The sequence below is a fragment of the Paenibacillus dendritiformis genome, assembly GCF_945605565.1.
Taxonomy (GTDB): Bacteria; Bacillota; Bacilli; order Paenibacillales; family Paenibacillaceae; genus Paenibacillus_B; species Paenibacillus_B dendritiformis_A.
The window spans coordinates 1-115,343 of record NZ_OX216966.1; the positions used below are offsets into that span (position 1 = coordinate 1).

General features: G+C 49.4%; 91 protein-coding genes and 2 pseudogenes (1 of these 93 running past the window's edge). 8 read left to right on the plus strand and 85 right to left on the minus strand.

Annotated elements, in window-relative coordinates; all coding sequences use genetic code 11:
* Positions 1 to 247: 247 nt before the first annotated feature.
* From NNL35_RS00005 to NNL35_RS00030, 6 genes are read right to left on the minus strand one after another with little or no spacing between them, the layout of a single operon-like run.
* Positions 248 to 2,224: a glycosyltransferase gene (locus tag NNL35_RS00005; protein ID WP_006674713.1), complete on the minus strand. Its 1,977-nt coding sequence runs from the start codon at positions 2,222 to 2,224 to the stop codon at positions 248 to 250.
* A 20-nt stretch (positions 2,225 to 2,244) separates the two neighbouring features.
* Positions 2,245 to 4,317: a CgeB family protein gene (locus NNL35_RS00010; protein WP_254552813.1), complete on the minus strand. Its 2,073-nt coding sequence runs from the start codon at positions 4,315 to 4,317 to the stop codon at positions 2,245 to 2,247.
* 57 nt (positions 4,318 to 4,374) lie between these two features.
* On the minus strand, positions 4,375 to 5,454 hold the full coding sequence (locus tag NNL35_RS00015) for an FkbM family methyltransferase (protein ID WP_006674715.1): 1,080 nt from the start codon (positions 5,452 to 5,454) through the stop codon (positions 4,375 to 4,377).
* A 33-nt stretch (positions 5,455 to 5,487) separates the two neighbouring features.
* On the minus strand, positions 5,488 to 6,786 hold the full coding sequence (locus NNL35_RS00020) for a nucleotide sugar dehydrogenase (RefSeq protein ID WP_006674716.1): 1,299 nt from the start codon (positions 6,784 to 6,786) through the stop codon (positions 5,488 to 5,490).
* A gap of 42 nt (positions 6,787 to 6,828) precedes the next feature.
* A complete protein-coding gene (locus NNL35_RS00025; RefSeq protein WP_006674717.1) occupies positions 6,829 to 7,569 on the minus strand; it encodes an ABC transporter ATP-binding protein in 741 nt (246 codons plus the stop codon).
* 14 nt (positions 7,570 to 7,583) lie between these two features.
* Positions 7,584 to 8,360, minus strand: a complete 777-nt coding sequence (locus tag NNL35_RS00030) for an ABC transporter permease (protein WP_006674718.1) — start codon at positions 8,358 to 8,360, stop codon at positions 7,584 to 7,586.
* Positions 8,361 to 8,534: 174 nt separating this feature from the next.
* On the opposite strand from NNL35_RS00030, the gene NNL35_RS00035 reads away from it, so the two are divergent.
* Complete coding sequence (locus NNL35_RS00035; protein ID WP_006674719.1) at positions 8,535 to 10,988, plus strand: O-antigen ligase family protein; 2,454 nt, start codon at positions 8,535 to 8,537, stop codon at positions 10,986 to 10,988.
* Positions 10,989 to 11,049: 61 nt separating this feature from the next.
* Here the strand turns inward: NNL35_RS00035 and galU are convergent, their stop codons facing one another.
* The 3 genes from galU to NNL35_RS00050 all read right to left on the minus strand — a co-directional run bounded on the left by galU (position 11,050) and on the right by NNL35_RS00050 (position 16,166).
* Complete coding sequence (galU, locus tag NNL35_RS00040) at positions 11,050 to 11,946, minus strand: UTP--glucose-1-phosphate uridylyltransferase GalU (protein WP_006674720.1); 897 nt, start codon at positions 11,944 to 11,946, stop codon at positions 11,050 to 11,052.
* A gap of 166 nt (positions 11,947 to 12,112) precedes the next feature.
* Complete coding sequence (locus NNL35_RS00045; RefSeq protein ID WP_040729634.1) at positions 12,113 to 14,632, minus strand: U32 family peptidase; 2,520 nt, start codon at positions 14,630 to 14,632, stop codon at positions 12,113 to 12,115.
* A 1,267-nt stretch (positions 14,633 to 15,899) separates the two neighbouring features.
* Positions 15,900 to 16,166 carry a hypothetical protein gene (locus NNL35_RS00050; protein WP_006674722.1) on the minus strand — a complete coding sequence of 89 codons (267 nt, stop codon included), beginning with the start codon at positions 16,164 to 16,166 and terminating at the stop codon, positions 15,900 to 15,902.
* A 268-nt stretch (positions 16,167 to 16,434) separates the two neighbouring features.
* Here NNL35_RS00050 and NNL35_RS00055 point away from each other — a divergent pair, with 268 nt between their 5' ends.
* Positions 16,435 to 18,063 (plus strand): nitrite/sulfite reductase, encoded by a 1,629-nt coding sequence (locus NNL35_RS00055; protein ID WP_006674723.1) that lies wholly within the window; start codon positions 16,435 to 16,437, stop codon positions 18,061 to 18,063.
* A 222-nt stretch (positions 18,064 to 18,285) separates the two neighbouring features.
* On the opposite strand, the gene NNL35_RS30580 is transcribed toward NNL35_RS00055, so the two are convergent.
* The 14 genes and pseudogenes from NNL35_RS30580 to uvrB all read right to left on the minus strand — a co-directional run bounded on the left by NNL35_RS30580 (position 18,286) and on the right by uvrB (position 34,299).
* Positions 18,286 to 18,342 (minus strand): putative holin-like toxin, encoded by a 57-nt coding sequence (locus NNL35_RS30580; protein WP_220084700.1) that lies wholly within the window; start codon positions 18,340 to 18,342, stop codon positions 18,286 to 18,288.
* An 80-nt stretch (positions 18,343 to 18,422) separates the two neighbouring features.
* Positions 18,423 to 19,256: an HAD family hydrolase gene (locus NNL35_RS00060; RefSeq protein ID WP_254552815.1), complete on the minus strand. Its 834-nt coding sequence runs from the start codon at positions 19,254 to 19,256 to the stop codon at positions 18,423 to 18,425.
* 105 nt (positions 19,257 to 19,361) lie between these two features.
* The gene (gene bcmE / locus NNL35_RS00065; RefSeq protein ID WP_254552817.1) at positions 19,362 to 20,591 is read right to left on the minus strand and encodes a thiamine pyridinylase; all 1,230 of its coding nucleotides are present in this window, start codon (positions 20,589 to 20,591) and stop codon (positions 19,362 to 19,364) included.
* Positions 20,592 to 20,649: 58 nt separating this feature from the next.
* Positions 20,650 to 21,891 carry an HAD-IIA family hydrolase gene (locus NNL35_RS00070; protein ID WP_006674727.1) on the minus strand — a complete coding sequence of 414 codons (1,242 nt, stop codon included), beginning with the start codon at positions 21,889 to 21,891 and terminating at the stop codon, positions 20,650 to 20,652.
* Between the two features lie 17 nt (positions 21,892 to 21,908).
* Positions 21,909 to 22,670, minus strand: coding sequence for a class I SAM-dependent methyltransferase (locus NNL35_RS00075; RefSeq protein ID WP_006674728.1), 762 nt, complete (start codon positions 22,668 to 22,670; stop codon positions 21,909 to 21,911).
* A gap of 20 nt (positions 22,671 to 22,690) precedes the next feature.
* On the minus strand, positions 22,691 to 23,698 hold the full coding sequence (locus NNL35_RS00080; protein ID WP_006674730.1) for a thymidylate synthase: 1,008 nt from the start codon (positions 23,696 to 23,698) through the stop codon (positions 22,691 to 22,693).
* Positions 23,699 to 23,716: 18 nt separating this feature from the next.
* Complete coding sequence (locus NNL35_RS00085) at positions 23,717 to 24,184, minus strand: nucleoside 2-deoxyribosyltransferase (protein ID WP_006674731.1); 468 nt, start codon at positions 24,182 to 24,184, stop codon at positions 23,717 to 23,719.
* A gap of 99 nt (positions 24,185 to 24,283) precedes the next feature.
* The gene (gene thiE / locus NNL35_RS00090; RefSeq protein WP_006674732.1) at positions 24,284 to 24,937 is read right to left on the minus strand and encodes a thiamine phosphate synthase; all 654 of its coding nucleotides are present in this window, start codon (positions 24,935 to 24,937) and stop codon (positions 24,284 to 24,286) included.
* Complete coding sequence (thiD, locus tag NNL35_RS00095; protein ID WP_006674733.1) at positions 24,934 to 25,746, minus strand: bifunctional hydroxymethylpyrimidine kinase/phosphomethylpyrimidine kinase; 813 nt, start codon at positions 25,744 to 25,746, stop codon at positions 24,934 to 24,936. The genes thiE and thiD overlap by 4 nt, the downstream gene beginning before the upstream one ends.
* Entirely contained in the window at positions 25,743 to 26,585 is an 843-nt protein-coding gene (gene thiM, locus NNL35_RS00100; protein WP_006674734.1) for a hydroxyethylthiazole kinase, read from the minus strand. Before thiM ends, thiD begins: the two co-directional genes overlap by 4 nt.
* Positions 26,586 to 26,688: 103 nt before the next feature.
* Positions 26,689 to 26,919, minus strand: a complete 231-nt coding sequence (locus NNL35_RS30795) for a hypothetical protein (protein WP_476703979.1) — start codon at positions 26,917 to 26,919, stop codon at positions 26,689 to 26,691.
* Positions 26,920 to 27,865: 946 nt separating this feature from the next.
* Positions 27,866 to 29,183: pseudogene (locus NNL35_RS00105) on the minus strand (IS3 family transposase).
* A gap of 189 nt (positions 29,184 to 29,372) precedes the next feature.
* Complete coding sequence (gene uvrA, locus NNL35_RS00110) at positions 29,373 to 32,249, minus strand: excinuclease ABC subunit UvrA (protein ID WP_006674736.1); 2,877 nt, start codon at positions 32,247 to 32,249, stop codon at positions 29,373 to 29,375.
* 52 nt (positions 32,250 to 32,301) lie between these two features.
* A complete protein-coding gene (uvrB, locus tag NNL35_RS00115) occupies positions 32,302 to 34,299 on the minus strand; it encodes an excinuclease ABC subunit UvrB (RefSeq protein WP_040729571.1) in 1,998 nt (665 codons plus the stop codon).
* A 396-nt stretch (positions 34,300 to 34,695) separates the two neighbouring features.
* Between uvrB and NNL35_RS00120 the strand changes: the two genes are divergently transcribed.
* Positions 34,696 to 35,508 (plus strand): flagellar motor protein, encoded by an 813-nt coding sequence (locus NNL35_RS00120; protein WP_040729640.1) that lies wholly within the window; start codon positions 34,696 to 34,698, stop codon positions 35,506 to 35,508.
* A complete protein-coding gene (locus NNL35_RS00125) occupies positions 35,492 to 36,307 on the plus strand; it encodes an OmpA/MotB family protein (protein ID WP_006674739.1) in 816 nt (271 codons plus the stop codon). Before NNL35_RS00120 ends, NNL35_RS00125 begins: the two co-directional genes overlap by 17 nt.
* A gap of 242 nt (positions 36,308 to 36,549) precedes the next feature.
* Here NNL35_RS00125 and NNL35_RS00130 read toward each other — a convergent pair whose 3' ends face one another.
* From NNL35_RS00130 to ftsE, 5 genes are all read right to left on the minus strand, one after another.
* Positions 36,550 to 37,908 (minus strand): PDZ domain-containing protein, encoded by a 1,359-nt coding sequence (locus NNL35_RS00130; RefSeq protein ID WP_420832870.1) that lies wholly within the window; start codon positions 37,906 to 37,908, stop codon positions 36,550 to 36,552.
* Positions 37,909 to 38,100: 192 nt separating this feature from the next.
* Complete coding sequence (locus NNL35_RS00135) at positions 38,101 to 39,540, minus strand: S41 family peptidase (protein ID WP_006674740.1); 1,440 nt, start codon at positions 39,538 to 39,540, stop codon at positions 38,101 to 38,103.
* Between the two features lie 72 nt (positions 39,541 to 39,612).
* A complete protein-coding gene (locus NNL35_RS00140) occupies positions 39,613 to 40,848 on the minus strand; it encodes a murein hydrolase activator EnvC family protein (RefSeq protein WP_040729574.1) in 1,236 nt (411 codons plus the stop codon).
* A gap of 64 nt (positions 40,849 to 40,912) precedes the next feature.
* Complete coding sequence (gene ftsX, locus NNL35_RS00145; RefSeq protein ID WP_006674742.1) at positions 40,913 to 41,824, minus strand: permease-like cell division protein FtsX; 912 nt, start codon at positions 41,822 to 41,824, stop codon at positions 40,913 to 40,915.
* Positions 41,814 to 42,500 carry a cell division ATP-binding protein FtsE gene (gene ftsE / locus NNL35_RS00150; RefSeq protein ID WP_006674743.1) on the minus strand — a complete coding sequence of 229 codons (687 nt, stop codon included), beginning with the start codon at positions 42,498 to 42,500 and terminating at the stop codon, positions 41,814 to 41,816. The genes ftsX and ftsE overlap by 11 nt, the downstream gene beginning before the upstream one ends.
* Before the next feature lie 279 nt (positions 42,501 to 42,779).
* On the opposite strand from ftsE, the gene NNL35_RS00155 reads away from it, so the two are divergent.
* Positions 42,780 to 43,877 carry an alpha/beta hydrolase gene (locus NNL35_RS00155; protein WP_006674744.1) on the plus strand — a complete coding sequence of 366 codons (1,098 nt, stop codon included), beginning with the start codon at positions 42,780 to 42,782 and terminating at the stop codon, positions 43,875 to 43,877.
* 33 nt (positions 43,878 to 43,910) lie between these two features.
* Positions 43,911 to 45,347 carry a VanW family protein gene (locus NNL35_RS00160; protein ID WP_006674745.1) on the plus strand — a complete coding sequence of 479 codons (1,437 nt, stop codon included), beginning with the start codon at positions 43,911 to 43,913 and terminating at the stop codon, positions 45,345 to 45,347.
* Between the two features lie 333 nt (positions 45,348 to 45,680).
* On the opposite strand, the gene NNL35_RS00165 is transcribed toward NNL35_RS00160, so the two are convergent.
* On the minus strand, positions 45,681 to 46,856 hold the full coding sequence (locus NNL35_RS00165; protein ID WP_040729576.1) for a KamA family radical SAM protein: 1,176 nt from the start codon (positions 46,854 to 46,856) through the stop codon (positions 45,681 to 45,683).
* A 460-nt stretch (positions 46,857 to 47,316) separates the two neighbouring features.
* Between NNL35_RS00165 and NNL35_RS00170 the strand changes: the two genes are divergently transcribed.
* A complete protein-coding gene (locus tag NNL35_RS00170; protein ID WP_006674747.1) occupies positions 47,317 to 48,393 on the plus strand; it encodes a zinc metalloprotease in 1,077 nt (358 codons plus the stop codon).
* A gap of 614 nt (positions 48,394 to 49,007) precedes the next feature.
* On the opposite strand, the gene argH is transcribed toward NNL35_RS00170, so the two are convergent.
* The 19 genes and pseudogenes from argH to NNL35_RS00265 form a co-directional block, all read right to left on the minus strand.
* Positions 49,008 to 50,420: an argininosuccinate lyase gene (gene argH, locus NNL35_RS00175; RefSeq protein WP_006674748.1), complete on the minus strand. Its 1,413-nt coding sequence runs from the start codon at positions 50,418 to 50,420 to the stop codon at positions 49,008 to 49,010.
* A gap of 120 nt (positions 50,421 to 50,540) precedes the next feature.
* On the minus strand, positions 50,541 to 51,797 hold the full coding sequence (locus tag NNL35_RS00180; protein WP_006674749.1) for an argininosuccinate synthase: 1,257 nt from the start codon (positions 51,795 to 51,797) through the stop codon (positions 50,541 to 50,543).
* 40 nt (positions 51,798 to 51,837) lie between these two features.
* Complete coding sequence (gene argF, locus NNL35_RS00185) at positions 51,838 to 52,788, minus strand: ornithine carbamoyltransferase (protein WP_006674750.1); 951 nt, start codon at positions 52,786 to 52,788, stop codon at positions 51,838 to 51,840.
* Positions 52,789 to 52,910: 122 nt separating this feature from the next.
* Positions 52,911 to 54,113 carry an acetylornithine transaminase gene (locus tag NNL35_RS00190; protein WP_006674751.1) on the minus strand — a complete coding sequence of 401 codons (1,203 nt, stop codon included), beginning with the start codon at positions 54,111 to 54,113 and terminating at the stop codon, positions 52,911 to 52,913.
* Positions 54,110 to 54,967 carry an acetylglutamate kinase gene (argB, locus tag NNL35_RS00195; protein WP_006674752.1) on the minus strand — a complete coding sequence of 286 codons (858 nt, stop codon included), beginning with the start codon at positions 54,965 to 54,967 and terminating at the stop codon, positions 54,110 to 54,112. The genes NNL35_RS00190 and argB overlap by 4 nt, the downstream gene beginning before the upstream one ends.
* 99 nt (positions 54,968 to 55,066) lie before the next feature.
* The gene (gene argJ, locus NNL35_RS00200; protein WP_006674753.1) at positions 55,067 to 56,320 is read right to left on the minus strand and encodes a bifunctional glutamate N-acetyltransferase/amino-acid acetyltransferase ArgJ; all 1,254 of its coding nucleotides are present in this window, start codon (positions 56,318 to 56,320) and stop codon (positions 55,067 to 55,069) included.
* A gap of 39 nt (positions 56,321 to 56,359) precedes the next feature.
* Positions 56,360 to 57,421 carry an N-acetyl-gamma-glutamyl-phosphate reductase gene (gene argC / locus NNL35_RS00205; protein WP_006674754.1) on the minus strand — a complete coding sequence of 354 codons (1,062 nt, stop codon included), beginning with the start codon at positions 57,419 to 57,421 and terminating at the stop codon, positions 56,360 to 56,362.
* Positions 57,422 to 57,659: 238 nt separating this feature from the next.
* Positions 57,660 to 58,880, minus strand: coding sequence for a cation:proton antiporter (locus NNL35_RS00210; protein WP_006674755.1), 1,221 nt, complete (start codon positions 58,878 to 58,880; stop codon positions 57,660 to 57,662).
* Positions 58,881 to 58,944: 64 nt separating this feature from the next.
* On the minus strand, positions 58,945 to 59,445 hold the full coding sequence (locus tag NNL35_RS00215) for a cation:proton antiporter regulatory subunit (protein WP_006674756.1): 501 nt from the start codon (positions 59,443 to 59,445) through the stop codon (positions 58,945 to 58,947).
* Between the two features lie 14 nt (positions 59,446 to 59,459).
* On the minus strand, positions 59,460 to 59,864 hold the full coding sequence (locus NNL35_RS00220; RefSeq protein WP_006674757.1) for a hypothetical protein: 405 nt from the start codon (positions 59,862 to 59,864) through the stop codon (positions 59,460 to 59,462).
* A 299-nt stretch (positions 59,865 to 60,163) separates the two neighbouring features.
* The gene (locus NNL35_RS00225) at positions 60,164 to 61,108 is read right to left on the minus strand and encodes a YitT family protein (protein WP_006674758.1); all 945 of its coding nucleotides are present in this window, start codon (positions 61,106 to 61,108) and stop codon (positions 60,164 to 60,166) included.
* A 206-nt stretch (positions 61,109 to 61,314) separates the two neighbouring features.
* A pseudogene (prfB, locus tag NNL35_RS00230) lies at positions 61,315 to 62,427 on the minus strand (peptide chain release factor 2).
* Positions 62,428 to 62,619: 192 nt separating this feature from the next.
* Positions 62,620 to 65,130 (minus strand): preprotein translocase subunit SecA, encoded by a 2,511-nt coding sequence (gene secA / locus NNL35_RS00235; RefSeq protein ID WP_006674760.1) that lies wholly within the window; start codon positions 65,128 to 65,130, stop codon positions 62,620 to 62,622.
* 599 nt (positions 65,131 to 65,729) lie between these two features.
* Complete coding sequence (hpf, locus tag NNL35_RS00240; RefSeq protein ID WP_006674762.1) at positions 65,730 to 66,272, minus strand: ribosome hibernation-promoting factor, HPF/YfiA family; 543 nt, start codon at positions 66,270 to 66,272, stop codon at positions 65,730 to 65,732.
* 200 nt (positions 66,273 to 66,472) lie between these two features.
* On the minus strand, positions 66,473 to 67,732 hold the full coding sequence (locus NNL35_RS00245; RefSeq protein ID WP_006674763.1) for a DUF438 domain-containing protein: 1,260 nt from the start codon (positions 67,730 to 67,732) through the stop codon (positions 66,473 to 66,475).
* Positions 67,725 to 67,973 (minus strand): DUF1858 domain-containing protein, encoded by a 249-nt coding sequence (locus tag NNL35_RS00250; protein ID WP_006674764.1) that lies wholly within the window; start codon positions 67,971 to 67,973, stop codon positions 67,725 to 67,727. The genes NNL35_RS00245 and NNL35_RS00250 overlap by 8 nt, the downstream gene beginning before the upstream one ends.
* Before the next feature lie 152 nt (positions 67,974 to 68,125).
* Positions 68,126 to 69,232 carry a GerAB/ArcD/ProY family transporter gene (locus tag NNL35_RS00255; protein ID WP_006674765.1) on the minus strand — a complete coding sequence of 369 codons (1,107 nt, stop codon included), beginning with the start codon at positions 69,230 to 69,232 and terminating at the stop codon, positions 68,126 to 68,128.
* A gap of 28 nt (positions 69,233 to 69,260) precedes the next feature.
* On the minus strand, positions 69,261 to 70,430 hold the full coding sequence (locus NNL35_RS00260; RefSeq protein ID WP_040729660.1) for a Ger(x)C family spore germination protein: 1,170 nt from the start codon (positions 70,428 to 70,430) through the stop codon (positions 69,261 to 69,263).
* 51 nt (positions 70,431 to 70,481) lie between these two features.
* Positions 70,482 to 71,993 carry a spore germination protein gene (locus tag NNL35_RS00265; RefSeq protein ID WP_006674767.1) on the minus strand — a complete coding sequence of 504 codons (1,512 nt, stop codon included), beginning with the start codon at positions 71,991 to 71,993 and terminating at the stop codon, positions 70,482 to 70,484.
* Positions 71,994 to 72,669: 676 nt separating this feature from the next.
* On the opposite strand from NNL35_RS00265, the gene NNL35_RS00270 reads away from it, so the two are divergent.
* Complete coding sequence (locus NNL35_RS00270) at positions 72,670 to 73,572, plus strand: methyltransferase domain-containing protein (RefSeq protein ID WP_006674768.1); 903 nt, start codon at positions 72,670 to 72,672, stop codon at positions 73,570 to 73,572.
* A 132-nt stretch (positions 73,573 to 73,704) separates the two neighbouring features.
* On the opposite strand, the gene NNL35_RS00275 is transcribed toward NNL35_RS00270, so the two are convergent.
* The 37 genes from NNL35_RS00275 to metK all read right to left on the minus strand — a co-directional run.
* Positions 73,705 to 73,902: a cold shock domain-containing protein gene (locus NNL35_RS00275; RefSeq protein WP_006674769.1), complete on the minus strand. Its 198-nt coding sequence runs from the start codon at positions 73,900 to 73,902 to the stop codon at positions 73,705 to 73,707.
* A 128-nt stretch (positions 73,903 to 74,030) separates the two neighbouring features.
* Complete coding sequence (gene pseC / locus NNL35_RS00280; protein ID WP_006674770.1) at positions 74,031 to 75,206, minus strand: UDP-4-amino-4,6-dideoxy-N-acetyl-beta-L-altrosamine transaminase; 1,176 nt, start codon at positions 75,204 to 75,206, stop codon at positions 74,031 to 74,033.
* 31 nt (positions 75,207 to 75,237) lie between these two features.
* Positions 75,238 to 76,185, minus strand: a complete 948-nt coding sequence (locus NNL35_RS00285) for a dTDP-glucose 4,6-dehydratase (protein ID WP_006674771.1) — start codon at positions 76,183 to 76,185, stop codon at positions 75,238 to 75,240.
* A 36-nt stretch (positions 76,186 to 76,221) separates the two neighbouring features.
* Positions 76,222 to 77,268: a pseudaminic acid synthase gene (gene pseI / locus NNL35_RS00290; protein ID WP_006674772.1), complete on the minus strand. Its 1,047-nt coding sequence runs from the start codon at positions 77,266 to 77,268 to the stop codon at positions 76,222 to 76,224.
* Positions 77,268 to 78,323, minus strand: a complete 1,056-nt coding sequence (gene pseG, locus NNL35_RS00295; protein ID WP_006674773.1) for a UDP-2,4-diacetamido-2,4,6-trideoxy-beta-L-altropyranose hydrolase — start codon at positions 78,321 to 78,323, stop codon at positions 77,268 to 77,270. The genes pseI and pseG overlap by 1 nt, the downstream gene beginning before the upstream one ends.
* 14 nt (positions 78,324 to 78,337) lie before the next feature.
* Complete coding sequence (locus NNL35_RS00300; protein WP_006674774.1) at positions 78,338 to 79,063, minus strand: cytidylyltransferase domain-containing protein; 726 nt, start codon at positions 79,061 to 79,063, stop codon at positions 78,338 to 78,340.
* Positions 79,060 to 80,223 carry a glycosyltransferase gene (locus tag NNL35_RS00305; RefSeq protein ID WP_254552822.1) on the minus strand — a complete coding sequence of 388 codons (1,164 nt, stop codon included), beginning with the start codon at positions 80,221 to 80,223 and terminating at the stop codon, positions 79,060 to 79,062. The genes NNL35_RS00300 and NNL35_RS00305 overlap by 4 nt, the downstream gene beginning before the upstream one ends.
* Before the next feature lie 4 nt (positions 80,224 to 80,227).
* The gene (locus NNL35_RS00310) at positions 80,228 to 81,655 is read right to left on the minus strand and encodes a CDP-glycerol glycerophosphotransferase family protein (RefSeq protein WP_006674776.1); all 1,428 of its coding nucleotides are present in this window, start codon (positions 81,653 to 81,655) and stop codon (positions 80,228 to 80,230) included.
* An 81-nt stretch (positions 81,656 to 81,736) separates the two neighbouring features.
* The gene (locus tag NNL35_RS00315; RefSeq protein ID WP_006674777.1) at positions 81,737 to 82,774 is read right to left on the minus strand and encodes an HAD family hydrolase; all 1,038 of its coding nucleotides are present in this window, start codon (positions 82,772 to 82,774) and stop codon (positions 81,737 to 81,739) included.
* Positions 82,775 to 82,795: 21 nt separating this feature from the next.
* On the minus strand, positions 82,796 to 83,734 hold the full coding sequence (locus NNL35_RS00320) for an ATP-grasp domain-containing protein (protein ID WP_006674778.1): 939 nt from the start codon (positions 83,732 to 83,734) through the stop codon (positions 82,796 to 82,798).
* A gap of 6 nt (positions 83,735 to 83,740) precedes the next feature.
* A complete protein-coding gene (locus NNL35_RS00325) occupies positions 83,741 to 84,157 on the minus strand; it encodes an FAD synthase family protein (RefSeq protein ID WP_006674779.1) in 417 nt (138 codons plus the stop codon).
* Entirely contained in the window at positions 84,154 to 85,689 is a 1,536-nt protein-coding gene (gene asnB, locus NNL35_RS00330) for an asparagine synthase (glutamine-hydrolyzing) (protein ID WP_006674780.1), read from the minus strand. Before asnB ends, NNL35_RS00325 begins: the two co-directional genes overlap by 4 nt.
* Before the next feature lie 37 nt (positions 85,690 to 85,726).
* Complete coding sequence (locus tag NNL35_RS00335) at positions 85,727 to 86,746, minus strand: SDR family NAD(P)-dependent oxidoreductase (RefSeq protein ID WP_006674781.1); 1,020 nt, start codon at positions 86,744 to 86,746, stop codon at positions 85,727 to 85,729.
* Entirely contained in the window at positions 86,739 to 88,622 is a 1,884-nt protein-coding gene (locus tag NNL35_RS00340; RefSeq protein WP_006674782.1) for a motility associated factor glycosyltransferase family protein, read from the minus strand. Before NNL35_RS00340 ends, NNL35_RS00335 begins: the two co-directional genes overlap by 8 nt.
* 5 nt (positions 88,623 to 88,627) lie before the next feature.
* Positions 88,628 to 89,227 (minus strand): hypothetical protein, encoded by a 600-nt coding sequence (locus NNL35_RS00345; RefSeq protein ID WP_238535255.1) that lies wholly within the window; start codon positions 89,225 to 89,227, stop codon positions 88,628 to 88,630.
* Positions 89,228 to 89,364: 137 nt separating this feature from the next.
* Complete coding sequence (locus NNL35_RS00350; RefSeq protein WP_006674784.1) at positions 89,365 to 90,180, minus strand: flagellin N-terminal helical domain-containing protein; 816 nt, start codon at positions 90,178 to 90,180, stop codon at positions 89,365 to 89,367.
* Positions 90,181 to 90,284: 104 nt separating this feature from the next.
* Positions 90,285 to 90,659 (minus strand): hypothetical protein, encoded by a 375-nt coding sequence (locus tag NNL35_RS00355; protein ID WP_006674785.1) that lies wholly within the window; start codon positions 90,657 to 90,659, stop codon positions 90,285 to 90,287.
* Positions 90,652 to 91,053 (minus strand): flagellar export chaperone FliS, encoded by a 402-nt coding sequence (gene fliS, locus NNL35_RS00360; RefSeq protein ID WP_006674786.1) that lies wholly within the window; start codon positions 91,051 to 91,053, stop codon positions 90,652 to 90,654. The genes NNL35_RS00355 and fliS overlap by 8 nt, the downstream gene beginning before the upstream one ends.
* Before the next feature lie 20 nt (positions 91,054 to 91,073).
* On the minus strand, positions 91,074 to 92,525 hold the full coding sequence (fliD, locus tag NNL35_RS00365; protein WP_006674787.1) for a flagellar filament capping protein FliD: 1,452 nt from the start codon (positions 92,523 to 92,525) through the stop codon (positions 91,074 to 91,076).
* A gap of 18 nt (positions 92,526 to 92,543) precedes the next feature.
* Positions 92,544 to 92,927, minus strand: a complete 384-nt coding sequence (locus NNL35_RS00370; RefSeq protein ID WP_006674788.1) for a flagellar protein FlaG — start codon at positions 92,925 to 92,927, stop codon at positions 92,544 to 92,546.
* A gap of 66 nt (positions 92,928 to 92,993) precedes the next feature.
* Positions 92,994 to 93,242 (minus strand): carbon storage regulator CsrA, encoded by a 249-nt coding sequence (gene csrA, locus NNL35_RS00375; protein WP_006674789.1) that lies wholly within the window; start codon positions 93,240 to 93,242, stop codon positions 92,994 to 92,996.
* 1 nt (position 93,243) lies between these two features.
* Positions 93,244 to 93,693: a flagellar assembly protein FliW gene (gene fliW / locus NNL35_RS00380; protein ID WP_006674790.1), complete on the minus strand. Its 450-nt coding sequence runs from the start codon at positions 93,691 to 93,693 to the stop codon at positions 93,244 to 93,246.
* Positions 93,690 to 94,091 carry a DUF6470 family protein gene (locus NNL35_RS00385; protein WP_006674791.1) on the minus strand — a complete coding sequence of 134 codons (402 nt, stop codon included), beginning with the start codon at positions 94,089 to 94,091 and terminating at the stop codon, positions 93,690 to 93,692. Before NNL35_RS00385 ends, fliW begins: the two co-directional genes overlap by 4 nt.
* 21 nt (positions 94,092 to 94,112) lie before the next feature.
* Positions 94,113 to 95,027, minus strand: coding sequence for a flagellar hook-associated protein FlgL (gene flgL, locus NNL35_RS00390; protein ID WP_006674792.1), 915 nt, complete (start codon positions 95,025 to 95,027; stop codon positions 94,113 to 94,115).
* A gap of 42 nt (positions 95,028 to 95,069) precedes the next feature.
* Positions 95,070 to 96,638: a flagellar hook-associated protein FlgK gene (flgK, locus tag NNL35_RS00395; RefSeq protein ID WP_006674793.1), complete on the minus strand. Its 1,569-nt coding sequence runs from the start codon at positions 96,636 to 96,638 to the stop codon at positions 95,070 to 95,072.
* A gap of 27 nt (positions 96,639 to 96,665) precedes the next feature.
* Positions 96,666 to 97,166 (minus strand): flagellar protein FlgN, encoded by a 501-nt coding sequence (locus NNL35_RS00400; protein ID WP_040729666.1) that lies wholly within the window; start codon positions 97,164 to 97,166, stop codon positions 96,666 to 96,668.
* Between the two features lie 14 nt (positions 97,167 to 97,180).
* On the minus strand, positions 97,181 to 97,456 hold the full coding sequence (gene flgM / locus NNL35_RS00405) for a flagellar biosynthesis anti-sigma factor FlgM (RefSeq protein ID WP_006674795.1): 276 nt from the start codon (positions 97,454 to 97,456) through the stop codon (positions 97,181 to 97,183).
* 186 nt (positions 97,457 to 97,642) lie between these two features.
* Entirely contained in the window at positions 97,643 to 98,053 is a 411-nt protein-coding gene (locus NNL35_RS00410) for a TIGR03826 family flagellar region protein (RefSeq protein ID WP_006674796.1), read from the minus strand.
* A 150-nt stretch (positions 98,054 to 98,203) separates the two neighbouring features.
* The gene (locus NNL35_RS00415) at positions 98,204 to 98,962 is read right to left on the minus strand and encodes a ComF family protein (RefSeq protein WP_254552824.1); all 759 of its coding nucleotides are present in this window, start codon (positions 98,960 to 98,962) and stop codon (positions 98,204 to 98,206) included.
* 163 nt (positions 98,963 to 99,125) lie between these two features.
* Entirely contained in the window at positions 99,126 to 101,204 is a 2,079-nt protein-coding gene (locus NNL35_RS00420; protein WP_006674798.1) for an ATP-dependent helicase ComFA, read from the minus strand.
* 205 nt (positions 101,205 to 101,409) lie between these two features.
* Positions 101,410 to 104,448 carry a YhgE/Pip domain-containing protein gene (locus NNL35_RS00425; protein WP_006674799.1) on the minus strand — a complete coding sequence of 1,013 codons (3,039 nt, stop codon included), beginning with the start codon at positions 104,446 to 104,448 and terminating at the stop codon, positions 101,410 to 101,412.
* 536 nt (positions 104,449 to 104,984) lie between these two features.
* A complete protein-coding gene (locus NNL35_RS00430; RefSeq protein WP_006674800.1) occupies positions 104,985 to 105,425 on the minus strand; it encodes a hypothetical protein in 441 nt (146 codons plus the stop codon).
* A gap of 180 nt (positions 105,426 to 105,605) precedes the next feature.
* Complete coding sequence (locus NNL35_RS00435; RefSeq protein ID WP_006674801.1) at positions 105,606 to 106,328, minus strand: response regulator; 723 nt, start codon at positions 106,326 to 106,328, stop codon at positions 105,606 to 105,608.
* A gap of 4 nt (positions 106,329 to 106,332) precedes the next feature.
* On the minus strand, positions 106,333 to 107,493 hold the full coding sequence (locus NNL35_RS00440; protein WP_006674802.1) for a sensor histidine kinase: 1,161 nt from the start codon (positions 107,491 to 107,493) through the stop codon (positions 106,333 to 106,335).
* A gap of 61 nt (positions 107,494 to 107,554) precedes the next feature.
* Positions 107,555 to 110,260, minus strand: coding sequence for a stalk domain-containing protein (locus NNL35_RS00445; RefSeq protein ID WP_006674803.1), 2,706 nt, complete (start codon positions 110,258 to 110,260; stop codon positions 107,555 to 107,557).
* A 391-nt stretch (positions 110,261 to 110,651) separates the two neighbouring features.
* A complete protein-coding gene (locus NNL35_RS00450; RefSeq protein ID WP_040729592.1) occupies positions 110,652 to 114,626 on the minus strand; it encodes an Ig-like domain-containing protein in 3,975 nt (1,324 codons plus the stop codon).
* Positions 114,627 to 114,770: 144 nt separating this feature from the next.
* A protein-coding gene (metK, locus tag NNL35_RS00455) for a methionine adenosyltransferase (RefSeq protein WP_040729594.1) crosses the window boundary here: on the minus strand, positions 114,771 to 115,343 show its end. It continues 630 nt past the right edge of the window; the window shows 573 of its 1,203 coding nt (coding positions 631–1,203); the start codon falls outside the window, past its right edge; its stop codon occupies positions 114,771 to 114,773.

The following is a 115,343-nucleotide window of genomic DNA, read 5'->3' on the forward strand; positions in this document are numbered from 1 at the left end:
TGGATCAAATGGAGATTTTAATTCATCTAATAATGCTAATATCCATGCAGTTGGAATAATTTACGGCATCGCTTGTCATTAGAAAGAGAACCATCCTTCCCTATTACTACAAATGAAGTATTTTTCTTATTTCTAAAATGTTTTTTATTACTGATTTTATAATTGCTTGATTTTAGTCTTAAAAAGTTTAGTCGTGAAAAGGGGATACTTATACTTAATAGTTCATTGTCTTGAACGAGAGTTTTTGTTAACTTTTACGTAAGTAACCTCTTTGTATTAAAATATCCATTTGATCTGCAATTTTAGAAATACTATAAGATTCAGTTATAAATTGTTTCCCTTGATCTGAAAACAAATCAAAATCCCCCTTGTCTTGGGATAATTCAAGTATTTTCTTTGTAATCTCCTCTATATTATCAAAAGTATACTCCGGTGGATAAATATATTCTACTCCAGGCCACTTTAATAGTAATCCTATTGCCCCTGAAGCCATACCTTCCGCAGGTGCTAAGTGGAAACTTTCAGGCTTGTCATAATCACTTACAGAAAGTACGAACCCAATATTTTTGAGATACTCTGAACTGTCTTGCCAGCCAGAAAAAATAACTGCATGTTGTAATGTAGGATTGCTATTAATTCTTTTATACACTTGCTCAAAATATTTTTTCTCACTTTCAATGTTCCAAAGCCATGGCACTTCTTCTGGTTTTGACCCAATGATATGTAACTTGAATTTCGAATCATATATAAGCAAGTTTTCTAAAATAGTTATTGCTAAGTCTAATCGTTTGCGTAAAGGAAGAATTCCAATCAGGGCCAAATTGTATATATTATTTTGCGTTTTCGGTCTTTCAAATCGTTCAACATCAACATGATTAGGTATCAGAAATACTTTTTCACGTGGAAGATTAAACTCTCGGATAAATTCTTCTTGATAATATAGACCGACTGAAATAAAATAGTCTACATTTTTAAAGTTTACTTTATTTGCAAAATCTAAAAATAACTCAAAACGGTGCATTCGTGTTAACAATAATTGATCACTGGACTTATTATTCGAATACCAAACAGCATTTCCTAAAAGCCATTCACAAAAAATTATGTCCGCCCAAGCGAGAAGTTCTCTACTTTGACGCTCATCATGAATATTATGGCCTTTCCACTCATCAATTTTTATCTCATATTTTTTTTCAAGAAATGGTATGAGGGGCCGAATAAACTTTAAATCATAACCATTTATTAAAATTCTCTTTTTTGTATTCTGAACAAAAGAGTCATAGTCACCATCTAAAATATTTTCTAATATCCCCTGTACTCTAGCACTTAAATTCATTGATGAGAGAATAAATTCATTTTCCAACAAAAAATCTCTAAATTTATTAAAATCATGATTTGGAAGACTCCCATTCGAATAGTTCAAAATACTCTCTAATGCAGTCTTTACTCCAATGTGTACTCGTAATTTGTAATAATCTAATCCAACTTTTTTTAATATTTTTCTTGTTTCTCTCCAAACATGTAAGTGATCATTAAGTTCTTTAGAGCCATATCTTTGTGTAGAAGAAACATTATTTAATTCATCTCTCTTAACATATTGATAAATACACTCATCAATGTATTGAATTTTTTTTGTATTAGCATAGCATCTATTTAAAAAGAGAGTATCTTCCCCCAATCGTATATTTTCATCAAAGGTAATACTATTGTTCAGTAAAAAATATCTATTATAGATCCCTTCAATTGTAGTACTTTGTTTTGAAACTAATTCACTTAGTAAATCTGATGTTGACAAAGTAGCATGATGTACTTGCTCTAAACGGTTTGAAATACTTATTTGATTTCCTTCTCGTATTACTTCTATATATCCGCGAACAAGATCATAATTATTAGTACTGGCCTCAAAATATAATAGATTACATGCATTTTCTTTTAGAATATCATCCGCATCCAAAAACATAACATAGTTCGCAGTTGCTTTGTGAATACCATAATTCCTCGGTTTCGAGGGACTCCCTGAATTTTCTTCCAATTGATAAAGCTTGAAATTCTCATACTGTTTACAGTATGTCTGGATTATATCAACAGACCTATCCGTGGAACAGTCATCTACAAATATTACTTCAATATCGTTTAAATCCATTGTTTGGTTTAATATTGACGAAATAGTTTTTTTAATTTTCTTTTGAGCATTATAGACTGGAATTATAATGCTTAATTTATACATAATCTCCACACCTGCTCTAATTAAATATTTATCGATACTGGGTTAATTTCTCGCTTTCCTTCTGGATATAAAACATTAAATTCGTCACAGTTGAATACAGTATACCCGCACTGAAATAGCCTTTTTATAAATTCACCATTAATATTAAATTCATAATACTTAAGTGCACTTCTTGGGAAAATAGAAGCATGTAGTAATCCTTCATTTACGAAAGTATAAGGTTTACACTCTAGTTTTTTTGTAACTACTGTTTCATTACTCAGATACGTATAGTTCAAAATCATATCGGACAAATAATTACTTCCATAATCGAATTCTGTATCCATAAAGGATACGTAATCGGCATCAATTACATCTTCTAAGCTACGATTGTATTTATTGAAATAATGAAGATCTAGCAGAAAAATATTTTCACTAGCATAATTCACTACATATCTTGCAGTTTCAATCGAATTTTCCTCAGTTAATACTATTAACAACTTCTTATTAGGGAAATTTTGATTTTCAAATAAACTGATCGCGCCTTCGATTTCATTCCCATTTTTAGAAAATATAACCATACAGACTTCTGATTCTTTTCTCTCAGAATTAACTCCGATAATATCCAATATATATTCCATTCTTTTTTCATACGTGTGATTTTTAAGAACATAACGAAGAGCCTTGAGTCGATGCTGGTGATAATTAGTCTCTTTTAACTTACTTATTACTCTCTTACTCTCTTCTTGGTTGTTGACATCAAGTAAAAATAGCAATTCTCCAAAGTGCCATTCTAAGCCCTTTGAATAATTGCTAATTACTAAAGTATTTGACGCAATCAACTCAAATACTCGCCGAGCGAACATAGTTTTTGAATTTACTTCAGTGTTAATATTTATTGCATATTTGGAACCTTTATAAGCCTTATCTAAACGAGTATAGGGAACTCTGGGCCTCAGATACGGTTTGAATCTTTCAGGGAAAATGTGGTTTTCGTCCTGATTTTCGGATTGTCTATTATATACAATAAGATTCTGCTCATCTTGTTGTATAATTAAATCAAAAATCCTCTCCATTTCTTCACATCTTATTGGGTGCTGTTTATAGTAGCTCCCTGAAAATACTATATCATCAGTTCGTTCATAAGATTCTATTGGATTGAAATGCTTCGGTTGAACAGCGAACATTAACGGATAGACTTTTTTATGTCCATACTCCTCCTTGTATCGAACTACACATTCCTCAGAGGTAGTAAATATATAGTCAAATTTCAATGCTGTATCAACAAAATTATGTACTTTATCATCAAAATGAGTAGGGTCCTCTTTATTCCAGAATACAGTCGTAATTTGATTCTCATTGCAATAACGAATAATGTTTAGTAGCTCTGTTCTATTCTCTTTCTTGAAATTAATACTGCTATAAACTTTACCTTTCCATTCGCGGGTGTCAGGATCTTTTCCACTCCATGCTGACTCACAGAAAAAAAAGTCCGGCTCCGTCTCTTGTAAAGTTTCTAGCCAGTTATTTGGACTTAAATATATAGCCTCACATTCATATTTAAAACTTTCATAAGTAAATTCATCTACAACCATTGCAACTTTCAATTGTCTGGTTTTGCGTCTAGGAGTTGTATTTTCCCCATTTTTTGTATTATTATAGAAAAAATCAAATAATGGCTTTAAAGTTATAGAATCTAGTAATATCGTTCCATTTCCTTGAATTCGTAGTGAAATTCTCATATCATCAACATTATTAATATCTATCTCGCCATGGTTATTTATATCTAACCAATGCGTTTCTGCTTTTTGTCCTTGGGAATACGTTATAATAAACAATTTAATATCACATTCCCCTAACACTTCTCCTTTAAAATCAACAAATAATCTATTATATAAATTTAGTTTGGGAAAAATTGAGGTTGATGGCTTAATATCAAAACTATTGTTCTTCTCCAGGTATGATAGATAACAATGAGTAGTTTCATTTCCTTCTATAACAATTTCATGATCATTTAATATTACCTCTGAGGTAGAAGGTGCCCATTCATTTTTATTGTATTTAATGTTTCTTATATCTAACTTGCTTCGTAAGCTTCGCTCTTCTTTTAACAATTCTTGTAGTCTTCGTTCGATCAAGTCTATATTCACTTTCCTAAGCCCTCTCTCACCTTATTTTTTTACCATTTTCCAAATTCTTACCGCAATTTTTCCAGGTAATGATTTCTTTAGGCGATTATATCTTGATTCAATTATCCTATAGTGTTCTTTTAATGTAATAATTTCTTGTAGTGCCCGTCTTTCCATTTCTATGTGATATAAAATTTTATTATAGAGTTTTTGATTCTCAACTTCATTCTTCTTAGTTATATTTTCAATTTCTTTTTGCTTTTCTTCTAGCTCCAACCTGAGCCCATTTATAATATTCAAATTATTTCTCTGTTCTAAATTAAACTTTTCTTTTTCACGTACTAATTCTTGTTCAGATTTCTTTAATTTTTCTTTTTCTGCACTTAACCACTTATTTAAGTTCCATTTATCAATTAAAGTCTGTTTATACTGTGAGACCACATTTTCCTTAAAAGTTTGTGTTATATTTAAACGTTTATCCAAGTTATCGACCTTTATATAAATATAGTTGAAATGATGTATATCTATAAGTTCATATTTGTATTTCTTTAAAAAAGAATCAACTTCATCAAAATGGTTATTTATCTCTATCCAAATTGTAGGATTAGACGAGGCTAAAACTTCTTCCATTCCCCTAAGAACATCTAATTCATTACCCTCGACATCAATTTTTATGAAATCCGGTTTTTCAATATTCAACTCATCAATTGAAACAATTTCCACTGTGCCCGTATCATCACGAGTAATCTTACATTCTCCCATATTTCTTTCATTTACAGAAACTCCAGCTTTACCTGATTCGCTCCCTACAGCTGCACGAATAATTTCGATATCAGTAAGCTGATTTAAAGCTACATTCTCTTCCAATAGATCAGCATTACTTAGAACTGGTTCAAAAGCATATATTTTTTGGGGCCTATAGTATTTACAAAAATAAATGGTATGGTTCCCAATATTAGCCCCGATATCATATATAATTGACTTATTTGGGATATAAATCGAAAATCTTTTTAACTCTGCAATCTCATAATAATCAGAATTAGTTTTAATTACATTCGTAATATACTCATCTTTATACCCAGAAATAATAGTCTCATCCCTGAGCCTAATTTGAAATTCCAAAATCCTCTCCTCCTACCAAGCCCCTTAAATACTTCATTTCATGAAAAAGGGGGTTTTCTCGTTCACCATTGACTTATTTTTATACTCAAAAGCACTCCCGAAATTTATTATTTCTAGATTAGAATCTAATTGTGGAGTAATAATATTTTTTGTATCTAATAACCTTGGTGTTCTCATTATTTTTGCTATTTCTCTATGATTAAGATCTTTAAATTCATCGTGGTCAGAAAGTATTAGTATAAGGTCGGAACCCGCGGCAGCTTCGAAACAGGTAACGAAATCCGGGCGATTTACATGAGGATCATGAATAGCTAGTTGAAACCCCTCATTTTTCAGTAAATTTATTACCTTAATTGCCGGAGATTCTCTTAAATCATCAACGTTCCCCTTATATGTTACACCGAAAATTGCAATTTGAGGATTTTGAATGTCACTAAGAATCGTTTTTGAAATCTCTACCACAAATTGTGGCATGCTATTGTTAATATCCCGTGATAATTTTATCATTTTTGCATATTCTGGTGACTTAGCATATATAAAGTATGGATCTACAGCAAGGCAATGCCCTCCTACTCCTGGCCCTGGAGAATGAATATTTACTCTGGGGTGTTTATTAGCCAGACGTATTACTTCCAATGCATTAATGTTTAAATCATTGCATACTTTCACAAGTTCGTTAGAGAGTGCGATATTAACGTCCCGAAATGTATTCTCCATACATTTCGACATTTCTGCAATCTTCGCTTCAGTTTCGATTATTTCTCCTTTTACAAAACTCTTATATATCTTTGCTGCTGCAACTGAACATTCTTTTGTAATTCCTCCAACTATTCGGTTGTTATTGATTAATTCTGTGAGAATTCTCCCAGGCAATACACGTTCTGGGCAATGCGCCAAATAAATATCTTTTCCAATAGAAAATCCATTCTTTTCAAAGAGAGGCTTGATAATATCATCCATTGATCGGGGCGCAATTGTTGACTCTATTATTATAGTGCTTCCATTTTTAATATACGGAAATATAGAGCGACAAGCGTCTAGTACATATGTTAAATCACAACTCATATAAGAGTCATGTTTATTAGGAGTTGGTACGGCAATAATATAAACGTCTGCTTCCTCTGGGATATTGGAGGCAGAGAACAATTTTTTTTCTACAGCTGTTTTTATAATCTGTCCTAGACCTGGCTCTTCTATGTGAATTTTCCCCATGTTCAACATTTCAACTACATTTGAATTAATATCTACTCCTACAACGTTAAATCCACAGTTCGTTAGAGTTGCTGCCGTTGGCAGCCCAATATAACCAAGACCAATTACACAGACTTTCATAATTCCACCATGCTTTCTGTTTTTGTATATTGAGTCCAAAAATTATTTATTTTTATTTATGAACAAATCTAAAACAGATGACGATTCCCCAATGTTCTCCACTTTCCCTCCTTCAAGCCACAGAACCCGATTACATAGCTTCTTCATCTGATCCATAGAATGGGATACAAACAAAACTGTAGTGCCATTTTCAATCATTTCCCTAATTTTGTCACCACTTTTTTCTTGAAACTTTATATCTCCAACTGAAAGAACTTCGTCGACGATTAATATATCAGGCTGAATAATCGTAGCTATGGAAAATCCCAACCTAGCCTTCATACCTGATGAGTAGTTTTTTAATGGAGTGTAAATGAACTTTTCTAATTCAGAAAATTCAACTATCTCATCCACTTTATCCTTTAAAAATTTTTTAGAGTAGCCTAATATTAGTCCATTCAAATATATATTCTCCATCCCAGTAAGCTCACCATTAAAACCTGCCCCCAATTCAATAAGGGGAGCAATGGAGCCTTTAATTTTTACTTCTCCAGAGGTAGGCTTCAATATTCCTGCTATTATCTTTAGGAGCGTACTTTTGCCTGCTCCGTTCATACCAATTATTCCAAAGACTTCTCCTTTATTAATGGAAAAATCAATGTTTTTTAGAGCAAAGAAATCTTGGTATGTTATTTCTTTCTTCAATTTTTTTATAATAAAATGTTTCATTGAAGTAATTTTCTCTGTTGCTAGTCTGTAGCGCATTGAAACATTGATTACCTCTATAGCCGTATTATCATTCATATCTTGTCCTCATTTTATAAATGGTATATAAAGCGATCTTGTGTTCTATAAAATACGAACACGCCCACAATTCCATAAACGAATATGTAAGCTAAACAAATCAAATGCAACCCTAAGCCCGGTAATTGTCCGTATATAACAACATCTCTAAACATCTCCACCACAGAATACAAGGGATTCAATTTTATAATAGGCATGTACTTTGCTGGAATAATACTCGCAGGGTAAAAAATTGGTGTCATATACATGATGATCATTAGCACAATAGAATATAAATGCATCATATCTTTAAAAAAAACTGTGATTGACGCTAATAGAAGTCCAATTCCCGCAGAAATTGCAAGCAAATACAATAATGGAACTATAAACATAATATTTACCCAAGAGAAGGAAATGTTCGTTACCAGCATAACAAACAATAAAGGTACTGTCGAAATCAAAGTCGTAATGAACGAAGAGCATATCCTTGATAAAGGAAAAAAGTACTTTGGAACATATACTTTTGTAATTAGTTGACTGTTGGCATGTATTGAGTCCATTGCAAAGCTAGTGGCTTCTGAGAAAAATTGATAAACAATTCTTCCAGTTAATACATACACAGGGAAATTTTCAATATGATTATTGAATACTGTGGAAAAAATAACAGTTAAAACTATCATCATCAACAATGGATTCAGCATGCTCCACAGTACACCTAAGAATGAGTTTCTATACTTTAGTTTGATATCTTTTTTTATAAGTTCGAGTAGTAGATCTTTGTATTTAAGAAAATTTTGAATGTTTTTCTTCATTACTAAGCTCCTTTATTATTCTAAACAATTTTGTACCCAACCATTACATTTGAATCATCTCCTAAATATAATATTTGAGGTTGAAAAAATCCATTGTCTTTCTAGCTTAATGGAAGTTTGATTTTAGCTGTGATATTATAAATATCGTAACTTAATGTAAAGGAGAATAAAACTTTGTCTACATATGGCTACGGGGCTAAAAAGTCCAAACAGAAAAACGACAAAATCCCACTTTATCGTGGGGGAATCAGCATTTTTCTGATTTTGTTTTTACTATGGGCACCGTTTCAATTTGGTTTGTTCAATGGACAGTCAGCATACTTCGAAAAACCGATATATTGGTCGATTCTTATAGCTTCTATTCTATCCTTTTTTACGATCGGATTTCTACTTCAATTCAAAAATCGCAGTAATCAAATAGATTTCCTATCTCTCATTGTATTTTTACTGCCAATTTCTTATGGAGTTTCGTCACTTTTTGCAACTTCCAGTTACTTGGCTGTAAATGCGATATTCATTATGTTTGCGTACGCCGTATTTTTCGCTCTTTCCTATTATATATTGAATGATGGGAAATTAAATCGTTACATCCAAAGTACATTAACCGGAGCTGCCTATGCCACTGTATGGTTTGGTTTGATGAACTGGCTGGGGAATGGAAAGTTCGCTGCAGCGTTGATTGGCTGGTTTTCACAAATTAATTCTGAAGGACTTTACCATCAAGCAATATGGGTGGATGCGAATGGGCCCCGTCTTGCATCGGTGTTCCAGTACCCCAATACATATGTTGCCTATCTGATGGCATTCTTGTTTATAGCCGTATTCTATTTAACTACACCCCGTAATACCTTTAGTCATGCGGTTCACGGTTTTATGCTGGTACCGATTATTCTATCTATTTTTCTAACCCTTTCTCGTAGCGGTCTGGTGCTGCTGCCAGTTGTATTTATTGTGGTTCTATTATTTATAAATCCGGCACGGCAGATTCTGTGGATTGTGCATCTGGCCATCAGCAGCGTGGCAACATTAGTTATTTTAAATATAGTATCGGATATCGGCATTAAAGTACATCTGAACGAATCGGGCAGTTCCTCCTTGAAAGGATGGCTCTATATTATTGGAGCATCCGCTGCATGTGCCGTATTATGTTGGATTGTACAACGATTCTTTGCACCATGGTTGGAACGTAAATTGGAAGGCTTCTCAATGAAGAAGTGGGCCAATGCTATCCTTCCTGTAGGGGGAACCATCATTGCTGGAGTGCTGTTGATCTTTTTGCTAGGAACTGGCCTCAAAAATTTGCTGCCGGAAAGTATCTCTTCGCGTCTAAGTTCAATCAACTTCCAACAGCACAGCGTGCTTGAGCGGATTACGTTCTATAAAGACTCTATGAAGCTGGTGGCAGACTATCCTGTCTTCGGTGCAGGCGGCGGCGCTTGGAGCGCATTGTATGAAAAGTACCAAAATAACCCGTATGAATCAGCCCAAGCTCACAGCTACTACATGCAGTATCTCGTTGAGACCGGATTTCTCGGCTTCATTATATTAATTGCCTTTCTCGGAATAGTTTACTGGAAGTACGTTCAATCCTTCCGTAACGCGGAAGAGACGAAGCGGAATAGCTATTTCATGTATTTCATTTTGGCGACAAGCATTTTGGTACATAGCGTGATGGATTTTAATATGAGCTATGTTTATATCGGGATTATCGTCTTTATTAGCTTGGGAGGTATGGCGGCATCAATTTCAACGGACCCACTTAAGAAAATAAAGCCAAGTACATTCAAGACGGCTGCGGCAATTATTTACGGCATCGCTGGAATAATAATGTTCATCACTTCTCTATTATTTATTCAAGCATCCAGCTCTTATGCGAAAGCGAGAGCAGTCCTGAATGAAACGAGCAATTTTAATCAAACAATGGATTACTTAAATAAGGCTCTAAAAATACGGGGAACCGTGCCTGAATATGCTGAGTTGAAAGCTGCCTTGTTCCAACAAGTATACGCACAGCAAGGAGACGAAGCCTTTTTTGCTGAAGCGGAGCATACGTTGCAACAGGCGCTTGAAAAACAACCAGGAAACCGATTATTGCTATTACGGTTGATAGAGCTTTATAAGCAAAAGGGAATGGACTCGGAACTTTATAAGGTATACTCCGAAAATGCTGAGGGCTTCCCTTGGGATATGGAATGGTACGACAAGTACATGGATGCTACCTTGCGTCAAGGGATGATCGTTTATAATGAATCTCCAGAAAAGAAAAATGAATATATGGACGAGATTATTGAAGCCTTGCGCCACGTCGAACAAGGTGTAGAACATCTCAAAACTTTGCCGGAAGGGCAGCTTCAGGGACGAGAGTTCAAAGTGACGAGCTCGATGGCCATGAATGCTGGCCGGGCATATATTATGAAAGGCGAGCCTGGGCAGGGGGCGGAAGCAATGAAGCCTTACCTGAACGAGGACCTTTCTAATGCGGCTAACCGAAAGTTAGCCCGCTGGTATGTCGGAGCGACAATCCAAAACGGCCAAGTCGATCAGACATGGTATGATAAGTTAATTAGTGTGGACCCTGAAGAAAAAGAGAAGGTTGAGCAAGTTGCTGGAATGAGATTTTTAAAGTAATTAATAAAGAAGGGGTTGTCCCTTTGTCACGCTAGATGACTTGTGGGCAACCCCCTTTCTATTACCTGAGAACATTTAGTTCTTGTTCTTCATACTGTTTAATAATATTTTTTAAGTAACGAAGTAAATCATCTTTTAATTCTGGACGCTGCATAGCATAGTGCAAGTTCGTCTTAATGAACCCAAATTTCTCCCCCACATCATGACGATGTCCGTCGAAATGGTACGCTAGTACTTCCTCTTCTCTGCATAAGTCTGCAATGGCGTCCGTAAGCTGAATCTCCCCGTTTACCCCTTCTTCCTGCCTTTCTAACAATTCGAATATCCGTGGGGACAAAACATAACGGCCCATGATCGCCCAGTTCGATGGCGCTTGGTCCCTGGATGGCTTTTCAACGAGTTCTTTTGCTCGGAGCAGTCGTCCATTCATCTGTTCTCCCGCAACGACTCCATAACGAGACACTTCTTCCCATTGAACAGGCTGTACCCCCACAATGGAAGCTTCATGCTTTTCGTAAATATCTATCATTTGTTTTAAGCAAGGGGTATCTGCTTCCACGATATCATCCCCCAGCAAAACGGCAAAGGGTTCGTTACCAATAAACTTTCTGGCACACCAGATAGCATGGCCGAGTCCACGAGGTTCTTTTTGCCTTATGTAATGTATATCTGCCAATTCCGACGACTTCTGTACTTCATTTAACAATGTCAGCTTAGCGCTTTCACGCAGCTTGTACTCCAGTTCGAATACGTTATCGAAATGATCTTCGATAGCCCGCTTGCTCTTTCCTGTCACAATAATAATATCTTCAATGCCAGATGCTGCTGCTTCTTCGACAATGTACTGAATTGTAGGTTTGTCTACAATTGGAAGCATTTCTTTAGGCATTGCTTTTGTCGCTGGCAGGAAGCGAGTGCCAAGCCCTGCAGCAGGGATAATTGCCTTTCTGACTTTCATAGACGTATTCCTCTCCTTCACCGTTCTCTTAAAATCATCGGTTTTCATTACTGATTATTATACAGGAAAGAGGGACTATTTGCCGGAATTCGGGGAAAATCCGACAAAACAAAAAACAGGAGCCTCCTTTTTATCAAAAGAAGGCCCTGTCCAAATACGAATTACCTCACTTCACCAACTGCCCGCGCGTCACGCCGAGCTGGTTCGTCGCCTTCAACGTGCGCCATACTTCGGTGCCGCTGATCTCGGCACGGAGAGCGCGTCCGTACAGGTCGATAACTTGATGAACCTGTTCTGGCGTTTCCTCCAGGAATTCGACGCGGTAGCTGCCTACTCCCAAGTCGAGGAAGTGGGTAATGTACTCGGCTCCGGACTGCTCAATGGCGTTGTAGACCGTATTGCGGCAGCCCTCATCCACCCGGACCGGGTGGGACATGCCGATGCGGTCGCGCAGGGAGACGCGGTGCTCCTCGCACGGACGGCCGCAGTTCGTGTAATCTGTTCCTTCGCTAAGGAAGGTACAGTAGACGCAGTGCTCGGTATGGAACATCGGCAAATGCTGATGAATAACGATCTCAAGCAAAGAGGTGTCGCTATGTCGAAGCATATCGACCATCTGCTGAATGTTCAGGTCATAGGACGGCGTGATGCAATCCAGACCCGAGGCGGCGAACAGTTCCACCGCCTTATGGTTGGCGACGTTCAATGAGAAGTCGCCAATGAGCTGCGGGAAGGCTTCGCCCCGCTCGGCGGCTTCGGCCTTCGCCTGCATGTAGAACTGCAGCGCGCCAGTATTGCGGACAAGCACCGCGTCCGGCTTCAGCTTCAGGATGTTGCGGTGGTAGCCATTTTCGCCGGGCATATGGATACGCGGCGTGACGAGCGCGATCGGCTTGCCGGCAGCGCGGCACGCCTCGATGGCGGCCGGGAACTGCTTGATGAACTCGAAGTCGGCGTAGATGAGTTCCGCCTCCGTGTTCACGGCCGCCTCCACTTGCGCGAGCGAACGGCACAGCGCCGTCAGCCGCGCGTGGCCCGGCTCCACCGCCGTGTGCTCCCGCACCGCACCGCCGTAGACGTCGACGTCGCGGTGCTCGTATACCGGCGGCTTCGGCCGCTCGCCCGCGAGCAGTTCCACCGCCCGGCGGCGGACCGCATTCAGCTCTCGCATCGGCACGATGATGTCGCCTTCCAGGGCGACGTCCAGCCGCTCGAGCTGATACACCGTTCCGCCAAGGCGGCCGAACTGCTCCTCCAGAAGCGCCTGATCCATCGGGCGCTTCTGGGCCGCTTCCAGCGCCAGCTCCGAATCCACCTGTACCGTCGTGCCCTTCGGCACGTCGGTCCACCAGGTGCGGAGCGGCTCGCCGGCGCGGCCTTCCACGCGCACATGCACGGGGAACACGCGATACGGCTTCTCCGTCTCGAACGTGGCCCGCATGCGCTTGTCCAGGGCCGGATCGCTCGTCTTCCAAATGCGGTCGCCAACCTTCACCCGCCGCAGGTCAACATCGTGGCGTCCCGGCACGATATCGACCTGCCAGCCTTCCTGCGCCTCGCCGTCCAGCTTGACGCCTTTGCGGCGCAGGTCGTACACGCGGCCGCCCTCCTCCTTCTTCGTCGGGTCGCCCGCGTCGAAGCCAATCCCGTCGCCGCGCTTCAGCGGCGCCTCCAGCTTGCACACGACCCCGTCGCGCAGCACCTGCTCGACGCGGCCGAGATAGACGCCGCGGCTCTTCGGGAACGTGCCGTCCACGAGCTGCTTGTTGTTCGTTCCCTTCAGGAAGCCGTGCGTGAAGCCGCGCGAGAAGCTCTGCTGCAGCTCGCGCACCTCTTCCTTCGTCGGTCCCGTCCAGCGGCCATCGAAATAATCATCAATCGCCTTCCGGTACTTGCTGACCACATTCGCCACATATTCCGGCTGCTTCATGCGGCCCTCGATTTTGAACGACGTCACGCCCGCTTCAATCAACTCCGGCACGAGATCCAGCGCCGCCAGATCCTTCGGCGACAGCAAATACGTCACATCGCCCATCGGCTGATGCTCCCCGTCGACCATCATGTCATACGGCAGGCGGCACGCCTGCGCGCATTCCCCGCGGTTCGCGGAGCGCCCGCCCCACATTTCCGAGGTAAGGCATTGTCCGGAATACGACACGCACAAAGCGCCGTGCACGAACACCTCCATCGGAAGCTGCGCCTCGGCCCCGATCTTCTGAATCTGCTTCAGATTGTTCTCGCGCCCAAGCACGACCCGCTCCAGTCCGTACGGCTTCGTGAACGAAGCTGCCTCCGGCGATGTAATCGTCATCTGCGTCGAGCCGTGAATCGGGAAATCCGGCGAAATCTCGCGAATCAGCTTCACCAGGCCCAGATCCTGCACGATGACCGCATCGACCCCGGCCGTGACGCACGCATCGATCAGCTCCTTCGCGTCCGCCAGCTCATTTTCAAATACAAGAATATTGAACGTCAAAAATCCCTTCACGCCATAGCTATGCAAAAACGCCATAATCTCCGGCAGCTCGTCCATCTGGAAATTGTTCGCGCGTGCCCGCGCATTGAACTTCTCCACGCCGAAAAAGATAGCGTCCGCCCCATTCGCCACCGCCGCCCGCATGCAATCCCAATCGCCCGCAGGCGCCAGCAGCTCAATATCTTCACGCCGCAGATTCCGGGGCGCCATGCCCGCTTCCTGCATCGCAGCCTTCACGACATCTACGGCTTGTCTATCGTTATGTTGCTTGATCGTCGTCATTACGTTGACCCCCAACTTGAATTCTTCAACTCTGCCTACTACTCAACAAGGCCAGACATCGAAGATGCCTTACATAGTATAGCGGTCTTTCGGCCAAAACTCCAGTAGCGGCGATATCTTCCTCCCCTGCGATTTGCACCATGTCTAGCAGCGATCCAAGCCCCTCTATCTGCCTTCTCCCGCTCCCTCTCCCATCGCTCAGACAAACGACGTGCCTCCCGCACAACAGCTCCTGGATTACATCCTGTTTCTATGTCTCCCGAACCATCTGTCCCTGCCTTCATATAAAATCAATAGAACACTCTTCTCCTGCCAAGCCGCAGCAATGAACAACCGATAGGGGGACTTTTCTTCCTGAGGGACGGGGAGTTTGGTTAAAAGAACTCGAATACCTATATCCATTCTGCCCTCCCTGTCCAGAAAATAGAGCAGCCAGCCTCTTCTACCACGTCTCAAAAACTACAGCTGCGTTCTATCTCGGCCTTAAACATTTAGCAGCAGGCTTTATATACATCCTCGTTCCCTGACCCGATGGGAGAATGGAGAAAAGAAGCACGCTGCACCTGTTCATCACCGTTGCCTGTATCGCAAAAGCGTTCATTCCCCACTGCCTCCCTGAACCGATGGGATATTGATGCTAAGAGCACAACACTCCCCCAAAAATCCCAACAGCCAGCAACTACAGAGCGCTACTTCTCAACCCTCCTCATCCCTTACAACTCCTTAGCCTGCGCCTATCCCGACTCCGTCTGCACTCCCGCTCTAGGCAACGCTCCTCCGCAGCATCGATGCCGGTACCCCACAACAACGCTACCCTGCGACAATCCCTGTCCCCACATACAAAAAGACGCCATGCCCCACGGCACAGCATCTTTGCTTCCTATTATTATGGTTTGGTGAACCGGAACGAGTCCAGGACCTTTTCGAACTATTCCACCATTTCTGGTGTGCGGGATACGTCGTACAGAACCGACAGGGCCAATACCCCGCAGCACAGCCCCTTCGCCCTGGCATGGTCTGCTTTCATTCTCTTCTCTTTATGGCAAAAAACTTCTTCCTCGCCACCTCACCGCCCAAACGGCGAAAAAAAAGGCCCTTTGATGATCTACATCAAAGAGCCTGTCTGTTCGCTGTTCGTATGTGTGCGGAGCTCGGAATCCCCATTGAAACCGCTTAACTATTATGTAGCTGTATGTTACCAACCAGAAATCATCTTCACGTCTGCAATCAAAAAGACAATCAAGCTGACTACAGCAAATCCAATCGCAAACTTATTGCGCGGACGCTGCTTAATTTGACGGAATACCGCCCAAATCAAGATTAATGTGAACACAATCATGAAGATGTCAAAAAATTGAAACAGACTCTCAGTCTGCTCTGCTCCTTCGGCCAGAAACATGGTGCGACCTCCCTCTACACGCGCATTTTGCCTATCTTCCCTTATGTTATATTTACCCAGCATGAGTTGCAATACTTCTCCTCTATATTTAACAAGATTGTCACGAATTTTTCAAGTTTTCTGGTCCGAATGCTATTTACAGATGAACCATGTCATAGCTAACATTCTCGCTCGCCAATTATAACCAATTCAAATGGGATTCATTAGAAAAAGTAATTCCTGTTTTTTGCTGTTTTTATTGTCGCTCCCCAGGAAATGTGGTACGATGTCACCAATTAATTCACACTATTTATATCGGAATTATTAAATTTATAGGGCGGGGGATAGCATAATGGCGTACGAACCGGTATGGATGAAGGACCCTTCGAAGTTGAACAAGTTTGAATTTATTAAGATGGAAAAGGACGGGCTGGACGTGATCCGCGACATCATTGAGACCTATGCCGAGCAGGGCTATGAGTCCATACCGGAGGATGACAAAAACCGGTTTAAATGGGCCGGCGTCTACGAGCAAAAGCCGAAGGACGGCCATTTCATGATGCGCATCCGCATCCCTTCCGGCATATTGCAGACGGCTCAAGCCCGGACCTTGGCGGAGATCGCCAGACTGTACGGACGCGGTCTGATCGATGTGACGACGCGCCAGGCCGTACAGTACCATTGGCTGCGCGTCGAGCATCTGCCGGACATTTTCAAGCGGCTGGAAGCCGTCGGCTTGTACTCCTATGAAGCTTGCGGCGACTGCCCGAGGACAATCGTCGGCAACCCGCTTGCAGGCATTGACCCGGATGAGCTGATGGACACGACCCAATTAGTTAATGAGGTGAATGATTTCTTCCTGCTGAACCGGGATTTCTCGAACCTGCCGCGCAAATACAAAATGTCCATTTCATCCAACATCTATAATAACGCGCATGCGGAAATTAACGACCTCGCCTTCACCCCGGCCGCGAAGCAGATCGATGGAGAGGAAGTCATCGGCTTCCACGCCTGGGTCGGCGGCGGATTGTCGGCGAAGCCGTATTTGACGCAGCAGCTCGACCTGTTCGTCCGCCCGGAAGAGGTGCTCAAGGTAGCCATCGGCGTCACGACGTTGTTCCGCGATTACGGGTTCCGCGAGAAGCGTCACCAAGCCCGCCTGAAATTCCTGATCGCGGCTTGGGGAATCGAAAAATTCCAAGCTCATCTGGAGGAATTGATCGGCAAGTTGCCTTCCCGGGGGGAAGACCGGATTGCCGGCTGGCAAGCCGCTTATTTCGATGGCGTCCACCCGCAGAAGCAGCCGGGGCTTCACTACATCGGCCTGAATGTCCCCGTCGGCCGGCTTGACGCCGATGAGTTCGAGGAGCTGGCGGACGCTGCGGAACGGTATGGCGACGGCACGCTACGCACGACGATGTCGCAGAACATCATCCTGACCGGCATTCCGGAGCAGTCGCTGGACACGGTGCTGGCGCTGCCGGTGCTCGAGCGCCTGACACCGTATCCGCGGCCGTTCATGAGCCGCACCGTCTCCTGCACGGGCAACGAGTTCTGCAACCTGGCCATCGTCGAGACGAAGGAACGGGCCCGTCGCGTAGCCCAATACCTGGACGATAATGTTGGCGATTTGAACGAAAAGGTGCGGATTCATTTCATCGGCTGCCCGAACTCCTGCGGCCAGAAGCATGTCGCCGACATCGGCCTGCAAGGCTCGCTCATCAAGACCGAGCAGGGCATGGTCGACGCCTTCGACATCGCCGTCGGCGGCATCCTCGGTCCGGGCGCCCGCTTCAACACGGCGCTCAAGGGCCGGGTCCGGGGCGACGACGTGCCTTACGTCCTGGAGCAGCTCCTCCGCTTCTACAAAGAGGAGCGGAACGGGCAGGAATCGTTCCACGCCTTCTTCCTCCGCGTCGGCGCGGAAGCCTTCCAGGCGAAGCTGACGGAGGTGCTCGCTTCCCCCGCACTCACGTCGTAACGGCCAAGCCCGGGAAAGGGCGGCAATTGTTGCAGTCCATCTTCCTATTTATTTTTATCTATGGTATTATTTTTATAGCGATATGTTTATTTGGAACAGCGCATGAATACACTAAAAAAGACCGCAGATGCTGGAACATCTACGGTCTTGCAATAGATTGCCTGTTAGGCAGTCGACCATGATTCAGAGAGTAGACCTCCAGGCCGACAAGCTCAGGGAGGTCTACTTCTTGTTAGAGAAGGACAGCAGCGCAATCACGAACAATCCGAATGCAATCATCTACATTACACAACAACAATCCCCCTCGTTCACCAATCTCGGAACGAGGGGGATATTTTTCTCAACACATCCCGATCCACCTACGATTGCAGCCCAATCTCATCATAGGCGCGAATCATCGCATCGGCGGCGGCCGGCGCATCGGTGAAGGCGCGCTCTTCATCAATGAAGATGTTCAGCGCCACGCCGGCGCTGCGTCCCATCTCCATGTCGCCGATCGAGTCGCCGATGACGGCGACTTCATCCGGCTTCAAGCCGATCTCGCGGCAGGCCAGCTCGACCATATCCGGGAATGGCTTGCCCCGCTCCACGCAATCGTCGCCGATGACCGCATCGAAATAATGGCGAATCCCCATCTTCTCCAGATGCTGCTCTGACGGTCCCTTGTCATCGGCCGTGACGACGGCCAACGTCAATCCCAACGCCTTGCAGCGGTCCAGAAATGCGACCGTACCGGTAATCGGCACGATATTGGCTTGCTCGAGCACCTGCTCGTTCGCGTTCTCGAAGACAGCGGTAACGCGCCGCAACGCTTCATTCCACGGCACCCCTGTCCGATGGAGCAAATACGTGGCGATGCCGATCATTTGCGACGGGGAGCCCATCGCGAGCGCTCCCTGGCGGTCATGCCTCCGAATCGAACCATCCTCTTCAATAATAACCCCTAATATATATCCAGGCTGCTCCGGCAGGGAGCCGCCCTCTTTTTTCAACTCCTGCTCCAGGTCGTGAAGCACCTTCTCAGCCCACCAACCCCACAAGCTCATAAATTGCAGCAGCGTGCCGTCCTTGTCGAACAGAATGCCACGGACCCGGGCGCTGCGCTCTCCCGCGCTCAACTGAACCATCTGCATCAACCTCTCCTCTGTATTGACAACTACATTCGTCGCCGGGCCCTTTTTTCCTCTTTTCACGGCTGCTTTTTCATGGCTTCATCAAGCTCCAGCTTCCTTCCCGCCCTCGCACAAACAACAATCCCCCTCTCCCGTACGCGCCGGATGGAGGGGGATATGGAAGCTTTAGCTCGCCAGGCTTGAGACGTCCGTCAAGCCGAGCGCTTCGGGCAGCACTTGCTTGGCATCCTTCAGCCACGTGCGCACTTCAGGCCCAAGCCGGAACACTCGATTCGACGGCTGGTTCACGATACGCGACAATTCGGAATAAATCGGATAATCTTGCATCAATGCCTCATATACCTGATGCCGGGCAGGCAACAGATACTGTGGATATTGGCCATCGGCCTGCGGGCGCAGAGCTTGCTCTACCGTATCCGCGGAAGCCATAATATTCGCCAGTTTTTGGGCTAGCTCCGGATAGACCGTCTTGGAGTTCACGCTCACGACATCGCTGTAGAACAGAGGGATGTCCTGCCCCGCCGATGAGGAAATCGTCTTGAACTGGACCTGATCAGCATACTCGCCCATGCGCATCATCGACTCGCTGTAGCCGATGAAGGCCCGTCCGCTGCCTTCCGCGAACCACGACGCTCTTACATAGGAGTCGCCATCCTCAGGAGCATACTGCGACGGCTTTTCCCCCGCCATATCGATCAGCAGCCGCAAGCCGCGAATAACCTTGTCATTCAGGGGATCCAGCGGCGGAAGAATATCATATTCCGTATACTGGCCGGTCACATCGATAAGCGCCTCCAAATACATGCTCGCCTTCGTCGTCCCGCCCGCCATATTAATTAACAAGCCCTTATTTTTCGGAGGCGGAATCTGCTCGGAGGGGTTGGTTCCTATTTTTTTGTACAGCTCATAGATATTGTTGACTTGCCCTAGCTTCAAATCGCCTTTCCGGTAAAACAGCAGGTTCGTGCATAAAATTTGCGGAAGGCCGTAGACCTTGCCGTTGCGCTTCGCTCCTTGCAGAGCAAAAGGGACCACATCCTCCGCCTGGTCGATATCCTGGCTGCCGAAGGGCAGGAGATACCCTGCATCGACAAAATGGCTTAGAAAAATCGAATCCAGCACGAACACATCCAAATCATCCGGCGGATCCTCGGAGTAGGAATCCCATTCCGTAAACTCCAGCTTGACGCCAGGCTCCTGGCGCTGCCACTGGTCAAGGACGGCCGCCTGGAAACGGGAAGGATCGGGCACATACGGATAGATCGCCACCTTCAGCGTAATATCCGAAGGCGCATCGGACTGGGCCGCCCCGGCTCCGGCCGGACCAACGACTACGAGCAGCAATGCCAGCACAATCATGAATTGCTTATAAATGAAGCCTTTTACCTTTGACATCTCCTAATCACCGCCTCTATTAAAATGGAACTTGCTTTGCTAACTTAATAGATTCGTTCTAACGGAAAATGCAAAGCGATTCCTCCGCCAAGGCATCCGCGATCCACCGGGGATGCATCGCGAGCATATGGTCCGGCAGCCGGTCCACCTCGAAATAGTTGACATCCAACGTCTCGTCCCCCGTTCTGACAAGCGTTCCTCCCACCGTTTCGCAGCGAAAGCATGCCGTCACGAAGTGGCTGACCGCTCCATTTGGATAGGTGAACACTTGCGACTCGGGATCGGAGTATAGGCCGACCAACCGCTTGACTTCCACCTGCAATCCGGTCTCTTCGCGGATTTCCCGCACGATCGCCTCCTCAACGCTCTCCCCCCGCTCCACATGACCCGACGGAACTCCCCAGCAACCGTTATCTGAACGCTTCATCAGGAGAACCCTGCCGCGTTCGTCCATGACGATGCCCGCCACTCCAGGCTTGATATCGTCCGGCCAAGGAAAAGCGGGCGGGACCCAACGCTCCAGACGCAGGTCTTCATCCCACAGGCTGCGCAAATCGGGAATAATCGCATCGGGCTTGCGGTAATCCCGGGCAGACGAATATCCGGAATACGGCCCGCTGGATATAAGAACCGCCGAGATGCCTATCCGGTGCGCGCCCACGATATCCGCATCTGGCGTATCCCCGAACATGACGGCCCGGGACCAGTCCTCCACCTGCTGCAGCGCCTGCCGGAACATATAAGGATAGGGCTTGCCTACGATATACGGCGTCTTGCCCGAAGCCATCTTGATAGCTTCCACGGCCGTCCCGACTGCCATCATGGGCCCATCAGGCCCCGGGAAGCTCCAATCGGCATTGGTGGCGAAGAACTGTGCGCCATTCGCAATGCGCGTCACTGCTTTTTGAATGTCCCGCAGCGTCAGATCGTCGCTCCAGCCGACCACGACGGCCTCGGCGTCGTTCACGTCCACAATGTCAAGGCCGGCCTCCCGGCACTCCCGCTCCAGATGCTCATCCCCGAGCACATATACAGAACCCACCTGCCGTTCCCGCAGGCAACGCGCTGTTGCCCAGCCCGAGGAGATGACTTCGTCCGTCCCGGCTTCAATTCCTAGACGGTTCAGCCTGGCTGCGGTCTGCTCCCGCGTCATACAGGGATTATTGGTCAGGAATCGGATCGTCTTGCCCCCGGAGCGCAAACGTTCCAGCGCTTCGACTGCACCGGGCAAAGCCTCCGGTCCGACATAGATGACGCCGTCCAAATCAAACAAAAACACGTCAAATGCATCGAATAACACGTCGTTCCTCCTTACATTCACGCCTCTTTGACTGCCCGGTAAATAAGGAAGGGCGGATAATCCCGCTCCATTTTCCATTGATCGAACCGGCTCTCCTGCTCAATTCTTCTTAACTCCTCCGGCGGAATATCGCGCAACGTGGGCTCTATACATTCGATATGCCCGAAGCCGGCATCTTCCAGTAGCTCGCGGTACATCTCCTTAGGCCAGTGGAAATCATGGAGAATCATATCCTCGCCGTTCGGAAGATGGAGCCATTCTTGCCGGGCTTCGCCATGCCCGTAGGCTTTCCCCGGAACCCCGTTGCGGAATGTCGAGAAATCAATCCCCGTCGAATCCGGATGCGTATCCAAAATGACATAAGAAGCGCCCGGAGCCAGCACCCGATGAATCTCACCGATAATGCGCGCGATTCTCTCTCGGCTGCTCGTATTGATGAAAACATAGCAGGTCATGGCCCCATCTACCGAGTTGTCTTCCAGGAACGTTAACCGATCCTGCTCGATGTGGCGGTAGTCTACCCGGGGGTGAGAGCGTTTCTGCATGGCGATATCGAGCATATTCCTCGATTCATCGACAGCGATCACTTGCACATCGGACGTTTCCGCCAAGCGGTAAGACACTTTCCCGGGACCGCAGCCATAATCCAGCACCCGTTTGCCCGCGGGAACGGTCTTCAATAGATCGAACACGAAGCGGAACCCCAATGTCTGCTCCAAAATGTCGTTATACGCTTCGAACTGCTTCGCCACGTCCTCTTCCTTCCAGGAAGTCTGCATCGTAATTCCCCCTATTTCTGCTATTGATGCTCAAAAAGCGGAGTCTTCGTCTGACGCGGCCATTTGTGATGCAGCAGCCGCTGATAGAGCGGACACAACGCATGGAGCACAGAAGCGTCCGCAGGCCTGCTGTAAGCGACAGACTGGTAGAAGCTGAACAGCAGCAGCACCTGCTGCCAGTACACAGGCAGATCCAGCGCTTCGATGTCCGGACCCGACAAGGTGACGCAATCTTCTCTCAATAGCGATTCATATTCCAGGACCGTCTCCAGATAAGGCCAAGGATTGCCGGAAGGCATGACCGGAAATTCATCCCTCTGCCCCTTTGTACCGGATGCGGCTTCGGCCAGCACCCTCTCCACCGCCTCGTCATCCGGCTGATAGATATGTACCGAGCCGACAACATGATAATAATCGCCTAGCTCCAGCCCCAATTCTCTCGCGAGCAGCTCCTGTATAAACGTGAACGAGAACACATCGCTGACCATCCCCCGGAACGCATCGTTCGCGCGCATGTAGGCGATCGCATACAGCTTTTGCTCCCGCACGAAAAATTGCAGCCCCAACGTGCAGGACACATCGATATTGGCGGAGCCGAGCTCCTCATTGGCGTCAAAAATTTGAATAAACGCCCGCTTGGAATCGGGATCATCCCGGCCCAGCAAATGCGCGATCCGCTGCCATTGATTCACTTGACCGGATCCAAAGCGGAATATTTTAGGCCCGTATGCTGTTCCGGCAAGCGTCTGGCCGTTCATCGAGTACTCTCTCATTTTTCGATTGTAGTAACCGATAAAGTCCAGATCGTCCCTGGCAGACAAGTACCACAGCGCCTCGGCAAAATTAAATACGATATTCGTGCGGCGGCTCGCCAAATAACAGATACGCTCTACGGGATTCGCAAGGGCGAATTGATAATTCAGCCGCTCGCGGCTCTGATGGCCACGCGGGGCATTGCGGAACTGCGGCTGGCTGCCGACGGTGTCCAGCGTAGCCAGATAAGCTTCGTGAAAACGGTCAAAGCGCACTTGCCTCTCCCCCTTCTATTATGGAATGGCGAACATCCGCTCCAATTCCGATAGATAGTCTTGTTCCTCCCGGTAATAGATGTACGTCACGTTGGCCACCTGGCCAAGCCCCCGAATGAGGAAGGCATACTCCTTCCCCTCCTCCAGCAGCAATACGATCGGCTTGCCAAAAGCGGAGGCCCAGCCAATCTCGATATGCGTCCCCGGAGAAGCCGGGCAGCCGGGAAAGGCGACGAACTGATCGCAGGCGCGAATTTCCTCGAAGTCGATCGCCGTGCATTGATCGGGTGTCATGAAGTCTTTCCCCCAGCCCTCACGTTTATGGGCATTGTGAACATCATAATTTCTCGCTTCAAAAAAAGAGATGAGTTGAACCAGCTTGCGTTGTTCATTCTCCTGCATGCAGCCTGTTTTCGCGTCCACCAAGCTCTTGAATGGCCCTGCCAAAAACAGCTTCTTCGTACCCGTTTCGTTCACGACACTCATCTTGGATTCCACCTTCCTTAAAATTGAACGAGTCAATACTCTCCCGTTATGACCCTCCACTAAGCTTGCCCCGACTCGGTGGCTCGCTCGCCCCTGGTCCTATCCCGGCCCCAACCGGCGGAAGCTGGCCGCTGCCGCCCGAATATCGTCCGAGCCCGTCAGCGCCGAGATGACAGCGATGCCATCCGCCCCCGCTTCCAGAACCGCCCCGGCGTTCGCGAGCGTAATCCCGCCGATGCCCACAAGCGGCACATTGATGCCCGCCGCCCGGATGTCTACGATGATAGAGGGCCCCTGCGCTTCCAGCGCATCCTCCTTCGATTGGGTCGGGTAAATGGGGCCGATGCCCAAATAATCCGCTCCCTGCTCTATTGCCAGCCGCGCCTCCTCGACCGTGTGCGCCGATACGCCGAGCATGAGGTCGCCAATGCGGGACCGCACGCGGTCGGCCCGCTCATCCTGCTGCCCGATATGGATGCCGTCGGCGCCAAGCTCCAGGGCGAGCTCCAGATCGTCGTTCACGATGAACGGAACGCCGTGCCGCTTGCACACCGCTTGCAGCTCGGCCCCCAGCCGCCTCTTGTCGTCGCCAGTCAATGCCCCTGTCCCCTTCTCGCGGTATTGCAGGACCGACACGCCGCCAGCCAACGCTTCTTCAGCCACCTGAACTGGATCCATTCGGCAGTTCACGCTGCCCATGACCAGGTAAAGCCGCAGATGAGCCCGAATCTCTTCCGGCCGGAGTCTGCTCATGAGCGCACCGCCATTCTGCGGCCGTAAGCCCAGTGGTTGGTCGGCCCATGGCCTTGGCCGATGCCGAGCGTCTCTTCCAGCGCCGCCTGGATGAACGCGCGGGCGGTGCCGACGGCATCGGCGACGGACGATCCTTTGGCCAGCTCCGCCGCCATGGCTGCGGAGAAGGTGCACCCGGTTCCATGCGTATGGCGGGTATGAACCCGCTTCCCGTGCAGCTCCGTGAATTGCACGCCGTCATAGAGCAGGTCCGTCACAAGGTCTTCCCCCTCGCTGTGACCGCCTTTGATGACGACGTATGCAGGGCCGCAATCGCTGAGCCGCTTGGCAGCCTCGCGCCGGTCCTCCATCGTCTGGATCGGAATCCCGGTCAGTACCTCGGCCTCGGGGATATTGGGGGTCACGACGAGAGCATGCGGCAGCAGGTGCTCCTTCAACGCTTCGACCGCCTCTTTTTGCAGCAGCTCCGATCCGCCCTTGGCGATCATCACCGGATCAACCACGACGGCCTTCCAGCCGAAACGCACGATGCGGTCAGCCACCGCCATAATAATCTCCCTGTTGAACAGCATGCCTGTCTTGACGGCATCCGGGGGGAGATCGGATCCGATCGCATCCATTTGTCCGATGACAGCCTCGGTCGGAATCGAATGTACCCCGGATACGCCCAACGTATTCTGGATCGTGATGGCCGCAATCGCCGACATCCCGAATACGCCGAGTTCCTGGAACGTCTTGATGTCGGCCTGAATCCCGGCTCCCCCGCCGCTGTCCGAACCGGCAATCGTCAGTGCCTTGTATATGGTCATCGCGCTTCACCTTCCTTTGCTAAAGCGGGCTCGAACGGCTTCACTTCCGTATGTGTTTTCAGCGAATCCCGGTTCAAGCAGGACAGCTCGTCCAGGAATGCAATCTGGAAGCTTCCCGGTCCGTTTGCTTCCGTCCGCGCCGCCGCTTCGTACGCAGCCGCGGCGTAGAAGGCAAGCCCCGCAGCTCCCGCCAGCAGCACATCCCGCTCCACGGCGGCAAATGACCCCAGCACCGACGTCAGCAGGCAGCCCGCGCCCGTGACCTGTGCCAGCAGAGGATGCCCGCCCTTCACGATATAGCCGGCTTGTCCGTCGGTAATGACATCCTCCGGCCCCGTAATGGCAACGACCGTATGCAGGCTGCGGGCAGCGCGAACCGCCAGCTCCACTCGCTCGTCCTCTGCCGAGTCCCCCGCATCCACCCCTTTGATGACGCGCTGTTCGCCAATCAGATTCGCCAATTCCGAAGCGTTGCCGCGGACAAGAGACACTTGCACCTCCCGCAGCACGCGCAGCGCAGACGCCGTCCGGTAACGCGTCGCGCCTGCTCCAACCGGATCGAGCAGCACGGGTACTCCATGGCGATTAGCAGCCTGTCCGGCGACGATCATCGACTCGACGGTATCCTCGGAGAGAGTGCCCAGATTCAGCACCAACGCCCCGGCGATGGCCGCCATATCGGCCACTTCTTCGCGCGCATACGCCATGACAGGCGACGCCCCCAACGCGAGCAAGCCGTTCGCCGTAAAATTCGTCACCACCACATTCGTCATATTATGAACGAGCGGTCGAGCTTGCCGCAGCTTATCAATCAGCGCGGACACTTGATGTACGATCATGATCCATCCAACCTTTCTCACGAGCGGGAGCTTGGCGAAGGCCGATAGAATCGAGTCTTTACATAGATTGCTAGACTGTTAGGACAAAACCATTGCAGGAAGGTCACAAAGAACGGAACATATCGAGCACGAACATTCTTCTCGCTTCACGAGAACGAGCATTCTGCTCGATAGACATGAGGTAATATGAAGCAGTATCAAAAAGAAGACGTAAAGAATCATAGTTAGCTAGACATTTGATAACAAATAACATTTGCGAAAAAACATGCATGGCCAATCCAATACATGTTCCCTCATGTTCGCTTCCTACGCTGGCATTATCCAACAGGTTCAATCGGTCAACAACAGACTAGTTGTACTCTCAGCTTGCTTCAGCAGGCTCCCGCTAGTTATTTTGTTAATTTTGTACAATACTTATTTCCACTTCCATATTATAGGTTGAAAATGTAAAATGCAACGACAGAATTGTGAAGGAGTAAAAACCGCCCTCCTGACTTCCTCCAGAAATGAAAATCGACTTCCCTATTATTGTCCTTACGCCCACTCTCCCATTGGGTCAGGTGACTCGGATTCTTATTTTTTACTATCCCGTCGCGTCAGATGCCCCAGGCTCTTATTTTCACTATCCCCCCTGTCAGGTAGACCCGGACTCTTGATTTCACTATCCCATCGAGTCAGGTAGCCACGGTCTCTTATTTTCATTATCCCATCGCGTCAGGTAGCCACGGTCTCTTATTTTCATTATCCCATTGTGTCAGGGACCTCGATATTCTTCCATTCACTAATAGGAAAATAATCACCGGTTAGAACTCCTCGGCCCCATCAGCTTCTCCTTCCATCACAAGGCCAAGATAACGATTTGCTTTACATCAAAAAGAGCATGGTGTATTTGAGAATAAGTCGTGATGAACCAGATTTCTGACCATAAGGGAGATTACTGATGAAGGGTTAGATCGACTAACAAGATAGAGCGGGTACCTGACGCAAAGGGAGACTATCCATAAGGCCTCAACATATAACCATTTACCTGAGGCTTGGGGAGATTGTCCGTAAGGCTTGCCACATACTGCTACCTACCTGAGGCGTGGGGAGTTTGCACATAAGGCTTTCAACATACTGGAACCTACCTGAGGCGTGGGGAGTCTGCACGTAAGGCTTTCAACATATAGCCGGCAAGTAGTGTAATAACCGCTTTTGAACTTAATAAACACGGACTTCACCGCAAAAAAGCACAGCCCCATCCTAAACTGTCCCCCATGTAAAGGACATTTTAAAAAAGTCTAGGCAGATTGAAGAAGATGATCTCTGTATTGAACAGGGGTCATCTTTTTTAAATTCCATTGATACCTGTAGTGGTTGTAATAAGTCATATAGTCCTTGATCTCCCGTTTTAACTCGTCCAAAGTCAAACAAGGTTTAATGGAGGCCTGATCTTTAAAATGTCCAAAAAAGGACTCCTGAGGGGCGTTATCCCAGCAGTTTCCCCGCCTGGACATGGATTGTTTCAATTTCATTTTCTTAACCATTTTTTGAAATTCTGGATTTGTATAATGAGATCCCTGGTCAGAATGAATGAAGGCACCATCTGCTTTCTTAAACCTTCGGTTTTTCTTAAGCTTCAGGAGGGTATCTGTCGCAAGATCCATCGTGATTCGGTCTGACACATGATATGCCAAGATTTCATTGGTTGAACTGTCCTTGATAGTTGATAAATAGGCTTTCTTGCCTGATCCGTAAAATAAATAGGTGATGTCCGTCAGATCTTCTGCTTAAACTCCCGGTTCAGCAGGTTAGGAACGATCCTGTGCTCTTGAGTAGCCTTCATCATCCGTCTATAGGGATTGGCGTTCCTGAAAGGGCACACAATACCGTATTTCTTCATAATCCTCCTAATCCGTTTCAAATTATAGATAACCTTAAACTGCCCCTCCAATGTCATCTTGATGGAACGGGCCCCTTTCTTGCGTCTTTTGAAATGGAAAGCTTTTAAGATCGTTTCTCTTAGCTGTTCATCCCGCTGTTCCTTCTGGCTTCTCTTTTGCTTCGCTTCGGAAGACCAGTACCTGTAGTATCCGCTTCTGGAAACCTCGGACACTTTACATAAATAGTTGACCATACGGTGGAGTTGATATTTCTCGATGATGGTACGGATAAAGACATATTTTTGGGTAGGTGGCAGTGCTATTCTTTGTTCTGCCCCCTTTCCGCGAAGCGAATCTTTTTTAAAAGTTCGTTCTCCGCTCTTAGCAAGGCATTCTGAGCCTCCAGCCTGGCATATTTCTCTTCCAGCGACAGCTCCCGTTTAAGGGGTCTTCCTAATGATCTACTTCTCGTATCCTGTAAACCTAAAACTCCGTTCTCCTGGTAACTCGCACGCCATCTCTTTCCCGAAGATCTGACTCTTTGGATCCCAATGATGGTTACGTCAAAACCGCATTCTTCAAATATTTCTCTCGGCAGTTTGCCCTTGTTATTCTCTGAGATGAACAATTGCTTAAACGCATCCGTATACGTGATTGCCTTTGAAGAAACGGACTTCACATAAGGATTGTTAGATAACAGCTTGATTTCTTCATCTGTAAATAATTTCTTGCTCATTATATTTCCTCATTCCCATTTTTCTGCTATAAACAAAAGTACCCTATCGAGAGACTTTTTTAAAGTGTCTACTCGATAGGGTACAGTTTATCCAGGGCTGTGCCTCTTCTATATATTCGCAAGTTGGACCCCTACTTATAGATGGATCGTGAAAGCAGCATGCCGCGCATGAGTAGGCACCCGTGGCGCTTATGCCTCCTGCGCCACGCTGCAGGCCGTCTCCAGCTGCGCGGTCCGCTCCCGGTCCCGTTCCAGAATCGGCTTCAAGTAACGGCCCGTGTAGGAACCTGCCACCTTCACGACCTGCTCCGGCGTGCCGGTCGCCACAATCGTGCCGCCGCCGCTGCCGCCTTCCGGGCCGAGGTCGACCAAGTAATCGGCTGTCTTGATCACGTCGAGGTTATGCTCGATTACGAGCACCGTCTCGCCGGAATCCACCAGGCGATGCAACACCTGCAGCAGACGGTCGATATCCGCGACATGCAGACCGGTCGTCGGCTCATCGAGAATGTAAAATGTCTTGCCTGTGCTGCGGCGATGCAGCTCCGCCGCGAGCTTCACCCGCTGTGCTTCGCCACCGGACAGCGTTGTCGCCGGCTGGCCAAGCTTCATGTAGCCGAGCCCGACATCGAGCAGCGTCTGGATTTTGCGATGAATGCGCGGCACGTTCTGGAAGAACTCCGCCGCATCCTCGATCGTCAGCTCCAGCACATCAGCGATGCTCTTGCCTTTATATTTCACTTCCAGCGTCTCCCGGTTGTATCGTTTGCCTTTGCACACCTCGCAAGGAACGTATACATCCGGCAGGAAGTGCATCTCAATCTTGATAATTCCGTCGCCCCGGCATGCCTCGCAGCGGCCGCCCTTGACGTTGAAGCTGAAGCGGCCCTTCTTATAGCCGCGAATCTTCGCTTCATTCGTCGTCGAGAACAGATCGCGGATATCGTCGAACACGCCAGTATACGTCGCCGGGTTGGAGCGCGGCGTCCGCCCGATCGGCGACTGGTCGATATCGACGACCTTGTCGATATGATCGAGACCGCGGATCTCCTTGTACTGGCCCGGACGCACCTTCGCCCGGTTCAGATCTCTAGCCAAGGTCTTATACAGAATTTCGTTCACCAGCGTCGATTTACCGGAGCCGGATACGCCGGTCACCGCCGTGAACACGCCAAGCGGGAACTTCACGTTCACGCTGCGCAGATTGTTCTCCTTGGCGCCGACGATTTCGAGCCATCTGCCGTCTGGCGCGCGGCGCTTCGCAGGTACCGGAATGAACTTGCGCCCGCTCAAATATTGGCCGGTAAGCGAATGCTTGTCCTTCATGATCTCTTCCGGCGTCCCTTCGGCAATAACCTGCCCGCCGTGAATGCCGGCGCCCGGACCGATATCGATAATATGGTCCGCCGCAAGCATCGTGTCCTCGTCATGCTCGACGACGATAAGCGTGTTGCCAAGATCGCGCATATGCTCCAGCGTCTGAATCAAGCGATCGTTGTCGCGTTGATGCAGCCCGATGCTCGGCTCGTCCAAAATATACAGCACGCCCATCAAGCTGGAGCCGATCTGGGTCGCGAGCCGTATGCGCTGCGCTTCGCCGCCGGACAGCGTTCCCGCCGCGCGGCTCAGCGTCAAGTAATCCAGCCCGACGTTCACCAGGAAGCCAAGCCGGGCATTGATCTCTTTCAGAATGAGATGGGCGATCAGCTGCTCCTTCTCCGTCAGTTCCAGACCCGAGAAGAAGCGCTGCGCCTCCCCGATAGAGAGCGCCGTGACATACGCCATATTTTGATCATTGATAGTCACGGCGAGACTTTCCTTCCGCAACCGATGCCCTTTGCAGGTACCGCATGGCTTGGCGCTCATGAAACCTTCAATATGTTCGCGGATGCCTTCCGATGCCGTCTCGCGGTAACGCCGTTCCAGGTTATGAATAATCCCTTCGAACGCCACCTGCGCTTCCTTCTTGTGACCGAAGTCGTTCTCGTAGCGGAAGCGCACCTTCTCTCCCCCCGTGCCGTGCAGCAGCTTCGTCATCTGCTCCGGCTCCAACTGCGACACGGGCACGTCTGTCGGTATGCTGTAATGCTCGCATACCGCCTGCAGGAACTGCGGGTAGTAGTTCGACGTGCTGCCTGCCCATGCCTCGAACGCGCCGTCTTCGATCGTCTTCTGTGAATCCGGAACCAGCAGCTCGGGGTCAACGATCATCTTGACCCCGAGTCCGTCGCAATCCGGGCAGGCGCCGAACGGACTGTTGAAGGAGAACATCCGCGGCGACAGCTCATCAATGCTGAAGCCGCACTCTGGACAAGCCAGATTCGAGCTGAAGACCAGCTCTTCTTCGCCGATGATATCGACAATAATCCGCCCGCCCGACATATGGAGAGCCGTCTCGATCGAGTCAGCTAGCCGGGTCTGCACATCGTCCTTCACGACAATCCGGTCGACGACCACTTCAATATTATGCTTCCGGTTCTTCTCCAGCTCGATCGTCTCCGACACGTCACGAATCTCGCCGTCTACGCGAACCCGCACGAAGCCCTGCTTCTGAATGTCGGCGAAAACGCCCTTATGCTCGCCCTTGCGCCCGGAGATGACCGGCGCCAGAATCTGCAGCCGGGTCCGCTCCGGATACGCCATAATGCGGTCCACCATCTGCTCAACCGTCTGCGACGTAATCTCGAGGCCGTGCACCGGGCAGTGGGGCCGCCCAATCCGCGCGTACAACAGCCGCAAATAGTCGTAAATCTCCGTTACCGTTCCGACGGTGGAACGCGGGTTGCGGCTCGTCGTCTTCTGGTCGATGGAGATGGCGGGCGACAGGCCGTCAATCGAATCTACGTCCGGCTTCTCCATCTGCCCGAGGAACTGGCGCGCATAGGCGGAGAGCGACTCCACATAGCGGCGCTGGCCTTCGGCATAAATCGTATCGAACGCCAACGAGGATTTGCCCGAGCCGCTCAATCCGGTGAGCACGACGAACTTGTCGCGCGGAATCGTTACATCAATATTTTTCAGGTTGTGGGCCCTCGCCCCTTTGATCACGATATGTTCACTCGCCAATGTTTTAACCTCCCGCTTCGGGTCCACTCGAACCTCGTCAAGCCTCTGAATTCTAATCCATCGCCCGCAATTCCATCAAGGCGTCGCGCAGTTCAGCCGCACGCTCGAACTGCAGGTTCTTGGCCGCATCCTTCATTTCCTTCTCCAGCCGCTGAATGACCGACTGGCGATCCTTCTTCGACATCTTATCCACTGACGCGCTGACATCGTAGCCCGTCTTCGATTCCGCCGTCTTCGTCGCCTCGATGACTTCGCGGATTTTCTTGCGAATCGTCTGCGGCGTAATGCCGTGCTTCTCGTTATACGCCATCTGAATGGTCCGGCGGCGCTCCGTCTCCTTTATCGCCTTATCCATGGATTCGGTCATCTTGTCCGCGTACATGATGACGTGGCCCTCGGCATTCCGGGCCGCCCGCCCGATCGTCTGAATGAGCGATCGCTCGGCGCGCAGGAATCCTTCCTTATCCGCATCCAATATGGCAACAAGCGACACTTCCGGCAGATCGAGCCCTTCTCTTAGCAGGTTAATCCCGATTAGCACATCATATACCCCAAGACGCAAATCGCGAAGCAGCATCATCCGCTCCAGCGTCTTGACGTCCGAGTGAAGATAGCGGACCTTGATTCCGATTTCCTTCAAATAATCGGTCAGATCCTCGGCCATCTTCTTCGTCAAGGTGGTGACCAGCACCCGTTCGTCCTTCTTCAGGCGCAGGCGAATCTCTTCAAGGAGATCGTCGATCTGCCCCTTCGTCGGCCGCACCTCGACGACCGGATCAAGCAAGCCGGTCGGCCGGATAATCTGCTGGATCATCGTCGGGCAATGCTCCAGCTCATAAGGACCCGGCGTCGCCGAGACATAGATGGCCTGCGGCACCTTCGATTCGAATTCCTCGAAGCGAAGCGGCCGGTTGTCCAAGGCCGAAGGCAGCCGGAACCCGTGCTCCACGAGCACTTCCTTCCGCGCCCGGTCCCCGTTGTACATGCCCCGAATCTGCGGCAGCGTCACGTGCGACTCATCGACGACGACGAGGAAATCATCCGGGAAGTAGTCCATCAGCGTATACGGCGTCGCCCCGGGCTCCCGGAACGTCAACGGTCCGGAATAGTTCTCGATGCCGGAGCAGAAGCCCATCTCCTGCATCATCTCGATGTCGTACCGGGTGCGCTGCTCGAGCCGCTGCGCTTCCAGCAGCTTGCCCTGGCTCCGCAGCTCCTCGAGCCGCTCCTCCAGCTCGCGCTCGATATTTTTCAATGCGATCTTCATCGTCTCCTCCGCCGTAACGAAGTGAGATGCCGGGAAGATCGCGATATGATCGCGCTCGCCGATAATCTCGCCTGTGAGCACGTCAATCTCGGTGATACGCTCGATCTCATCCCCGAACAGCTCAACGCGGACGGCATGCTCGCTCTTCGAGGCCGGGAAGATCTCAATGACATCGCCGCGCACCCGGAACGTGCCCCGGATGAAGTTCAGATCGTTGCGCTGATACTGAATATCGACCAGCTTGGCCAGAATCGCATTGCGCGGCTTCTCCATCCCCGTCCGCAAGGACAGGACCAGATTCCCGTATTCCATCGGAGATCCCAAGCCATAGATGCATGACACGCTGGCGACGATAATAACGTCTCGCCGCTCGAACAACGAGCTCGTCGCCGAGTGGCGCAGCTTGTCGATCTCCTCGTTGATGCTCGAATCCTTCTCAATATACGTATCGGAAGACGGAATGTACGCTTCCGGCTGATAGTAATCGTAATAGCTGACGAAGTAGGATACAGCGTTGTTCGGGAAAAATTCCTGGAATTCGCTGCACAACTGGGCCGCCAACGTCTTGTTGTGGGCAATGACCAGCGTCGGTTTGTTCAGCTTGGCGATCGTCTGGGCAATCGTGAATGTCTTCCCCGTGCCCGTCGCTCCAAGCAATGTCTGATGGCGCTTGCCTTCATGCACGCCTTCGACCAGCTTGTCGATCGCTCCCGGCTGATCCCCCTGTGGCGCAAATTCCGATACCAGCTCAAACGGCTTCGTCAACACTTCCCATTCCGCCATAGCTTCACCGCACTTTCTTCCAAATAATAATCAATTGGGCGCCGGGATAAGCCTTTCAGACCGGACCCGTTCCTGCTCAGGCCCAAATCCAGCCCTTCTGTAGGTCTCCCGACTCAAATAACGGGCCAAAATCCGCGTAAATTGCCGCTCCCTAAACTTTACCCGATAATGACCCGATAAAAGGATCAGACAAGCATGAGGAAAGAAGCGGCGTTCCGCCCATGAACGGCCTTCTCGCCCCCGCGAACTTCTATACGTGAAAGAGTACACAACTCACTTACGTCGTCATTCGGCTGTCATATACAGCCATAAATAAGAATGTTTGTTCCCTTTCGATTATACTCTTTTCACGGTATGGATGCAAATGGGAAATGTTAAATGGGAGAGGATTACAAGATGGATAAAACGACAGTCATCGGGATTATCGCAGGATTAGCCGCGCTCATCGGCGGTTTCTTGTGGGAAGGCGGAAATATTGGCGGCCTATGGGAAAAAACGGCGGCGCTCATCGTTATCGGCGGTACCATCGCCGCAGTCGTCGTCAGCTTCCCGGGCAAGCGGCTCCGCAGCATTCCCCAGGCGCTGAAGATGGCCTTCGCGCACCGCGCGCCGCAGCCGGAGAAGCTCATTGACGATATCGTGGCCCTGAGCACGGTAGCCCGCCGCGAAGGAATGCTGTCCCTGGAAGACACAGTGCAGCGGCACGAGAATGAATATTTGCGAAGCGGCATGATGATGGTCATCGACGGCACGGAACCGGAGCTGGTGAAGCAGATGCTTGAGCTCGAGATGGACGCGATAGCCGAGAAGCACGAAGGCTATGCCAAAATATTCGAAGCCGCCGGCGGCTTCGCCCCGACGATGGGGATCCTCGGTACGGTCATGGGACTGATTCACGTCCTCGGCAGCCTGAACGATCCTTCCATGCTCGGACCTTCGATTGCCGTCGCCTTCACGGCAACCCTGTATGGCGTAGCAACCGCCAACGTCATCTATCTGCCTATCGCGAGCAAGATTAAAGAGCGGAGCGCGGACGACATACGCATCATGGAGATGATGGAGTACGGCATTCTCGCCGTTCAGGCGGGAGAGAACCCGCAGATTGTCCGCAAAAAGCTGAGCTCCTTCCTGCTGGCCGAGGATGCGTTCGAGTCGCTCAAGGCGGATCCGTTGATGAAGCGGGGGATGATCCATGAGACGCAGAAGTAGACAACGGGCCCAGGAGACCACCAATCATGAACGTTGGCTTATCACCTATGCCGATTTGATTACGTTGCTGCTCATTTTCTTCGTTATTATGTACGCCATGAGCCAGGTAGACGCCGTCAAGTACCAGTCGCTGTCCGAGACGCTCCAGCAATCGTTCAAGAGCGGCAACACCCCGATGGACCAAGGCGCGGGGCTCCTGGACGGAGCCTATACGAAGCCCAGCCAGAACGGAGCGATGAAGACCGCCGAGGACGGGGGCTCCGGGGAAGTCAAGGAAGAGAAGCCGGTCGCCATCGGCGTGCTGACCGACAAGGACTTGGCGTTCCGCAAGCAGGAAGAACAGCTGAAGAACTTCATGGGAGTCATTCAGCAGTACATCAACGAGAACGATCTGGGCGGTCAGATTGAAGTGACGGATATCCCCAAAGGGATCTCGATTCGGCTCAGCGACCGGCTGCTGTTCGATTTGAGCCGCGCCGAGCTGAAGGACAAAGCCTTGCCGACTCTCGACAAGCTGGCTACCCTGCTGCCGCAGCTGGACACGATGGTCAGCATCGAAGGGCATACGGACAATCTGCCGTTCGCTTCCGGCGGACGCTACAAGGACAATTGGGAGTTGTCCGCAGCCCGGGCCCTGTCCGTCCTCCGCTTCTTCGTCGATGACAAGAAGCTGGACGCCGACCAGTTCCAGATCGCGGGCTATGGCGAGACGCGGCCGGTTGTGGATAATGACACGGAAGAGCACCGCCAACAGAACCGGCGGGTGGAGATTATCGTGCTGCGCAGCATGGTGCAGTAGACTATCCCCATTACCCACCGTTTATACACATCCTGGAGGGGAGTTATCCCCTCCTTTTTTAATTTACCAACAAGTTATCCACATAAAAAGGCCGTCAACGGCGATGCTTATCCCGAATATCCACGGGATATCCACAGACATGATACCCATCTGTGTACAACGAAAGACATCGATGGAAAACGGCAAAAAAAGCTCCCGCCTGAGCACAACAGGAGGGAGCTTCTCGCTTCTCTTCTATTCCATTATGTCGCGGAACTATCGGCCGGCTTCGTCTCCGGGGCGTCCGCCGCACCCAAGCCCGGCTGCTCTGCTTCCGCCGCCGGTTCCGGACGGCCCAACATCGTCTTCAGCTTCGTCCAGGGCATCCTCAGCAGCGCGAACAGCGACGGCTGCCGCGTCACGGCGACGAAGGCGACGCGGTCGTCCGGCGCGAGCAGCACGCCGAGCTGGTGATGCTCGCCGGCATAGAGCGCGCGCTGCAGGAAGCGCACCTCGCCGTCCCGGTTGTACACCTCCAGCTTGCAGAACGCCGCATTGGCGCGCAGCGCCTGATGCAGCTGCTCCTTCGTGCGCACCGGGACGCCGTTCGCCTTCGCGATGACCTCGCCAATCCGAATGCCGAGCGCTTCCGCCGGACTGCCCGGCAGCACCGCCAGCACACGCAGCCCGAGCGGATCATGCGTGAAGACCGGGCTGCGCTCGTTCTCCTCGCGGCGGCTGAACCAGATGAGCGCTTCATGCAGCCCAAGCGCTGCGATCGCCGCCAGCGGGACCAGCGGCCGCCACCAGGAAGCCGCCAGCCCGAGCGCGAGCAGAATCGCCGCATAGGCGAACAGGCGCGAGGCGCTTACCGCGGCCTTCTCCTGCGGCAGACGGGTGAACGTCAGCTCGGAGAAGCCGATGACGACCGGGAACGCGATCAGCGTCCAGCCCTGCTCCCATCCCGTGCCGAGGAGCGGCGTCCATGGAAGCGGCGTTCCCGTCGTCACCGACGGAAAGAGCAGCAGCAGTGGAATCGGCCACAGGCTCTGCATCTGGTAGGCGCCGACAATCCGGCCCCGCTTGCTCTCCATGAACAACGGGCCGGCCATGCGTGCGGCCTGCTTGCGGATAAGCCAGGCTTCCGCCGCGTGCAGCAGCGCCACCAGGATGAGCAGCCCGGCCGCATCCATCTCCCGGATGGCGGCCACGAACGGCGCGAGGAAGCCTTCCGGCGCCCAGGCCAGGGCGAACGCGTTCAGCGCGAACTGCGCCAGCGCGAGCACGCCCCCCGAGTATGCAAGACATAAGAACCGGACGCGGAATAATAAGAGCAGCAGCGCAACCGCCCAGAGCGCTAGTATCACTTCCGCCGTGAAGGAGATGCCCAGGCCGATCGCCGCGGCCGAGACGGCGAGACCCGCCAGCAGCCCGCCCAGCCAGGCATGCCACGTATGCTCGATCCAGCTGTGCATCTTCACCGCGAACAGCCTTCGCTCGAGCAGCATCTGCCTGCGATAGATGAGTGCAATAAATAGAATGGATACCCAATAAAAAGGCGACAGCAGCCACTGAAGCAGCGCTTCCGCCAAATGAACGCCAATTTCCGTAAGGAGGTCCACTTCATTCGCCCCTTTCAGATATGCGACTTGCCATGTCACAAGCAGAGACGCTGTTCCTCTCCAAGCGAGGACAACGCTGCTGCGGGGAATCGAAGCCACGTATAGATACAATCTCATACTTTCCCGTATAGCTGAAAAAAGGAAGGCCGGCAAGTTCAAGCTTGCGACCTTCCTTTCATTATTCGACGGCGGTTAGCGAATTTCCTGCTTCACCGTTTCTACCGCTTTTTTCAATTGCGCATCATTCTTCGGATCACGCATCGCCTTCAAAATGTCGCCTTCCAGCTTCTCCGCCGTCTTCGCGTCCACCTGGCCAGTCGCGCTCAATCCGGCGGCGCTCTGGAACGACTTCAGCGCGGCTTCGGTCTCCTTGGAGAAATAGCCGTCCGTACGGCCCGGCTTATAACCGAGACCATCCAGAATAAGCTGCATATTTTTCACGTCCGCATCGTTCATATCGAACTTCAGCGTTTTGTCCCGGGGAAGCGGAGCGACACTGTAATATTCCGGCTGATGAACGACAATATCCGGTTCGATGCCTTTTTCATGAATCCAATTGCCATCCGGAGTGAGCCACTTCGCAATCGTAATCTTGATCAGGCCGCCGTCGCCCGAATCATAACTCGTCTGCACCGTTCCTTTGCCAAAGGTATGCTCGCCGACCAGCTTCGCTCCGGCGGATTCCTTCAACGCGCTCGCCATAATCTCGGAAGCGCTCGCGCTGCCCTTATTGGTCAGCACCGCGACCGGGTACGGCTTCACGGCTGTGGAGGTTCCTTGGGAGTTGTACTTGTCGCGCTCCTTATTGCGGTTCTCCACCTGCACGATCGTCTTGCCCTTCGGTACGAACTGCTCCGTCATCTTCTGCACAATATCGAGCACCCCGCCCGGGTTGCTGCGCACGTCGATGACAAGCCCCTTCATGCCCTGCTTCTCCAGCTTCTCGAGTTCTTCCTTGAACCGGTCGAACGTGTTCATCGAGAATTGGCGCACCTCAATATATCCGATTTTGTCATCCAGCATCTTCGGATAGACCGTCTCGAAATCCACTTCATCGCGGACGACCGTCAGTTCAATCGGCTCTGACTGTCCTGCGCGCTTGATCGCGATTTTCGCCTTGGTGCCTTTCGGGCCGCGAATCTTTTCCACGGCTTCATTCAACGTCTTGCCTGCCAGGCTCTCGCCGTTGACGGAGAGAAGCACGTCCTTCGGCTTCACGCCCGCCTTCTCGGCAGGCGAGCCCTTAATCGGGGACACGACCGTGACCTCGCCGTTCTCCATCGTCACTTCCGCTCCGATGCCCGTAAAGGCGCCTTCGATGCTGTGATTGAATTGATCGGCTTCCTCCGCCTCCATATAAGAGGAGTAAGGATCCTGAAGTGCCGAGATCATGCCATGTACAGCCCCGTTCACAATCTTCTCGCGTTCTACCGGGGTTACATACTTATTTTCAATAATGCCGAGAGCGGAATTGATCTTCTGCATCTCCTGCGGGGACAGGCCTTTGCCTGTGGCCGCTGCTTGTCCTCCGCTGGCCAGACTGGGCAAATCCACCGCAGCCAGCGTCACCACGCTGCTCGCCAGCACTGCCGCCCCTACAAGCAAGGCGACCGTCCGTCCTTTGAACGACATTGAATCACCGCCTTTGTCTTGTCCATATGCGCATGCTCAGGTCTTTACTAGTATATGCCATTGCAGTGCATTTTATTTGAGATAATCGTCCGGATTCACCTGTTCGCCGTTCAGCCGCACTTCGAAATGAAGATGGTTGCCCGTCGCGCGGCCGGTCTGGCCGACTTCCGCGATCTTGTCGCCACGCTTGACGGTATCGCCCTTCTGAACCTTGATGCCGCCCGGGCGAATATGGCCATACAGCGTCCAGAGCCCGTTGCCGTGATCAATTATAACACAATTGCCGTATCCCCCATACCACTCGGCTACGATAACCGCTCCGTCCTCGGCCGCATAGATCGGCGTCCCGCCCGGGGTCGCCATGTCGATGCCGCTGTGGAACGCGCTTTTGGCGCCGGTGATCGGATCCGTGCGGTAACCGAACGGCGAAGAAATGTAGTAGTCAGCCTGCAGCGGCAGACCGAGTTTGCCGCCGGAGTACGTATATACTTTCCGCGACGTTTGGCCCGTCTTGCGCTGCTGGCGCTGCGCATTCAGCTCATTCTTCTTGCGAATCAGCTCGGCGCGCTGCTTGGCGAATTCCATCAGGAGACGCTCCTGCTCCTCGCTCACGCCGTGGTTGTCTTCCGCCTGCTGCTCATAGCTGGCGATCATAACCTTCTTCTCTTTTTCCTTCAACTGCAAGTTCTTCTTCGCTTCATCCAGCTTCGCATACAGCAGCTTGACCCGCTTCAGCTCCGTCTCGATCTCCTTCTTCTTGACGACGGCCAATTCCTTGTCCCGCTTATGCTCGGTCAATATTTCCTTGTCCCGCGAAGCGATCGTCTGCATCGAGTCGAGCCGATCGACGAAGTCGGAGAAGCTTGTGGCGCTGAACAAGACATCGATATAAGAGACAGCGCCGTTCGTATACATCAGCTGCACGCGCGAATCGAGCAGCTTCTCCCGTTCAGCGATCCGGTGCTTGATGTCCTCGAGATCCTGGGCCGCCTCCTCCAGATTTGCTTCCGTCTTGTCGATTTCGAGAGTCACGTCGAGCATTTCCTTCGTCTTCTTCTCGATCTCGCCGACAACGTAATTCAGATCCTTGGTCGTCTTCTTAATCAGCTTCTCGGCTTGCGCTTTCTGCGCATCGGCCTCCTGCTGCTTCTGTTCCGCTTCCTGCATCTGCCGCTGCAGATCTTGAAGCTGCTTATTCACTTTATCCAGCTCCGACGCTTCCCCAACCGTCGGCGGCACGAGTGTCATTAGAAGAGCGCCCCCTGCTATCAGGGCAATCCATTTCTTCTTCCATCCTTGCTTAGTCAACACGGTTCCTCCTTACCTGTCATCTGGTGCATCTGCGTCGAGGGTCTATTTTTGAAAAAAGTGATTATACCTTCAAGAACTTCCGTATCGAAATCGTGCTTCCCCATACGCCGATGACGACGCCGAGGCCGAGCAGCGTTCCGCCTACGAGCAGCCAAATATCTTTAAGGGGAACCAGCTTAATAATCATCAGTCCGAACTCAAAATGCGTGGTCAGCTGCTGATACCCGTAGAATAGAAGCACGATGGTCACCACCGAGCCAATAATGCCGAGCAGAGCCCCTTCCACGAAGAACGGGCCGCGGATAAAGGAATTTGTCGCGCCGACCAGCTTCATGATGCCGATCTCGCGCTGACGCGCCATAATTGTCACCTTAATCGTATTGGAAATGAGGAACATGGCCGTCACGGCCAGCCCGGCCACAACGAGCAACCCAAAGTTGCGGATAGTCGAGGTGACTTTGAACAGTGTCTCGACGGTGCCTTTGCCGTACTGCACCTTCCAGATCGGCTTGGCGCTGTTCGTCTCGTTCAGCATCGAGATTTTTTTGGCCACCATCGGCACATCATCCGGCTCGTATACATCGACCGTGAAGGAATCCGGCAGCGGATTGGTCTCGTCGTTATAGCCGGCGAGCAGTTCCTTGCCGTCCTCGCCCATTTGCTGCTCCAGCAGCTTCATTCCTTCCTTCTTCGAGATGAAGACGACCTTGCTGACTTCGGACATATTGCCGATATCGGTCTCCAGCAGCTTCGTCTCCTCCGGCGTCACATCCAGTTGAAGGAAGACCCGAATCTGCACTTGATTGTCAATATTGTTCGTAATGGCATTGACATTGATGGACAATACCATGAATACACCGAGAATGAACAGAGAGATCACGATCGAACTTACGGAGGCGAATGACATCCATCCGTTGCGGAACAAGCTCTTGCTGCCTTCTCTCAGATGGCGGGCCAACGTATTAAAAGTCATATCCGTATTCCCCCCGAACCTCATCCCGCACGATATGTCCGTGCTCAATCGCGATAACCCGCTGACGCATGGCGTTAACGATGTCCTTGTTATGCGTCGCCATGACAATCGTCGTTCCGCGGTAATTAATTTCCTCCAGCAGCTTCATAATGCCCCAGGAATTCTCGGGGTCGAGGTTGCCGGTCGGCTCATCCGCCACGATAACCGACGGATTGTTCACGATCGCCCGGGCGATCGCAATCCGCTGCTGCTCCCCGCCGGACAATTGGGCAGGCAGACTCGATGCCTTATGCTTCAAGCCGACCAGCTCGAGCACCTCCGGCACCCGGCGCTTAATGACCTTCGGCGGAGCCTCGATGACTTCCATCGCGAAGGCTACATTTTCATAGGCAGTCAGCTTGGGAAGCAGGCGGAAATCCTGAAATACGACGCCGATATTGCGCCGCACGAACGGAATCTTGCGCTGCTTCAGCTTCCCGATATTGAATCCGCTGACGACAATCTGCCCTTTCGTCGGGATTTCTTCTCTGTATATCAGCTTCATAAAGGTTGATTTCCCCGCTCCGGAAGGACCAACCACATAGACGAACTCATCCTTGTCAATCTGGACAGAGACTCCGCGCAACGCATGCGATCCGTCCGCGTACGTCTTCCACACATCCTGCATTTCTATCAAATCATCACACCCTACGTTATAAAAGATTAGCCTCTACATATTCGACACCTGTACGCCAATTCCTCTAAGAACAATCGAATTTCAACATCTTTTTCCGGTCTGTATGAGTTGCGACCTTGTACATCATGCGGAAAATGTCGATTCGACCATCGTTCAACCCCGCAAGGAGAAAGGCCCTTTTTCCTGACCATCTTTCGTATGTTACAATCTCCATACTTGCAGTAGCGGGATCAACTAACAAAGCACGCAGCGACACCGAGAAAGGAATGGTTGATTCGAATGAATACAAAGAAAACGCGTCATCGAATATCGCGATGGATACTTGGTACCGTTATCGTCGCTATCTTCGTTATTCCTGTATTGCTCATATATATCATCGGTCAGTTCACGCCTTCTCTTAACGCCCTGATCATTAAGCGGCTCTTCGAATGGAAGCCGTTTGCGTCGCCCACCAACATCGAGACGATCAATAAGCAAGTCCATGTCGTAAAGGATGTTCTATATGATGAGCACGGTATGGAGAACAGCCTCCTCGATATCTACTATCCGAAGCATGCCGGCAAGGAACTCCCCGTCATTATGTGGATACACGGAGGTGGATTCGTATCCGGCAATAAAGAGCAAACGCAAGAGTACGGAATGGCGCTCGCCAATGCGGGGTATGTCGTAGCCAATATCAACTACGCCCTTGCACCGGGGCAAAAATATCCGGGTCCCGTCATTCAAGCCAACCAAGCGCTGAAATATTTGCAGGACCATATTGGGCAATACGGCGGCGATATGAGCCGACTATTTATTGGCGGTGATTCGGCGGGAGCCCAAATCGCCAGTCAAACTGCGGCTGTCATCACGAATGATAAACTGGCGAATTCGATGGGAATACAACCCTCTGTCGATAAAAAACAGCTCAAAGGAGCCCTTTTATACTGTGGTCTTTACAATATGGATAGAATGACTCAGCCTCAGTCCTCTTTTATCCTGCGGCTTGGAGTGAAGTCGGTATTTTGGTCCTATACGGGAGTCAAAGATTTCGCCACGTTCTCCCGGCTGGATGAGATGTCCACGGTTCACCATGTCACGCCGGATTACCCGCCTGTTTTTCTTACTGTGGGAGACGTCGATCCATTGGCGCCGCATTCTGCGGATCTGATCGCCGTTCTCACTCGGAACGGTGTCGAAGTGGACACTGTATTATTTGATGGGACGAATCCTGAACTGGGCCATGAGTATCAATTTGATTTTGCTTCTCCCCATGCCGAAAAAACATTAGGAAGAACATTTAAATTTCTGAAAAAGCATAGCTCACGGCACAGCAACCGTCCCCACGCTTTCCAAGTAAAGTTTGCCTCTTCGCGCGCATATAGTGAGAGAGACTGATCTTTTACTTTCTTCACGCAGGAGGCAATTGGTTTGAAAAAAATACATGCGCTATTCATCGCCGCCGCTTCGCTGCTGCTGGCCGCTACCGCCCTGTGGGGCTGGGCGAACAGCTATGCTTCGCAAGACCGCATTCCGCCGGAGGTCCGGCTCTCTTCCTGGGAAGTGGGCGGGATGTCCTTTGCTGCCTTTCGCGAGGAACTGGATCAGCGCCTGCGGCAATTGGAAGCGACGCCGGTGGAGGTCACCTTCGGGTCCAGCGGGGTAGCTCCGGTCAAGACGACCTTGTCCGCGCTCGGGGTCACGTATGACGCGAAGCCGCTCTTGACCGCGCTGAAGCCTTTGCAGGAAGGGTCTCTCTGGGAGCGAATAATGGCAAGAAGAAGCTTCAAGAAGGATTGGGGGCTGCAGTTTCATTGGAAAGCGGATGTGTGGAAGGAGCGGTTTACGCCAGGCTGGGAGACGGCAAGCTTCGGGAAGCCGGTCAATGCCTCGCGCGAGATTACGAAGGATGACCAGGTCGTCTATACACCGGAGCGGCAAGTCTACCGCGTCGATCGGGTGCAGCTGGAGCAGTTGATCCGGGCAGCCATTCCTCCGGTCTGGCATGAAGGAGGAGCCATCCGCATCGAAGCCCCTCTGGTGCTGACCGATCCGCCGGTAACGGTCGCCTCCCTGAAGGCGGAAGGGATCGAGCGCAAAATTATCGAGTTCTCGACCGGCTTCGTCAAATCCGAGGACGGACGCACGCATAATGTCGTATCCGCCGCCAAAACGATCGACGACATGATATTAAAACCCGGCGATATTTTCGATTATGACAAAGTGATTGCGGAGACAGAGAAGAAGTACGGCTTCAAGGAAGCTCCTGTCATTTATAACGGCAAATTGGTGCCCGGCATCGGCGGCGGCATCTGCCAAGTCTCAAGCACGCTCTACAATGCGGTGCTCCGGACAGGACTCGAAATCGTCGAACGGCGCAATCATTCCCTGCCGGTCTCATACCTGCCTCTGGGGCTGGACGCGACCTTCTCCCAGGGCTATATCAATTTCAAGTTCAAAAACTCTACCGGCAAGCACCTCCTTATCCGGACCGAGACCGAAAACGGGCGCTTGACGATTAAATTTTTCGGCACGATGGATAAGAACCTCTCCTATAAAATGGAGACGAAAACCGTCAAGGTGCTCGATCCGCAAGTAAAGTACGTCAAAAATCCGAATCTGACCGCAGGCACGGAGCAGGTGCTGCAGCAGGGCAAGAAAGGATATGTAGTCGAGTCGTACCGCATTAAAATGGTGGAAGGCAAAGAGCTGGAGCGCGAGCGCATTGCGATGGATACCTACCGGCCTCAGCCGTCGCTGATCGCCGTGAATAACGGCAGCGGGACCGTTCCGGCAAAGCCGAAGACAGAGAAGGAACCGATTGTGGAGGATGGAATCAACGGGCCTGATTTCAAGCCGAATACGTAATTGGAGCCTGTACCGCGGGAATTCCCGCTCCGACGTCTTGTGGACGTGTGGGCGGCATGTTTACAGCCTTGGCCGAATGGGGCCAAGGCTGTTCCCTGTCCAGAATGATGTTCTTATGGGTCGCCCAACCGTCATGCGGTGAGCGCCGCCTCTTCATAAGAATGAAGTTGGATCCGGATGCAAGGCGATACATTGCAGTTCGCCGCCATTCCCTGTAGTCGGTCGTCCGAAGCTGGTGGCCTTTCCACAGTTGGACAGGCCAGGTTGTTCACCGGAACCGGGGTCGGTCAACGGGACTAACGAGTCGGACAATCGACAGGGCGGAACTTTGCATTACGCATCCCTCTTCGTTCGACGCTGCGGCATATCTGGCAGCGCATTGACGGACACGACGTCCTCGGTCTTCTTCACCGGCGGCGTCCAGAACTGTTCGTTCCCTGGCAAATCATCGAACCACGCCGCGTCGTCCGGACAATCCAGCACCATGAAGCGTCCATAATGGTTGTCGCGGGATTGATGGTATTTCAGATATGCCTTGCCGTCTTCGATTGCGAGAATCTCAATCTTCCCTGACGTGTGGCTCATCGAGAGGCGAACCCGCTTCCCTAAGCCGGATGTCTTCGCCTTCGCTTCCTCTACCAGGCGGTACACTTCCTTCAGCGGAAGAACGAACTCACTGTTCCCCGCGACCGGGCGGTTGATGAAGAAATAATAAGGCGTCACGCCTGCCCAGGACAGCTTGTCGAGCAGTTCGCCCAGCACATCGGCATTGTCATTGATGCCGCGAAGAACGGGCGTCTGATTGACGACGATGGCGCCGGCCTGATGGAGCGCTTCGAAGCCCCGCTTCGCTTCCGCCGTAATCTCGCGCGGATGGTTAATATGAGCCATCACATAGATGCGCTTGTCGGCCGAGGAGAATTCGCGAATCGTCTCCAGCAGTGCCTCGTCTTCATAGATTCGCATCGGATTGAATACGGGCATTTTGGATCCCAGGCGAATGATTTGCACATGCGGGATGGCGCGAAGGCGTTCCAGAATCATTCTAAGCTTCGGTGTCGCGAGGATGAGGCTATCCCCGCCGGTTAACAGGACATTGTTGATTTCGGGGTGGTCGGCAATATAGGCCAAGCCGGGATTGACATCGGACATTGCTTCTTTGACATCGTTGCGGAAGAGTCGCTTGCGGAAGCAGTATCGGCAATAGGCGCCGCACACTTCCGACACAATTAACAAGGCGGTGGTGCCATACTTGTGCTGGCAGCCGGGGACGACATAGTTGGTGTCCTCATCCGAGGCATCCCAACGGCCGTACTCCTGCAGTTCACCCGTGTTCGGAATCACTAGCTTCCGAATGGGGTCATCGGGGTCGTTCCAATCAATGAGGTTCAAATAATAGTCATTTACACGAAATACGAACTTTTCCGTGATTTGCTTCAGCCGTTTCCTCTCCGTCTCGGGTATCTGCGTGATCTTCTCGATGTCGGTAACGTACTTCGGCATAGGCATGGACATCCCTCCTATATAAAGTTGTATCGGCCAATGAAAGCGCCTTCCTTTTATTATACAACAAGTAACATATGGTGACAAATGAAGGTCTTGTTAACATTTACGTACAAGTCCCGCCAATTGGTTCCATTTTCCTCTAGATGAGGGGTGTCTCTGATGTTCTTTTGGCCGGTAACCCATCCGGGTTGTCAAGCACTGATTTCGGTTTTGCCATAGGTTTTGCCATATTTGTACACGTAATCTTTTCATGATAAACTATGGTTAAATCTAGCAAACAAAGCTAGATTATTACTTTTTGAGATGACGAGAAAGATTTTGCTGATGAATTTTCCTTGAGAATCAACAAGAGCTCACAACAACATTTGGTATTACCGATACCTACGTGACCATTTTGAGTATCGTTATTGGAAGGATCAGGGCTTTTTTGATTGCCAATCTTACGAGGAGCTTGTAGACAAATATGTTAAAGGTTAAGCAGTTTTCCTTACATCCTTTTACGATTATTATCATTTATCCGCTTATTTTATTTTTTCTTTTTTTGTGGACGAAGGAAGACACCTTTTTTCTTGTCTTTACATGTTCTGTATTAGGTTTTGCATGTATTACAATTCACGAGTTAGGTCATGTTTTTGCCGGTTATGTAGTGGGATCAAAGCTTCATTTCATGTCAGCAGGTCCGATTCTGCTCTTGCCAGGCAAGCAGGCCCAATTCAGAGTTGCTTTAAACTCCGATTTATATATGATGTGTGGCATGGCAAGCAGCTATATCCCTTCGAACCATTTATCAAATAAAGTGCTGCAAAAAAAACTGATTCCTGCTTATTTGGGTGGTCCGCTTGCTAATTTGTTTGCCATTCTGATAGGTTTCCTCGTCAGATTAATGCCAATTGACAACGATTGGTTATGGGATGCAACGAGTTATTTCATCATTCTGAATATGGCCATATTTATTGGTACAGCGTTTCCTTTTAGTAGTTATACAGATGGTGGGAAAATATTAGAACTGATTCGTGGACGAAATATGGAGTCTTATCGTTTGTGGAACCATCATCTGAATCCGAAATTTACATTAACTGCTTCAGCGGTCAATGATTTCGAGCAGCAGCTTGATGAAACACCCCAGCTTTCCAAAAGCTATCACCTAGGCATCATGATCATACATTACCACACGCAAAATCTTAATTATGAGCGTAGCTTGCATATTATTGATCAACTGACCAGTAAGCTTACAAAAGGAGATGGTCCGATTATGGAAAATCTGATTTATTTTTATCGCGGCTTATTACTATGGGCATCTAAATCAGACATTGATGAAGACACTCTAAAGCGGCTTAAAAATATTAATTATACCTATACCCGTTCTTTTTGCTATCTGGCGGAAGCAATGATTCATTATGCTGAAGGACACCAAACAGACAACCGACAGAAGCTCTTACAGCATTCAAAAAAATGGCTTTACAAGATTATGGATTATCGCCAAGAAGATATTATTACCTATGCAATTGATTCTATTCAAAAAAATGAGATGTGCGCATGACGATACGAAAAAGAGTTCCTTTTTTCCAACAGAGTATCCTGCTCCTAGAGGCGGCTACTCTCTCTACAATTTGATAGAAATAGCTCACAACAAGCATTTCGAGACCGAAGCGTTCCGAACTGATACCGGGCACCTGTAAGAACTTCATCTGCCGCTGCAGCATTGATCATAGATAAATACGGTCGGAAGGATGATCCTGAAAAGGTGATGAGGCATTTAAAAAACTATTCTACTTACGATCCAGCCTTAACCGATAACTATCTCCATCTAAATATCGTTAATCTGCTCACGCATTAATCTGTTCAACCTAATACAATTAGCACCAGTTAGTCCCCGCATAACCTTCCAGCAATTCGATTGAAAAGTCGATCTCCATAGTGCGTGCACAGAATGCACACAGCAACCAAACCGCTTCTTAACGACAGGGAGAGGATAGCAGATAACAACACGCGGCATGACCCTGCGGCACAAAAAATAGCCCTGCCGCATCAGGCAGGGACCTCTAGCATTACCATGGCATGCGTCAGCGCCTCACGGGACGCTATTAACGCATGCCCAGCGTTATTACGGACAAAGTCCACCTACATGAACCAATGTGCCCGAAAATTTATCCGTTACGCATTCGGCTGCTTCTCCTGCACCCAGGCCGCCGTCTTCGCCGCTGCTTGCTCGGCACGGGCGATCGCCGCCTGCACCTGGCCGGTCGCGGTGCCGCCGTATACGTTGCGGGCGTTGACCACGTTCTCCGGCTGCAGCACCGTATAGATGCGCTCGTCGAACAACGCGGAGAATTGCTGGAATTCTTCCAGAGTCAGATCGAGCAAGAACTTGTTCCGCTCGATGCAATAGAGCACCGTTTTGCCGATGACTTCATGCGCCTGCCGGAACGGCAAGCCTTTGTTCACGAGGAAGTCGGCGATGTCGGTCGCGTTGGAGAAATCCTGGCGGACCGCATCGGCCATCCGGCCGCGGTTGACCTTCATCGTGCCGATCATCGGCGCGAACAGGCGCAGCGCTCCATCGAGCGTATCGACCGTATCGAACATGCCTTCCTTGTCTTCCTGCATGTCTTTGTTGTACGCGAGCGGCAGCGCCTTGAGCACGGTCAGCATGCCGACGAGATGCCCGTACACGCGTCCGGTCTTGCCCCGCACCAGCTCGGCCACATCCGGATTTTTCTTCTGCGGCATAATGCTGGAGCCCGTGCAGAACGCGTCGTCCAGCTCGATGAACTGGAACTCGGTGCTCGACCAGAGCACCATCTCCTCACAGAGGCGGGACAGGTGCATCATGATAAGCGACGCATTCGAGAGGAACTCGACAATGAAGTCGCGGTCGCTCACCGCATCGAGGCTGTTCTCGTACACGCGGTCGAAGCCGAGCTGCTCAGCGACCAGATGCCGGTCAATGGCGAAGGTCGTTCCCGCCAAGGCCCCTGCCCCGAGCGGCAGCACATTGATTCGCTTGTAGCTGTCGATAAGCCGCTCGATATCGCGCTCGAACATGGATACGTACGCCATCAGATGATGGGCGAACAGGATCGGCTGCGCCCGCTGCAAATGTGTGTAGCCCGGCACGATCGTGTCGATATTTTCCTTGGCCTGCTTGATGAGCGCGCTCTGCAAGTCCGCCAGCAGGCCGACGAAGGAGACGACATGCTTGCGCAAGTATAGATGCATATCGGTTGCCACCTGATCGTTGCGGCTCCGTCCCGTATGCAGCTTGCCGCCGACCGGGCCGACGATTTCCATTAGCGCTTTTTCGATATTCATATGGATATCTTCATCGGAAACGGAATATTCCATTGCGCCGTTCCGAATCCGGTTCAAAACTTGATTCAATCCGTCCTTGATGGTCTCGACATCGTCCTGCGGCAAAATTCCGCAGTGGCCCAGCATGGTGACATGCGCGAGGCTGCCCTGAATGTCTTCTTCTGCCATCAATTTGTCAAATGAGATCGAGGCCGTATATTGTTCTACCAGCTCGTTCGTCTGCTTCGTGAACCGGCCGCCCCATAATTTGCTCACCCTATAACCCCCCTCAACCTCAACCTTGCTTGCGTTGCAGACCGGGAACCCGTGCCTGCGGCAAGCGGCGGAAGCTGTCGTGCACAGCTACCGATTCTCCGCCTGCCTGTTCCGTGCGGTCTATTGCTCCAGCTTCGCACCGTGCACGCTGGCGCCGTGGACGCCGGATGCGACCTTCAGCCGCAGCGCGTTCAGATGAATGAAGCCGGTCGCGTCATTCTGATCGTAAGCCTGAGTCGGATCGGCTTCCATCGTGGCGATATCCGGGTTGTACAGGCTCAACGGGCTCTGCACGCCGGCGCCGATGACATTGCCCTTGTACAGCTTCAGACGAACCGTGCCCGTCACATGCTTTTGGCTCTCGTCCACGAGCGCTTGAATCGCGAGGCGCTCCGGCGCAAACCAGAAGCCGTTGTATACGATCGAGCTGTATTTCGGAATCAGTGAATCGCGCAGATGCATCACTTCGCGGTCCATCGTGAGCGACTCCATTTTCCGGTGGGCAGTGAACAGAATCGTGCCGCCCGGGGTCTCGTATACGCCCCGGCTCTTCATGCCCACGAAGCGGTTCTCGACCATATCAACGCGCCCGATGCCATGCTTGCCGCCAAGCTCATTGAGCTTGTTCATCACCTGCAGCGGCGTCAGACGCTCGCCGTTGACCGCGACGCAGTTCCCCTGCTCGAACGTCAATTCGACGTACTCGGCTTCGTTCGGCGCGTCTTCCGGGGCCACGCTCAGCACGTACATTTCCTTGTTGCTGTCGGCGGCCGGGTCGAACCACGGATCCTCCAGCATGCCGCTCTCGAAGCTAATATGAAGCAGGTTGCGGTCGGTTGAGTACGGCTTCGCCGCCGATGCCTGCACCGGAATGCCATGCTTCTTCGCGTAAGCGATCATCTCGGCGCGGCCCGGGAATTGGGACCGGAACTCCTCGGAGCGCCATGGGGCGATCACTTCGATCTCCGGCGCCAGCGAGGCGACAGCCAACTCGAAGCGAACCTGGTCATTGCCTTTGCCCGTCGCGCCATGCGCAATGAACTTGGCCCCTTCCTTGCGGGCGATCTCGACCATGCGCTTCGCAATCAGCGGCCGCGCGATGCTCGTGCCGAGCAAATATTGGCCTTCATACAGGGCGCCGGCCTGGAACATCGGATAGATGAAATCGCGAGCGAACTCCTCCTGGAGATCGTCGATATATACTTTGGATGCGCCGGTCGCGATCGCCTTCCCTTCGAGGCCGTCCAGCTCTTCCTTCTGGCCCACATCTGCGGTGAACGCGATAATTTCGGCGTCATAGGTTTCTTTTAGCCAGGTTAAAATGACCGACGTATCGAGGCCGCCCGAATACGCTAATACGATTTTGATCTTTTCCACTTCTGTCTCCCCCGTTCCTCTTCGTCCCAATAGTGCAGTGCTATCCCATTAAGGCTGCCAAGATGGCCTTCTGTGCATGCAGGCGATTCTCCGCCTCGTCGAAAATAACCGAATTGCCGCCGTCAATGACGCCCGCGCTTACCTCTTCGCCGCGATGCGCCGGCAGGCAGTGCATGAAGATGTAATCCGGCTTCGCATAGCGCACAAGCTCCTCGTTTACCTGGAAATTCTTGAACGCGTGCTCCCGTACCTTCTGCTCTTCCTCGAAGCCCATGCTTGCCCACACATCTGTGTAAATGACATCTGCATCCGCCACCGCCTCGGCGGCATCCTGGGTGACAAGCAATTCCGCTCCAGTGAGCCCGGCCTGCTCCTTGCATTGGGCAATGACATTCGCATCCGGCACATAGCCTTCCGGCGAAGCGACAGCCATGTTGACGCCCAGCTTCGCGGCGCCCATCATGAGCGAGTGCGCCATATTGTTGCCGTCGCCGATATAAGCGACCTTCAAGCCGGCCAGACGGCCTTTATGCTCGAGAATCGTCTGGTAGTCGGCCAGCACCTGACACGGATGGCTCATATCCGTCAGTCCGTTGATGACCGGAATCGTCGCGCTGCGCGCCAGATCAATGACCGTGCGATGGGCGAACGTCCGAATCATAATGCCGTCCAAATAGCGGGACATGACCTGCGCCGTATCCGAGATCGTCTCTCCGCGCCCTAACTGCAGATCGTTTTTGCTCAAAAAGAGCGCATGGCCGCCCAGCTGGTACATGCCCACCTCGAAGGAGACGCGCGTCCGGGTGGACGACTTCTCGAAAATCATGCCGAGCGTCTTCCCCGCCAACGGCCGGTACACCTCGCCTGCCTTCTGCTTGCGCTTCAGTTCGATCGCCAAATCGATTAGGTATTCAAGCTCTTCCTTCGTATAGTCAGCCAGCGCGATGAAATCGCGTCCGCGCAAGTCAATCTTCGCCTCTGTCAATGTCATAAAAGCCACCTCCGGGATCCGTGTCGTTGCGGCGGTTCGCCGCGAATCTATTCCTGTTGCCTCTTCAATGAGCGAAGCCGCCGGCCGCAAGCGCCCGGCAGGCTTCGGGTGTAGTATTGGATTTATACGAGCGCCTTCGCCCGCGAACGCGCCTCCAGCACTTGATGGAGAATCGAGACCGCCTCATCGATCTCTTCCGCCGTCACGAGCAGGTTCGGCAGCAGCCGAACGACATTCGGACCGGCCGTAATGACGAGCAATCCGGCGGCGCGGGCGGCTTCCACGATGTCCGCAGCCGGCTCGCTGCACTCGATGCCGATAATGAGCCCCAAGCCGCGGACATCCTTCACCACCGGCACGTCGCTCAGCTTCACCTTCAGCGAGTTCAGCAGATACGCTCCGCGCTCCGCCGCCCGCTGGGCGACCTTCTCCTCGATCATCGTCTCCATCGTGCCGATGACCGCGGACATCGCGAGGGGATTGCCGCCGAAGGTCGAGCCGTGGCTGCCGGGGCCGAACGCTTCGCGCAGATACTCCTTGGCGAGCATCGCGCCGACCGGGAAGCCGCTGCCCAATCCCTTCGCCACGGTGAATATGTCGGGCTCCAGCCCGTAATGCTCGTGCGCGAACAGCGCTCCCGTGCGGCCCATGCCGGTCTGCACCTCGTCGATGATGAGCAGCAGCCCGTGCTCGGCACACAGCTTCGCCACTTCCTGGGCGAAGGCCGCCTTAATCGTATGCACGCCGCCTTCGGCTTGCACGATCTCCAGCATGATAGCTGCTGTCTTATCGTTCACCGCCGCCCGCAGGCTGTCGATATCGTTGAACGGCACGTAGCGGAAGCCTTCCGGCAGCGGGTGGAAGCCTTCCTTCACCTTATCCTGCCCCGTCGCCGTCAGTGTCGCCAGTGTCCGGCCGTGGAACGACTGCTGGAACGTAATAATCTCGTAGCGTCCACTGTTCGCCACCTTGGCGTGATAGCGGCGGGCCAGCTTGATCGCAGCCTCATTGGCCTCCGCCCCGCTATTGCAAAAGAAGACCGCGTCCGCGCAGGTATGGTTCGTCAGCCATTCGGCCGCCTGCTCCTGCTGCGGAATGCGGAACAGGTTGGAGACGTGCCAGAGCGTCTCCAATTGCTCCTGCACGCGCGCCTTGACCCGCTCCGGCACATGCCCGAGATTCGCCACGGCGATGCCGCTCATAAAGTCCAAGTACGAGTTGCCCCGATCATCCCACAATCGGCTGCCGCTTCCTTTCACGAGTGTCATTGGATAGCGCGCATAGGTTGGCAATAATGATGATGTTACGTTGTCCGCCTGTGTCACTGTACTCCCTCCTTATCCTCTTCCTGCACGATTCGCGTCCCGATCGTCTCGCCCCTCATCAGGCGGCGCAATATTCCGGGCTCCGCTCCGTCGGCGATGACGACTTCCTTCACGCCGCCCGCCATGCACTGCATCGCGGCGCGCACCTTCGGAATCATCCCGCCGTAAATCTCCCCGATTGCGATCATCGCCTCGATCTCCTCTGTCGTCACGACGGGGAGGACGGTGCGGAGGCCATCATTCATCTTCATAATTCCCGGCACGTCGGTAATGACGATGAGCCGTTCCACGCCGAGATGTGCAGCAACCGCACCGGCTGCCGTATCCGCATTAATGTTGTAGCGCTGACCGCCGCCGTCGAGCCCGATTGGCGCGATCACCGGCATATACTGTTGGCTGATTAAGGCCTCTATTAACTCAGCGTTCACCTGCGTCACGTCGCCGACGTATCCGACTTCCGCCTGGTTGGCGACCGGGCGGGCCTCAATGAGCCCGCCATCCGTTCCCGACAGGCCGACCGCACGCGCGCCCGTCCCGGTCAAGCGCCGGACAATCTGCTTGTTGATCTGTCCGGCCAGCACCATCTCCACGACGTCCAGCACCGCCTCGTCCGTCTTGCGCAGTCCGCCTACGAACTCGCTCTCGATGCCGAGCTTGTCGAGCAGGGCCGAGATCGCCGGACCGCCGCCGTGCACGATGACCGGCATCGTGCCTTCCGCTTGCAACTGCGTCAGCTGCTGATAGAATGTATCGGGCAGCGCCGCCAAGGTGCTGCCGCCGCATTTCATAACGAACCGTTCCGTCCGTACGGAGCGCTTCGTCTCGGTTCCCTGCTCCTGAGACAACGTGTGCAAGGTCCATCCCCCTCTCCACCGGGAAGCTAATCTATCTTTAAGCCCATCTATTTCCTTAGCAGGATGAATCATTAATCCCGTCAATTACCCGGCTGCTACCTACGTCCGGTAGGCCGCATTGATGCGGACATAATCATAGGTCAGGTCGCAGCCCCATGCCGTCGCTTCGCCACTGCCCATATGGAGGTCCACCTTGATATGGACCGTGTCGCCCTTCAAATAGTCCAGCGCCGCCTCTTCATCGAACGGCACCGGCGTCGATTGCTTCAACACCTCGATCGGCCCGATATGAATATCGACGGTGTCCACGTTCACCGGCTGGCCCGAATAACCGACCGCCGCGATAATCCGCCCCCAGTTCGCATCCGCACCGAAAGCGGCGGACTTGACGAGGCTGGAGCCGATAATCGACTTCGCAATCGCCCGGGCTGCGTCCTCGGTCGCCGCGCCGGTGACGTTCACCTCGATAAGCTTCGTCGCGCCTTCGCCGTCGCGGGCAATCGCCTGCGCCAGCTGGCCGCAAATATAGCGGAAAGCGGCAGCGAACGCCGCCCAATCCGGATGGCCCTCATGCAGCGGTTCATTGCCCGCCAAGCCGCTGGCCATCGCGAGCAGCATATCGTTCGTGCTCGTGTCGCCATCCACCGTAATCATATTGAACGTCACGTCGGTCGTCTGCCGCAGCAGCCGTTCCAGCGCGGAGCGCTCAATCGCCGCGTCGGTCGTCACGAAGCCGAGCATCGTCGCCATATTCGGATGAATCATGCCGGAGCCTTTGGCCGCCCCTGCGACGGTAACCGTCTTGCCGTTCACCGTTACCGCCACGCAGGCTTCCTTCTTCACGAGATCCGTCGTCAGAATCGCCTGCGCGAACTTCTCGGCGCCGTCCGCCTCTGCGGTCAGCTGGGCAGGCAAGGCCGCCATGCCCCGCTCGACGCACTCCATCTTCAGCGGCTCGCCGATGACGCCGGTCGAAGCGACCGCCACCTCATGCGGCACGGCGCCCAACTGCTCGGCGAAGCCGCTGCGCATGCGGTACGCATCCGCCTCACCCTGCTTGCCGGTGCAGGCGTTGGCGTTGCCGCTGTTGACGATCACGGCGCGCAGCGTGCCGGCTTCCGCCAGGCTGGCGCGGGTCACGACCAGCGGCGCCGCCTGGAAGGCGTTCGTCGTGTAGACTGCCGCCGCCGTCGCCGGCACGTCGCATACGATCGCGCCGAGATCATTGCGATCGGTTTTTTTCAATCCGCAATGCAGGCCCCCGGCCCGGAAGCCAAGCGGCGTCGTGACGGAACCGGTAATCACCTCATAGGGCGCCTCTGTGGCGGTAAGCAAGGTTTCTCTATTTTTCATAAGGCATCGACCTTCTTCTTCTGAAATGGTAAGTTGCGATTAGGGGTAGACCGGAGCAAGCTGCAATCCGCTGCTCTCCTCCCAGCCCATCATCAGATTCAAATTCTGGATAGCCTGCCCGGCTGCACCCTTGACGACGTTGTCGAGAACGGAGATGACCGTCACCCGCTTCGTCCGCGCATCGACCGCGAAGCCGATATCGCAATAGTTCGAGCCGAACACTTCCTTTGTCGCCGGCAGTTCCCCTTGCGGGCGAATGCGGACGAAGCGCCGCCCCGCGTAGCTCTCCTGATAGAGCCGGATGAAGTCCTGTTCCGTATAATTCCCGGTCAGCGTGCCGTACATCGTGCACATAATGCCGCGCGTCATCGGCGTCAGATGGGTCGTGAAGGTCACGGTCACCGGCGCTCCCGCCGCTTCGCCCAGCAGCTGCTCGATCTCCGGAATATGCTGGTGCTTGTTCACCTTGTATGCCTTGAAGTTCTCGTTCATCTCCGCGTAATGAACATTCAGGCTTACGCCCCGGCCTGCTCCGGACACGCCGGACTTGGCATCGATAATGAGCGTCGCCGGATCGATCCAGCCCGCCTGGACCGCAGGCGCCAGCCCCAGCAGTGCGGCCGTCGTATAGCAGCCCGGATTGGAGATCAGCCTTCGTCCCTTCACCCGCTCCGCGCGGTCGCTCCATTCGCACAGGCCGTATACCGCTTCCTCCAGCAGCTCGGCGGATGGCGCCTCATGCTTATACCATTTCGTATACTCGGCCCCGTCCTTCAACCGGAAATCCCCGGATAAATCGATGACCTTAAGACCCGCCTCCAGCAGCTGCGGAACAAGCTTGGCACTGACGCCCGATGGCGTCGCCGTAAATACAACCTCGGCCTTGCTCTTGATAAGCTCCGGGTCAACCCCGTCCAGCGTGTCGGTCACGATCTCATGGAGATGCGGAAATCCGGCGGTCATCGGTGTCCCGGCGCTTGATGCCGAGATGACGGACGCAATATCCACATGCGGGTGATTCAGCAGCAGGCGAACCAGCTCTACGCCGCCATAGCCCGTCGATCCAACAATCGCCACCTTCAATGCCTGTTCGTTCCCCATATCTCGCTCTCTCCATTTCTCTGCCTCTCAGTAGAAAATACGTTCCGGCGCAATAATTTATGTATCATTATACATCTGGATTTATATAAATACAATCATTTTTCCAATTTCCTTTTCTTGCCCTCTCCACAAAGGAAAAAGGCATGGGGAGCGAAGCCGTAAGCTTCTCGTCCTCATGCCTTTTTTACTAAGCGTATAAACGCTTCCGCTGTCAGATCCGCTCCATGCGGAGAACGGATTACATTTCCTTGTGCTGCTGCTTCGGCTTGGGCTTCGGCCGCTGCCGCGGCTTGCCGAACAATCCGTATATTCGCTCTGACTCCTTGGTCAGCAGCGGGCCCAAGACGGCCAAGATGAGCACATACAGTACGGCGAACGACTGAACGACTGGCAGCAGTCCGCCCATTTTCCCGATATTGGCCATAATGATTGAGAATTCGCCCCTTGATACGAGCGTAAAGCCGATGTTCATCGAAGCACGCCCGGAAATGCCGGCCACGCGCCCCGCGATATAGCCGGAGAGCATATTTCCGATAATCGTAAGCAGAACCCCCAGCAAGGCTACCCATACCGCGCCGAACAGCGAGGTCGGGTCAATCGTCAAGCCGAAGCTGAAGAAGAAGATCGCGCCGAACAGATCGCGGAACGGCAAAATATAATGCTCAATCCGCTTCACATGGCTCGATTCCGCCAGCACCATGCCGACCATCAAGGCCCCGATCGCCTCCGCGACATGGAAGGTCTCCGAGAAGCCCGCCGTCAGGAACAGCGCCGAGATAATGACGAGCAGGAACAGCTCTGCCGACTTGATATTCAGCCCTTTGTCGATAAAAGGAATGAACCTTCGCCCGATGAACAGGAAGAGCAGAATGAAGATCAAGGCCGACAGTGAAGTGAGAAGCACGCTCCAGAATGAGCTGTCTCCGCTCAGCACTAGCCCGGACAAAATCGAAATATGCACGGCGATGAATAAATCATCGAACATAATCATGCCCATAATAATCTCGGTCTCGGGGTTGGCCGTCCGCTTCAGGTCGACGAGCACTTTCGCCACAATTGCGGTGGACGAGCTCGTCATGATGCCGCAGATAACCATCGTCTCTTTGAGCGGGAAGCCCATCAGCCATCCGAGCAGCAGACCCGAGACGAAATTAATCCCGATGTAGCACAGTCCGCCGACGACAATGGATTTGCCCGACTTCAGCAGCCGGGTGACGGAGAACTCCAACCCGAGATAGAATAACAAGAACAGCACGCCGATGCGTCCCATGAAATCAATAAATACTCCGCTCTCAATGAACCGCAGGTCGATGACCCCGAAATGGGGAGCATGCGGCCCGACGGCCATCCCAATCAAAATATAGAACGGGATGACCGAGAACCGGAGCTTGTTCGACACGAGTCCCACGATCGTAATTAAGGCTATCGCCAGTCCGATTTCAAAAATTAACGTATCCATATATCCCCCTTTGTACATAGGGATAGCAGCATATATAGACGCGGCTTAGCGCCGCCTCCCCTCATCAACTTTCATCGCATCCAGTAGACAAAAATGCTTTCAGCGCTTTCAGGTGCTGCCTTTCCCCGGTGACTACCAGCGTCGAATTCGGTGCAAATTGATAATCCGGACCCGGATTAATGTGCTTCGATTGATTTTTCTCGACTACGGCGATGATGGTCGCGCCCGTTTGTTCGCGGATCTTCAATTCCCCGATGCGTTTGCCGATGCATTTTGCATGCGAATCCAGTTTGTACCATTCAATGACAAGGTCGTTCAATGCCATCTCTACCGTTTCCAATGCTTTCGGTTGATAATTCAAACCGCCGATAATGCCGGCGATCATGCGGGCCTCCTCATCCTCCAACGTTACCGTCGACAGAATAAGCTCGGGATCTTCCTCGTCGAAATGGTACATTTCCCGGCGGCCGTCGTCATGAATAATAATGACCAGCTTGTCTCCGCTCGCTGTCTCCATAGAATACTTCCGACCAATTCCCGGTAAATCCGATTGCCTGATATTCAATGTGATTCCCTCCACTATCGTAATGATTCAGCTTTTCGCTCCACGGCTTTGCCAGCTGTGCGCATGGCTTTGTCCACGAACGCCGAGGTGAATTTTACGGGCATGAGAAATAAACATTTGAGCGCAATCGCAATAAATGCCAAAAAATGAAAGATATGAGGTGTAATTTCAGATGGAATGTTCCATTTTAGAATCGAAGGGGTCGTAATAAGCGGGGGCGGGCCGACGAACTTCACTTTAACGTTCGGCCTCGTGATAACAATGGTATGCGTATACGGTTCAACCACTTGCTTCGGCGACTCGTCCGTAACCGGATGAAAATCGACATGCATCGGCATGAGAATCGAGGTGATGAGAATAAGCACCACGATGACAAGCGCGCACGGATTGCCGCGGATTCGATTGTTCGTAACTGCCATTCATGCACCTCCCATAACTCAGTCATCAATCGGCCGGTTAGTTCATGCCGTGGTTCTGGCAGATGAATCTTATCCATCCTCTATCCATCGTATATATATGATGGAATCATTCACGGGAGTCGTCTACTTTTGTAAAAAGAGCGTCTTCCCATATGTAGGTAACAATTCTGTAATAATCGTACCATTGGCTGACTGCCCAAGTCAAGAAAGTTTACATATATCATAGAGAAAAGAGTCTGAACATTCGACTGAATGTCCAGACCCTGCCTGATGAGGAATATATTGAGGTATTACTCCGCTTACGGCTTGTCGGGAGACAGCTTGAACCCTTCTCCCAGCACTTCATTCGTATCGCTAATAATGACGAAAGCTTGCCGGTCGACAGAGCGGACCAACTCCTTCAGTCTAATAATCTCCGTCTGGCCGACGACGACCATCAATACGGTTCTTCCTTCCCCTGTGAAGCCGCCTTCCCCGCGCAGCTTCGTCAAGCCGCGATCGAGATCATGCAGGATAACCTCCGACATGCGTTCGGCCTCCTCGCTGATGATGAAGGCGACCTTCGTCGAGCCGAGGCCGACCTGGACGATGTCGATCGTCTTGCTCGTAATGAACAGCGCGATGAGCGCATACATGGCGCTCTCGAACGAGAGCATGAAGCCGGCCAGCGCGATGATGACGCCGTCGCAGATCGCGACGGAGAGCGAGAGGCTGATGCGCCCGTACCGGTGCAGCAGCTGCGCCGAGATGGCGTTGCCCCCCGTCGACCCGCGCCCGCGGAAGACAATGCCGAGGCCCAGGCCGATACCGATGCCGCCGAATATGGACGCCAGCAGCGGGTTATCCGTCGCCGGCTCGATGTGGCTCGTCAGAAATATAAAGGTCGGCAGCGCCAGCGAACCGATGAATGTCCGCACGCCGAACTGCTTGCCGAGCAGCAGAACGCCGATAATGAATAACGGAATATTGAACGCATACTGGGTATAGGCCGGGTTCCAGCCGAATTGGTTTTCCAGCAAAATGGACAGACCGGAGATGCCGCCAGAGGCAATGCGATTCGGCAGCATCAGACTGTTGAACGTCAGCGCCATAATGAACGCGCCGAGCAAAATCCAGCCGTAATCAAGCACGATCCGGAGCGGATGGTGATAGGGCAGCCGGGGCTCGCGTCGCCGCGGCTTGCGGGAGGATCCCGATGAGGGTTGCGCTTGTGATTGGGATTGGGATTGAGATTGAGTTGGCATAACGATTGCGTCTCTCCTTAGTCACCATAATTGCAAGTCATGGACACCGTCCATGATAGTATTGCATTCCGGCCACCGCTCTAGTAAAGTGAAGCGTTACCGTGCAGAAAAAAACCTGCCCCGATGTGAACATCGGCGCAGGTGGCGAGTCGGTCTATATTAGGGCGAGTCAAAAAGTCGGGGCTTTTTGAACTAAACAACCTCTATTAAGATTCGGAAGCGGGTTGTATTAATGTGCGCAAATACGCTTCAATGAATTCGTCGATGTCGCCGTCCATGACGGCGCCGACGTTGCCCGTCTCCACCTGGGTGCGATGGTCCTTGACCATGCTGTACGGGTGAAACACGTACGAACGGATCTGGCTGCCCCACGCGATATCCATCTGATCGCCGCGGATTTCGGCTAGCTGCTTCTGCTGCTCTTCAATCTTGCGTTCGTACAATTTGGATCGCAGGAGGGTCATCGCCCGTTCGCGGTTCTTGATCTGGGAGCGTTCCGTCTGGCATGTCACGACGATGCCGGTCGGAATATGCGTAATCCGCACGGCCGAATCCGTCGTATTGATATGCTGGCCGCCGGCGCCGCTGGCCCGGTACGTGTCAATCTTCAAATCCTCCGTCCGTACCTCGATATCGACATCATCCGTTATCTCGGGAACGACATCGCAGGAGACGAAGGACGTATGCCGTCTGCCGGAGGAATCGAATGGAGAGATGCGCACCAGCCGGTGAACGCCTTTCTCCGCCTTCAGATAGCCGTACGCGTTGTATCCTTTGATCAGCAGCGTTACGCTCTTGATGCCGGCTTCATCCCCCGGAAGGTAGTCCAGCACCTCGACCTTGAATCCCCGCTGCTCCGCCCAGCGCGTATACATGCGCAGCAGCATCTGGCCCCAATCCTGCGACTCGGTGCCGCCCGCTCCTGGATGAAGCTCCAGAATGGCGTTCATCTTGTCGTACGGCTCGCTGAGCAGCAGTTGAAGCTCGAACTGCTCCACCCGCTCGTACAGCTGCTTGACGCTGCCAGCTCCTGGGCCAAGCCTTCGTCATTTTCCTCGTCGGCCAGCTCAAGCATCATCTGCGTGTCCTCGTGGTCCTGCTGCAGCTTGCTGTACTCCTCGACAATGCCCTTGATAGCGTTCAGCTCGCTAATAATGCCTTGCGCCCGTTCGTTGTCGTCCCAGAAGTCCGGCGCAGACATCTTCTCTTCATAGTTCGATATCATCTCTTGCTTCAGATCGAAGTCAAAGAGACCCCCTAAGGTTGGTCAATTTGGCTGCGATATCCCGCAATTGATGGCGTACACTTGCATCAATCATTTGCTGTCACCTCGACCATAGTGTATGGGAAGGGAAGTCATTCCATTCCCTCCGATCCGAATAACGGGCGGCTCCCTAATCTGCCGCCCGTCCTTCTCATCGGCTTATTGCCATGCCGCCGCTCAGAGTGCCTCCTGTGGTGGTTCATTGGTCACCGACAGAGGAGACTTGCCTGAAAGGCAGTTCGATTCTTTAATCTTGCTTCCCGTGGCACTGTTTGTATTTCTTGCCGCTGCCGCAAGGGCAAGGGTCGTTCCGGCCGATCGTTTCGCCCTTGGCAACCGGACGCTTGACCGCAGGCTCGGCGTTGGTCGACATTTTGCTCTCGTCCACCACGGCTTGGCGTTCCACGTTCTGTTCTACACGAGCCTTCATAATATATTGGGATACTTCTTCCTGAATGGAAGCGACCATGTTGTTGAACATCTCGTAGCCCTCGAACTGATATTCACGCAGCGGATCGGTGCCGCCGTACGCTCGCAAGTGAATGCCCTGACGGAGATGATCCATCGCATCGATATGATCCATCCATTTGGAGTCAACCGCGCGAAGCACAACGACCTTCTCGAACTCGCGCACGAGCTCCTCTCCAAGACGCTCTTCCCGCTCGGTATACTGTGCCACGACCTTGTCGAACAGGAACTCGACGATCTCGTCCTTCTCCTTGCCCCACAGGTCATCCTTCGTAATCGTATCTTCATCAAGCATCGTCCGGTGCATATAATCGACGATCTCCTGCAGATCCCAGTTCTCTGGAATATCATCCTCGTTGCAGTGCGCGTCGACGGTGCGCTCGATGCAAGGCTTGATCATATCCATGACGATCTGGCGGATATTTTCCGCTTCCAACACCTCGTGGCGCTGGCGGTAAATAATCTCGCGCTGCTGGTTCATCACGTCGTCATATTGAAGGACGACTTTACGCAAGTCGAAGTTATTGCCTTCGACCCGCTTCTGCGCCGATTCTACCGCACGCGTAATCAGCTTAGACTCGATCGGCTGATCTTCCTCGAAGCCGAGGCGCTCCATCATGCCGAGCACGTTGTCTGCGCCGAAGCGGCGCATCAGCTCGTCTCCGAGCGACAGATAGAACTGTGTCGAGCCAGGGTCTCCCTGGCGTCCCGCACGGCCGCGCAGCTGGTTATCGATCCGGCGGCTCTCATGGCGCTCCGTTCCGATAATATGCAGGCCGCCAAGCTCCGGCACACCTTCACCGAGAATAATATCTGTACCGCGCCCAGCCATATTGGTCGCGATTGTAACTTGACCCGGCTCGCCCGCACGGGAGATAATCTCGGCTTCCTCCCTATGGAACTTCGCGTTCAAGACCTGATGCTTAACGCCCTTTTTCCGGAGCTTATCCGACAGCAGCTCCGAGTTCTCGATCGATACCGTACCGACAAGCACCGGCTGCTGCTTCTGATGCCGCTTCACGATCTCTTCGACGACCGCATTGTATTTCGCGTTCTCCGTCTTGTAGACGATGTCAGGCCCGTCCTTCCGCTGGTTCGGCTTGTTCGTCGGAATCTGAATGACCTCGAGACCATAGATGCTCTTGAATTCTTCTTCCTCCGTCTTCGCCGTACCGGTCATGCCGGCCAGCTTGCGATACATCCGGAAATAGTTCTGGAACGTAATGGTCGCGAGCGTCATGCTCTCGTTCTGTACTTCCAGCTTTTCCTTCGCTTCGATCGCCTGATGGAGGCCATCGCTGTAACGGCGGCCCGCCATCATGCGGCCCGTGAATTCATCGACGATGACGATCTCGCCATCATTCACCACATAGTCGACGTCGCGGCGCATAATCGAATTCGCCTTAAGCGCCTGCAGCACGTGGTGGTTCAACGTCACGTTTTTGACGTCGAACAGGTTCTCGACGCCGAGCACCTTCTCCGCCTTGGATACACCCGCTTCCGTAAGGGCCACTTGACGGGTCTTGACGTCGATCGTGTAGTCCTCTTCCGGCTTCAACGTTTTAACGAACGTATCCGCAATGTGGTAGAGCTCCGTCGATTTGGCAGCTTGTCCGGAAATAATCAGCGGCGTCCGCGCTTCGTCGATCAGAATGGAATCCACTTCATCAATAATGGCAAAATTCAGCGGGCGCTGAACCATTTGTTCCTTATAGAGCACCATGTTATCACGCAAGTAATCAAAGCCGTACTCATTGTTCGTCCCATACGTAATATCACAGCCATAGGCTTCCTTCTTCATTCCAGGATCCATACCGGCCAGGTTCAAGCCGACCGTCATGCCGAGGAATTGGTATATTTGCCCCATCTCTTCGCTATCACGCGTTGCCAAATAGTCATTGACCGTGACAACATGCACGCCTTTGCCGGCGAGAGCGTTCAGGTAGACGGGCAAAGTTCCGACCAACGTCTTCCCTTCCCCGGTTTTCATCTCGGCAATCTTGCCTTCATGAAGCACCATACCGCCAAGCAGCTGCACGTCGTAGTGACGCTTGTTAAGCACACGCTTGCCCGCTTCGCGGACGGTAGCGAACGCTTCAGGCAGCAATTGATCCAGCGTGTCGCCCTTCTCGAGACGGGCACGGAATTCCTCCGTCTTCCCACGCAATTGGTCATCCGTTAATTTCGCGAATTCCGGCTCCATGCCATTGATATGTTCCACAGTCTTCATCAACCGTTTCACTTCGCGTTCGTTGGCATCGCCGAATATCTTTTTCACAAGTCCTAGCATGCTAAACCCCTTTCACGCAAATCCGTTCGTGATTTCTTCGTCCATCCCACCCCCGCGGAGCGGGTGGATTCGGGAATGGCGGCGTTGACTCGTTTTGCAATAAATTGTAACAGTTTCAAAAGGCGCCCGCAACCTTGGCAGGGCAGGAATTCGCGCATTTCCGCCAATTCAGGCCGTCCTGCCTTGCAGAATGAGTGAATGTCTCGCTTTCGCAAACAAAATGAAACTTTTCAAATCACTCCACAGGTTGTGTACAAACATCTTATGAAATACGTGTTCAAAAAGGGCGGTTTTCAGCACCGAGAAGGTTGCTTGAACTCGAAGCTTATGCTTCCGAAGCGAGTTTTGCTCTGCAAAACTTGTAAGGAGCAGCGGAGTGTAGACGAGGCTACATGAGCAGCGGACTTCGAGAGTGAATGCAAGATTCGATGCCGAGTTACATTCAGAATTACTTCGTGATCAAAAGCGAGCTTTTTGAACAACCTCTAGAATATAGACGCGAAAAGAGCCCATTCCGTTGTGGAAATAGGCTCAGTCCAAATTTGGGTATTGGGTGCAGACTCTGACATCGCGATGAAGCAGAGCCGGCCAAGCCGTTATCAGCCTTGTTCAATCAAGCCGTAGCGTCCGTCATTGCGGCGGTAGACTACGTTCACTTCCTTCGTCTCTGCGTTCGAGAAGACGAAAAAGCTATGTCCAATCATATTCATCTGCAGAATCGCTTCCTCGACGTCCATCGGCTTCAGCGTGAACCGCTTCGTCCGTACGACTTCGAGCTGGTCTTCCTCATCCACCGGTACCGGCGTGGCCGCGTCACTGAACAGATGCGCTTCGGTGCCCGTCTGACGGAACTTCCGGTTGACCTTCGTCTTGTGCTTGCGGATTTGCCTTTCCAGCTTATCCGTGACGGAATCGATGGAAGCGTACATATCTTTGCTTCGATCTTCCGCTCGCAGCAGCAAGCCCGGCAAAGGAATCGTCACTTCAACGGTATGCTGGTCGCGTATTACGCTCAGCGTCACGTTGACATCTGACTTAGGGGGAGCTTCGAAATAGCGTTCCAGCCGCCCTAGCTTCTTCTCGACATAATCGAGCAAGGCGTCTGTCACTTCAATGTGTTGACCTCGAACTTTGTAATTCATAGGACACTCCTCCTTTGATGTCTACATTATACCATAACTGCCCAGCAGGAACTACGTGAAACGGTTACAATTCATTAACAATATGTATGAGCTATGTACCCGGTTGAAGTGTGTTTGAATCCGGATTTTGTGGATTTTATTAGTTAAAAAATAGGAAAGGCCGCCCCTGATAATACCGGGAAACGGCCACACCCATGAATCTATGATAATCCGGAATAAATGCGCTTCTCTCCCTCAATGGCCTGAATCGGCGCAATATTCTGCGTAAACTCCAATGTCCCCATATAGCGTCCATCCGTATCTCGAATGGCAAAATACCGGATCAGCACATACTTGTCTTTCATCCGAATCCAGAAATCCTCTGCATCCCTCACACCCGATTTGAAATCATCCAACAGCCGGTTGACAATATGCACGCTTTGCGGCGGATGGCAATTCTGAACGGTACGGCCGATAACAGACTTCGTGCGGGTAAAGATGCGGTCCGGGCCATGCGAAAAGTAACGAACGACATCATGCTCGTCGATGAAAGTGATATCAACCGGAAGATGATTCAACATCAGTTCCAGCTGCTTCAAAGATAGCAAGCCAGTCTCCAGACGGATATATCCTTCTCGTATTGCCGTATCCTCAGCTTCAGCCGGCGAACGCACTGGCTTCCATTCGGCGGGCGGCTCAATAAAGCAGTACCCGATCTCGCCGCTCTCTGCGGCGATGCGGAACCATTCATCCTCTGTCAATGTCTGCAATGCCATAGGAAGAAGTATATTTTCTTCCTTGAAGATCATCTCATCCACTTCTTGAACAAGGCTGCGCAGACGTGCCGCGATGCCTTCCCGTTCTTCAATGTCGTCGGAAGACAAGTCGCATATAGCCTGTCTTACCGCCTTCACATCAGCCCGGATACGATCGTCGACGCCCCACATGACCTGCGTTGGGCCGTGAATTCCGTACTGCTCCAAATACGGAAACAGCAAATTCTCCTTGCGGCTGTAGTGCTTATCTATCTCCATCAGCAGCTTCAAATCTTCCAGCACCTTGCTCCGGCTGCGCTCGCTTCCATCCTGCATGAACCGATCCATATGAAGGGAGAGCTTGAAATGCAGCAGCCGCTCCAGCTCGCGATTTTCCAGCTTGAACGTATGAACCGGATGTCCGGGCTGCTCCTCTGGCTGAGCCGAACGGTGCAGCTCTTGGATGGACCCCTTGAATACGGCCGTGTGGACGGAGCAGAGACGCTGCACCTCCTCGACCGGAATTCCCTCTTCTCCGATCAGTGCCTGCTCAAGCGCCGAAATTTCCGCCACCGTAACGTCGCCCACCGCCTCCTCAAATTGGGCCCTGACTTCATCAACCGGCTTACCCTCATGGAGTTGTTTAATAATTTGCTTTAGCTGCTCCTGACGCTCCCGATTGGTTTTGTGACCATGATGCCCGCGGTTGCTAATGATCTCACTCATTGCGGTTCCCCTCCTTGCCGATGACGTGATAACCTTCGCGTTCGAATGTATCCATAATGACATCCATATCAATTCCCCTGGCCTTGGCTCCCCGCGGAATCGTCATGATGCGGCCGGCCGTATTTAATAAGACGGGATTTGCAATCTGCTCAAACCCCAATGACTGCATAATTCGGATAATCTCGGGATCGGTTGCGCATAAGTCGAACACCGTTTTCGTCAAATCGAGCGTCTTATTCATTGCCAGTCCCCCTTGCAGCTTGCATAGTACATCTAGGCTTAGAATGAGAATAGTTCTCATCTATTGCTTTCAGAGTAACACGGCCCATTCGAACAGCTTGTGATTGCACGCACATAGAGAGTGACAGTATGATGTCGGGCACACACTGGAGGTTACTGTTTTCCCTTATGATACTGACGCTTAATCATCAGTCCTATGAACAACAGAAGGGGAATAGCCACTCCCGCCGCTGATACGATGATAATCCAGATTGTGGCGGTGAATTGATGCTCTGCAGCCGAATTCGGAAAAACCTTTACCGATACAACGACTAACAGCGCGACCATAGGCAGCAATATGGCTCGGTAGCTTGGAAGGCGAGCAAGACGAACAAGCCCTGATACCGCTGCGTAGAAGTAAAGGGACATTTTCACAAACGTCGTTATTAACCACAGCCCCGCCGCAATCGCTTCAACCCGTTCCAGAAATTTGCCAATGCTTATTCGCTGCGCTAAGGAATAAACCGGATATTCTTGCAGTGAAGTGACGTTCGCGCCAAGCACAAGGATGGTTAATGCTGCGACGACACTAGATAGAACTCCGCCAACCATGACAGCCCAAGCGAAGGCTCGAGGGGCTTTCCTGGCATCTGTCAGCTCGACGGGCTGAACCATCAGGAAGATGGCGAGAGGCATATAGGACAAGCTTAATACCACCAGCACCGAATGGGCCAGTTCCTTCGGCCCTGCTTCCAGGAACGGCTGGACATTCCTAACATCGATTTGCGGAAGCAGCAGCGCCACCATAAATAGAAACAGAAGCGCAAACCATGGGAACAGCAATTCCGTCATTCTGGCCAATGTATCGAAGCCGCTCCCAATCGCATACAGGAGAAGAAGAGCAAACAATGCATTGACAAACAGAAGCGGCGTTTCCGGCATTAACACCGTAATAATGAATTTGCCGACATCGAATAACACCAATGCGGCTCCAAAGAAGGAAAACAGGATAAACAGCAGCGCCAATCCCTTCCCAATCCATGTGCCGAACAGCGACTCGCCTATTTCAACGATCGTCATTCCGGGAGCTGCACGGGTAATCCCGTTATAGAGCAGGACGAGCAACAACCCCGGCGCCATTGCCGCGATGGGAGCCATCCAGGCGTCTTGTCCGATTTCTGCGGCTAACCCGGCTGGCGTAATCAAAATCGTCGTCCCGACCGTGAAGAGAATGGCAAATATTTTAAATTGACGCAGATTGATTTTCATCGGCTTCACCACCAACTCGCCCCCATTTGGTACAAACAGCTCATTCTTTCACTTTTTCAAGAAAGGTCCCTTTCGTTTTCCCGGAAAGTCTTAGCTTCACATCGACATGAAAATGGACGGGAACGGAATCCATACGTTCTGGCCAATGCGACTTCAGTCGTGCCCATGCTCCGGGAGCGGAACGATGCAGGGCAGCCCCCAGGCCGATAAAGTCCGTCTTCATGTCGTGCGCTTTTTTCAGCGTCTTCTCTAAAACCAATGTCAGCCTCTTTTCCCCGCTCTTTTCCAGAGCGTGAATAACGGCCGGATCTCCAAGATTATCCCTGCACTGCGTTTCTCCTATATTGGCGATTGCCGTGATATGGATATCGATTTTCGGCGTACGGCTGGCTCTATTTACATGAATTCGGCTGTTTGTTCTAAGCGTTTCTAACATAAGCATACCTTCTTCGCCCAGACAAGGGATCACGCCCACGGTGCTCCTCACGCTGCCCTTTATGTAGTTATAGCCTTTGCTCTCATCTTCATTTAGCCAACCGACGAGCTTGTCTTTCCTGAAGACTGCCATTCCTTCATATTTTAATTGGGCCGGCGATTCCGTTGCCTGTACGTTTTTTCTCGTCTTCCCTTCCTTGATATCGCCAAGGTACCGAACTCCCGTAATGACCGGCGTTTTTCCTGCGGTCATCATATCGGATATCAGTTCATCCAGCTTCACCGTCCCGGTCGCCGCCCACGATCTGCTCGACATCTCCAGCGAGGAGAACATTTTGTTGGCAGGAATTTTTTCGATAGCCGGGTAGTCCTTTAAAATCTCCTCTGCCCTGCTCTCCCTGGCGACGGCGATATAAAAGTCGGTTCGAAATTCATGATCCCGGGAAATGAATTCGATTGCATGGGCGATGCCCTTTCTGGCCGCTTCTTCGCCGATCAGGAACATCCTCAGATGGGAAAAGTATATTTTCCGCGCCGATGTTGTCGTCATTCTCCTGACGGCCTCGAATACCGTTTTTCCCTGTTCCTTATAGACTGTAACCGGAGCGTGCCCGCTCCCCTTCTTCGAAGCGATTTCTGCCGGGTCGACAACCTGAACGCTTACGGAATACCCGTCCTCCGCTTGGTCCACCCCCATCGCTACGGCGATGACCATATCATTGACTTCTCTCCTGTCCCAGCATCCGCTCAAGGCTAGCGTCACCATCAGCCACATCGCCACAGCGCGCCATATATATGCCGCATGTATCACGGTTATCTGCCCCCATCATCGCTTCTTTTTCGTATTGATTGGGTGTATGCGTTCGGCGAGGCTAACTTTCGGCAGTCTGAGGAGGCTGTCTTGCTGTTCCCGCAGATTGAACGGGGAGAACGGAGTCATGTACGGCACGCCGAACGATCTCAGGCTGCACAAGTGAACCATAATCATCCCGATCCCGATAAAAATGCCATACAACCCCGCCATAGCCGCCAATCCCATCAGCGGATACCTCAAAATTCTGACGGCAATTCCCATGCTGTAGGCAGGAAGGGAGAAATTGGAGATCGCGGTTATCGCGACAACAATAACCATCCCTGGCGATACCAGCCCCGCCTCTACCGCCGCCTGGCCAATCACTAGCGCACCGACAATGGATACGGCCTGCCCGATCGCCCGGGGCATGCGAACGCCTGCCTCCCGCAAAATCTCGAATATCGTCTCCATAATCAAGGCTTCGACAAAAGCAGGGAAGGGGATGCCTTCCCGCCCGGCCGCAATACTGATCATGAGCGGAGTGGGGAGCATCTCTTGGTGGAATGTCGTAATGGCGATATATAGAGACGGGCCGAGCAGAGCAATAAAGAAGGCTAACATTCTCAGCATTCGAATCAACCCGAAATCGGAGCGCTGGTAGTAATCTTCGGCAGCCTGGAAGTATTGAATGAACAGAGCAGGCACCAACAGGACGAAGGGCGTTCCGTCGACCAATATCGCTACGCGCCCTTCCATCAGCCCGGATGCTACCACGTCGGGCCTTTCCGTATTGTACATTGTCGGAAAAGGGGTATATGTCCGATCTTCAATGAGCTCCTCGATCATCCCGCTTTCCAATATGCCGGCCAGTTCCAGCCTATCCAATCTCCTATGTACTTCTTCCACCACTTGCTCGTCAGCCGTCCCCTTAATGTACATGACGGCTACGCTCGTCTGTGATAGCGTCCCGATCGTTTTCGTCTGAAGCCAGAGCATCGGATTTTTGATTTTCCGGCGAACGAGCGCCGTGTTGGTTCTCAAATTTTCGGTGAACGCATCCCGCGGACCTCTCACGACCGTCTGATCTTCGGGAGTTTGCACCCCGCGATCCTCCCAGCCTGCCGTATCCGCGGCAAGTCCGCGGTCACATCGATCAAGCAAAATAATCGTTTCCCCGCTCAACAGGCACCTGAACAGCATGCGGAAATCAGCGACTTCTTCAAGGTGGGATACCGACACCGCATATTCTTTGAATCTGGTGAACCAATCCGCCTCTGGCGATCGCTCTTGCGCCTCCGAAATCATCTCGCTGCTCGTAACCGCCCTCACGATAAAATCTTGCACTACCGTCGTATCGGCCAACCCTTCGATGTACAAAATGGCTGTCTTCTGCTCAGACCTTCCTCCCACCCATAGTTCTCTTACGACGAGATCCGTGCTTTCGCCCAGCGTCTCCTTTATCTTTTGCACATTCTTCTCCAAGGCCGCAGCTAACGGTTCATAATCCAGCGCGGAGTACTCCAAGGTTTCATCCTTCCCGCTCATGTCCAGCCTCCTTCCGAGGGATACGGTATTTGGAGTATTCCCGGTTGGGGTATTTTTTACAAACGAAAAACAAGCCCAGCGCTCTTAATGGTCAAGCCCCAATTTTGTTGACATTGAAAAAAGCCCCTACGCCACAAGCTGCGCCGGTACTCCACCGGTGTCAGGTTGTTCAGCTTTCACTGTATTCTCTCATGATTATAAATATGTATATATTACTCTATTCCGTTGTGCCTCCTCCAAAGCTTATAATGGCTTCACAAAAGTACAATAAGATATGTAGAGTATATCGCTCACTCGCTGTGACACGCTGATGCCTCAACGGTGCAAACGGCTTAAGTATCCTGGACAATTAAGTGTGAGGTGGATAAAGCTAATCAGTTATGGGGATGGTTGATTATACGATCTTGAGCCTTTCTAATTTGGAAGGAAGAAGATTGCGACAGTGAAATACGACCTTTTATGCTCAAAGTATAGGCAATTAACTGCAAATCTAATTACTCCACAATACAAGCGACCTAACTTAGTAATTCAGGTGTTTAGACGATACTTATCCCCCCCTTCTTATCATATTTGCCGAAGGAAAAATAGAAACCTACATTCGCGTTGATGTCCCAATATCATTATCGTTGACACTCCTGCCAAATCATGTATCATAATGTAAAGGAGGGAGGCTCCTATGGATAAAATCGCCATATTGAACCGAGTAAAGGAGATCTACCAGAACAATGGTAATATCATTAATTATTTAAAAGGTCTGGATGGTAGAACATTCAATACATTAGAAGACATTCTAATCAGTTATGATTTTCAGGCAGGGACTTACACAAATGCTTATAAAAACAACGATTTATTCAGAGAGTCAAGAGGGAAACTATGTGATGAGCTCACTTCAGTAATAGAGAAGCTAGGTCAATTTAATAGTATACTTGAAGCTGGGGTAGGAGAAGCTACTTCTCTTGCGCTTATTATCTCTAATTTATCAAAATGTCCTGTATCTATCTACGGCTTTGATGTTTCTTGGTCGCGAATAAAATATGCAAGAGAGTTTCTTATCGAAATGGGCATTGATTCAACTCAGCTTTTTGTAGGAGACCTTTTCAACACTCCTATCGCCAACGATTCGATAGATATCGTCTATACAGTACATGCTGTCGAACCTAATGGAGGCCGAGAAGAAGAGGCACTAAAAGAATTGTACCGGATAACCAGAAAGTTTCTCATTCTTGTTGAACCATCCTATCACTTTGCAGATGAAGAGGCTAGGAAAAGAATGAGGTCTCATGGATATGTTACCCGTCTCTATGAGAAAGCAATTGAACTGGGGTATGAGGTGATCGAGCACAGGTTGACTACAGTACATATGAACCCTGCCAACCCCTCAAGCCTAATCGTAATTAAGAAAAATGGAGATAATGTTGAACGCACCCCGTTGTGCTGTCCAAATACAAAATCAAGTCTCATTGAAGGAGACGGCTGCTACTACTCTCCGGACAGTTTTCTTGCTTACCCGGTGATCGATCGGATCCCCTGTCTTCTTCCCCAAAACGCAATCGTCGCCACCAAGTACTTAAACCCTTGACCCGAAAAATCGGGTCTCTTTTTTTGCCGATTTTCTGATTCAAGCCGCCGGTAATGAAAAACCCCGGCTGTATCTGCCGGGGTTGCGTCTAGCTAATCGGAATCATATATAATTCGACTCACGTCGGTATAATTACAGTTTGATTACGTTAGCTGCTTGTGGACCGCGTGCGCCTTCCACGATATCGAACTCAACTTCTTGACCTTCTTCCAGAGTCTTGAAGCCATCCGCTTGGATAGCGGAGAAGTGAACGAATACGTCGTTGCCTTCTGCAGTCTCGATAAAGCCATAGCCTTTCTCAGCGTTAAACCATTTTACTTTACCTTGCATGTCGATAACATTCCCTTCATCTTCAAATGCCGTGAAGATTTGTCCTTCACAATTCCGACTATATCACTGGCTGGAAGCGTTGTCAACGAAAATAAAACATAAAAACTTTAAGGCCCGTCTCAATACCATTATTTCACAAACTGCTCATATACCTTTTTAACAGCAGAAATGACTTGAGTACCATCTCCGTCGCTCATTTTAGGAAAGATCGGTATGGACATGGCCGTTTGGTAATATGCTTCCGCATAAGGACACAGCACCATGTCGTAGCCAAGCTTCTGATAGTACGGCTGCTTATACACTGGAATATAGTGAACGTTTACTCCGATACCTTCTTGACGTAATGCTTCAAATATCTCTCGGCGACCCGCTGTAAAATATTCAGGAAGCCACCGCAGAACATAAAGATGCCAGCTGGACGCCGTTCCATCATATTGTTCAGGAATGACGATGCCTTGCAATTCCTTAAATGCTTCATTGTACATCGATGCAATTTCTCTGCGCCGCATAACGAACTTGTCCAGCTTACGCAATTGAGAAAGACCAAGAGCGGCCTGCATATCGGTCATTCGGTAGTTATAACCAAGTTCATGCATCTCATAGTACCAAGGCCCATCATTACGTGTCCATTCCTCTGCATTTCGAGTCATGCCGTGATTGCGGAAAAGCACAAGTTTTCGATAAAGGGCTTCGTTACTAGTTGTAATAACTCCACCTTCGCCCGTCGTAATATGCTTTACGGGATGGAAGCTGAACATCGTCATATCTGCCCATGAACCCACTTTTTTCCCCTTATACTCAGCACCTAACGAATGTGCGGCATCATGAATAACAATCAGTCCAAGACGATGTGCAATATCCATGATTCGATCGATTGCAACAGGTTGTCCTGAGAAATCAACGGGGATAATGGCTTTGGTCCGAGATGTTATTTTTCTTTCTATATCATCTGGATTTATATTATAGGTCCGCTTATCAATATCGGCGAAAACGGGCGTTCCGCCTTGGTACAATACGCAGTTCGAGCTGGCCAGAAAGGTTATCGGGGTTGTGATTACTTCATCCCCTGAACCTATCTCCGCTGCGAAGCAGGCAGCATGAAGTGCGGCTGTGCCATTTGAAAAAGCAACAGCATACTTCTCACCTACATAATCCGCGATACTTGCTTCAAAATCTGTAATAGCTGGTCCTTGGGTAATAAAAGGGCTTCTTAGCGTTTGGACTACTGCCTCAATATCTTCTTCGTCAATCCATTGTTGTCCGTATGGGATAAAACGCTGATTACTTTCTTTTATGTCACCCAAATTTGTACACCGCCTTTGTACAGCCCCTGAGTCATATCATATTCGTGGAGCGAATCCATTCTTCGGTTAAACGAATGCCTTCCTCTAACGTAATTTTTGGCCTCCACCCAAGCAATTGAGCCGCTTTATCTGAGTTGCATAGCAATTTTAAAATTTCGCTTTGCGGATGGATATGTTCAATATGCTGTATTTGTTCCGGTTTACCGGAAATCAGCAATGCTAATTCATTTATCGATATATCTCGACCTAGGCCCGCATTGACCACTTCTCCATTTACTTTGTCACTGTACCCGGCCTGAACAACAAAACGCGCACAATCGGAAACATAGAGAAGGTCACGAGTTTGGGTGCCATCGCCATAAATATAAAGCGGATTTCCATTTAATTTTTGCTTAATGAAGATAGCTACGACTCCACCCTCTCCGCCTGTCTTCTGATACGGTCCATATGTATTGAACGGTCGAACCACAACAACAGGCAGCCCATATGCGTAATAATAAGACAAGACCATATTTTCAGCGGCGATTTTCGCACCGGCATAAGGTGAGGCCGGTTTTAGAGGGTGGAGTTCGGTAATGCCCTGTTCATCCGTGCAGCGATCATATACCATACAGGTGCTCATGAATACTATTTTCGTCTTATGTTTTCGGCACTGCTCCATAATATAGAATGTCCCTACGGTATCATTATCAAAGGTCGTTTTTGGATCATCTATAGAATCCTGTACATTAATCGATGCCCCTAAATGATAGCACAGTTCAAAGTGATGCTCATCGAATAAGCTGGCCAACAGTGCCTGGTCTAGTATCGTTCCTTTAATAAATTGCATAAACCGGGGATGGTCACGAAGTTCAGCAATGTTCTCTTCACGACCGTTAGAAAGATCATCCAATATCCAGACGTGATGACCATCTTCTAATAGTTGTTTCCCTACCCATCGACCTATAAATCCTGCGCCTCCGGTAAGTAAGATGTTCATATGATTCTCCTTTTTCAAGTACAGTAATCTTGGATGCTATAAAAGATCCCAATGAACAGGCGTCCCCTTTTTGACATCTGACTTTACTTTTCGTCCGATGAAGAGATCCGCATACTTTATGGGCAAGCCTGATCCTGGCCGTATAGCACGGATATGCTCTTCTTTAATGACCTCGCCAGCCTTCAAGTCTTTTGCAATATAAAGGGTGCGCCGATGCTTAAGCGATGGTTTTTCCGCATCGGTAGGACCATACTTAACTTGTCCGAGACTCAGCCATACTCGCTCACTCTCTTCGACTAACTGCTTCATCTCGGCAGGTTCCATCGAGAAGGCGGAATCGACCCCGCCATCAGCGCGGGATAGAGTAAAATGCTTCTCAATGACTACAGCGCCTAGAGCAACTGCTGCAACGGAAACTCCGATACCCATTGTATGATCGGATAGCCCCACGTGACATTGGAATAATTGCTCCATATGCGGTAATGTCATTAGATTTGTATTTTCCGGAGAAGCCGGGTATGTGCTTGTACACTTTAATAACACCAGTTGTTCGCATCCCGCTTCTCGTGCTACACATACCGACTCATCCAATTCAGCTGCAGTCGCCATGCCGGTGGACATTATAATCGGCTTCCTTGTTTGTGCCACCTTGCGAATCAGACGGTGATCCGTGTTTTCGAAAGATGCAATCTTGTACGCGGGGACATCAAGTGTTTCCAAAAAATCGACTGCCGTATTATCGAAGGGAGAACTAAAAGCAATCAGCCCCAGTTCCTTACAGCGGTCAAAAATCGGTTTATGCCATTCCCACGGGGTGTAAGCTTCCTGATAGAGCTTATAGAGCGAACTGCCTTTCCATAAACTTTTCGGATCGTCAATATAAAAGTCTCCATCGTGGATATCCAGCGTCATCGTATCGGCTGTGTAGGTTTGCAGCTTAACAGCATCCACGCCAGCCTTCGCCGCTTCCTCCACGATTTGCAGCGCTCGTTCCAATGAATGGTTATGATTGCCTGACATTTCGGCAATAATGAAGGGCTTATGGTTTTTGCCGACGGATCTGCCTTGAATTAAAGTTTCCACTACGATGTGCCTCCTTCAAAAATTGCGTCTATCATAGGATTAACCTTGCAGATAACAGCAGATTCCATTAGGTCGATAATTCTACGACTCATCTTCTCAACATGCTCTGGATGTTGTTGCAAAGAAGTTATCAGTCTGCCCAATTCGTCTAGGTTGACGTCATTGTGCCATCCCATATTCCATGCTAGTCCCGCTTTCTCTAGTGCAAATGCCGTTTCTAATTGATTATCGGCCACAATAATATGTATAGACGGTAGACCTAGAATACATCTCTCCCATGTTGATATTCCTGGTGAACCAATACAAATATCCGATTCGAGGATGAGTTCGGACATGTTTTGCGCATTTAAGTGCACGCTTATGTTCTTTAGTTGACGGCACTGGTCTTCAATTTCTTTAGCCCGAGCATTCGCTCCACCTATAACAATACTATAATGCAATTTCGGTAAAATTCCTTTTCTTATAGCCCGAACGATTTTCATCGTTTCTCCTGTCGGATCGCTACCGCCAAAAGAAACCAGAGCAGAGTCTACCTTGTTTCGAGGCTGCACTTTCTCTATATTGGTATAGAATTCCTGGCGTAGTAATGCATTTTTTGGTCCAAGGAAGAGTTGGCATTCTGGTGGAACTAATTTGTTATAACGCCCTTCCATATTTTCAACGAAGTTTTGATCGAGCAAAAAATCACAATCATGTCTTCGATTAGCTAGATCATCAATGACGGCGATATGTTTTACATACGGGCGGATACATCTCTCCCAAACATAATCCAATTCATATTGATCAATAATGAGCAGGTCAATGACAGCCTCAAAGGAATGGAGGATTTGTATTACTGCATCAGCATCCTCCAGAAGAATAAACTTGTCCCGCAGGATACGTATTTTATGACCGTGTTTTTTAATCTGTACATATATCGCTTGGGGAAGAGGCCTGCTTATAAATGTGGTGGATGCTCCCCTTTGTTTTAACATATCAGCCAGTGTCAGACAGCGCATGATATGTCCGAGCCCAATTTGCTCGGATGCATCCACTCTAATAACTACTTCGAACATAGGTTTTCCACCTTTTATTCTACAGGCTTTTGCTCAATATGAGCATTTAACTCGGCTATTTCCGAATGATTATTTAAATAAGACACTACTTCCGATGAGGAAATTCCTACGTTCCCGTCAAAATGATGCGCCACAGCTTGACATAAAGCATAATCCTCTTCGGTATCCAATGTAATCCTCAGAGCCGGATTACATCGATTTACAGGCGCCCAATATGTTGTTGCCTCAAACTCCTGAGGGAACTCATACGCATAATAAGTGACATGCTCCCGGTGTCTCGGCTCATGTCCTTGTTTGTGCATATACTCTAATACTGGGAACGATACCATTTCTACTACCAAGCCACGCGGAAGTTGACCTTGTACGAGCACAATATCTCCTGGCTCTTGTTTCATTGTGTGAGCAATCTCCGAAGCCATTTCATAATCAACGAATGGACAATCCGCAGTTACACGTATAACATAATCAGGTGAATATAAGGAGGCACATTCGTAATATCGGGCTAACACATCATTTTCAGATCCACGGAAACAGGATACATTTTTGGCCTTGCACCAGTCGGCAATTCTGTCGTCTCCTCGCAACGTAGAGGTAGCGACGATAACTTCGTCTACACCGGCTACCATTTTGCAACGCTCTACTACATAGTGCAATACTGGATATCCTCCAAGATCCATTAACACTTTCCCTGGAAGGCGTGACGAGCCCATGCGGGCTTGAATGATGATGATGGTTTTCATAGTGTTCTTCTTCCTATCTCTTGAACAGTCTTATTAATAGCCCCATAAGAGGTCAAAACCTTTCGTAAAGGTTTTATTGTTAATTTCAATTCCTTAGTATCTAATGAATTGATTACCTTGATATTCCATTTAGCATCCATATACTCTGGTCGAATGCTGATTGCTCTGTTAAAACAAGCTTTAGCTTGTTCTAACTTATGAAGCCTACCTAATGAACACCCCTTATTGTTCCATCCCTCTGCCAATTCAGGTTCTATTTCAAGAGAAGATTCAAAAGATTTTAATGCAAGCTCATTTGTAAACCGTTGGTATTGACATACCCCCAGTAAAAAAAATACTTCACTTCCTTTATTGGTAAGCCCAGAAAGGATTGCTTCTGCCCTCTCATAACACCCTATTTTCATCAAAATTTTAGCAAGCAACTGGGCCTTGTCGATGGGTGAGAAATGACTACGAGATATAATTTCTTCTATTTGGTCTGTCCCTAAACTTTTAACAATATTTATCTCAGCCTTCACCTGATCAAAGTGCGCGTTTGTTAAGTTTCCGTCGTGCTTGCGGTACTGATACAAAGCCTTTGGCAGGTAAGCTCCAAAAAATCTTCTTGTCCACTCTATCATTAAATAATAGTCTTCACCATGAATGTAATGTTCAGGATACTGTATCGTTTCAAAACATTCTCTACGCGAAAAAATAGTGACCGGGTTTGGAATGAATTGCCTGTACAGCATATACGCCAAAGCATCTGAAGCATTATTAAATAATTCTTCGCTCTCAAGACGATACAAAAATTGATTATTAGAATCAATAACATCAACATCACAATAAATAAAATCAATATGTGGATTATGTTCCATAATTTCAATTTTTTCTTCGATTCTGGTAGGCTTACTTAAATCATCAGCATCCATCATCGCAATGTACTTGCCTTTAGACAATTTTACTCCTAAATTCCGAGCCGCTGACGGGCCTTGATTAACTTGGCGTACGTATTTGATATTTTGATAACGTTGAATAATATTTGGAGTAGCATCTGTCGAACCATCATCAATAACAATTAGTTCAATAAAGGGATACGTTTGTTTTAAGACGCTATCAATTGCTTGTTCTATATATTTCGCACCATTATATACTGGCATTACAATACTTACGTAGTCCATGTAATTAAGCACGCCCATTTTCCAGAATTTTTTCAATCATATTCCATACCCTTCTGCTTGAATCTCCATCTTGATAAGTGTGAACCAAATCTCGTATCATCTTTCTTTGTTGAAAATTTTTATTCGGGTTGTTTTTTGCATCCATTATTGCTCTAAAAAAATCACTTAGTGTAATAGCGTGATCTCCTGGCGTCCAAAAAGAGTATGGTTCAAGAAGAAAACCACGACTTTGATTGTATTCTTCCAAGTCAGTAGGAGTAAAAATAATAGGCCTATCTAGTAACAAGTAGTCAAAATATACCGAAGAATAATCGGTAATAAGAGCATCGAACGCATTCAAAGTCTCATACATGTCTAATTGGGACTCTTCAAGCATTTTGTTCGAGACTAAGAATACTCTCCCCCCCAGCATTTCTTTTACTAACTCCGAGAATCTTTCTTCTTCTACCGTATGTAGCTTTAACACAAGTGTGATATTATTTTTTTCCAAAAAATCAAAAAAAAGACTTTCGTTAAAATCAGGAAAATCAAACAACTGGCTCCATGGACGTTTTCCTTCACAAAGCTCTTTAGTAGAATACGATTTTCTCACTCTATAAGTTGGCATATAACATATTTTGAATGAATCTTCTTTCATCTCAGGTAGTAATCTCTTTAAATGTTTGAGTCCCTCACTATGATACAGATGATCGTTTCTTGGCATTCCTGTTATATGAAACTGATCTATTGTTGTAGGAAAACATGCATTCAAAATAGTAGTAAATAAGGGGGAATATGAAGCTATCCCATGTGCATATTTCCAATTTTCAAATGGACCTGTGTCTTCTGGATTACGATTACGATCCATCCGAAACATCCCTTTTATAGGAAAACCATGCCACAATTCAATATTTATTTTATTGGTTCTTACCGACGTATTACGATGTGTATTTACGACTACATCACTATTCTCATCATCGACCTCATTTTGCGCTAATAGATTAATTTTAAATTTATCTTGAACATCTATTGGAGTATAATGAGCAAGAGCTTTACAATTGCACCCAGAATTGTTAACAGAAATCAACGATATCTTATTTATAATTCTATTGTTATCTTTGTAATACAATAAACTCCCAAGTATCTTCTCGTATCTTTGCTCGTGCTGTTTAAGTAACATTTCATAATAAATCGGAATGATCTTCTCTGCCTGGATATCCAAGTCTAGTAATTGAGAGTAAATTGTAGTTAGAAATTGACTTGCTATAATTATGTAATCATACGATAGTAGTGATATATCATTCGGATCATATATTAATTTCTCATAAAAATATTTTCCTACTTTATCACTATTGTTATCCAAAAAAGCAACAATATTAGTTTGATTTTTATCTAATTGGTTCACAAACATTTCTGCACTATGACCAGTACCAAAGATAATGATATCAACCATTTTATTACACCTCTATTCACATTATTTTAAGAGTGTATCTAACGTCAACGAAGTAGTTACTTTTGCTAGTTTCCTACCTTACTATCCATGAATCAAATGCTCTATTGCACAAACCTCAAACGTTGGTATACCCAATTTTTTTTGGACTTCTAAACGTTCCTTGAACGCATCATCTATGAAAATACTATCTTGAGGATCTATATACCGATACTTTTCCTCATCATCTTTAAGCCAAATTATTGAACTGAATAAGTTAATTAACTTAAATTTTTCCAAATATTTGTATATATCTCCTCTATGTTTTGAAATTAGATGAACCTTAATTCCATTGTTTATACACTGATAAATATAAGTGATAGCCTGTAAGTTCACTTTATTTGAAATAACTAATGTATCGTCCAAATCTATATATATTTGTTTATACGATAACTCAACATTTATCTTATATTCTAAGAAGGATACACCCTCAATAGTGAATTTTTGATCATTAATATAAATCGGATTACCGGATTTTTGATACAAACTTAACAGTGGAAGGTTAACTCCTAAACCCACCCATAAACTTATTCCTTTAGACCATTTTGAATTAATGCTTAGTAAATCATTATTACAAGAGAGCTGAATATTCCAATAACCAATATAGCCATACTTATCAATCATTGTTTTCAATATCTTTTCCATATTATCCGAAATTGGGATAGGTCTTATTTTTCCATTATCATTACGAAATGCACCCTTAAAAATAACATGTTTTTCTTCATTCGAAAAACAATCAATAGTTACGCTCCCTGTGTACTCAATCTTATCAGTAAATAAAATTGTTGGTTCAGAATTGATTAAAATTCCCCCAAAAATATCTTCATTCTTCTTAAAAAAGAGTTTTGAATAATCGTCTGAGCAGTAGATGTAGTCAATCTTGTTATCCTTTAAATATGATTTCCATCTCTTAATATATTTCATTTTTTCCGGTTTTTTACTTGAAGCTATATCAAATTTCTCTATTGAAAGGTTTTCGTCTCTAAATATTTTTACATGTACTGATTTATATAAAGCTCTATAAACTTCAAATGACTCTGAATTTCCCCAAGGGTAAATCAAAACATTTTTCCTAATAGACATAAAAAGGAATCCTCTCAAATACTATGTTTTAATAAAATAGGCTTCATCGTATCGAAGCATTTTCAAACCATCAGTAAATGGAGATATGCTCTCGTTTTCAATATAGCCTGAATCACTTATAAATTCTGCATATGGGATGCCTGCTTCAATTGAGAGTGGAACTCCTCCACCGAATCTTGGGTTTATTTCAATGAAATAAAATCTTCCTGTTTGGTGACATTTAATGCCTTGAATAGTTACAGGACCAAAAAAGTTACCCAACTTTAAGAGATTTAATGTTTCATTTTGAATAATTTCATCATAGCATGTTAAACTTTTACTGACTTCTCCTGCCCGTACCTCTATTCTTAAACGTGGAACAATTGAAAGTACTTTATTAAAATGTGATACATATGCATCAATTGAATATTCCTGACCTGAAATAAACTCTTGAATTATTGGGGACTTTACTTTCTTTACATTTTCATCAATAGCAGCTTTTCCGCAGGCAAAGTATACGTCTTTACTTCCCATTCCTTTTCGAGGTTTAATAACCCATTTTCCCTCTAATAAATGTTTATTAGAACTAGGTAAAATGGTTCTTGGAGTAAGAATTCCATTTGACCTAAACCACTTATATAACGCATATTTATCCAATACTGTTTGTAGAGTATTAACATCTGAAACTATAACTTTCACACCTATTTCTAAAAACTCATTTTTATTAATTGAAAGAAGTTCTAACTCAGGCTCATAAAGTGGTACAAGATATGATACCTTCTCCTCAATGCAAATGTGCATCAAACGCTCAATATAGCCTTCACTCGGAAATCTGGGCATTTGATAACTCTTATCCACCACAAATCTCGCCGCCGACTCTCCAATGTTACTATCTACCCCGACAACCCTAAATCCATTATTTACAAAATACCGTAAAAGCTGAACCCTTCTTCCCATTGCTGTAAATAGAATAGTCTTCACAAAGAGTCACCCGTTTCTTAATTTAAGTAATGTTTCATTTAACAAGGTAGACGATGTTCCCTTTGTATATGGAAAATAAATTATCTTGACCCCGACCTCACCAAATTGCTTTTCATATTCTTTCCACTTCTCATTCTGATACCAATCGTCTCCTACAAACATAATATCGTATTTCACTTTTTCCCAAAGTTCGAACTTATTCATCGAGTCTTGTGGAATTACGGCATCAACGCAACGAATATTTCTTACTATCTCCATTCGCTCATTGAATGGAATTACAGATTTTTTGTGTTTGTAGGAAACTAACTCATCTGTAGTAACACCAACAATTAAACGATCACATAACGCTTTCGCATTTTTGAGTAAATTAAGATGGCCAATATGAAACATATCAAATACTCCAGAAGTATAACCTATTATCATAATGTCCCCCTAAGAAGAGTTAAATTATAATTAAACCATTTCTCATAAGGAGTTCTTCCTTCTACTCCATCTGGAAGTATCTGAGAAACAGGCACAGGAAACCCTATTTTTCTTCGGCCAATTATTTCGGGGTGAATCATATTTCTAAAAACCCGCTTTAATGGGGCTTTAATAATTCCTTCACTCATCTTATAATTAATACTAACTCCAGCTAGTCTCTCAACCAATCTATAGTCAAGGAAAGGAGAACGAACTTCGACTGAATTTAACATTGAAGCACTGTCTAATCTTCTCAGTAATCCTCTTAAATGTGCCTCCTGAAAAAATGAACTTACAATCGTCAGTGGTGTTTTATAGTGAGAATAAGGCTTCAGTGCATCCTCTATGATTTCAATGTCTTCCTCTGACCCATAAGAATACAATTCAGAGAATTGTTTAACATCCCAATTTCTTTTTTCACTTGCCCATCTAAATATTCTATCATAACCAAAAAACAGTTCATCTGCTCCTTCACCGCTCAAAATCACCTTATTGGTACTACTTGCAACTGATGTCATCTGGTATAAAAGGACTTCGTTTGGAACAGAAATGACGTCTTTTTTTCTCTGAATAATCTCACTACATAATAGTAGGAATTGCTCAGCCTCCATAATTAAAGGATGATGACTTGTTCCTATTTGATTAGCAGCGATTTGTGACCACTCAAACTCATTAGATTGTTCAAAGCCAATTGTCCAAGTATGTTCGGGTTTAGCTAGTGCTGTAACTATAGTACTGTCTAATCCGCCACTCAAGAAACTGCCAATTGAAACATCTGCTCTATTTCTATATTGAACCGAAGAGTTAATTAAATAGAATAACTCATCGTCAGTAGGTGGTAGTTTTTCTGAATAATCTACTTCCCAATACTTATTTATTTGTTTGTAATAATAATGTCCCGGTGGGAACTCTTTTACTTTATTGAAAGTTGTTCTTCCGTTAAAAAAATTTCTTAGGCACTTGTACTGCCTAATTGCAATAGGATCTAGTGTATAATCTTGAATAATAGTCAGAATTGGGTGAATTTCGGAACTAAAAATGTAGCCTTGTTCATCATGGTAATAATAAAGTGGCTTTACCCCAAGCCTATCTCTTGCAACAAAAAATTCATTTTTAACTGTATCAATAATTACAAAACTAAACATTCCATTTAACCAATGAAGCATTTTCATTCCGTGCCTAATATATAACTCTAATAGTAATTCTGTATCTGAATTCGTTCTCATTCTAATTTGATGTTCTTTAGCCAATTCCTTGTAATTGTATATTTCCCCATTATAAATAATCACATATCTGTTATCAGAAGAGTGGAAGGGCTGATTACTTCTTGCATCTAAATCAACGATGCTTAATCTATTATGTCCATATTTATAAATATTGTATGATTCATAGCACAAAGAGGCGTCTGGACCTCTGTGTATCATTTTACTGAGTGCATTTTGAAAGCTCTGCTTTGATACTCTCTCAATATTTGTAAATAGAATCCCGCACATATCCTCACCTTTATTTATTATACGACTTAGTTTATACTTAATTAATGCTTAGTAAATTATTCGTCTGTAATATTTTTTTAATATCTTTTTTGGAGATAGATGGAATAGCATCAGAGCTGTAACTTCCTTTCTTTGCCCTTACTGCACCAGTATAATTATTCTTTTTTAAATAAGGACTAGGAATGATGAACATCTCTGGAATTTCTAAAGCAAGGGCCGCTTCTTCTTTTGACACTAGTTCCTCATACATCTTCTCTCCTGCTCTTACACCTATCTCCTCTATTATCACATCTGATTGTGAAAAACATAGCGCAGTACTGACTTCTTGTATAAGTACCTCAGCTAGATCAAGAATGTTTATCACGGGCATTTTCAAAACAAATACTTCTCCCCCTAGAGCCAACTCCATAGCACGAAGCATAAGTCGTACCGCTTGATCTAATGTCATCATAAATCGGCTCATCTCTTTACTAGTTAACGTTATCTTTCTATACTCTCTGATTTGCTTTACAAACAATGGAATTACTGAACCTCTCGAGCCCATTACATTTCCAAATCTCACTGCAGCAAACACTGTTTCTTTTGTACCCGCTTGATATTGTGCAGCCGATATAAGCCTCTCTGCCATTAACTTAGATGCACCGTAAGTATTGGTAGGGGCTATTGCTTTATCGGTGCTTGTGAATATTACCTTAGATACACCACACTCCAAGGACGCCTGAATCACATTCTGGGTGCCAATAATGTTTGTTTGGACCGCTTCAAAAGGATTATATTCGCAGGCAGGAACATGTTTCATTGCAGCAGCATGGAAGACATAGTCTATATCTTCCATCGCTCGAACAACACGTGGATAATCCCTTACATCTCCGATCAGATAACGAATATTGCTATATTCTTTATATTCTTGTTGTAACTTAAATTGTTTATATTCATCTCGGCTAAAAACTCGAATGACAGCTGGACTACAGGCCAACAAACGCTCCAAAAGCCCTGTACCTATAGTTCCTGTTCCGCCAATAATCAAAATCTTTTTACCGCTAAAAAAATTATGCATACGAGTTCTCTGCTCCATTCGCAATCTTGTCTACACGTCTAATCGCTTCTTTAATGCATTGCTCTGCAAACGGAATGAATTCCGAAATACTTACAACGAATTTTCCCAGGTGTTCAACAATAAGTTTGGATTTTTTGAACTCATTGCCTTCATTAATAATATCAGGAACATAACGCATATATAGCGACATTGGTGTCTTTAATGCAAATGATATATATGCCATAAAGCTTTTATTTCTAGTCACTTGATCCCATTGTTTGTTTAATTTGAATAATAATTTTCTGCACTTCTCATATTGGCCAGGATGTAAATCCTCAAGTTCGGATATTAAATTTATAATATTTTGTGTCTTTTTATTTAGGACATCAAGTACCTTCAGCTCACTTTTCAATCTTGCTCCGACTTGATTAATCAATTTCTCACTACGAGCAGGAATTGCATTAATAAGTTTTTTGAACCAATCTTTCTCTCGATCTGTTAATTTACAAAGCTCCTCTTGGCATTCCTGCATTGACCTAAAAATGGTATTCTTTATAACAGCACCCTTGCTTGATGTATTAATAAACTCTATGTCCGGATATATTGACAATAGGAGTTCTAAATCTCTTAAAGTTACTAACATGTTTTTTGTAGTTCGATTTTTGCCACCAGAGACGTTGGAGATCCATTCATCAGCAGCTATAATTGTTTTCTTTTTAGCTTCTTCTGAAATATGCCTAACGCCTTCTGAATAATACTTATTATCAGGATATGACAAATCTTGGCCAGCTAAAAAGATTTTCTTGCATCCTAAGAAAGCTGCAAACTGGATACAGGTTCCTGTAACTGAACCTGTAGAAATAAATGATGGTTCAGGTTCTTCATCATTATTTGAGAGTAAATATGGAGTTAATTCCTCGTGATTTACTCTTACAGATAAAATCCATTTATGATTTTGTTCAACAATCCCATGATGAATCGCTGTTGCAAATAACAACGGAATATGGGTGGTATCTACATTTTGAAAGACCCTTAGGTTAGGTTTTCCACCATCCATTGAAACGACAATGTGTGGTTCAATGCCATAATGCAATAAAGCCTGCACACTCGATCCAGCAGCAATAATAAGTGCCTTAGAAGTAAGTTTTCTGATGTATTCAATGTCTTCCGTTAATGAGGGACCCGATCCTACAATAAAAGCAGGGACATCGTTGCAAGCTTTTTCTAATGAGGCTATGGATTTTGAAGTTAGCACTTTATCAAGATTGTACATAATATTTTGAAACCAAGCCTTCTCAAAAACATATTGTGTAATAATGTTAGACCGATATTGTAATATCATTTGTTTAGACATAGAATGAAATTTGTGAATTGTTTCATTATACAATTGCTTATAGAACGGGATAGTTACTTCTTCGAAGTTATCAGTTACTGTACTCGAAATCGATTCAAGAAGCTTCGCCATTACGTAATCATCTTCTCCTACAGCCAAAGTAATAACGCTAGGATGATTTAAGATGCTTGTCATATCACGTAACTCGAGTGCCAAATGCAGTAACTGAATATCTGGCTCATAAATATAATACTTTTTCATTGGATAGTTATTCAGCAAAAGTTGGAAATGATAACCTAACCCTAACCCGAGAACTAGTACGTGGTTTGAATCATTCAATTTACCTTCAACAGACTGTAACCAACCTGAAGCTTCCCTTAGCGGATTATACAAGCTATGTAAAGCGACAATCCTTTCATTTTTATGAACTTCAACATTTGGGCTCCCGTCACGAGATAAAATCTTGCGATATATATCACCATCTACTGTGTTTGCCTCCAGCATTTTAACTACTTGAGGAAAATGCCTACTTAGGACCTTTTTATTTGATAAAAGATATTCCAATACGCTCACTCCTTTTCCAATTCATTAATCCAACCTTCCAGTATAGGAACTAGCTCGTATTGGAGAAGGTCCGATACGCTAACGTAATTATTCCAACTTAATTCGTAATGGAATTTTTCAACAAAAGATTCTATGTTTTTATACATTTGCTCAAGAGAGTACCGTATTTGGCTTGCTTCATTTACTTTTTCACTGATTACATAAGCAAACTCCAAAGCGCTCACAATCCATTGTAGAGAATCGATTACGGGTGTAATCAGTGATCCTATATCATTTATTTCTTCTGCATATAATCTTTCTGAAATTCCAGGGAGTTCATTTACCACTCTCGGTAAATATGTTCTCAAATCCTCAAGCGTAATTGTAAAACATTCTTTCTTTGTATGTGTAACTATATATATTTCATTAATACTTTGGTAATTCTCCAATATGATTGATTCATAATCGCTATAATACTTATCGCCATCAATTTCAACATAATAGATTAGACGATCGGCTTCTAATATAGGTATCGTTCTTGAGACCCAAAAATCATTGACTTCTTTCGCAGACTGAAACTCCTTTTCCTCCCAAGTCCCATCAACACTGATCTTCAAAAAAATCACACCCTTGTGTTTATAACTACTATGATTTATATCGGTCATTTCCTGACATTATTAAATAGGTCCTCTATTAGTTCCTTAGCTCTATTTAAATAGAAAAAACCTCGCTTAAAATAAGCGAGGTTTTAACCTTAAAGGAATTAACCTAACAACTTGAGTACGCTTTGTGGCGCAGAGTTTGCTTGCGCCAGCATAGCTGTACCGGCTTGAACCAGGATTTGGTTCCGAGTGAAATCTGTCATTTCTTTCGCCATATCAGCATTGCGAATACGGGACTCGGAAGCAGACAGGTTCTCTGCCGTTACACCCAGGTTATTGATTGTGTGCTCCAGGCGATTTTGAACCGCACCGAACGATGCGCGTTGCTCAGATACCTGATTAATAGCCGCTTCAATTTTTGCTAAGGCTGAGCTTGCATTAGTCTGTGTACCAATCGAAAGACCATTAAGTTTTAGTGCGTTAGTATCCATCTTAGCCAAATCAGCTGTAAGAACATTATCTTTTGTCACACCAATTTGGAAGCTGACTTTTCCAGTTTTGCTTAGTAGCTCAATACCATTGAATTTTGTGGAACTTGCAATGTTATCGATCTCTGCTAGCAACGCATCCACTTCTTTTTGCGTGTTTTCACGGTCTTTTTCATCATAAGTACCTGTAGCGGATTGGTTAGCCAACGTGTTCAAGCGCTGCAACATAGAGTGTACTTCTGTCAAAGCACCCTCAGCCGTTTGAATCAGGGAGATACCGTCTTGCGCATTGCGCATTGCTTGGTTCATTCCGCCAATTTGGAAACGCATTTTCTCAGAGATAGCGAGACCTGCCGCATCGTCTGCCGCACGGTTAATGCGGAAACCGGAAGACAATTTTTCCATTGTCTTTCCCATTGCTGTGTTGTTCATGCCCAGGTTGCGGTGCGCATTGATTGCGCCCACGTTCGTGTTAATAAACATCGACATTCTTCATCATCCTCCATGATTTCATTATGGGGCCACTTCCTTGCGGCCTACTATATATATCGAACTTTACTATTCTTTTTTTTATAGCTAGGATAAAAGTGGTTTTATTTTTTTTCATCAAAATAATAAGCAACTTGATCCACTCTTCCCATGCCTTGATAGGCATTCATAATCGTCTTGCTTTGGCGGACACCTTGGACTTGGGAGCCCAGTTGACTTATTTGTCTTTCTATGCGATCGATTATGGACTGGTAGAGCACCTGCAGCGTCTGACAACGTACAGCTTCCTGGTTTCTTTCTTCCTTAGTAAGTACTCCTGCATCGGCAGATGAGATAGATTCCTTCAGTTGATCCCACTTCTCCACAAAAAGAAGGAAAGTCGAATCCTGCCATTCATGATCCTTTATCTCAAGGATATATTGTTGGCATAAGTCGATCATCTCATCATAGGTAGCAATTCTTTTCCGAATATCATGCATAATTTTGACCCGCCGTAACATCTTTGCCGATCGTTTCCCAAGCGTCTTTGATGGATTGAATCACGATTTTAGCTTCCGCTAGCGGCTGTGCAGATTTTTGGATATTAGATTGAACTAGTTGGTCAATCACATACAAATACAGATTTTTTAGATTTTGGGCTACTTCCCCGCCTTCGCGTTCATTCAAGCAAGCAATCAATTCATAGATGATATCCTGTACCTTCAGAATATGCTGGTGAGCCAACAAGGGATTGCCTTCTGCGAGCGCAGTTTCCGCCTGATTCATATACTTTAGCGCCCCATAGTACAGCATAAGGATCAATTTATGCGGGGAAGCTGTTTCATATTTATTTTTTTGGTAGGCTTGATAACCGGCGGTCATATTCGTGTACATCTATTCATCCCCTTAACCCGCTAGCTTTGCTGAGACAAACCTTTGATTTGACTGGTCAACCAAGACTGTTCGTTTTTCAATTTGGTCAGAGCCACTTCCATGGTTGTAAATTGTCTCTTTAATTGCTGTTCTTTCAATGTAAGACGATCTTCCATTTTGCTCATCGATTCCGTGATAAAAGAGATTTCAGAATCATAGCCATTTACGCGGGATTGCAAAATTCCGTTGGCCTTGCTTGTCCAAGTACGAAGCTCTTCACTTAGTATTGTAGCGATTCCCTGCTTCTTTTTTCCCGAACTGTCGGTCTCATCTGCATTAAACATAGCTATCACTTTTTCTGGATCACGTTCCAGGGCTTCTTTAAACTTCTTTTCATCAAAAACGATCTGCCCCGTCATATCGGCCCCTTTTTTATCCTTATCGATTTCGATACCAAGGTCAGCCAATGTACCCAAGCCCGCAATATTGCTTGACATCCAACTGCCTAGTTCCATGTCCAATTGGCGTAATGTCGCATCGCCCTGAAGCGTTGTTTTTCGATATGGTGTTTTATCATCCTTTGGTTTTTCTTCTGGCTTGGCCATGCCATCCCGAATCACCTTGCGAACTTCGTTAAATGCATCCACGAATCCTTTAACCTTCTCAAGGACCTTGTCAGAGTCTTGTCCTACCGTGATCATAGCCGAAGAAGATTCTTTTTGAAGCTGCAATGTAACGCCATCAATGACGCCTTTAACCTCATTAGAGGAGCTGGTAACGGACAAGCCATTTACCTTCAGTTCTGCATTCTGTGCAGCTTGAATCTCCTGGAAATTACCGCCGGATAATAGTCCTAGATCGTTTAAAATGCTGCCACTTCCTGTGATCCCGATTCCGGATGAACCTCCGCTCCCTTGATGAAGCGCATTTTCTACTCCAGTTTTCACCGAAGTTAGTACTAGCGTCTTCTTTCCTGGGGATGTCTCTACCAATGAAGCAGATACGGTTTTACTATTCTTATTAATATCATTTTTGAGATTTTCGAGCATCTCTCCATACGTTTTGCCTTTCAGCGTAACCGTAACTTCAGTCCCATCTGGCTGACTAAAAGAAATCGTTTGGTTTTCAAGAGAAGAGGAATCATCTGTTGAATTGAACTCATTCGCCTTAATAACGTGCGACTTTGCCAGCTTATCTACAGTTACCTGATAGTTCCCAGTTACAGCATTATCGGAGCCGATAGCTTTTACGGCCTGCTCATCCGAGCTTTTGGTCGATGTCAGCTTGAAGTTCGCGTTCAACGTTAAATCAGCAGCTTTATCACGCAGTGTAGACAGTTTGGTATTTAAGTTGCGGAAATAGGACTGAAATCCTGAAAAGTCATTTTTTTTCTGCTCCAGGTTATTATAGGGGATTCTCTCCAACATCATTAATTTTTCAATCATCATCCCGGTATCCAATCCGGAAGCAAGACCGCCAATACTAAATCCCATTGTTGCTACCACCTTTCTTTATACTTTTTTATCCAAAAACAAGCCGATAAGCTCTTTCATCTTGACCGACAAATCTATCAAAAATTCTGGAGGCAAACTGGCTATGACTTCCTTCGTTTTCTTATCGATTACTTCGACATATAATTCCTTAGCGTCATCGTGGTATTTGAAATGAATCTCTTTGCCGGAGCTGGCAATCGACTCATTTAACTCCTCCACCTTTTTTTGCAGATCCTGCTTATCTTCGATGCTCATATTTATGTAATCCAAGGTGGCTCCAGTTTGAGGAGAAGCTGACTCCCCGTGCATTTCCTTGTTAAGCACATTTTTCAAGGATTGAATGGTTGACCGATGAACCTGTAAGTCTAAACCCGCGGTGTCTGTACGATGAATGCTGCTCATCTTTACCCACCTCACTATTCCAACACGGCTATTTTTCCTTGCATTGAGGCTGCTTTACCATAATTCTCATTTTTTAAATTTCTTTAAAATCTCTATCATATTGATATCCTCTTTCTCGTTGGCTCCCTTAATGGTCTCGAAAGCGGAAGTATTCTCTTGTACAATGCTCTCATACAATTCCTTCCGCATAATTTGCACATTTTTCGGAGCAACAAAACCAAGCTTGACATACTCTCCCTCCACGCCAAGCACGCGAACTTCAATCTCGTCGCCGATCATGACCGTCTCGCCGATTTTTCGCTTCAGCACCAGCATCCTATTCTCCCCTTCCTTGAATAAAATGCCGGACGGGAAGATTAGAATCTGTGATGATATACTGGCAGCCCTTCTGTGTTATCGGCGAGAAGAGGACGGGAGCTCGTAAATTCACGCTAATCGCATCGTTAATGATATTAACGACAAGCATGGTTATCACTTCTTCAGGCGTTTGAACCCCTAGAGCTTCCACGGTATCTTGGTCGATAGGAAAGCTGTAGTTCTGAACATATTCCGCCGGAATTAAGATAAAGCTTCGTTCCTCGCCTACTGCATGGAGAATATAGAAAACAGAGTCGTCATATGGCATTAGAGCATATTGGGCAATCGCTTGAAACCCGATCATGCCTTTGACGAACTCGTAGATCTGATGAGGTTCAGGATGGAGATCTCCATAATTCGAACTATGGATCATAACATTTGATGCGACTGAGTCATTGGTTGATGTCATTCCCGAACAACACCTTTCGTTTGCACTTCAATTTCCGGCGGATAAACCCGAATATCGATGGCTACGCTTTGGGAAGGAAGCGCATAGAGCTGCACTTCCTTTTGTCCTTTTTGCATATAGCGCTCGAATGCGATCTGCCCGAAGGTCGTCTTCGACTTGGCAATATTGCCAAGCCGATCGCCTTCTTGCGCCTTCTGTTGCGTAGCCTGGACAGCCGCTTGTATCGCCTCGTTTTTCCGCTCGTTGGCCGCCACAGAAGGCCGCTGCAGCCCCAGTTCGTCCCATACCGGCTGCCAATCCGCATCCATCTCGACGGGACGCTGTCGAACCGTCAGTTCAGCCGGCTCATAACGGAAGGAATGTGATTGAATCTGCCTAGTGATTTCCGATATATTCATTGGGACTCAACCCTTCTCCGATTAACGAATAAAGTCAATTAGCGAGACCTGCATAATCCGCGCCCCGGTAGCCAGCGCTGCCTGCATAACATTTTCTTGCGTCTTCAAGGCGATAATCGAACCCGGCATATCGACATCGGCAACTTGCCCGCGTTCCGTCTTCAAGCTGACTTTATCATCCGCGAGACGGTTCTCCATCAACTCGAAGCGGTTCATGCGGGCTCCAATCTCAGCCCACTGCGTGTTGATGCGGTCGGAGGAGGCGTCGATCCGATCCAACCCATTTAATAGCACATCAATATCATTATTCTCTGCAGCCTTTATCATATCGTCCATCATTTGAAAGATATTATCATTATCTTTATCAATTGGTTTCGTCGTATCGACTGCCTTGCCAAATATCAATTCCCCCGTAATACTTACCGGAACGGTTACCGCTGGGCTTACATTCAACCGGTAAATCCCTTCATCCGTCGTCTCCGTCGCTGCTCCTGTGCTCGTATAAGGTGGAATATCGGTCTTTTGCCCGTTGAATAGATAACGGCCGTTATAGGAGCTGTTCCCGATCATGACAAGCTGCTCCTTGAGCTGCTTCAGTTCCGCAGCATTGGCTACACGGGCATCATCCGGCGTCGTCCCTGTCGATCCTTGCTGCACCAGCGTGCGCACCCGCTTCAGCACATCGCTTGTCTGCTGCATCAAGGAATCCATTGTCCGCAGCATTCCCGTTCCCATCTGCGCATTCGCGGTAAACTCATCATTGCGGTTCAGTTCGCTGTCATACCGCATCTGATAGCCGATGCCGACCGGATCATCGCCTGGGCGATGAATACGCTGACCGGAAGATAGTTTATTATTGAGATCAATCGCATTGCTGTTCATATATCGCATATTGCGAAGCAGCTGCGTATTCTGCATAGCACTCGTTACGCGCATCCTTGTTCCTCCTTTAATAACCTGACTGGCATTTATCTACCGTTAACGGCCAACGACACCCATCTGATTGATCACCCGATCCAGCATCTCATCCACCGTGGTCATGTTCCGAGCCGCCGCATTATACGCATGCTGGAAACGAATCATGTCCGCCATCTCTTCGTCCAACGACACGCCGCTCACCGATTGCCGGCGGAATTGCACGGAATCGACCATATCACTCTGCACCTTGACATTTCGTTCCGCGTTCGTTGCCCGTGTTCCCAAATCACCCATAATCGCACGGTAATAATCGTCTACGGAGCCAGTAGATAGCGACGTCATATCAGCCGGATAATTGAATGATTTGTCGCGAAGCGAGGCCAATGCATGCGCTATCACGCTGTTTCCTTTGACTGTAACGTTCTGCCCGTTGACAGTGTCATATCGGCCGGAAGCGGCAATATTGCTGACGTTATTCACGATATCGACATTGACCTGGATATTGCTGAGGGAGAATTCGCCGCCATCCGTCGTCGTGAAGAATGGAATGCCCGACTTGGCAGGGTCTGACAACGTATAACCCAGGCTGTGCAAGCCGTTAAATCCGTTCACTTGCACCGTTGCGGGTCCCTTCAAGATGGAGCCTGTCGGAATCGTGCCGCCTGCCGGGATTGTCGTCCCGTTCTCCAGTTCTACTGCGCTCTTGGCAATAAGCGGCGAAGCAGCCACATAGCCAGCTGCCAGCTCGACATCTACCGACCCGGTTACCATCGTTCTAACCATCGCATTCATCTGATTGCGCACCCGATCGACTTCAGCAAGCGATTGCGAGTAGCCATGAAGTTGTCCTGCCGTAGCGGCTGCATCCGCCGTAATCGGCGTCGACTCTCCATTCTCAACGACATTAATTCCGCCCGCTAGGATGGTTATATCTCCTCCCTCTCCATCGGTCACCTGCACATCAATGATGGTGGAGAGTTGGTCAATCAACAAGTCGCGCTGATCCCGGAAATCGTTGGCATTATCCCCCATGCCTTCCACGCGCTTAATCGTATCCGTCAAGCTTGCTATATTCGTAATGATATCGTTGGCTTCATTTACTTTGATGTTGATGCTGGATTGAATATCGTTCTCCAGCTTGGTCAGCGACTCATCGATATGCTTCAGCATATTGGTGAAGTTAGAGGCCGCACCGACCACTTCGACGCGCGCACTGAGCAGAGAGGGGTCGCGATTGAGGACTTCCCAGGAGTTCCAGAACTTATCCATGACGCTTCGCAAACCATTATCCGACGGTTCATTGAAAAAACCTTCAATCGAACGGATCGTATTATCGATAATACTCCACGAACCAAGCGTCTCGTTCTCTCTGCGGAATTGAAGATCGAGGAAGCTGTCGCGGATACGGGTAATGCTGTCGTACTGCACGCCAGTACCCAGCTGCCCCGGTGCTACGCTGTTATACATTCCCGGCATCGCCAACGGCCGGGTAGCAGAGGCATTCACCCGCTGCCGCGTATAACCGTCCGTGGAAGCATTGGCGATGTTATGTCCCAAAGTCTGCATCATTGTCGATTGGACGAACAAGGACCGCTTGCTCGTCTCCAGTCCGTGAAAGGTTGATCTCATCTTCGTTCGTTCCCTTCCTTCATTCGTCTATGCACGCGTATCCATCATGCCGGGTCTGCTATATTGAGGAGCAGCTTGCTCCGGACGGCGGTACAGCATGTCTTGATCGGAATAATCTATATGCAAATTAAGCTGATATTCGATAAAATGAATGGACTGCTGAATGAGCGTCTGGTTATGGTCATTGATGAACTTCAACTGTTCCAGGACCGTCCGGATACGTTCTTGGACGGCGAGCATCTCTTGCCGCTCATTAGCTTCGAAAATCAACTTTGTAATCTCGGTCACCGTAAGCTTCAACTGCGATTTAATCCCCTTCGACTGCAGGAACGACTGCACCGCCTCTTCCCGCTCCTGTTCCAGGGAAGCAAGCTGCTTCAAGCATTTCGATTCCTGTTGGGACAGCTTGACCAGGTTATCGATGTCATTCTGAATAATCACCTGAGTCTTGGCTTCCCCGATACGGACGAGCTCTGAATAGATATCCTCCATGCGGCTCAATAATTCCACAATTGGCGCTGCGCTCACATTCGTTCCTCCGCTCATTCAGTTTCTTTGCGAAACAGGGGAAGCAGCTTCTCCGCAATCTTGTCGGCAGCGACATGATACGTCCCTGTCTGTACGGCCTGCTTCAGTTCGGCAATGCGCTCCTGGCGGGCCGGATTGTTTACCCGGTTTTGCGCGTCCAGCATTTCCTTCGCTTCGGTCGATATCGTCAGTTCATCCTTGCGGGATGATTTCTGAGAGATTCTCTCGGCCGACTGCTGCTTCTGATAATATTGGATCGCTCCGACGCGCTGCGTTTCATTAATCTTCATCATTACACCTCGTTTCACACGGCAGACGGCCGTTCATCCGGCTCGCATCCCGTCCTCGTTCCAACTTGTTACCTTCTATTCTAAGGCATATCCGTATACATAGACAAAACCGATAACCTTTACTAAGATTATCGGTTCCGTGTCAAGGAAAATTTAGTTCTTGTCAAAAGAAGTTCATGCCGCGGGCTATTTGTCGCGGGACGGTTCAAAAGCCTGGTACGCCCTCGTTCCGGAAGCCGATTCACCCTTGTCCGGTTCCTTCGCAATGCCCGCTTCCTGTATTTGTCGAACCAGCCTGTTCCGGCATGACTCGCACATATGCCCTTCCCGAATAGGGTTGCCGCACACTTCACAATCATATGTCAAATTCGGAGCCTGGTATATTGAAATGCGTCCTTCACGGATGAACTGCGTAATCTGGCGCGGACTGACCTTCGTCTCTTCGCTTAGCTCATGCATCGTAGCATGCCTCTTCTCGCGCAAAAAGGCCACGCACCGTTCATACTCCTGTTCAATCTCCTTCAGACATGCAGGGCAGATGTCCCTGAATGCCTTGGCGAACAGCCTGCCGCAGCGCGGACAATTGCTCAATTCCATCTTCTCGCCCCCTTATATGCCGTTGTATTCATCATAACTTATTCATCGACAGAAAACGAGAGGATTTTTACTAAAAAATGCGTGTTCAAAAGGGGAGAATCCAGCACCACATGCCGTGATCAAATTAGCCTTTTGAACAACCTTTAACATTCAGGCTCTCGCCCACGTATAGCTGGCTATCTTCAACGGGATAGAGAAGGCGTCGTTCAGCCGTGAAAGCTGACGGGCACAAGCGCGGAGCGTGCTGCCTGTCGTATACACGTCATCAATGATGAGAATGCGGATATGCTCCCGCCGCTTGATCATTCCGACCGAAGCTGAGGATAGCGCACGGGCCGCCTCTGCCGGCGCATGCCTGTTCAACGCGAAAGCTTCGGCTGCACTCCGCTCCCGCCCCCTACGCTCCTGCTTGCTCTGCTTCTCCCCATCCTGCTTCCGGTCAAGCAAAGCCACGACCGGACGGCTCCAAGCCTGTCCCAGCAGACGGGCCAACCGTTCCGCCTGATTGAAGCCGCGCACCTGCAGCCGGGCAGCCGTCGACGGCACATAAGTGACGAGGTCGGGCAATACCTCTTCCAATGGAGTTCCCCACAACCACTTCCTCAGCTTGCGTACTGGTTGGAAAGCAACCCAATTGGGCACTGCTTCCTGATTCTCCGCAGAATAGACGGAACGGAACAGCATCGAGTAAGATGACAGCATCATAGCGGCCATGACCGACTCGTACCGGATATTTCCCCGGAACTTATATTCCGCCAGCCATTGCTTCATCGCTTCATTATACTGGACTACGCTCCGATTGGCGGCCAAGCCGTGAGAAGCTAACGGATCGCGCGTACAGTCGGGACAGCGAATGCCCCGGCCGCATGATATGCATCCGATCAATTGAATCCACGAAATATCTCTCAAGCATCTGCCGCACAGTTTAACAGTTAACGCTGTTTCTCTTATCTCCTTATAAAAGGCGTCCGCTGACGCACCCAGCGCCTGGCCGCATACATTACACAGAAGTGCCTGCGGCCGCAACAACCGCTGGAGCCTCCGCTCAAGCCAATGCCCCTGCGCTGCCGGTTCAGCCACTTCGCCATCTCCTTCCACTATAAGCGGGCAGCAAATAACCGCGCCGTCTCGCCAGCCGGTTCATCTCGCGAATCTGCCGCACCGCCCTGCGCTGTGCCCGATTCCATTGCCGGGAACCGAAGACGACCTTGCCCGCCGGATCATCCTTCGATCGGCCGGCCCGGCCCGCCATCTGGACAAGCGATGCTTCATCGAACAGCTTATCATCCGCATCGAGAATGTACACGTCGCTTTTCGGCACCGTGACGCCTCGCTCCAATATCGTCGTCGTAACCAGCATCCGAATGTCCCGCTCCCGGAAGCGGAGCACCCGATCTCCGCGCTGCGCATCCGCCGCGGAGGTCCCCTCCACCCGAATCTCCGGGAATTGCCGCTGCAGCAGCCGCACGACACCTTCCACCTGCCGGATGCGGGTGATGAAGATGAATACCTGCGCTCCCCGGCCGACCGATTCCGCCATACGGCGAAGCAGTGCTCCAGGGAGCGACCCGCGCGCAAGACACGACGCGACGGCCGGCATCGCGACCCGTGCCGGAACCGGCAGCGGATGCCGATGATACCGCACCGGCACCCGTGCATGCCGCAGCATCCCGCGCCGTACCTGACGCTGCATCGCTTCCGGCGGTGTGGCCGACAGAAACACAAAAACGCCCCCTCGGCGACAAACTCGCTCTGCCGCGCGATGGAGCATCGGATCATTATGATAAGGAAACGCATCCAGTTCATCAATAATAACGAGATCGAATGCCCGGTCGAACCGCAGCAATTGATGGGTCGTCGCCAGCGTAATTCTGCCCTCTCCCCAACGCTCGGGGCTTCCGCCATACAGCGTTACGACCCGTTCGTCCGGGAAAGCCTTCTCAATCCGCGGCTTCAGCTCCAGCACCACATCCCGCCGCGGCGTCGCCACCAGCGCCCGGCCGCCATGCAGGAGCGCATCCTCGATCAGCGGAAATATCATCTCCGTCTTCCCCGCGCCGGTCACGGCCCAGAGCAGGAATGTGCCCGTCACAGCTTGTCCCCAATCGAGAGAACGTCCGCCATCTATGTCCCGCCTCACCGAAGCGATATACCGCAGCGCATCCGTACTGGCGGCCTCTTGGGCCGGAGCCAGTCCCCATTTCGCGAGACGCGGTCCGAGATCTTCTTCTCGGGCCGCACTCCCGGACGCTGCCGCCGGCGGGCGGGAGGAAGATCCTGCTACGATCAGCGAGCAGGATCGGATGCGTCCCAGATTCAGACAATGCGTGCAAGTCCGGCATTCCATACTGCCGCAGGAAGCGCAGGCAGACACCGTCATCTCCTCCGTGCTGCCACAGCGGTTGCACCGGTACACGGCAGAAGCTGTTCGCCAACGGGACATCGCCTTGCTTGCCCAGCGCTTGCCCTCTTCCTCCACCGGCATAATGCCCGCTCGCACTTCCAGCCAGCCATGGAGACATCCCAACTGAATAAACGTGTGCCTGAGCGGAATCCAACCATGCCAATCCTTATCTTCCATAAGCGATACAAGCTCTTCGTCCGAGACGAGCCTGCCCTGCAGCGCTTCAGCCAGCTGCCATGCATCCGCTTGCAGCGACGCGCGGAGCACGCCACCCGCTTCAGGCAGTCGCTCAAGAGCGGGCGCCCGCCGGGTAACTTTCTCTTCGAGCCGATACACTGCCGCGCTTTCCGCTACCCGATACGCTTCCTGCCGTCCTTCCTTCACAGACTGCGCATTTGGCTCTGCATCCGGGGCTTCCAATATCATCACCGTGAACCATTCCTCCTCCCCATGACGATCGGAATCGGTGAACAGGTACAGCAGTTCCCGGTAGCTATGCAGCGCATCACGGTAGTACTTCGTCCATCCCCGCTTCCCCCATTGGTCCATCTCCTCGCACTCGACGAAGTCCTCCAGCATCGCCAACCCGATAAATATCGGCAGGGCAGGCTGAAGCACAACCAGCTTCATCCCTCTTCGCTTCCCTCCATCCTCCGACAGCCAATAGCCTGCATCCACACGCCAGTCCAACGTCATCCCCGTATGCCATCCGCTCTCCGTTCTTACGGCGTAAACTCTTACTTGCACCCGTTCCCTCTCCTTCCTTAATTCCACGGCGCCGTCATGTACTGTTGAAGTGGTCTCATCCTGGCAAGCATCAACAGACAACAAAAAAGCACACCCCACCCGTTATCACGGGATGGCATGTGCTTCATGCTCAACGCCTAAATTCAATGATTTACCTAGATTGTATACGATGAAGCGGCAATTGACAACCCTAATTTGGAAATACTTACAGCAGCTTGCTCTTCTTCGCCTTTTGCAAAAATTTATCGCTTGATTTATTAATCGTCTTTTTCAAGCCGACACCCAGCACGAACGCAATCCCGATATAGATGAGCAGGATTAACATATGCTTCGTGACGACAGGCCACAGGATTCCCCCGACCGCTTCCCTCATAATCGTGATGGCATGGGTGAACGGTAAAAATGGATGCAGCTTCTGGAAGAAGGCCGGTGTCATCTGAATCGGAAATGTCCCGCCGGAGCTCGCCAGCTGGAATACGAGTAGCACGATGGATAATGCTTTCCCGACATTCCCGAAGACGGACACAAGCGTGTATACAATCGTAACGAATATAATACTGATGTAAATCCCAAACAGGACAAACCAAAATTTATGAAGAACATAGGTTTTCAAAAGAAACATATCGCCCAACGTGACAATCGTCGCCTGCCCGACACCTAACGTGACAAACGTAAGCAGCCGGCCGAAATAAGCCTCATAGCTCTTGTACTCATGCTTATTCTCAATATCGACAATCAGCATCGAAATCAGGAGCAGTCCGCCGACCCATAGCGCCAGCGTGGTGAAGAACGGCGACATCGCCGAACCGTAGTTAGGGATCGGGAACAGTTCATGCTCATTCAGCAGCACAGGCTCCGCGAAGAAATCACTTTCTTGCTCCGCATCACCTGTCAGCAGCTTGATGACTTCATCCAAATCGCCCGTTTCTTCAAAAGAACGAATTTTGGCGGCAATATCCCTTACCTTTCTGCTAAGTTCCGGGAACTCTCCGTTCACTTTGTCTAATTCCGTCTCACCCAAGCGAACTTTGTCCTTCACCTCGTCCAAGGCCGATTCGATTTTCGGAATCGCCGCGAACAGTTCGTTTTCAATTTTTCGGACGAACTCCAATCCTTCTCTCGATTTTTCCATCGAACGGTGGAAAGCAGGGACGACATCCTTATCAATCGTCTCAACCGCATCATCGATGGAGGCAGCCGCATCCTTCGTCACGGAGCTAATCTGAGTAAGTGTATCCTTCGTTGGTTTATTCGCATCGCTGGCAAAATCGCTGGCCCGAATTAACGCATTCGATACATCTTCCATTCGGCTCTCTATGTTCCGAAGCTTCGTAATCACATCCTCAATCGCGCCGTCATCTACGGATCTTTTCATGTTTTCCGCAACATCGATTAACTTGCTTATCGCATGTTGGCCATCCTTCGTGCGCGCAGCCGCATTTCGAAGCTGATCTTCTACTTTATTAAAATCTTTGGCCAACAATTTATCCGTTAACTTTACGACGGATATGGCGGCATCCTGCAATTTGCCTGATTTTTCGCGTGCCTCGTTAATAAGCTTCTCGATATTGCTGCGGTTCGATTTGAATCCGGGAGCAATGACATTGTCATAGCTGTCAGCCAACTGGCCGGCCATAATCTCCGCTTTGTCCAAAAACTTCCCTATCAAACTGCTCACAAGCTCCGGCACATTGTTGTTTTCAAGTTCTTTATTGATTTTATCCAGCAGCTCTTGCAAGCTTCCCGCGTTCGTTTTCATGTTATTCAACATGTCAATGAGCCATTGATAATCTGTACCCGTTAATTTGGAGATCTCTTCTACTTTCTCAATCAGTTTATCGAGCGACCCCAAGCTGTTTTGGAGTTGGCTTGCTGCTTCGGATAGTGAGGCCGCAATCTCCTTCCATTTGTCGGCAATGGCGCTGCCATCTGCCTGCGCAAGCTGATCCTTCGCCTTTTTGATCAGGTCTTGCACATGGGTTAATTGCTCCCGGTATCGCTTGCCGGCCTGCTCCACATTATCCAGTGCCTTCGTCAGCGCGGGAACGATGCGATTATCCAAATCCGTTCGGAACTGTCCAATCAACTCATTGATTTTGATTGCCGTTCGCTGAATTTCCTTCAGCTTATCCACAGCAAGCTCTTTCTTGTCCGCAACGATGCGGCGAGCTTTCTCCAATTGGTTATTCAAATCTTCCAATTTGTTTTTCATATCATAGAGCGAGGAAATCATGTCATTCATGACCCCGCCAGCGGTAAGGGAATGATTGACGCCCTCTATTCTGGTGATAAGCTTCTGCAATGACCATATTCCCGCATTCACTTCATCGCTTTTTTTGCGCAGCTCCTGTTCCACGACGCGAAGATCAAGATTGGAATTAATCGCATCGGTCATCGCCGACATTTCGGACATCGTGTTTTGCAGGGCCTGAAGATCCTTTTTGACGACCGGAATGGTCTTCTCAAAGGTTTCATCTCCCTTATCCAGGAACCGTTCCACATCGGAATCAACCGCATCTTTTTTCTCTTTTTCGAAATCCTTGATTAAAGACAGGGCGGTTTCCGCTTTTTTGATAATGTCGTCCGCTTTTATTAAATCAACCTGACCTTTCCGAATCATGCTTTCAATTTCAGGAATATTCTCTTCCAGTTTGAAAAGATTATCCTTCATTTTCAAAATCGAAGGCTTGTTCCCTTCCAGTTCCACGCCAATCTCGTTGAAAATTTCAAAGATGGCGCCGTTTGCCTCTTTCACGAAATTGCTGCGGATCGTTGACGTTACCCCCGTCGCCCCGGCTGATGTCACCTTTGGCGCGATGGCATTTACTTTTTCATTGATATAATAATCCAATTCCGCCTTCTCGGGATGACTCGATATGACCGAGGTGATTTTCTCGGAGAAATCCTCCGGAATGACGATGGCCGCATAATAATCCCCGTGGTTGACACCTTCCATCGCATCCTCTTTATCCACGAACCGCCAGCCTAATTTATCGTTCTCCTTCAACGATTCGATGACCTTCCCGCCGACATCGATGGTTTTATCCTGGACTTCGGCGCCCTTATCCAAATTCACAACGGCCACGGCGACATCCTTCGTATTGGCGTACGGATCCCAGGACGGAAGAATATTGAACCAGGCATATAAGGAAGGCAGAATAACTACCGCTAAAATGACAATGATTGCAGCCGGATTTTTAATAATGTTGCGAAGGTCTGTTATGTAAATTTTCAGTATATTCATCGTTCACCATACCCTGTCTTAAGCTGTTAATGTAATAAATCATTTGCTAGATAAATATTTCGCCACTTTACAAAAAGTCTCTTAGATGCCGTCATAAAGCCAATTGCCAGCGTGAATTCATTACTCTTTTCTCACTATCAGAACCCCAGAACTAATTTGGATATTTAGTCAGACGTTCTAGCTATTATACTTGTAATAGTAGCAAACTGCAAGGAACCGCCTCTAAAAATGTATTCTTCTATCCGAATACCGCTGTCTTATCACTCTCATAGAACAGAAAAAGATGCCTCCATGTACGCAAGCCTGCGGCAACAGGCTCACAGAAGCATCCTCCACAATATGGCCTTCATAGTAAACAACACAACTAAGTATACTACAAAACATATCCATTTTATAGTAATCAAAATATTTGATGAATGAAAAAATGACCCGGACTGGATTCGAACGCCAGCAAAGTGAAGTCAATTCAACACATTGCCTCTATCCGGGCCCAATTCTTCCTGATTGTACCGAACCATTTGCAGTACACGACTTGCTTAGATAGCGCTTCCAGACATAAAAGGGACCTTGCGCAGGTCCTCCGCCCGATTCAAGCGGACCACGACAAAAGCTGCTCCGGCCGGCTGGTTCGACTCCAGCTCATCCAATACCCGCTCCACTTCCTCAGGCGATACGACATCCGCATTCCAGCTTATTCCCGCTCCCCGGACCGCACGCTCTGCGATTGCCAGCGTTGCATCCGTCGATTTGCAGTCCAGCAGTGTCATATGCAGCTGACGCCCTCTTAACCAAGTATAGAAACCAAAGGCCCGTACCATCCATTCGATGTGGCGTTCATCATTCTCGCTGACGATGACAACATGCATCCACGGCGCAGGACGAGAGCCCCGCACCAGCTTCTGCCACCCATGCGCGAGATGAACGGCCGCCACCGCTATCCCATAGCACCCGATAATCCAACATAGCATCGCGATCATGCGGCCACCTCCCTTTGTAACAATGTATGCCGAAGGAGATGGCAGGGTGACGGACAAGAATCGTGAATCTGTAACGACATGACAAAAGGACGCACATCCAGCGCCCGGCAAGCCTTCTCGGCCTCTGTGCCGAGAAGCTTCGCTTGGAAAATGCGTCCTCTCTATGGATTACCCCAACGATTACAAAGTGACCCAGCCGTTTTTAATGGAGTTAATGACCGCTTGCGTGCGATCGTCAACCTCCATTTTTTGCAGAATACTGCTGACATGGTTCTTGACTGTCTTCTCGCTGATGAACAAGTATTCGCCAATCATCTTGTTGCTCTTGCCTTCCGCCATCAGACGGAGCACTTCCGCCTCACGGCGAGTAAGCGGGTTGTCTTCCGCTGCCACGAAGCGCACGCCCGAATCATGGGAGGATTGATTGCTCACGACGCCATGCCCATCCAGAATCGTCATTCGCCGCAGCTGTTGAATCAGCTTGCCCGTCACCTTCGGATGAATGAACGCATAGCCGCTGACAACCGAACGGATCGCGTTGATCAGCGACTCGGCTTCCATATCCTTGAGCAGGTACCCGGATGCGCCCTTGCGCAGCGTCTCGAATACATAGCTCTCGTCGTCATGAATGGATAGAATGATGACTTTGACATCCGGGAAAATATCGCGAAGACGCTCAGTTGCAACGACGCCGTTCTCCACCGGCATATTGATGTCCATCAGGACAACGTCTGGAACTTCCTTGTTGCAGAATTCCACAACCTGAATCCCATCGCCGCATTCCCCGATGACTTCCAGATCGTCCTCCATGTTCAAGATCCGCTTCAACCCTTCGCGAAAAAGCTGATGATCGTCAGCAAGGAGTACTTTGATGCTAGGCTTTTCCTGTGTTCGATGCTCCATAGATTTACTCCTCTCTCTTCTCCACATTTGTCGGAATTTGTATCACGATTCGCGTGCCGCGATTCTCGGCGGAATAGATCTCCATGTGGCCTTCGAGCAGTTCGACACGCTCCTTCATCCCCAGCAGACCGAAATGCATATGTTCCTTCGACTTGACCTCCAGGGAATCCAGCTTGAAGCCGAACCCGTTATCCCGGACGACAACCCGCACCTCCTCCGGCTCATAGGTCAATTCACAGGTCACGTTCGTCGGATGCCCATGCTTGGCCGCATTGGTGAATGCCTCCTGTACCAGCCTGTAGATGGCCGCCTCCATCGCCGACTTCAACCGGCGCTCATGACCCCGAATCTCGAAGGAGGTTCGAATCCGGTTCTTCTCCTCATAATCATGAATGAACTTGCGCAATGTCGGCACCAGCCCCAAATCATCGAGGGCCATCGGCCGCAAATTGTATATAATCTTCCGGATTTCCTCCAGACCGAATCGCACTTGCGATCGTAAATCTACTATTTCGTTCTTCACCGACTGAAAATCCTGCTTCGTTATCATTCTTTCTACAATTTCCGTCCTCAGCACTAGATTGGCCAGTGACTGAGCAGGACCGTCATGTATCTCCCGGGCGATTCGCTTGCGCTCCTCTTCCTGGGCCAGAATAATCTTCAGGCCGAGAAGCTGGCGATTCTTCGCCGATTCCAGAATGCGGGTCACTTGTCCCAGATCTCCGGACAGATATTCCAGCGCCACGCTCATCTGGGAGCCAATCGTCTCCGCACGTTCAATCGATCCTTCCACGGCGCGCAGCCGCTTCTGCAGATCGTCCCTGCGGGTCTTCAGGTAGCCTTCCTTCTCACGGTATATCATCAGTTCCAGCTGCAACTGCGTTGCTTTCTCATAAGCTAGCTTAATATCCTCTTCCGTGTAGCGGACAAAGTCACGGCTTACCTCGGTCAAACGCAAACGAGCCAGACGATATTTCCGTTCCAGCTCGTCCACTTTATCGCAAATTTCCGCCGTCTGATTCAACACTTCCTGAAGCTCATGGCTCATCGTGACGGCTTCATTCCGGGAGGAATCCAATATTTCAAATATTTGATATTTGCTTTCTTCCATGACTTTGATGGCGTTCTTAATCACGCGATCAATGTTTCCGACCTGATTGTCCACTAACGCTCCGTCTCCTTGACTTTAGAGGATGAATTGGATATTCATCCTTTATCATACCATATTAACGGATAGTAATGGACTTCGTTTTTTTCTCCCATTTTACAGTTAGGCCTAATTGTTCCGACACCAATCGCAGAGGGACTAAAGTACGACCTTGGCGGACAATCGGAGCGACATCAGACTTACTTCTCTTCCCATTCAAAGTAATAGACTTCTCTCCCACGATCATATCGATCATCGAATTGCCGCGCAGCGCAGTTACCCGCTTCGTCTTCGCATCCCAGTCGGTATCTCCGCCGAATGCATCAATGATTGTCCGCACCGGCACGTAAGTGACGTTATTCAAGACCAATGGAGCGACATCCAACTGCTGCTTCTCTCCGTTCAGTTGGGCCGTCTTGCTGCCTACCGTCAATTCCATCGTAGGGCGGTTCAAGACGGCATCCGTTCCAGCCGGAAGCTTGACGATAAGGTTGTCTATCGCAACCGTCCCCTGCGGCACGCGCTCGTCCTGATCCTCTTTTGGATTATATAAGTAAATACGCTTCAGCTTCGCTCCCGATGATAGATTCAGAGCGGCCAAGTCGGCCTCTACCGTCTTCCAGCCTTCCCAGTTGACCGATTCCACAACACTGATATAGTGCGCCTTGGAGCCGTCATGAATCTCCATACGCAAATTGTTGAAGCTGTTATCTCCATAGACATCCAGCTTCATTCCGCTCGTTCCGGCCGGCAAAGCGATGCCGTTGCTGCCGTTCAGTTCGGCATAAGCGAACTTGTCCCCGGTTCCGGACGTCATGTCATAGGACAGCTTCAGTACCTTGTCATTGGCAGAGCGGCCGCCAAATCCGCCTCCCACCGTCACCTTGCCCGTTGTCGCGTTCTTCGGCAAGCCGGAGAACGATACCGGGTAGTTGACCGCATTGAAGTCTTCCAGCTTCTTCTCCGCTCCCGGAGTGAGCGGAATCATCGTCCGCACGCCATCATAGCTCGCAATGGCATACCCGATCTTTCCGCCCTCTGGCACGGAATCGACTTGAAGAACACCGTCGGTTACCGTCCCCTTGAATCCACGCAGCTCCCATTCAACAGAACTGGTTGGCAGCGTGGCGGTACTGCCATCCTGCAGCGTCACTTTGACCGGCAGCGTAGCCTTCGTGCCGGCGACCAGAGGCGCCGAAGAAGCGGCAATGCGAATGTCATCGAGTTGATCCGCCCCGATAACCTGTACCTTCTGCGTGGTCTTCGCCCCGCCGGACGTCGCGATTACCTCTGCGGTTCCGGACTTCATCGCCGTGAAGGCGGAGCCGTTCCATTTCAGCTTGTCATTGCTGGAGCTCCACTTAATATCAGCGGTCGAGGCATCAACTGGATTGTAATACTGGTCATATCCCTTCAAGCTAAAGGTTGCTTGCTGGCCGATGAACAGCGTCTTGTCTCCGGCCAAGGTCATGCCCTTGACTTCACCCTTCGGAGCTGTCGTATACACGCCGATTCCGTTGACGACCGAGCGGATATTCGTGCCGCCTTCCTTCGTCTCGAAGGTCAGCTTCGTATCCGTCTCGCCCAGCGGCCGGTTGGCCATCGTCGTCGATCCGCCCCCGTCGAGGTTGACCGCACGCCATATGCCGGCCTCTGCCAAGGCTTGCTGGAATTCCTTCAACGTCAATCCCGAGCTGACACTGTTCGATTGCGCCGTTACGAGGTAAGCGTAGCGCCCGTCCTTCGAGTAGCCGATTGCCGTTCTCGCCGTTGCCGAGCTGCCGCTGATTCCGCTCGTATCGCGGGTGAAGCTGACCGTCTTGCCATTGTCGACGAGCAACGTATGCCCGCTTATCATCATCTGGAAGGAGGAAGGATCAACCGACTGGCCATTGCTCTGCGCGATAAGATGATAATTCGCCTCCACGCTCGCCCCGACCTGCAGATTGTTCCGCATGAACTGCGCCGCCGTACCGTGTCCGCGTAAAATATAGCCATCCTCCGGAACCTCTATCGGCAGCGCGCCCGATTCCGATATTTGTTCCACCACGCCGTTCCGGACCAGCGCCTCGGTCGGGGTCGTCGAGCTATCATTCGGACGGACCGTTCCCTTCCATGCGCTCGTATAAATATACAGCGCGTTGATATGGCTGTGCTCGCCGCCTGGCTCCTTATTATATTTCATCTTGTTAATTCCCGAGAGAGGGAACGTCTGTCCATCCGGCAGCTGGATGCTGCCATCGAACCGGTATTGATCAATGGTCGGCGTGCCGTCCTGCTTGACCGCGAAGGCATACATGCCCTTCAGCTCCGCAGGGCTCGTGATCAGAACCCCATCATCAATCGAGGCGCCCATAGGCACGCGATCCGAGCTCATCATCCAATAGTCTCCGTTCACGCCCGCCACAGCGCCGGTTTCCTTCGTCATCCGCGTTACCGTCTGGCCCACCGCCGTCTGGCCGTTCTGGCCCGTCATGACATCGAGCTTGATATACGGATTTTTCAGATCCGCCTCAATGATATTGAGAATGGTCGTATACGTCTTGCTGTTGCGAACCGTCGTATATTGATAGGTTACGAGCTTCGCCCCCGAGGTGATAATCTCCTCGCTCAACTTCTTGAGCGACTGAACGGATCCGCTCGCTTCAACGACCGCCGGAGTTCCCCAACCCCAGCCGGCTGCCGGCTGCATCAACAACGCTCCCGACAACACCAATACAACGGCTACCCGGACACCCGCGTGCCGCTTCGGCATCCGCCCATCGGATGCTTCGATTCTTTTCATGTTTCTACTCTCCCATTTCCTTGCTAGTATGTAAGTTAACAACTACGAAGCCACTACCTATAAACTCTATTAGAGGAAGTTCAAAAAGCCGCTTTTGATCACGACGCAATTCTGGATGTCACCCTCGGCATCGAATCTTACATTCACTCTCGAAGTCCACTGCTCATGTAGTCTAGCCTACACTGCGCTGCTCCTTCTTCGAGTTCTTGCAACCTTCTCGGTGCTGAAAACCGGCCTTTTTGAACATACAACTATTACAATTAGACGACTCTATTCTACTAAAAGTTGCGTTTCTGTAACCAAATATCCTATATTTCCCGGGACATATAACGACAAAAAGCCCCATCCTCTGTTCCCCGACAAAGGATGGGGCTTTGAATTACAGTAAAGTTTAGAAGCTGATCGTAATATGATCGATAGAAAGCAACAACCGGCGCAGCAGGACAGCTGCTTGCGCTCTCGTTGCGGAACCTTTCGGATCGAATCTGTCCCGCTTCACGCCTTGAATCAGACCCGATTGCACGGCCTGAGCCACGGTTGGAGCTCCGAGTCGAGTAATCTGCTTGCTGTCTTTGAATACGCTCAGCACTGTCGTTGTCGCCCTAGGCAGAACATGTCCGGAAGCCTCCGACGCCCGCACCATCATCTGTGTCAGCTGCTCCCGGGTGATGCTGTCGTTCGGCTTGAAGGTGCCGTCCGGGAACCCGCTGATAATGCCTGCTTTTATCGCTGCACCGATATAGGCGCCGTTGATCGTAGAATTGCTCACATCCGGGAAGCGTTTGGCCGCTTCCGCATTCGGTTCCAATCCGAGAGCCCGCGAGATGGCAACAGCGAATTCCTCCCGCGTAATCGGCTTGTTCGGCTCGAACTTCGTGCTGCTGCGTCCTTCCATTATCATCTTCGCCGACATCGCCGTCATATCATTGTTAGCCCAATGGCTCGTCACATCGACAAAGACTTTGTTGCCAATCGTAAACACGGCAAGTACGCTCTTCTTCACCTTGGTTACGCCAACCGTGACCGTACCGGAGCGGTACAGCTTCGTCGGAAGATAGGCCAGTTGGCTGTTGCTCGTCTGATACTCGACAATCGCGGTCCGATTGGCCGTAACCGTATCCATCGTTCTTATTTTAATGACGGCTTCCATCTTCAACTCGGTCAGTCCGCTGACCTGGCTGCCGGAATAGCCGTAGATCGTAAACTGATGCGCCTGCACCAACGCGGTCGCCTGTACCCGGCTCAATGCGTTCACGATGTTGGTCTGCTGCGATTGAGCCGGCTCGATCTCGATTAACAAGTAAGAGTTCGAGATCGAACCTTTCAAGCTCTGCACGATCTGAATAATCGTGTCGCGGCTAATCGTGATGCCGTACATCGTGTTCCCATACTTGATGGCGAACAGTACCGGCTCCTTCGCGATATAGGCGGAATCGAACGCGCTCAACGGAATGGACACCCGTGCCGCTGTCTCTCCCGATGGCACTTCATACATCAGCTGCTTATCCGCGCCGCCCGAGGTCGCCACGAATTGAAATGCCGTCTTCAGCTTGTTCGCATCCAACGTATAGCGGTTGACCACTTGCCCGCTAGTGGCGCGATCCGACGATTTCTGTGCCGCATCATCTACGAGCACGAACATGGAGTCGATGAAGGACGTATCCTTCGCCAGCTTGACGAAATTGGCCCCTGCCAAGTCCTCCAGGCTCACCGTCACGTTCATATTGCTGAATGTCTTAATCTCCACGCCCGATGTCGATCGGATGGCTCTCGTTCCGCCTCCGTTATAAGTCACGGTCAGTTCGTCCGCCTTCGCCGGCGGATTCAACAGCTCGATGGTCACCTTCGTCCCGCTGACATTCACCTGTCTGACCGACACCAGTTGGCTGCCTGCACGGACATAGAATGGTCCGTTAGAGGAGAACTGCATGCTCTCCAGCGTTTTGTTGAACGTCAATACGATCGAAGGCGAGGTCCAATTCGCCGATTGCACGACTGGCGTGTCGCTGTCCGTCGTATTTCCGACAGAGATAAGATTCAGGTTCACGGCGTAATTCCCGTTCAAGTCCCTCAATTGCGGATATCCTCTTACATAGGACACCGTAACGATATCGGTCTTGAGCACAGCCGATTGCAGTGTCAGGAACACCTGGTTTTCCTTAATCTCAACCTTGGTCACATACCGTGCCTTCTCATTCACAAGGACTGAGAAATGGCTCACTAACGGAATCGAATTTTTGTCTAGCGCTTTATTGTAGGTCAACGTCACCCGATTGCCGGTAACGCCCGTTTCCGTTAATTGAGGCGGCTGCCGATCGTGGCTGTTGCGCACAAAGACACCTTCGAAGGCCGGAATCTGTCCTCCGCCCGTATCCTCTATAGGGTAGCTCCCCGGAGTGTAGCTAACCTTAATTACATCGCCATCCGAAGCATATCGATTCAGCGTGAGGTAGATGTACGACCCGCTGTTTGTAATTTTATCTACGCCGACGGTAGAACCATTGAACGTGACGGTGAACTGGCTGTATGCGTACGTAGACACGCTTTTAATCGACTCGTTAAGAACAATGGTTAATCTATCATTGTAAATATAGCTTTCTCTTACATTGTATAGAGTCGAGCTCACTTTATTCTCTACATTGCGGGCGCTGAAGGCTGCAGCCACATTGCCGGATGTATCTCGTACAAGACGGAACCGTCCGGCATAACTGATACGGACATCCTGCCCGACAGACACGCCGCTTTCCAACCTAACATATACATAGTTGCCTGACGTATAGGCACTGTCCACCCGGCGATCCTGATTGTTCACCGTAACGGTAAATTCACTGGCAGGTGGATTAACGCTCGAATCAAGTCCCTTATTATAACGAATCTGTATGACCGAGCTGTTGTACATCTTAATGTCTTCGATAGCTGGCGGATTGCGATCCGTCAAACCGGTCGAGAAGGTCCATACATTTGTGATTCCTTGGAACTCATTTCCCGATCGATCCTTTACCGCTCCACGTGCAATATTCACCGTATAGACGGTATTGTCCTGGAGCTTGTTTTTAGGGACAATGCGAAGATCTCTATCGCCTCTTACCGTAACTTCTATCGTTTCTTTCACCGATGAACCTTGGCGGATCAGTTCCACGCCGTTGCCGCTATACACAATCGGCTTGTTGAATGTAGCGATAAGCTCCTTCGACGTCGCTACGCCAACACTATTGCGCGATGGATCGTAGGATGAAATAACCGGAGCCGACGTATCGACGACAACCGTCTGGAATTCCCATGATTGCTTCGTTATGAAGTAACCGTCTGCATTGCGGAAAGCCCCGTCCGGAATTTCGACGATATATTTTTGATTCTTAGCCAGATTCTTCAGCGAACTTGATTGAATCGTATTTGTGCCTCCGCCTGTCAAAGTCGTCACCGGGATTCTGTCCTTAACTGTTCCATCTGACGATTTAATCAAAATCTCGCCGCTGCCTTGATATACCGGCTTATCAAATGTCAGTTCCAAACGGGTACTCTCGGATACGCCATTTCCCTCCGGAACCTTCTTTACCAGTTGGGGCGGGGATGTGTCTACACCGCGTTTGGTCTCGAAAAACCATGATGCTGGGTCCGAATACCCCGCTACTGCAATATCCTCGTCATCCGTAAATGGATTATTGACAAATTTAACATAGTAGGCAGTGCCAGCGTCCAGTTTATTATTGTCCGTAAATGAATAGGTAGCTATCATTCTATTAGTGTCTAACACAAAATCAGTGGACTTTAATGTCCTTACAGGCGTGTTATTATAAGTGTAAACCTGAACCGTCCCTGCACCAGCTTTTACCGGTTGTTTGAAGGCAATTCTTAGAGTTGGAGTTACGCTTTCCTCTTTGCTTTGATGCGGAAATACAGCCTCAACACCTGGAGCGGATTTGACCGTAAAAGACCAACTCTTTCCTACAGGGAGAGGTTGACGAGTAGCATTGTCCTCAAAGGCCGCATCTATCGTAACCTGATAGGTAGCTCCCAATTCAAAAGCAGGTCCATTTTGTAATTTGAAGGTTAACGAATCGCTTGATACGACCTTGCCCATCCCCGAGCTTCCATCTTTATTAAAATATTGCGGTACGCCTCCCTCCTTCATGACCACGATATGCCCGCTTACCATGGTCGTGGGCTGTGGGAAGCTAATGCTGATCTCTGACTTCAACGGGACGTTCCGTTCATTCGGTGCCGGCGAGACCGTAACTTCAGCTACAGCCAGACTGCTGGCCGTAGTCGGATTGATTGTATCCGCTCGCACGATCCCGGGTCCCCATCCTATCGCTCCACTTATTAGTATCACGATGGCAAGTAAGGCTGAGAGCCATCTCTTCATTGCTGTTTGCTCCTTTCCTTCCGAAAGACAGTTGTACTTTATTTGTCGGTCAGAAAGGCGATTTTTTTTAGGACTAGGTAAAAGTTATCAAAATACAAAAAACCTTCCTCCGCCCTATATGGCAGAAGAAGGTTCTCAAATTCATTATGCCCCGGCTTGCTCACGAAGCGCATCGGCTTTATCGGTGCGTTCCCACGGAAGATCGACATCCGTACGTCCGAAGTGGCCGTATGCAGCCGTTTGCTTATAAATCGGACGGCGCAGGTCCAGCATGTTGATAATTCCGGCTGGACGCAAATCGAAGTTATTTTTAATAAGTTCAACGAGCTTTTCTTCACTTACTTTGCCCGTCCCGTACGTATCTACGCTAATCGATACCGGATTTGCTACGCCGATAGCGTATGCAAGTTGGATCTCACATTTATCGGCCAAACCAGCCGCTACGATGTTTTTAGCCACATAGCGGGCCGCATACGCTGCAGAACGGTCAACCTTGGTTGGATCCTTCCCGGAAAATGCACCGCCGCCATGGCGGGCATAGCCGCCGTACGTATCGACGATGATTTTACGTCCGGTCAATCCGGCATCGCCTTGAGGACCGCCAATAACAAAGCGTCCTGTCGGGTTAATAAAGTATTTTGTATTCTCATCCAGCCACTCAGCCGGCACGACAGGCGCAAGTACCTGTTCACGAATATCTTTCTGGATTTGTTCCAG

Bases quoted from the DNA above. Each gene is read 5' to 3' on its own strand.
- NNL35_RS00135 (WP_006674740.1), bottom strand. From the start codon at position 39,540: ATGTCGTTCAAAGGACGGACGGTCGCCTTGCTTGTAGGGGCGGCAGTG.
- NNL35_RS00275 (WP_006674769.1), bottom strand. From the start codon at position 73,902: ATGCAAGGTAAAGTAAAATGGTTTAACGCTGAGAAAGGCTATGGCTTT.
- NNL35_RS00050 (WP_006674722.1), bottom strand. From the start codon at position 16,166: ATGCTGGGTAAATATAACATAAGGGAAGATAGGCAAAATGCGCGTGTA.
- NNL35_RS00430 (WP_006674800.1), bottom strand. From the start codon at position 105,425: ATGATCGCGATGCTATGTTGGATTATCGGGTGCTATGGGATAGCGGTG.
- NNL35_RS00270 (WP_006674768.1), top strand. From the start codon at position 72,670: ATGGATAAAATCGCCATATTGAACCGAGTAAAGGAGATCTACCAGAAC.
- NNL35_RS00170 (WP_006674747.1), top strand. From the start codon at position 47,317: ATGTTAAAGGTTAAGCAGTTTTCCTTACATCCTTTTACGATTATTATC.
- NNL35_RS00005 (WP_006674713.1), bottom strand. From the start codon at position 2,224: ATGTATAAATTAAGCATTATAATTCCAGTCTATAATGCTCAAAAGAAA.
- thiM (WP_006674734.1), bottom strand. From the start codon at position 26,585: ATGATCGTACATCAAGTGTCCGCGCTGATTGATAAGCTGCGGCAAGCT.
- NNL35_RS00055 (WP_006674723.1), top strand. From the start codon at position 16,435: ATGGCGTACGAACCGGTATGGATGAAGGACCCTTCGAAGTTGAACAAG.
- NNL35_RS00045 (WP_040729634.1), bottom strand. From the start codon at position 14,632: ATGGCGCCCCGGAATCTGCGGCGTGAAGATATTGAGCTGCTGGCGCCT.
- NNL35_RS00265 (WP_006674767.1), bottom strand. From the start codon at position 71,993: ATGAGCGGGAAGGATGAAACCTTGGAGTACTCCGCGCTGGATTATGAA.
- galU (WP_006674720.1), bottom strand. From the start codon at position 11,946: ATGAAAGTCAGAAAGGCAATTATCCCTGCTGCAGGGCTTGGCACTCGC.
- NNL35_RS00075 (WP_006674728.1), bottom strand. From the start codon at position 22,670: ATGCAGACTTCCTGGAAGGAAGAGGACGTGGCGAAGCAGTTCGAAGCG.
- uvrB (WP_040729571.1), bottom strand. From the start codon at position 34,299: ATGGCGGAATGGGAAGTGTTGACGAAGCCGTTTGAGCTGGTATCGGAA.
- NNL35_RS00125 (WP_006674739.1), top strand. From the start codon at position 35,492: ATGAGACGCAGAAGTAGACAACGGGCCCAGGAGACCACCAATCATGAA.
- NNL35_RS00425 (WP_006674799.1), bottom strand. From the start codon at position 104,448: ATGAATATACTGAAAATTTACATAACAGACCTTCGCAACATTATTAAA.
- NNL35_RS00260 (WP_040729660.1), bottom strand. From the start codon at position 70,430: ATGTGGCTGATGGTGACGCTAGCCTTGAGCGGATGCTGGGACAGGAGA.
- ftsX (WP_006674742.1), bottom strand. From the start codon at position 41,824: ATGACTTTTAATACGTTGGCCCGCCATCTGAGAGAAGGCAGCAAGAGC.
- flgK (WP_006674793.1), bottom strand. From the start codon at position 96,638: ATGAGATCAACCTTTCACGGACTGGAGACGAGCAAGCGGTCCTTGTTC.
- NNL35_RS00325 (WP_006674779.1), bottom strand. From the start codon at position 84,157: ATGATAATAGGTTATACTTCTGGAGTATTTGATATGTTTCATATTGGC.
- csrA (WP_006674789.1), bottom strand. From the start codon at position 93,242: ATGCTGGTGCTGAAGCGAAAAATCGGCGAGACGGTCATGATCGGCGAC.
- argC (WP_006674754.1), bottom strand. From the start codon at position 57,421: ATGGGGAACGAACAGGCATTGAAGGTGGCGATTGTTGGATCGACGGGC.
- pseG (WP_006674773.1), bottom strand. From the start codon at position 78,323: ATGTTCGAAGTAGTTATTAGAGTGGATGCATCCGAGCAAATTGGGCTC.
- NNL35_RS00355 (WP_006674785.1), bottom strand. From the start codon at position 90,659: ATGCATGATATTCGGAAAAGAATTGCTACCTATGATGAGATGATCGAC.
- NNL35_RS00435 (WP_006674801.1), bottom strand. From the start codon at position 106,328: ATGGAGCATCGAACACAGGAAAAGCCTAGCATCAAAGTACTCCTTGCT.
- NNL35_RS00155 (WP_006674744.1), top strand. From the start codon at position 42,780: ATGAATACAAAGAAAACGCGTCATCGAATATCGCGATGGATACTTGGT.
- NNL35_RS00245 (WP_006674763.1), bottom strand. From the start codon at position 67,732: ATGAGTGAGATCATTAGCAACCGCGGGCATCATGGTCACAAAACCAAT.
- hpf (WP_006674762.1), bottom strand. From the start codon at position 66,272: ATGAATTACAAAGTTCGAGGTCAACACATTGAAGTGACAGACGCCTTG.
- NNL35_RS00085 (WP_006674731.1), bottom strand. From the start codon at position 24,184: ATGAGTGTCGTGAACGAAACGGGTACGAAGAAGCTGTTTTTGGCAGGG.
- NNL35_RS00030 (WP_006674718.1), bottom strand. From the start codon at position 8,360: ATGAAGAAAAACATTCAAAATTTTCTTAAATACAAAGATCTACTACTC.
- NNL35_RS00305 (WP_254552822.1), bottom strand. From the start codon at position 80,223: ATGGACTACGTAAGTATTGTAATGCCAGTATATAATGGTGCGAAATAT.
- thiE (WP_006674732.1), bottom strand. From the start codon at position 24,937: ATGAGCAGACTCCGGCCGGAAGAGATTCGGGCTCATCTGCGGCTTTAC.
- NNL35_RS00315 (WP_006674777.1), bottom strand. From the start codon at position 82,774: ATGTCTATTAGGAAAAATGTTTTGATTTACCCTTGGGGAAATTCAGAG.
- NNL35_RS00020 (WP_006674716.1), bottom strand. From the start codon at position 6,786: ATGAAAGTCTGTGTAATTGGTCTTGGTTATATTGGGCTGCCAACGGCA.
- NNL35_RS00450 (WP_040729592.1), bottom strand. From the start codon at position 114,626: ATGAAGAGATGGCTCTCAGCCTTACTTGCCATCGTGATACTAATAAGT.
- NNL35_RS00335 (WP_006674781.1), bottom strand. From the start codon at position 86,746: ATGCATAATTTTTTTAGCGGTAAAAAGATTTTGATTATTGGCGGAACA.
- NNL35_RS00210 (WP_006674755.1), bottom strand. From the start codon at position 58,880: ATGGATACGTTAATTTTTGAAATCGGACTGGCGATAGCCTTAATTACG.
- argF (WP_006674750.1), bottom strand. From the start codon at position 52,788: ATGACATTGACAGAGGCGAAGATTGACTTGCGCGGACGCGATTTCATC.
- asnB (WP_006674780.1), bottom strand. From the start codon at position 85,689: ATGTGCGGGATTCTATTTACAAATATTGAGAGAGTATCAAAGCAGAGC.
- flgM (WP_006674795.1), bottom strand. From the start codon at position 97,456: ATGAAGATTAATGAAACGCAGCGCGTCGGAGCGATCCAATATTATCAG.
- NNL35_RS00285 (WP_006674771.1), bottom strand. From the start codon at position 76,185: ATGAACATCTTACTTACCGGAGGCGCAGGATTTATAGGTCGATGGGTA.
- secA (WP_006674760.1), bottom strand. From the start codon at position 65,130: ATGCTAGGACTTGTGAAAAAGATATTCGGCGATGCCAACGAACGCGAA.
- NNL35_RS00370 (WP_006674788.1), bottom strand. From the start codon at position 92,927: ATGAGCAGCATTCATCGTACAGACACCGCGGGTTTAGACTTACAGGTT.
- NNL35_RS00300 (WP_006674774.1), bottom strand. From the start codon at position 79,063: ATGAAAACCATCATCATCATTCAAGCCCGCATGGGCTCGTCACGCCTT.
- NNL35_RS00385 (WP_006674791.1), bottom strand. From the start codon at position 94,091: ATGAATATATCGGAAATCACTAGGCAGATTCAATCACATTCCTTCCGT.
- NNL35_RS00220 (WP_006674757.1), bottom strand. From the start codon at position 59,864: ATGGCAGTTACGAACAATCGAATCCGCGGCAATCCGTGCGCGCTTGTC.
- NNL35_RS00225 (WP_006674758.1), bottom strand. From the start codon at position 61,108: ATGCCAACTCAATCTCAATCCCAATCCCAATCACAAGCGCAACCCTCA.
- bcmE (WP_254552817.1), bottom strand. From the start codon at position 20,591: ATGTCAAAGGTAAAAGGCTTCATTTATAAGCAATTCATGATTGTGCTG.
- NNL35_RS00350 (WP_006674784.1), bottom strand. From the start codon at position 90,180: ATGTCGATGTTTATTAACACGAACGTGGGCGCAATCAATGCGCACCGC.
- NNL35_RS00165 (WP_040729576.1), bottom strand. From the start codon at position 46,856: ATGCCTATGCCGAAGTACGTTACCGACATCGAGAAGATCACGCAGATA.
- fliS (WP_006674786.1), bottom strand. From the start codon at position 91,053: ATGTACACGAATATGACCGCCGGTTATCAAGCCTACCAAAAAAATAAA.
- NNL35_RS00025 (WP_006674717.1), bottom strand. From the start codon at position 7,569: ATGAATGATAATACGGCTATAGAGGTAATCAATGTTTCAATGCGCTAC.
- NNL35_RS00310 (WP_006674776.1), bottom strand. From the start codon at position 81,655: ATGGTTGATATCATTATCTTTGGTACTGGTCATAGTGCAGAAATGTTT.
- NNL35_RS00120 (WP_040729640.1), top strand. From the start codon at position 34,696: ATGGATAAAACGACAGTCATCGGGATTATCGCAGGATTAGCCGCGCTC.
- fliW (WP_006674790.1), bottom strand. From the start codon at position 93,693: ATGACATCAACCAATGACTCAGTCGCATCAAATGTTATGATCCATAGT.
- NNL35_RS00410 (WP_006674796.1), bottom strand. From the start codon at position 98,053: ATGGAATTGAGCAATTGTCCGCGCTGCGGCAGGCTGTTCGCCAAGGCA.
- flgL (WP_006674792.1), bottom strand. From the start codon at position 95,027: ATGCGCGTAACGAGTGCTATGCAGAATACGCAGCTGCTTCGCAATATG.
- fliD (WP_006674787.1), bottom strand. From the start codon at position 92,525: ATGGGATTTAGTATTGGCGGTCTTGCTTCCGGATTGGATACCGGGATG.
- NNL35_RS00445 (WP_006674803.1), bottom strand. From the start codon at position 110,260: ATGAAAAGAATCGAAGCATCCGATGGGCGGATGCCGAAGCGGCACGCG.
- argJ (WP_006674753.1), bottom strand. From the start codon at position 56,320: ATGAAAAATAGAGAAACCTTGCTTACCGCCACAGAGGCGCCCTATGAG.
- NNL35_RS00250 (WP_006674764.1), bottom strand. From the start codon at position 67,973: ATGAATAAGACGCTCGATTTGACGAAAACGGTGTTCGACTTATGCGCA.
- thiD (WP_006674733.1), bottom strand. From the start codon at position 25,746: ATGACCATATACAAGGCACTGACGATTGCCGGTTCGGACAGCGGCGGG.